At 34.1% G+C, this 115343-nt stretch carries 105 protein-coding genes, 5 tRNA genes and 3 pseudogenes (2 of these 113 cut by a window edge); 45 read left to right on the plus strand and 68 right to left on the minus strand.

Translation table 11 applies throughout. The features are described 5' to 3' along the window. A protein-coding gene (locus tag ACHMWN_RS00270) for an APC family permease (protein WP_397296743.1) crosses the window boundary here: on the minus strand, window positions 1-363 show its 5' portion. Its footprint begins 1077 nt before the window's first position; the window shows 363 of its 1440 coding nt (coding positions 1-363); its start codon is at window positions 361-363; the stop codon falls past the left edge of the window. Window positions 364-652: 289 nt separating this feature from the next. Here ACHMWN_RS00270 and ACHMWN_RS00275 point away from each other — a divergent pair, with 289 nt between their 5' ends. From ACHMWN_RS00275 to ACHMWN_RS00290, 4 genes are all read left to right on the plus strand, one after another. Further along, on the plus strand, window positions 653-2893 hold the full coding sequence (locus ACHMWN_RS00275) for a sodium-translocating pyrophosphatase (RefSeq protein ID WP_397296746.1): 2241 nt from the start codon (window positions 653-655) through the stop codon (window positions 2891-2893). 192 nt (window positions 2894-3085) lie between these two features. Further along, window positions 3086-4783 carry an amino acid permease gene (locus tag ACHMWN_RS00280; protein ID WP_397296749.1) on the plus strand — a complete coding sequence of 566 codons (1698 nt, stop codon included), beginning with the start codon at window positions 3086-3088 and terminating at the stop codon, window positions 4781-4783. Between the two features lie 707 nt (window positions 4784-5490). Beyond that, entirely contained in the window at window positions 5491-6066 is a 576-nt protein-coding gene (locus tag ACHMWN_RS00285) for a MarC family protein (protein WP_397296752.1), read from the plus strand. Between the two features lie 45 nt (window positions 6067-6111). After that, complete coding sequence (locus ACHMWN_RS00290) at window positions 6112-6645, plus strand: hypothetical protein (protein WP_397296755.1); 534 nt, start codon at window positions 6112-6114, stop codon at window positions 6643-6645. A 181-nt stretch (window positions 6646-6826) separates the two neighbouring features. Here the strand turns inward: ACHMWN_RS00290 and ACHMWN_RS00295 are convergent, their stop codons facing one another. The 3 genes from ACHMWN_RS00295 to guaA are packed head-to-tail and all read right to left on the minus strand — an operon-like array spanning window position 6827 to window position 10731. Next, window positions 6827-8002, minus strand: a complete 1176-nt coding sequence (locus tag ACHMWN_RS00295) for an RsmB/NOP family class I SAM-dependent RNA methyltransferase (RefSeq protein WP_397296757.1) — start codon at window positions 8000-8002, stop codon at window positions 6827-6829. A 7-nt stretch (window positions 8003-8009) separates the two neighbouring features. Next, window positions 8010-9248, minus strand: coding sequence for an amino acid ABC transporter substrate-binding protein (locus tag ACHMWN_RS00300; protein WP_397296759.1), 1239 nt, complete (start codon window positions 9246-9248; stop codon window positions 8010-8012). Further along, window positions 9205-10731 (minus strand): glutamine-hydrolyzing GMP synthase, encoded by a 1527-nt coding sequence (gene guaA / locus ACHMWN_RS00305; protein ID WP_397296762.1) that lies wholly within the window; start codon window positions 10729-10731, stop codon window positions 9205-9207. The genes ACHMWN_RS00300 and guaA overlap by 44 nt, the downstream gene beginning before the upstream one ends. A gap of 186 nt (window positions 10732-10917) precedes the next feature. Between guaA and ACHMWN_RS00310 the strand changes: the two genes are divergently transcribed. Further along, complete coding sequence (locus ACHMWN_RS00310) at window positions 10918-11373, plus strand: hypothetical protein (protein WP_397296764.1); 456 nt, start codon at window positions 10918-10920, stop codon at window positions 11371-11373. Window positions 11374-11397: 24 nt separating this feature from the next. On the opposite strand, the gene ACHMWN_RS00315 is transcribed toward ACHMWN_RS00310, so the two are convergent. From ACHMWN_RS00315 to ACHMWN_RS00325, 3 genes are all read right to left on the minus strand, one after another. Then, window positions 11398-11859 (minus strand): deoxycytidylate deaminase, encoded by a 462-nt coding sequence (locus ACHMWN_RS00315; protein WP_397296767.1) that lies wholly within the window; start codon window positions 11857-11859, stop codon window positions 11398-11400. A gap of 101 nt (window positions 11860-11960) precedes the next feature. Then, window positions 11961-13244, minus strand: coding sequence for a sugar MFS transporter (locus tag ACHMWN_RS00320; RefSeq protein ID WP_397296770.1), 1284 nt, complete (start codon window positions 13242-13244; stop codon window positions 11961-11963). Window positions 13245-13383: 139 nt separating this feature from the next. Beyond that, window positions 13384-14820, minus strand: a complete 1437-nt coding sequence (locus tag ACHMWN_RS00325; protein ID WP_397296772.1) for an MFS transporter — start codon at window positions 14818-14820, stop codon at window positions 13384-13386. 233 nt (window positions 14821-15053) lie between these two features. On the opposite strand from ACHMWN_RS00325, the gene ACHMWN_RS00330 reads away from it, so the two are divergent. Next, entirely contained in the window at window positions 15054-15674 is a 621-nt protein-coding gene (locus ACHMWN_RS00330) for a LysE family translocator (RefSeq protein WP_397296774.1), read from the plus strand. A gap of 3 nt (window positions 15675-15677) precedes the next feature. On the opposite strand, the gene ACHMWN_RS00335 is transcribed toward ACHMWN_RS00330, so the two are convergent. From ACHMWN_RS00335 to ubiE, 15 genes are all read right to left on the minus strand, one after another. Continuing rightward, window positions 15678-16229 (minus strand): hypothetical protein, encoded by a 552-nt coding sequence (locus ACHMWN_RS00335; protein ID WP_397296777.1) that lies wholly within the window; start codon window positions 16227-16229, stop codon window positions 15678-15680. A gap of 44 nt (window positions 16230-16273) precedes the next feature. Beyond that, window positions 16274-18175 (minus strand): amidophosphoribosyltransferase, encoded by a 1902-nt coding sequence (locus ACHMWN_RS00340; protein WP_397296780.1) that lies wholly within the window; start codon window positions 18173-18175, stop codon window positions 16274-16276. 102 nt (window positions 18176-18277) lie between these two features. Next, window positions 18278-19114, minus strand: a complete 837-nt coding sequence (gene murI, locus ACHMWN_RS00345; protein WP_397296783.1) for a glutamate racemase — start codon at window positions 19112-19114, stop codon at window positions 18278-18280. A 146-nt stretch (window positions 19115-19260) separates the two neighbouring features. After that, on the minus strand, window positions 19261-19854 hold the full coding sequence (locus ACHMWN_RS00350; RefSeq protein WP_397296785.1) for an OmpH family outer membrane protein: 594 nt from the start codon (window positions 19852-19854) through the stop codon (window positions 19261-19263). A gap of 47 nt (window positions 19855-19901) precedes the next feature. Then, entirely contained in the window at window positions 19902-20432 is a 531-nt protein-coding gene (locus tag ACHMWN_RS00355; protein WP_397296787.1) for an OmpH family outer membrane protein, read from the minus strand. Between the two features lie 16 nt (window positions 20433-20448). Further along, window positions 20449-22995 (minus strand): outer membrane protein assembly factor, encoded by a 2547-nt coding sequence (locus ACHMWN_RS00360; RefSeq protein WP_397296790.1) that lies wholly within the window; start codon window positions 22993-22995, stop codon window positions 20449-20451. 63 nt (window positions 22996-23058) lie between these two features. Next, complete coding sequence (locus ACHMWN_RS00365) at window positions 23059-23799, minus strand: isoprenyl transferase (RefSeq protein ID WP_397296793.1); 741 nt, start codon at window positions 23797-23799, stop codon at window positions 23059-23061. An 18-nt stretch (window positions 23800-23817) separates the two neighbouring features. Continuing rightward, window positions 23818-24627, minus strand: coding sequence for a DUF6089 family protein (locus ACHMWN_RS00370; protein ID WP_397296795.1), 810 nt, complete (start codon window positions 24625-24627; stop codon window positions 23818-23820). A 1-nt stretch (window position 24628) separates the two neighbouring features. Beyond that, a complete protein-coding gene (locus ACHMWN_RS00375; RefSeq protein ID WP_397296797.1) occupies window positions 24629-25510 on the minus strand; it encodes an NAD kinase in 882 nt (293 codons plus the stop codon). Between the two features lie 6 nt (window positions 25511-25516). Beyond that, window positions 25517-26179, minus strand: coding sequence for a CBS domain-containing protein (locus ACHMWN_RS00380; RefSeq protein ID WP_397296799.1), 663 nt, complete (start codon window positions 26177-26179; stop codon window positions 25517-25519). After that, complete coding sequence (locus ACHMWN_RS00385; protein WP_397296802.1) at window positions 26179-26943, minus strand: alpha/beta fold hydrolase; 765 nt, start codon at window positions 26941-26943, stop codon at window positions 26179-26181. Before ACHMWN_RS00385 ends, ACHMWN_RS00380 begins: the two co-directional genes overlap by 1 nt. Before the next feature lie 111 nt (window positions 26944-27054). Beyond that, complete coding sequence (locus tag ACHMWN_RS00390) at window positions 27055-27501, minus strand: GatB/YqeY domain-containing protein (protein ID WP_397296804.1); 447 nt, start codon at window positions 27499-27501, stop codon at window positions 27055-27057. 88 nt (window positions 27502-27589) lie between these two features. Beyond that, a complete protein-coding gene (locus tag ACHMWN_RS00395; protein ID WP_397296807.1) occupies window positions 27590-28348 on the minus strand; it encodes an SDR family NAD(P)-dependent oxidoreductase in 759 nt (252 codons plus the stop codon). A 50-nt stretch (window positions 28349-28398) separates the two neighbouring features. Further along, entirely contained in the window at window positions 28399-29148 is a 750-nt protein-coding gene (locus tag ACHMWN_RS00400; RefSeq protein ID WP_397296809.1) for an outer membrane beta-barrel protein, read from the minus strand. Continuing rightward, on the minus strand, window positions 29145-29873 hold the full coding sequence (ubiE, locus tag ACHMWN_RS00405; RefSeq protein ID WP_397296812.1) for a bifunctional demethylmenaquinone methyltransferase/2-methoxy-6-polyprenyl-1,4-benzoquinol methylase UbiE: 729 nt from the start codon (window positions 29871-29873) through the stop codon (window positions 29145-29147). The genes ACHMWN_RS00400 and ubiE overlap by 4 nt, the downstream gene beginning before the upstream one ends. A gap of 97 nt (window positions 29874-29970) precedes the next feature. Here ubiE and yihA point away from each other — a divergent pair, with 97 nt between their 5' ends. From yihA to ACHMWN_RS00435, 6 genes are all read left to right on the plus strand, one after another. Continuing rightward, window positions 29971-30618 carry a ribosome biogenesis GTP-binding protein YihA/YsxC gene (gene yihA, locus ACHMWN_RS00410; protein WP_397296815.1) on the plus strand — a complete coding sequence of 216 codons (648 nt, stop codon included), beginning with the start codon at window positions 29971-29973 and terminating at the stop codon, window positions 30616-30618. 182 nt (window positions 30619-30800) lie between these two features. Continuing rightward, a complete protein-coding gene (locus tag ACHMWN_RS00415) occupies window positions 30801-31664 on the plus strand; it encodes a UbiA-like polyprenyltransferase (protein WP_397296818.1) in 864 nt (287 codons plus the stop codon). Between the two features lie 2 nt (window positions 31665-31666). Then, window positions 31667-33382: a M3 family oligoendopeptidase gene (locus ACHMWN_RS00420; protein ID WP_397296820.1), complete on the plus strand. Its 1716-nt coding sequence runs from the start codon at window positions 31667-31669 to the stop codon at window positions 33380-33382. Window positions 33383-33747: 365 nt separating this feature from the next. Further along, window positions 33748-35670: an LTA synthase family protein gene (locus ACHMWN_RS00425; protein ID WP_397296822.1), complete on the plus strand. Its 1923-nt coding sequence runs from the start codon at window positions 33748-33750 to the stop codon at window positions 35668-35670. Window positions 35671-35783: 113 nt separating this feature from the next. Further along, window positions 35784-37733 (plus strand): amino acid permease, encoded by a 1950-nt coding sequence (locus ACHMWN_RS00430; RefSeq protein WP_397296825.1) that lies wholly within the window; start codon window positions 35784-35786, stop codon window positions 37731-37733. Window positions 37734-37757: 24 nt separating this feature from the next. Next, window positions 37758-38786 carry an acyltransferase gene (locus ACHMWN_RS00435; protein WP_397296827.1) on the plus strand — a complete coding sequence of 343 codons (1029 nt, stop codon included), beginning with the start codon at window positions 37758-37760 and terminating at the stop codon, window positions 38784-38786. A gap of 55 nt (window positions 38787-38841) precedes the next feature. Here ACHMWN_RS00435 and ACHMWN_RS00440 read toward each other — a convergent pair whose 3' ends face one another. After that, window positions 38842-40821: a KUP/HAK/KT family potassium transporter gene (locus ACHMWN_RS00440; RefSeq protein ID WP_397296830.1), complete on the minus strand. Its 1980-nt coding sequence runs from the start codon at window positions 40819-40821 to the stop codon at window positions 38842-38844. Window positions 40822-41068: 247 nt separating this feature from the next. Here ACHMWN_RS00440 and ACHMWN_RS00445 point away from each other — a divergent pair, with 247 nt between their 5' ends. From ACHMWN_RS00445 to ACHMWN_RS00500, 12 genes are all read left to right on the plus strand, one after another. After that, window positions 41069-41521, plus strand: a complete 453-nt coding sequence (locus ACHMWN_RS00445; RefSeq protein ID WP_397296833.1) for a T9SS type A sorting domain-containing protein — start codon at window positions 41069-41071, stop codon at window positions 41519-41521. 29 nt (window positions 41522-41550) lie between these two features. After that, window positions 41551-42162 carry a fumarylacetoacetate hydrolase family protein gene (locus ACHMWN_RS00450; RefSeq protein WP_397296835.1) on the plus strand — a complete coding sequence of 204 codons (612 nt, stop codon included), beginning with the start codon at window positions 41551-41553 and terminating at the stop codon, window positions 42160-42162. A gap of 5 nt (window positions 42163-42167) precedes the next feature. After that, window positions 42168-43910, plus strand: coding sequence for a M23 family metallopeptidase (locus ACHMWN_RS00455; protein WP_397296837.1), 1743 nt, complete (start codon window positions 42168-42170; stop codon window positions 43908-43910). Between the two features lie 80 nt (window positions 43911-43990). Then, window positions 43991-44455 carry a thioredoxin-dependent thiol peroxidase gene (gene bcp, locus ACHMWN_RS00460; protein ID WP_397296840.1) on the plus strand — a complete coding sequence of 155 codons (465 nt, stop codon included), beginning with the start codon at window positions 43991-43993 and terminating at the stop codon, window positions 44453-44455. An 87-nt stretch (window positions 44456-44542) separates the two neighbouring features. Next, window positions 44543-45388 (plus strand): transketolase, encoded by an 846-nt coding sequence (locus ACHMWN_RS00465; RefSeq protein WP_397296843.1) that lies wholly within the window; start codon window positions 44543-44545, stop codon window positions 45386-45388. A gap of 53 nt (window positions 45389-45441) precedes the next feature. Beyond that, window positions 45442-46398 carry a transketolase family protein gene (locus ACHMWN_RS00470; RefSeq protein WP_397296846.1) on the plus strand — a complete coding sequence of 319 codons (957 nt, stop codon included), beginning with the start codon at window positions 45442-45444 and terminating at the stop codon, window positions 46396-46398. A gap of 6 nt (window positions 46399-46404) precedes the next feature. Next, on the plus strand, window positions 46405-46956 hold the full coding sequence (locus ACHMWN_RS00475; RefSeq protein WP_173272327.1) for an RNA polymerase sigma factor: 552 nt from the start codon (window positions 46405-46407) through the stop codon (window positions 46954-46956). 40 nt (window positions 46957-46996) lie between these two features. Further along, the gene (locus tag ACHMWN_RS00480; protein WP_397296851.1) at window positions 46997-47623 is read left to right on the plus strand and encodes a hypothetical protein; all 627 of its coding nucleotides are present in this window, start codon (window positions 46997-46999) and stop codon (window positions 47621-47623) included. A gap of 9 nt (window positions 47624-47632) precedes the next feature. After that, complete coding sequence (locus ACHMWN_RS00485) at window positions 47633-48079, plus strand: hypothetical protein (protein ID WP_397296854.1); 447 nt, start codon at window positions 47633-47635, stop codon at window positions 48077-48079. A gap of 112 nt (window positions 48080-48191) precedes the next feature. Next, entirely contained in the window at window positions 48192-49391 is a 1200-nt protein-coding gene (locus ACHMWN_RS00490) for an aspartate aminotransferase family protein (RefSeq protein ID WP_397296857.1), read from the plus strand. Between the two features lie 8 nt (window positions 49392-49399). After that, on the plus strand, window positions 49400-50077 hold the full coding sequence (locus tag ACHMWN_RS00495; protein WP_397296860.1) for a response regulator transcription factor: 678 nt from the start codon (window positions 49400-49402) through the stop codon (window positions 50075-50077). A gap of 2 nt (window positions 50078-50079) precedes the next feature. Beyond that, window positions 50080-51399: a sensor histidine kinase gene (locus ACHMWN_RS00500; protein ID WP_397296863.1), complete on the plus strand. Its 1320-nt coding sequence runs from the start codon at window positions 50080-50082 to the stop codon at window positions 51397-51399. A gap of 257 nt (window positions 51400-51656) precedes the next feature. Here ACHMWN_RS00500 and ACHMWN_RS00505 read toward each other — a convergent pair whose 3' ends face one another. Next, entirely contained in the window at window positions 51657-52574 is a 918-nt protein-coding gene (locus ACHMWN_RS00505; RefSeq protein ID WP_397296866.1) for a DUF58 domain-containing protein, read from the minus strand. 163 nt (window positions 52575-52737) lie between these two features. On the opposite strand from ACHMWN_RS00505, the gene ACHMWN_RS00510 reads away from it, so the two are divergent. Next, entirely contained in the window at window positions 52738-53211 is a 474-nt protein-coding gene (locus ACHMWN_RS00510) for a VOC family protein (RefSeq protein ID WP_397296868.1), read from the plus strand. A 70-nt stretch (window positions 53212-53281) separates the two neighbouring features. Here the strand turns inward: ACHMWN_RS00510 and ACHMWN_RS00515 are convergent, their stop codons facing one another. The 5 genes from ACHMWN_RS00515 to ACHMWN_RS00535 form a co-directional block, all read right to left on the minus strand. Further along, on the minus strand, window positions 53282-54493 hold the full coding sequence (locus ACHMWN_RS00515; RefSeq protein ID WP_397296871.1) for a PQQ-dependent sugar dehydrogenase: 1212 nt from the start codon (window positions 54491-54493) through the stop codon (window positions 53282-53284). A gap of 127 nt (window positions 54494-54620) precedes the next feature. After that, complete coding sequence (gene trxA, locus ACHMWN_RS00520; protein WP_173272305.1) at window positions 54621-54938, minus strand: thioredoxin; 318 nt, start codon at window positions 54936-54938, stop codon at window positions 54621-54623. Window positions 54939-55028: 90 nt separating this feature from the next. Further along, window positions 55029-59459 (minus strand): DNA polymerase III subunit alpha, encoded by a 4431-nt coding sequence (gene dnaE / locus ACHMWN_RS00525; RefSeq protein ID WP_397296875.1) that lies wholly within the window; start codon window positions 59457-59459, stop codon window positions 55029-55031. A gap of 290 nt (window positions 59460-59749) precedes the next feature. Continuing rightward, on the minus strand, window positions 59750-60430 hold the full coding sequence (locus tag ACHMWN_RS00530) for a type 1 glutamine amidotransferase domain-containing protein (protein ID WP_397296878.1): 681 nt from the start codon (window positions 60428-60430) through the stop codon (window positions 59750-59752). Between the two features lie 77 nt (window positions 60431-60507). After that, complete coding sequence (locus tag ACHMWN_RS00535) at window positions 60508-60960, minus strand: lipocalin family protein (RefSeq protein ID WP_397296881.1); 453 nt, start codon at window positions 60958-60960, stop codon at window positions 60508-60510. A 137-nt stretch (window positions 60961-61097) separates the two neighbouring features. Here ACHMWN_RS00535 and mdh point away from each other — a divergent pair, with 137 nt between their 5' ends. From mdh to ACHMWN_RS00555, 4 genes are all read left to right on the plus strand, one after another. Next, window positions 61098-62036: a malate dehydrogenase gene (gene mdh, locus ACHMWN_RS00540; protein ID WP_397296884.1), complete on the plus strand. Its 939-nt coding sequence runs from the start codon at window positions 61098-61100 to the stop codon at window positions 62034-62036. Window positions 62037-62117: 81 nt separating this feature from the next. Beyond that, window positions 62118-62540 (plus strand): aspartyl protease family protein, encoded by a 423-nt coding sequence (locus ACHMWN_RS00545; protein ID WP_397296887.1) that lies wholly within the window; start codon window positions 62118-62120, stop codon window positions 62538-62540. Window positions 62541-62554: 14 nt separating this feature from the next. Beyond that, entirely contained in the window at window positions 62555-63223 is a 669-nt protein-coding gene (locus ACHMWN_RS00550) for an N-acetylmuramoyl-L-alanine amidase (protein ID WP_397296890.1), read from the plus strand. Between the two features lie 57 nt (window positions 63224-63280). Beyond that, a complete protein-coding gene (locus tag ACHMWN_RS00555) occupies window positions 63281-63814 on the plus strand; it encodes an SRPBCC family protein (protein WP_397296893.1) in 534 nt (177 codons plus the stop codon). 121 nt (window positions 63815-63935) lie between these two features. Here the strand turns inward: ACHMWN_RS00555 and ACHMWN_RS00560 are convergent, their stop codons facing one another. The 3 genes from ACHMWN_RS00560 to gyrB form a co-directional block, all read right to left on the minus strand. Continuing rightward, complete coding sequence (locus ACHMWN_RS00560) at window positions 63936-64598, minus strand: hypothetical protein (RefSeq protein ID WP_397296896.1); 663 nt, start codon at window positions 64596-64598, stop codon at window positions 63936-63938. Then, entirely contained in the window at window positions 64595-64936 is a 342-nt protein-coding gene (locus ACHMWN_RS00565; protein WP_397296898.1) for a PadR family transcriptional regulator, read from the minus strand. Before ACHMWN_RS00565 ends, ACHMWN_RS00560 begins: the two co-directional genes overlap by 4 nt. Before the next feature lie 117 nt (window positions 64937-65053). Then, window positions 65054-67012: a DNA topoisomerase (ATP-hydrolyzing) subunit B gene (gyrB, locus tag ACHMWN_RS00570; protein ID WP_397296900.1), complete on the minus strand. Its 1959-nt coding sequence runs from the start codon at window positions 67010-67012 to the stop codon at window positions 65054-65056. Window positions 67013-67179: 167 nt separating this feature from the next. On the opposite strand from gyrB, the gene ACHMWN_RS00575 reads away from it, so the two are divergent. Continuing rightward, window positions 67180-67776: an OmpH family outer membrane protein gene (locus ACHMWN_RS00575; RefSeq protein ID WP_397296902.1), complete on the plus strand. Its 597-nt coding sequence runs from the start codon at window positions 67180-67182 to the stop codon at window positions 67774-67776. Window positions 67777-67858: 82 nt separating this feature from the next. Then, the gene (locus ACHMWN_RS00580; RefSeq protein ID WP_397296905.1) at window positions 67859-68608 is read left to right on the plus strand and encodes an EcsC family protein; all 750 of its coding nucleotides are present in this window, start codon (window positions 67859-67861) and stop codon (window positions 68606-68608) included. Window positions 68609-68681: 73 nt separating this feature from the next. On the opposite strand, the gene ACHMWN_RS00585 is transcribed toward ACHMWN_RS00580, so the two are convergent. Beyond that, window positions 68682-69077 carry an RNA-binding S4 domain-containing protein gene (locus ACHMWN_RS00585; RefSeq protein WP_397296908.1) on the minus strand — a complete coding sequence of 132 codons (396 nt, stop codon included), beginning with the start codon at window positions 69075-69077 and terminating at the stop codon, window positions 68682-68684. 66 nt (window positions 69078-69143) lie between these two features. On the opposite strand from ACHMWN_RS00585, the gene ACHMWN_RS00590 reads away from it, so the two are divergent. The 7 genes from ACHMWN_RS00590 (at window position 69144) to miaA (ending at window position 75472) form a co-directional block, all read left to right on the plus strand. Then, window positions 69144-69962 carry a 2,3,4,5-tetrahydropyridine-2,6-dicarboxylate N-succinyltransferase gene (locus tag ACHMWN_RS00590; RefSeq protein WP_397296911.1) on the plus strand — a complete coding sequence of 273 codons (819 nt, stop codon included), beginning with the start codon at window positions 69144-69146 and terminating at the stop codon, window positions 69960-69962. Further along, window positions 69962-70885 carry a glycosyltransferase gene (locus ACHMWN_RS00595; protein ID WP_397296914.1) on the plus strand — a complete coding sequence of 308 codons (924 nt, stop codon included), beginning with the start codon at window positions 69962-69964 and terminating at the stop codon, window positions 70883-70885. Before ACHMWN_RS00590 ends, ACHMWN_RS00595 begins: the two co-directional genes overlap by 1 nt. Further along, window positions 70882-71685, plus strand: coding sequence for a glycosyltransferase family 2 protein (locus tag ACHMWN_RS00600; RefSeq protein ID WP_397296915.1), 804 nt, complete (start codon window positions 70882-70884; stop codon window positions 71683-71685). The genes ACHMWN_RS00595 and ACHMWN_RS00600 overlap by 4 nt, the downstream gene beginning before the upstream one ends. Then, on the plus strand, window positions 71678-72244 hold the full coding sequence (locus tag ACHMWN_RS00605) for an L-threonylcarbamoyladenylate synthase (protein WP_397296917.1): 567 nt from the start codon (window positions 71678-71680) through the stop codon (window positions 72242-72244). The genes ACHMWN_RS00600 and ACHMWN_RS00605 overlap by 8 nt, the downstream gene beginning before the upstream one ends. Before the next feature lie 109 nt (window positions 72245-72353). Beyond that, window positions 72354-73760, plus strand: coding sequence for a CCA tRNA nucleotidyltransferase (locus ACHMWN_RS00610; RefSeq protein ID WP_397296919.1), 1407 nt, complete (start codon window positions 72354-72356; stop codon window positions 73758-73760). A gap of 62 nt (window positions 73761-73822) precedes the next feature. Further along, window positions 73823-74473 carry a hypothetical protein gene (locus tag ACHMWN_RS00615; RefSeq protein WP_397296922.1) on the plus strand — a complete coding sequence of 217 codons (651 nt, stop codon included), beginning with the start codon at window positions 73823-73825 and terminating at the stop codon, window positions 74471-74473. Between the two features lie 96 nt (window positions 74474-74569). Further along, a complete protein-coding gene (gene miaA / locus ACHMWN_RS00620; RefSeq protein WP_397296925.1) occupies window positions 74570-75472 on the plus strand; it encodes a tRNA (adenosine(37)-N6)-dimethylallyltransferase MiaA in 903 nt (300 codons plus the stop codon). A 13-nt stretch (window positions 75473-75485) separates the two neighbouring features. Here miaA and ACHMWN_RS00625 read toward each other — a convergent pair whose 3' ends face one another. The 21 genes and pseudogenes from ACHMWN_RS00625 to ACHMWN_RS00725 form a co-directional block, all read right to left on the minus strand. Further along, window positions 75486-75800, minus strand: a complete 315-nt coding sequence (locus ACHMWN_RS00625) for a DUF3467 domain-containing protein (RefSeq protein ID WP_173272266.1) — start codon at window positions 75798-75800, stop codon at window positions 75486-75488. Between the two features lie 61 nt (window positions 75801-75861). Then, complete coding sequence (locus ACHMWN_RS00630; protein ID WP_397296928.1) at window positions 75862-76632, minus strand: hypothetical protein; 771 nt, start codon at window positions 76630-76632, stop codon at window positions 75862-75864. Between the two features lie 253 nt (window positions 76633-76885). Continuing rightward, window positions 76886-77083: pseudogene (locus ACHMWN_RS00635) on the minus strand (hypothetical protein); the annotation flags it as partial. An 18-nt stretch (window positions 77084-77101) separates the two neighbouring features. Next, window positions 77102-78853, minus strand: a pseudogene (locus ACHMWN_RS00640) (DNA-directed RNA polymerase subunit beta'); the annotation flags it as partial. Continuing rightward, window positions 78834-79478: a hypothetical protein gene (locus ACHMWN_RS00645; protein WP_397296930.1), complete on the minus strand. Its 645-nt coding sequence runs from the start codon at window positions 79476-79478 to the stop codon at window positions 78834-78836. The pseudogene ACHMWN_RS00640 and the gene ACHMWN_RS00645, both read right to left, overlap by 20 nt. After that, window positions 79402-81087, minus strand: coding sequence for a hypothetical protein (locus ACHMWN_RS00650; RefSeq protein ID WP_397296933.1), 1686 nt, complete (start codon window positions 81085-81087; stop codon window positions 79402-79404). Before ACHMWN_RS00650 ends, ACHMWN_RS00645 begins: the two co-directional genes overlap by 77 nt. Window positions 81088-81173: 86 nt before the next feature. After that, a pseudogene (rpoB, locus tag ACHMWN_RS00655) lies at window positions 81174-84981 on the minus strand (DNA-directed RNA polymerase subunit beta). A gap of 154 nt (window positions 84982-85135) precedes the next feature. Next, the gene (gene rplL, locus ACHMWN_RS00660) at window positions 85136-85513 is read right to left on the minus strand and encodes a 50S ribosomal protein L7/L12 (RefSeq protein WP_397296935.1); all 378 of its coding nucleotides are present in this window, start codon (window positions 85511-85513) and stop codon (window positions 85136-85138) included. A gap of 63 nt (window positions 85514-85576) precedes the next feature. Then, window positions 85577-86098, minus strand: a complete 522-nt coding sequence (gene rplJ / locus ACHMWN_RS00665; protein WP_173272257.1) for a 50S ribosomal protein L10 — start codon at window positions 86096-86098, stop codon at window positions 85577-85579. A 2-nt stretch (window positions 86099-86100) separates the two neighbouring features. Then, a complete protein-coding gene (gene rplA, locus ACHMWN_RS00670; protein WP_055132255.1) occupies window positions 86101-86799 on the minus strand; it encodes a 50S ribosomal protein L1 in 699 nt (232 codons plus the stop codon). Between the two features lie 23 nt (window positions 86800-86822). Continuing rightward, entirely contained in the window at window positions 86823-87266 is a 444-nt protein-coding gene (gene rplK / locus ACHMWN_RS00675; protein ID WP_397296939.1) for a 50S ribosomal protein L11, read from the minus strand. A gap of 146 nt (window positions 87267-87412) precedes the next feature. After that, window positions 87413-87955 carry a transcription termination/antitermination protein NusG gene (nusG, locus tag ACHMWN_RS00680; protein WP_397296942.1) on the minus strand — a complete coding sequence of 181 codons (543 nt, stop codon included), beginning with the start codon at window positions 87953-87955 and terminating at the stop codon, window positions 87413-87415. Between the two features lie 15 nt (window positions 87956-87970). Next, entirely contained in the window at window positions 87971-88162 is a 192-nt protein-coding gene (gene secE / locus ACHMWN_RS00685; RefSeq protein ID WP_397296945.1) for a preprotein translocase subunit SecE, read from the minus strand. Between the two features lie 55 nt (window positions 88163-88217). Next, a tRNA-Trp gene (locus tag ACHMWN_RS00690) sits at window positions 88218-88288 on the minus strand. A 79-nt stretch (window positions 88289-88367) separates the two neighbouring features. Further along, window positions 88368-89555 (minus strand): elongation factor Tu, encoded by a 1188-nt coding sequence (gene tuf, locus ACHMWN_RS00695; protein ID WP_397296947.1) that lies wholly within the window; start codon window positions 89553-89555, stop codon window positions 88368-88370. 128 nt (window positions 89556-89683) lie between these two features. Then, window positions 89684-89755 (minus strand) — tRNA-Thr (locus tag ACHMWN_RS00700). Between the two features lie 73 nt (window positions 89756-89828). Next, window positions 89829-89901 (minus strand) — tRNA-Gly (locus ACHMWN_RS00705). Between the two features lie 78 nt (window positions 89902-89979). After that, window positions 89980-90065 (minus strand) — tRNA-Tyr (locus tag ACHMWN_RS00710). Between the two features lie 43 nt (window positions 90066-90108). Next, window positions 90109-90181: transfer RNA gene (locus tag ACHMWN_RS00715), tRNA-Thr, on the minus strand. 207 nt (window positions 90182-90388) lie between these two features. Further along, window positions 90389-90736, minus strand: a complete 348-nt coding sequence (gene hpf, locus ACHMWN_RS00720) for a ribosome hibernation-promoting factor, HPF/YfiA family (protein WP_372820537.1) — start codon at window positions 90734-90736, stop codon at window positions 90389-90391. Window positions 90737-90748: 12 nt separating this feature from the next. Continuing rightward, entirely contained in the window at window positions 90749-91633 is an 885-nt protein-coding gene (locus ACHMWN_RS00725; protein WP_397296951.1) for a tyrosine-type recombinase/integrase, read from the minus strand. 261 nt (window positions 91634-91894) lie between these two features. Here ACHMWN_RS00725 and ACHMWN_RS00730 point away from each other — a divergent pair, with 261 nt between their 5' ends. Then, on the plus strand, window positions 91895-92671 hold the full coding sequence (locus ACHMWN_RS00730; RefSeq protein WP_397296954.1) for a hypothetical protein: 777 nt from the start codon (window positions 91895-91897) through the stop codon (window positions 92669-92671). Window positions 92672-92734: 63 nt separating this feature from the next. Here the strand turns inward: ACHMWN_RS00730 and rpsU are convergent, their stop codons facing one another. From rpsU to ACHMWN_RS00750, 4 genes are all read right to left on the minus strand, one after another. After that, window positions 92735-92929: a 30S ribosomal protein S21 gene (gene rpsU, locus ACHMWN_RS00735; RefSeq protein ID WP_055132547.1), complete on the minus strand. Its 195-nt coding sequence runs from the start codon at window positions 92927-92929 to the stop codon at window positions 92735-92737. A 110-nt stretch (window positions 92930-93039) separates the two neighbouring features. Next, entirely contained in the window at window positions 93040-94191 is a 1152-nt protein-coding gene (locus ACHMWN_RS00740) for an acyl-CoA dehydrogenase family protein (RefSeq protein WP_397296958.1), read from the minus strand. A 263-nt stretch (window positions 94192-94454) separates the two neighbouring features. Next, on the minus strand, window positions 94455-94982 hold the full coding sequence (locus ACHMWN_RS00745; protein ID WP_397296961.1) for an adenine phosphoribosyltransferase: 528 nt from the start codon (window positions 94980-94982) through the stop codon (window positions 94455-94457). After that, window positions 94983-95891, minus strand: a complete 909-nt coding sequence (locus ACHMWN_RS00750; protein ID WP_397296964.1) for a ComEA family DNA-binding protein — start codon at window positions 95889-95891, stop codon at window positions 94983-94985. 73 nt (window positions 95892-95964) lie between these two features. Here ACHMWN_RS00750 and ACHMWN_RS00755 point away from each other — a divergent pair, with 73 nt between their 5' ends. Together ACHMWN_RS00755 and ACHMWN_RS00760 are read left to right on the plus strand one after the other, a co-directional pair. Further along, a complete protein-coding gene (locus ACHMWN_RS00755; RefSeq protein WP_397296966.1) occupies window positions 95965-97716 on the plus strand; it encodes a lysophospholipid acyltransferase family protein in 1752 nt (583 codons plus the stop codon). Between the two features lie 276 nt (window positions 97717-97992). Beyond that, window positions 97993-99201: a hypothetical protein gene (locus ACHMWN_RS00760; RefSeq protein WP_397296968.1), complete on the plus strand. Its 1209-nt coding sequence runs from the start codon at window positions 97993-97995 to the stop codon at window positions 99199-99201. 55 nt (window positions 99202-99256) lie between these two features. On the opposite strand, the gene ACHMWN_RS00765 is transcribed toward ACHMWN_RS00760, so the two are convergent. The 7 genes from ACHMWN_RS00765 to pheT form a co-directional block, all read right to left on the minus strand. After that, window positions 99257-100705, minus strand: coding sequence for a hypothetical protein (locus ACHMWN_RS00765; protein ID WP_397296970.1), 1449 nt, complete (start codon window positions 100703-100705; stop codon window positions 99257-99259). 98 nt (window positions 100706-100803) lie between these two features. Next, window positions 100804-103593: a TonB-dependent receptor domain-containing protein gene (locus ACHMWN_RS00770; RefSeq protein WP_397296972.1), complete on the minus strand. Its 2790-nt coding sequence runs from the start codon at window positions 103591-103593 to the stop codon at window positions 100804-100806. A gap of 111 nt (window positions 103594-103704) precedes the next feature. Beyond that, a complete protein-coding gene (locus ACHMWN_RS00775) occupies window positions 103705-104205 on the minus strand; it encodes a DUF962 domain-containing protein (protein WP_397296975.1) in 501 nt (166 codons plus the stop codon). Window positions 104206-104349: 144 nt separating this feature from the next. Beyond that, on the minus strand, window positions 104350-105912 hold the full coding sequence (rny, locus tag ACHMWN_RS00780) for a ribonuclease Y (RefSeq protein WP_397296977.1): 1563 nt from the start codon (window positions 105910-105912) through the stop codon (window positions 104350-104352). A 186-nt stretch (window positions 105913-106098) separates the two neighbouring features. Further along, a complete protein-coding gene (locus ACHMWN_RS00785; protein ID WP_173272232.1) occupies window positions 106099-106389 on the minus strand; it encodes a cell division protein ZapA in 291 nt (96 codons plus the stop codon). A gap of 31 nt (window positions 106390-106420) precedes the next feature. Then, entirely contained in the window at window positions 106421-106711 is a 291-nt protein-coding gene (locus tag ACHMWN_RS00790; RefSeq protein ID WP_397296980.1) for a hypothetical protein, read from the minus strand. 30 nt (window positions 106712-106741) lie between these two features. Continuing rightward, window positions 106742-109141, minus strand: coding sequence for a phenylalanine--tRNA ligase subunit beta (gene pheT / locus ACHMWN_RS00795; RefSeq protein ID WP_397296983.1), 2400 nt, complete (start codon window positions 109139-109141; stop codon window positions 106742-106744). Window positions 109142-109321: 180 nt separating this feature from the next. Here pheT and ACHMWN_RS00800 point away from each other — a divergent pair, with 180 nt between their 5' ends. Continuing rightward, on the plus strand, window positions 109322-109756 hold the full coding sequence (locus tag ACHMWN_RS00800; RefSeq protein WP_397296986.1) for a hypothetical protein: 435 nt from the start codon (window positions 109322-109324) through the stop codon (window positions 109754-109756). 25 nt (window positions 109757-109781) lie between these two features. On the opposite strand, the gene ACHMWN_RS00805 is transcribed toward ACHMWN_RS00800, so the two are convergent. From ACHMWN_RS00805 to rpsT, 3 genes are all read right to left on the minus strand, one after another. Continuing rightward, window positions 109782-110618, minus strand: coding sequence for an endonuclease/exonuclease/phosphatase family protein (locus ACHMWN_RS00805; RefSeq protein ID WP_397296989.1), 837 nt, complete (start codon window positions 110616-110618; stop codon window positions 109782-109784). A 53-nt stretch (window positions 110619-110671) separates the two neighbouring features. Beyond that, window positions 110672-111370 (minus strand): DNA repair protein RadC, encoded by a 699-nt coding sequence (radC, locus tag ACHMWN_RS00810; protein ID WP_397296991.1) that lies wholly within the window; start codon window positions 111368-111370, stop codon window positions 110672-110674. 575 nt (window positions 111371-111945) lie between these two features. After that, complete coding sequence (gene rpsT, locus ACHMWN_RS00815; protein ID WP_055132277.1) at window positions 111946-112200, minus strand: 30S ribosomal protein S20; 255 nt, start codon at window positions 112198-112200, stop codon at window positions 111946-111948. A gap of 270 nt (window positions 112201-112470) precedes the next feature. Between rpsT and purN the strand changes: the two genes are divergently transcribed. From purN to ACHMWN_RS00830, 3 genes are all read left to right on the plus strand, one after another. Beyond that, complete coding sequence (purN, locus tag ACHMWN_RS00820) at window positions 112471-113049, plus strand: phosphoribosylglycinamide formyltransferase (RefSeq protein WP_397296994.1); 579 nt, start codon at window positions 112471-112473, stop codon at window positions 113047-113049. Window positions 113050-113202: 153 nt separating this feature from the next. Next, window positions 113203-114729, plus strand: a complete 1527-nt coding sequence (purH, locus tag ACHMWN_RS00825; RefSeq protein ID WP_397296997.1) for a bifunctional phosphoribosylaminoimidazolecarboxamide formyltransferase/IMP cyclohydrolase — start codon at window positions 113203-113205, stop codon at window positions 114727-114729. 86 nt (window positions 114730-114815) lie between these two features. After that, window positions 114816-115343: the 5' portion of a rod shape-determining protein gene (locus ACHMWN_RS00830; protein WP_173272216.1), read on the plus strand. The gene runs 495 nt beyond the window's last position; the window shows 528 of its 1023 coding nt (coding positions 1-528); it begins with the start codon at window positions 114816-114818; its stop codon lies beyond the right edge, outside the window.

Genomic DNA, 115343 nt, shown 5'->3' on the forward strand with positions numbered 1-115343 from the left:
GGCTGTAAATTTACCAAAGGCAACTCCAACAGCGGCAATAGTTCCGGTTTGGATGACCGTAAACATACCCCAACCGTACAGAAAGCCCATCATCTTTCCGAAGATTTCTTTTAAGTAGGTATATTGTCCACCCGCCTTCGGAAACATCGCAGAAAGTTCTCCATACGAAATCGCGGCAGCAATGGTCATTACCCCAGTAATTACCCAAACTACAATTAACCAATATCCGGAACCTAAATTCCGCATGATATCGGCGCTTACAATAAAAATTCCGCTGCCAATCATAGATCCCATCACCAGCATTATCGCGTCAAATAGGCCTAATTTTCTTTTTACAGCACCTTCTTCTTTTTGATTCTCCATTAGTTTTTTTGTTTTTATTTGGTTTTCCCGATCGCTATCGGATGGTTTATAGTGGCTAATATATATCAAATAAAATATAAAAAGAATAGCGATGAACGAGGATAGCTTCAGATTATTACCTAAAAAGAAAAAATGTTGACAATCATTTTGATAAAAATTTGGTTATTAGTTAAACACGCTTATTTTTGCAAGCCGTGTATTATTTTTATTTCATCTGTTATATTATTTCTTAACAATGAGATGCGGCCAAAGAATTGCAACTAAAACAACCAAAATATAAAATTAAACTATGGATTTTCTACAAAACAATTTAATCTATTCCATTCCTCTATTGGGCCTAATCGGTATTCTGGTTATGGCTGTGAAAAGTGCGTGGGTAAACAAACAAGATGCAGGTGATGCAAACATGCAAGAACTTGCGGGCTACATTGCCGATGGTGCAATGGCCTTTTTAAAAGCAGAATGGAAAGTATTAAGTATTTTCGTTGCCTTTACTGCTGTTATTTTAGCCTATTCGGGTACCATACACGAAATTAATGGTGTAGCCATGCACTCGAGCTGGATTATTGCAGTTGCCTTTATTATTGGTGCTGTTTTTTCTGCAACTGCAGGATATATCGGTATGAAAGCCGCTACTAAAGCAAACGTTCGTACTACGCAAGCTGCAAGAACGAGTTTAAAACAAGCCTTAAAAGTTAGTTTTACAGGTGGTACTGTAATGGGACTTGGTGTGGCTGGTTTGGCTGTATTAGGTTTAGGTGGATTATTTATTGTTTTCTTACAAGTGTTTCATGTGATTGCACCAAACAGTGTAGAGATGAGAACTGCCATTGAGGTGTTAACAGGTTTCTCTTTAGGTGCTGAATCTATTGCTTTATTTGCTCGTGTTGGTGGTGGTATTTATACCAAAGCTGCCGATGTAGGTGCAGATTTAGTGGGTAAAGTAGAGGCTGGTATTCCAGAAGATGATGTGCGTAACCCTGCAACCATTGCCGATAACGTGGGCGATAACGTAGGTGACGTAGCAGGTATGGGTGCCGATTTATTCGGTTCGTATGTGGCGACTATTCTTGCTACCATGGTGTTAGGACAAGAAATTGTAGTGGAGAAACTAAATGGTATTTACTCAGATGGATTAAATGGCTTCTCTCCAGTGTTATTACCGATGGTTATTTGCGGATTGGGCATTATATTCTCTATCGTGGGTACGTGGTTTGTTCGCATTAAAGGCGAGGATTCGAATGTACAAACAGCCTTAAACTTAGGTAACTGGGGGTCGATAGTGTTAACAGGTATTGCTTCTTTCTTTATTGTAAAAGCAATGTTGCCAGCTACTTTACATTTAAGAGGGGTAGATTTCACGAGCATGGATGTATTTTACGCCATCGTGGTTGGTTTAGTGGTAGGTACCTTAATGAGTATCATTACTGAATACTATACCGCAATGGGTAAAGGTCCAGTAAATTCAATTATTCAACAATCGGGTACAGGTCACGCGACAAATATTATTGGTGGTTTATCGGTAGGGATGAAATCTACAGTTGCGCCAATTTTAGTGTTAGCTGGCGGAATTATTTGTTCATATTCATTTGCAGGTTTATACGGAGTAGCGATTGCTGCAGCAGGTATGATGGCTACAACGGCTATGCAATTAGCCATTGATGCTTTCGGTCCAATTGCAGATAATGCAGGTGGTATTGCAGAAATGAGCCAATTACCTCCAGAAGTTCGTGAGCGTACCGATAATTTAGATGCAGTGGGTAACACCACCGCAGCAACTGGTAAAGGATTTGCAATTGCTTCTGCAGCCTTAACATCTTTAGCTTTATTTGCAGCGTTTGTGGGTGTAGCAGGTATTTCGGCAATCGATATTTACAAAGCACCTGTATTGGCTGGTTTGTTTGTGGGCGCCATGATCCCTTTCATTTTCTCAGCTTTGTGTATTGCAGCAGTAGGTAAAGCAGCCATGGATATGGTACAAGAAGTGCGTCGTCAGTTCCGTGAAATTCCTGGAATTATGGAATACAAAGCGAAACCAGAATATGAAAAATGTGTAGCCATCTCTACTAAAGCGTCTATTCGTGAAATGATGTTGCCTGGGGCAATTGCCTTATTGGTACCAATATTAGTTGGTTTTGGCTTTAAAGGTGTGTTTCCAGCAGTAAGTTCGGCCGAGATTTTAGGTGGTTTATTAGCAGGTGTTACCGTATCGGGTGTATTGATGGGAATTTTCCAATCAAACGCTGGTGGTGCATGGGACAACGCTAAAAAGTCATTCGAAAAAGGAGTAAAAATTAATGGTGAGATGTTCTACAAAAAATCAGAACCACACAAAGCTTCTGTAACGGGTGATACAGTTGGTGATCCATTTAAAGATACTTCAGGTCCATCAATGAATATTTTAATTAAATTGATGTCTATCGTTTCATTGGTAATTGCGCCATATATCGCTGTTAGTCCTTCAAATGCTCAAACCGCAGCTGAGGTTAAAAAAGAAATCATAGAGCTGGTAAAATCGGTTGATTCTTAGGAACAGTTAAGATAGATACCATTACAAATAGTGTGGATACGCTAACTCATCCTTAGTATATTTATAATTGTTACCAAATAAAGGGGGTTTGAATAAAAATCCCCTTTATTTTTACCTAATTTTTATTTAGGTTTGAACCTATATTTAATAAAACTGAAAACGTATTGAAACACTTTAACTAAACCTTAAACTATGAATTTTAGAAAGTCAATTGACTTACTTACAAAAGAAGCAGAAGAGAGCGGAGAAGGCACGCTGAAGCGGACCCTTGGCCCCGTAAATCTAGTTGCTTTGGGAATTGGTGCTATTATTGGTGCTGGTTTATTCTCTATTACAGGTTCTGCGGCAGCTAACAATGCTGGTCCTGCAATTACCATTTCATTCATTATTGCAGCTGTTGGTTGTGCTTTTGCAGGTTTATGCTATGCAGAATTTGCATCAATGATACCAGTTGCTGGTAGTGCTTATACTTATTCTTATGCCACCATGGGCGAATTTGTTGCCTGGATTATTGGTTGGGATTTAGTACTTGAATATGCTGTTGGTGCCGCTACGGTTTCCATTAGTTGGAGTCGATACCTGGTCAAGTTCCTCGGATATTTTAACGTCGGGCTACCCCATGAGTTAACCATGTCTCCTTTTGATTCTACTGCAACTGGGGGTGAAATCATGAATTTACCTGCTGTATTTATTGTTGTGTTAATGTCTTTAATATTAATTAAAGGAACTAAAGAATCGGCAGTAATTAATGGTGTAATTGTAGCAGTTAAAGTTGTAATCGTATTAATCTTCATCTTCTTAGGTTGGAAATATATTAATACTGAAAACTATACACCTTACATCCCTTCAAATACTGGGAAATTTGGTGAATATGGTATTTCGGGAATTATTAGAGCTGCTGGTATTGTATTCTTTGCCTACATCGGTTTCGATGCGGTATCTACTGCTGCGCAGGAAGCAAAAAACCCTAAAAAAGATATGCCTATCGGTATTTTAGTTTCACTGTTTATCTGTACCATTTTATATATCTTATTTGCTCACGTAATGACAGGTGTTGCAAATTATGAATTATTTAAAGGTCAGGATGGTATTGCACCAGTTGCTGTTGCTATTGATAACATGGGCGTTAAAAATGCCGCAGGTGTTGTTGCTCCAGCATATCCTTGGTTAAACAAAGCAATTATCTTAGCTATTTTGGGCGGTTATGCATCAGTAATCTTAGTGATGTTAATGGGTCAATCGAGAGTATTCTTCTCTATGAGTAAAGATGGTTTATTACCAAAAGTATTCTCTAATGTTCACTCTAAATTCGGTACACCAGCAAAAAGCAATTTATTGTTTATGGTATTTGTAAGTTTATTTGCTGCATTTGTACCTGCAAATGTGGTTGGTGAAATGACGAGTATCGGTACCTTATTTGCGTTTATCTTGGTATGTATTGGTATTATGATCTTGAGAAAACGTATGCCAGATTTACCTAGAGCATTTAAAGTTCCTTTGGTACCACTTATTCCAATTTTAGGGGTATTGGTATGTTTAGGAATGATGGTATTCTTACCACTTGATACTTGGGTTCGTTTATTGGTATGGATGATTATCGGTATTAATGTTTACCTTTTCTATGGTATTAAAAACAGTTTGTTGTCTGATAATGTTCCAGCAACAATGTCAAAAAGCAGCAAGACTGTTTCATACATCGGATTAGTATTAGCTGTATTGTTGATTATCGTGGCAATTTTACACCACCATTTATCATTACAAGCCTTAGAACTTGATCCAACTGTTAAATTAGATGTAGGTTTATATTACTTCTCATTAGGTTTTGCAGCTTTACACGTTGTTATTTATATATTCAGAATAGCAACTGCAAAAAATATCCAAGCAAAATAATTTAACTTAAAATAAGTTAAAGCCATCTCATTAAATTGAGGTGGCTTTTTTGTTGATATATAATTTTAGCTCACGCTCTGGCTTGCCTCGGCTCTTGATAGCCGAAGATCAATTTACTTTTTCCTTGATGAAAAAGTAACCAAAAAATCAAGGCTGTGAAATCATTCCTTGGATTACGCTATCCAAACTTCTAGGGCAACAAGCAGCTTGTTCGATGAAGGATCGAACTGGCTCATTGTTTTGGGCTGTGGTTTTTGAACAGTAGTGCAAAAGTTTGCATGCGTTCTCCTTCGGAATGCTTCAAGGCCGGCCAAAGTTCTTGGGACTGGTTTGTGGTTTGGAAAGGGTTGTAAATCGCTCGCGTCATTACCTCTATGTCGGTCTTTGCTAGTCTTGTTTTTCACAAGCCTTGGCAATCTCCTATTTGCAGTTTACTTGTTGTCGTTATTGCGTGAAGAGATTGCCACAGTCGGTGAAGGACCCCCTTCGCAAAGGCGAGTGTTTTTTGGCTCGCTGCCGCTAAGGCTATCGTCATTGCGAGGAGAGAAACGACGAAGCAATCTTAAAACATATACAAATATGATAACCTATCGCTTTAAGATTGCTTCGTACATCGCAATGACGACAATTCTAATACAAACAATATTAATCGAACTAAGATTAATATCTACACATAAATCTTACATTTGTGATAAACCATCCCGATTATGGAACATTTACAATTCGATTTCAGTCAAATACTATCTACTACAATGGTGTTGTTTGCCATTATTGATATTTTAGGATCTATTCCTATTGTAATTGAATTGCGTAAAAAGGCAGGACATATTCAATCTGAAAAGGCAGCAATAGTAGCCACAGCCTTAATGATTGTCTTCTTATTTGCTGGTAAAACGTTGTTAAGCGTAATTGGCGTAGATGTGCAATCTTTTGCTATTGCAGGTTCTTTTGTAATTTTTGCCTTAGCCATGGAAATGGTGTTAGGCTTAACTATTTTTAAAGAAGATGCACCAGAAACGGTATCGATAGTACCCTTAGCTTTTCCTTTAATTGCTGGTGCAGGAACAATGACTACCCTACTCTCCTTGAAAACAGAGTACGCTACCCAGAATATTATTGTAGGTATTATCCTAAACATGATTTTCGTTTATTTTGTCTTAAAGAATACAGACAGACTAGAAAGGCTTTTCGGTAAAACCGGATTGAATATTCTTAGAAAAGCATTTGGTATTATTCTATTAGCAATCGCTATAAAATTATTCAGGACGAATACGGGATTGTAGTTATAAAACTAATGCTATTTCCAGTACGAAAGTTACAAGCAATTCATGACGCCAAACTCACAACAAAGCATATCCGCAAAAAAAGTATACGAAGCTATAGCTGAAGGTCTGCCTTTAAACGACTTAATAATTTATGGAGATTTAGAAATTAATGGAGATGAAGATTTTGAAAACCCTCTGATAATTGAAAATTGTATTGTTGAGAATTTAAAATGTATGATGGTTCGATTTATTAAGCCAGTTATATTCAAAAGCTGTCATTTTAAGGATGCATCATTTAGCTTCTGTTACTTTATAAAGGGTCTTTTAATCGAAGACTGCATCTTTGACAAAGATCTAGACTTCCAAGCTGGAGGACACAATGAACTAGAACATCCTATTCTTTTTAGCAACAATGAATTTAAAGGATTTGTTAACTTTTGCGACTGTTGGTTTAATGGAGAAATAGTATTTAATAATAATAAATTTAATACGGGGACGAATATTGAAAGTAAGCGTCAGTACCTAACTTTTGATATTCCATTACTTATGATAAATAATTCAGGACTAACAAATATTGAAAGTGAATATAGAGAATGAGATACGACTTATATATTATTTCAACCCATATGGGATTGTAACAAATATTCAGTAAATTGGTCTTATAGTAGTAATCATTTGTAATGAACAGTTTTGAGCAATTTACGGTAATCATTGGCGCATTAGCCATTCTTTTCGAAGCCATTAGGCATTTGAAAGGAAAGCTTAAACATTGGCATCACTAGCCAACCTTTTCTTGCTTGATTAATCGAGCAACAAACATACTGTCTGCTTTAGCTCCATATCCTTTAATCAATTCCATTTTCTCTAGTTTCAACTCAAAATTATCGACTAGATAATTTACTACATCTTCGTTTTCTGCTTTAAAAACAGAACAGGTCATGTAAATTAATGGTTTGCCTGGTTTTAGGTACTTTACTACGTTTGCTGCGATTGCTTTTTGCAACTTTACATAGTTCTCTATTTTATACTTTTCGAAATAATATAACATCTCAGGTGTACGTCTCCACGTTCCAGAACCCGAACATGGGGCATCTAACAAAATGCCATCAAACTCGTAATGGTGTAAAATCTGATCGTTATTTTGTAAGAGGTCAATTACTTTTAAATGGTATTTCTTAATGCCCGCTTGCAGAAAACGTTCTTGTAAATTCGATAGGCTGTTTTCTCGTACATCACTCACTAAAAGTTCCAAATTAGGCTCCAAACTATGGAGTAAGATTGACTTTCCGCCAGATGCAGCACAACAGTCCCACCAATAATCGTACTTTTTAGGTTCAAAATACGCACCAGTTTGTTGCGAAGAAAGATCTTGAATTTGATACAATCTTGGATCGTTAATGACCTGTTCCAATTTTGTCCCGTTAGGTAATGCCAACGTAGTTGAAGAAATTTCTTGATATGGAACCTCATTCGCCTTTAGTTGATTAAAGATGGCTTGTATATGGGTTTCTTTTACTCTAATAAATAAGTCTGGCTGAACAAAGAAGGCTGGATAAAACTCATCTTTTGCAATTCCTGCTGAAAGCTCTGCAGTAAAAGGAAAAACTTCTTCTAGTTTAAACGCTGGATAGTGCTGTTTAACTAAGGCTATTTTATCATCAACCGATTTAGAAATTGATTCTTCTAATTTTGGTAAATAAGTGGAGACGATTAAACTCCTGGTGTCATGACATAAAAAATCAGCAATTGCCAATCTTTCTAAATCGGCTAGTTTACTTAAAGCCTTTCCTAATCTAAAAAAGCTATAAATATAACGTGTTGCCCATCGCCTATCCGACGAGCCCATTTGTTTGTTCTGCTTAAAATAACTGAATAAATGTCGATGCAAAGGCAACACCCCATCGTAACTTTTTAAAAGTTGTTCAAATGCTCTTACCTGATGTTCTACCCTCATATGTTATTTACTCAACTGTGTTCAAGTTAAAATTTTTGTACTGCACTAACATTAACTCGGTGTTATAATATCCATATTGTGGATTAAAACCAAACTCGAATGAGTTATGCAATCCTTTATATTTCTCTTTCGTTAAATAAGCAAGGTAATCTGCGCCATGCTTCGCTAATAGTTTGCCAAAGTAAAATCCAATATCAAATCCTTTAAAGGAGTATTCGCTTGGTTCGAAGTTAAATTGAGCACGGTACTTTTTGATGAAATTAATTACTGCAGAACTTTTATAATCAATTTTATACGATGTACTTATAATGGTATTTAAACCCTGCAATTGATCTAAGTTATACGTTTGCTTTATCCAGTTCGGGTGACCGAAAAGGTTAATATCATAGTCGATCGTTTTTAAGTTTTTTAACTTAAATAATTTATCAATACTCGGCTTTACAAATGCCATTTCAGAGGAACAAACAACCACTGCATACCGTTTACCTTTAATCATTCTGGTTTCAAAGGCATAAGTGGATGTAAATTCTTGAACAATAAACGATGGGTATTTTGCTTTAAACTGATTTTTTATTGGCATAGCAAATTGTTCATCCGCTGTTTTTTTAGGGTTAATTAAAACCACAATCGAATTGCTACTTTGGTAATGATCTGCAATATAATCGGCTATTTTAGCACCGTGCTGATCTATATTATTTACAATGGAAATTAATTTTGGGTTGTTAAAATCGCTAGGTTTAGACGCTGCCAATGGCGAAACGATAGCTAAATCATTTGCAATAGCATAGGTCGTTATGTATTTTATACCCTCAGGAAAAACAGGACCAATGATAAGATTACTATTTTTTAGATCTCCTTTTTTAAGAAGAACCGATAATTGGCTGTTATCATCTCTCGTATCAAAAACATTCAATTTAAAATTAAGACCTAAAGCAGCAGCAAAGTCTATCCCCAATTTTACACCTTGGTAAAAATCAATAGCCATATCAGCTCTTTGAAGCTGGGCTTTTGTAGCCGTTTCTAAATTGATCTGGTTTAACTTAAATGGAATTAATACCGATATATCAGCTGCTGTAAATCGCTTTACAGGTTTCTCCACTTTTACAACCGGTGGCGCATCCTTACTTGGTTTAATTACACCACTATTCACTTTTGGCGAACAGGATGCAATGAATACAGCGCTAAAAATTAGCAGCCAAATTCTATTCCCACTCAATAGTAGCTGGCGGTTTTGAACTAATATCATATACAACTCGGTTAATTCCTTTTACTTTATTAATAATTTCATTAGAAATTTTTGCGAGCACGTTATAAGGTAAATGGCACCAATCTGCCGTCATTCCGTCTACAGATTCAACTGCACGAAGACAGATTACATTTTCGTAGGTTCGCTCATCGCCCATTACCCCAACAGATTGTACTGGAAGGAAAATAGCGCCAGCTTGCCATACTTTATCATATAACCCAGCTTCTTTTAAATTGTTTATATAAATAGCATCTGCTTCTTGCAAAATAGCTACTTTCTCTGGAGTTACATCTCCTAAAATTCGAATTGCTAAACCTGGACCAGGAAAAGGGTGACGACCTAAAATAAATCCTTCGATGCCTAACGTTTTCCCTACTCTTCTTACTTCGTCTTTAAACAAGGTATTTAACGGTTCAACTACTTTTAGCTTCATGAAATCTGGCAATCCACCTACATTATGATGTGATTTAATGGTTGCAGATGGTCCTTTTACAGAAACTGATTCAATAATATCTGGGTAAATTGTTCCTTGAGCTAACCACACTACGTCTTGTACTTCATGCGCTGCATCATCAAACACTTCTATAAATACTCTACCAATCGCTTTGCGTTTTAATTCGGGGTCTTTTACACCTGCCAACTGGCTTAAAAACCTCTCTTTTGCATCAATACCTTTGATGTTTAAACCCATGTCTTTGTATTGCTCCAACACGCTTTCAAACTCATCTTTTCTCAACAATCCATTATCTACAAAGATGCAGTGCAAGTTTTTGCCAATGGCTTTATGCAATAATATCGCTGCCACACTCGAGTCGACACCACCAGATAAACCTAAAACTACTTTATCATTTCCTATTTTAGCTTTAAGCTCGGCAATAGTCGTTTCAACAAATGCATCTGCTGTCCAATCTTGTGAACAACCACAAATATCTACTAAAAAGTTCTCTAATAATATTTTGCCATCTGTACTGTGTGTCACTTCTGGGTGGAATTGAATAGCATACGTATCGGTATCTTTTACTTGATACCCTGCTACTTTCACTTCTGATGTGCTGGCAATAATCTCAAAATTATCTGGTACATGTTTAATTGTATCGCCATGGCTCATCCATACTTGAGAATCAATGTTAATCCCTTTAAATAACTTATTTGCGTTATTTACAAAGTTCAAATTTGCTCTACCATATTCTCTTGTTGATGAAGCTTGAACATCTCCTCCGCTTTGTTGTGCAATAAATTGAGCACCATAACAAACCGCCAATAATGGAAAGGCTGTAAATAAAGATAAATCTACAAATGGTGCATCTTCTTGACGAACAGAATAAGGACTACCTGATAAAATAATTCCTTTTACGGTAGAATCTAAGGCAGGGATATGATTAAATGGATGGATTTCGCAGTAAACATTTAGTTCGCGAACGCGACGGGCAATAAGCTGTGTAAACTGAGAACCAAAATCGAGAATGATGATTTTTTCTAGCATGGGCAAAGATAACGTTTTAAGCTGAAAGGGCAAAGGGATTGTAGACCTTCGCTACCAATCTTACCTAACTTAACCTGTAAAAATTAATGGATTTATAGAAAAGATATAAAAATAGTAGCTTTAGGATAAAAACTTATTCTTACTAAATTAATATCTTATTCAAAACTAAAAATTAAGAATATCCCCATGAAAAGATTACTATTCTTATGCCTACTATTGCCATTTACAACATTTGCCCAAAAAGAAATTCCTAGCAATGCCAATAGTATTATCCTTTTAAATAAGAATACCGCCTATGCAAATTTTACAGATGTTAGATTATTATTGACAAAAATGAACATCGAAATTGCAGATTTAGATAAAGATCGATTTCAGATTAAAACAGGTTCCATTTCCGTTAAAGATCAAGCGACTGCCTACTTTGATTTTGATTGTAGAGACGATAAAATTACGGTGACCGGTAAATGGAAATCAAATACCGAAGTAGATGCTTCAGGTGTACCTATTAAAAACAGTTATTTAAGAATTGATCATAGTGGTATTGCAAATAGTATCCATAAAGCAGCATTTGAAAAAATGAATGACCTTGCAAAGAAGTTTGGAACTGTACTAACGTATGAATTTTCGAAATATTTGGATTAGGTATATTTAACTAAGCAAAGCCTACTATCCCTCTATTTTATGCTGCATCACCTTCACCCCAAAACGAACTAAGAAATCTACACCTTCATCGCTTGCTAAGCCTTTGTAAGCTGCATACGAATCTTTAAAGTAAACTTTCTTTATTCCTGAGGATAAAATTAATCGAGCACAAGCAATACAAGGTGAAAGTGTGGTGTAAATGGTAGCTCCTTCTATCTTCGATCCATTTTTTACGGCGTACAAAATCGCATTTTCTTCAGCATGTAAGGCTAAAGAACAACTTCCTTTGCTATCTCTAGCACAACCTGTTTCTGGCCATTCTTCATCGCAATTATGTGTACCCGCTGGTGGACCGTTATAACCGATGGAGATGATCCGTGTATCTTTTGTTAAAACTGCACCAACATGTGCCCGTACACAATGCGAACGCGTAGCTAAATCTGATGCCAAATTCATAAATATTTCGTTGAAAGCTTGTTTTGCCATTTGTGTAAATTAAAAAGCGCTCCGAAGATATCAGAGCGCTTTCAAAATTAGTGTTTTTTCCTTAAATGATAAGGCTAATTTATTTCGGTAATTGCCTTTCTTTATTTCTTTAAGCCTGCCTTATGCCCTTTAATTGCAAAAAATATAATATATAGGTAAGCTGGCAATAGCGTATATAAAAATGCATGTTGAAAATCTATATTTAACCTATCTTTTAAGAAACCATAAATTGGCAAAACCAAGGCGCCGCCAGCAATTCCCATGATCATAATTGCAGAACCTGTTTTGGTAAATCTTCCCAAACCTTTAATGCCTAATGGGAAAATGGCTGGCCACATTAGCGAGTTCGCTAAACCTAATAATGCTACCGAATAGAAAGATACATTGCCTGTTGAAAAAGCTGACACGAAGGTTAATGTAACGCCTAAAACAGCACAGCTACGTAGTGCCATTTGCTGACTAATAATTTTAGGAATGGCAATAACTCCAATTACGTAACCTACTAACATACAAATCAATGTGAAAGAAGTAGAGAAACGTACAATATTTGGATTTATATTTAACTCACGCCCGTAGGTTGCAATCCCATCTCCAGCCATCACTTCTACAGCTACGCAACAGAATATAGCAAAAGCACCTAAAAACAAGTGTGGGTATTGAAATATGCTCGACTTCGCTTTTACTTTACTGGTTTCATCAATTACCTCTTCTTCAGCTTCTACTTCGGGAAGATTGACAAACTTAATTAATACCGCAAAGAGCACAAAAACTACTGCTAACACAATGTAAGGTGTATGCACTCGTTGCAATAATTCATCTAAAATTGCATTTTTTGCATTGATATCGGTAGTTGCCTTAATCTTTGCCGTCGTTTCTGCCGAGTTCTTTAAAAACAATACACCAAAGATAATAGGAACCAATACACCTGCTCCTTTATTACACAAACCCGCAATGGAAATTCGTGCAGCAGCGCTATCAATTGGCCCAATAATGCTTAGGTATGGATTTACTGCAGTTTGCAACAAAGCCATCGCAGAACCCTGAATAAAGATGCCCGTTAAAAACAAACCATAGCTTCTATTATCTGCAGCGGGTATAAATATGAGCGAACCTACGCCTAATATGACCATGCCTAGAACCAATCCGTTTTTAAAACCAATTTTTTGCAAAATCCAAGAACTTGGTAAAGCGAGAAAAAAGTAAGCAATATAAGAAGCGAAGGTTACAAAAAATGCTTTTAAATCTGTTTCTAGGTTTAAAGCTAGTTTTAAGAAAGGGATTAATGTGCCATTTGCCCAAGTTACGAAGCCGAAAATGAAAAACAGAGCACAGCAAATTACCATAGGCAATAATGCCGTTCTGTTTTGGTTTGAAATAGAAGTCATTGTTTAGTTTAGGTTTAAATTTTATCTAACATAAGAAAAAATTAAAGGCATCTTGCACTAAAAAACTGCGCAAACGTTTGATTAAAAGCAAAAAAAAAGCCCCGATTATATCGGGGCTCTAAATAAAATATATTTCGGTTTAATGTCCGCCAGAAATCTTTTCATCAAAATTAATTCCTTGCGCTCTAAGTATTCCGCTTACTTTCCAAGCATAAAATGCTAAATATACAAAGCATAAAATACCTACAATGTAACTGTATTGAATACCAATAAATGGAATTTGTGAAACGTAACCTTGTAACCAGCTTACAATACCACCACCCATAATCATCATAATTAAATAACTACTTCCTTGACTTGTATGTTTACCTAAACCGCTTACTGCAAGTGTGAAAATACATGGCCATAAGGTACTGCAGAATAAACCTACACTTGTAAATGCATATACACTTACCATACCTGTAGTGAACATTCCGATTAGTAATGCTAAAATTCCAATGCCAGAGAAGATTAATAACATTCTAGCTGGGTTACCTTTACTGATGAAATCTGCAATAATTAATACTAAAATGATTAATGCATATACATAAAACGGTTGTAAATCGTGACCAAATGCAGCATTAACACCTAAGAATATAGCAAAAGCTAAATAAGGAGCTATAAATCTTAAAATCTTTTGAGTGCCTACGTTATCTGTAAAAGCTTCAACAGCACCTGTCCATCTACCAATCATCATACTTGCCCAATACAAAGAAATGTATGGTGCAATATCTTTAATCGCAAAACCTAAATCTTTTTCCATATATGCAGGTAAATTACTTGCTGTAGATACTTCAACACCTACATACACAAAAATACCAATCATACCTAGCAATAATTGAGGGTATTTCAACGCAGATCCTTTTACCGAAGCATCGTCTAATTTAGCCTCAACTAAAGCTGGTTTATCTGGAAGTGGAGATAATTTCAAAAAAAGTGCTACTGCTAAAAATGCAGCGCCTAAACATAGATATGGAATTTTAACACTTTCAATGCTCACGTCGTTGGTTGCACTTGATATTGATCCGAAAATAGCAAAACTTACAATTAACGGCCCAATTGTAGTCCCTAAGTTATTAATCCCCCCTGCTAAGGTTAAACGTTGTGAGCCTGTTTTAATTGGCCCTAAAGCAATAGCAAGCGGATTTGCAACAGTTTGCTGCAATGAGAAACCAAGTGCTACAATAAATAAACCTGAAAGCATTAAAGGAAATGAACCTAAATTTGCAGCTGGATAAAATAATAATGTCCCCACAGCAGAAATAGTAAGTCCCAAGGCTAAACTGTTTTTGTATCCAATCGTATTAATTAAATCTTTTTTCATTAAGCCCGAAATACCGACATAGATTAATGAACCCACGGTATATGCTACATAAAATGCAATAGAAACCAGCTGGCTTTCGCTTTGCGATAAATCAAATGCTTTTTTAAATACCGGAATTAATATGTCATTACTGGCTGCTACGAAGCCCCAAAAAAAGAATACCGTAACTAAGGGAATGAACTGCCCCCATTTGGTTTGTGAATTTTGTTCCATACTAGGATTTAGAGTTTAAGTAAGTCTAATTTTAAATTTAGTTTGTTAAACATAAATAAAATTTATTGCTTACTAAAGTGTAATTTTTACACAGTTGGTATTTGATGCTTTTAGCAAGTAATATGACTGTTATGTTTAGACTATTAAAAAAAATTAAATGAAAAATCAAACCAAAAAATGGAGAGATTTTAGCTTAAAAAGTCGCATATTAGCATAACTAATATGTTAGGCTAATGTTTGAAGCGATTTTATTGGGCATGGGAGCTGGGCTAATTTCCTCATTCTTAACTGGTCCTGTTTTTTTTGCGATGATTAAGACCAGTATCGAAAAAGGGTTTAAAGCCGGATTTTCGTTAGCGATTGGTGTAATCATTAGCGATGTTATTTTGATTGGACTGGTGTTGTATGGAAGTCAGTTCTTAGTATATCAGGAAAGTTTTGACAAATACGTTGGTATTATAGGTGGTTTGTTTTTATTTGCTGTTGGTATCTATTACCTATACTCAAAGGTTTCTATTAATTACGAAAACAATACCCTAATAAAGGTGAGCAAAAGAGGTTATCTGCTCAAAGGATTTCTGATGTGCATTTTAACACCTTCTACCCTCATGTTTTGGATTATTGTAAGTGGAATTATCTCCGCTAAACTAAATTCACTTGATGAGAAGTTGTTCTGCTTTTTTATTGCCATGGCTACACAATTAACCATAGATGGCTTAAAAAGTTATTATTCTAGTAAATTACGTTACAGGATAAAAGAGGACTCTTTAAAGAAGCTAAATAAGATTGCTGGCATTATTATCATTGCCTTTGCTATATGGCTCATCTATAAAACTTATCATCAATATTATTAAGGGTTATAGGTATTTATCTATAGTGTACACATCTACATAATCAACCACTCTTCCCCCTTCGCAATTTCCCATATTTTGTAACCTATAATAACTGCGATTATCCTTTTTCAGGAAAACTTGTTCTCCAGTTTTTTCACATGGTTTACCGCCATTATTATACTTGATATAAGTGATGATTGTTCCAATGAATTTCAGATGGTCTTTATCAATTCTACTGATTTTCCCATCAATTTTTAGGTATTCATTGTTGACGTTGGTTTGTTCGCCTTTGAGGGTGTACCAGTTGTTTTCTGCTTTTACTAATTTAGCAGAGCCGGTTTTATCAAAACTTATCCATTGTAAACTAATCGGAATTTCTTGGTACTTTTCTATTTTAACCTTTGGGATATTTTTTTCAATCTTCTCTTTTACTCCCTTTAAGCTATCATTTACCTTATCCAACTTAGATACTAGACTATCGCTTGTTTTAGCGATAGCATCGTCAACTTTTTTCTGATTGGAATCTGAACAAGAAAAGTTCAACAAAACCAACATACATATAACTATCCTTTTCATCATCAACTATTTTAATTGATAACAGATAGGATACTTTAAAAGTTTTAATACGCTCTCTGGTTATTTCCTTCTTTCCAGTTTACAAATGCTTTGTTTACTACTTTATTACCACCTGGTGTAGGGTAATTTCCTGAAAAATACCAATCGCCGGTATGGTCAGGGCAAGCGATATGTAAGTTATCCAACGTTTGATAAATTACTTCTACTTCAGCAACTGTTCCTTCTGGGGTAATAATTTTAGCAATCTGATCAGAAATTTCTTGTTGTTGGAATGGTCTATAAATCTCTTTTACATGATTTACGATTTCTTCTTTAGGTAGCAATAACGAAGCTTTACATTTCTCATAAACTTCTTCTATAATATGCTCCATTCCACGTTGTTTCAACAATTGAATTGCCGCATCAAAAGCAACAAATTGCCCCATCTTAGACATATCAATTCCATAACAATCTGGATAGCGAATTTGAGGTGCTGAAGAAACGATAACGATTTTTTTAGGATGTAACCGATCTATAATCTTAATGATACTTTGCTTTAAAGTTGTACCTCTAACTATAGAGTCATCCACAGCTACTAAAGTATCGGTATGATTTTTTATAACACCGTAAGTAGTATCGTACACATGAGCTACCATTTCTCCTCTATCCGCATCTTGCGTGATAAAAGTGCGGAGTTTTACATCTTTAATCGCTAATTTCTCTACTCTTGGCGACATCGACAACAATTCATCTAGCTCAGCATCATTAAGTTTCTCCTTACGGTTTAACAGCGCATCTTTCTGAATTTCTCTCACATGATTATGTAACCCTTCTACCATGCCGTAAAACGAAACTTCGGCAGTATTAGGAATGAAGGAGAATACCGTATTCTTTAAATCATTCTTTACTGAAGATAAAACCTGAGGAATTAATAAATCACCTAGTTTTTTTCGTTCTTTATAAATATCTGCATCACTTCCTCTTGAGAAATAGATGCGCTCAAATGAACATGCTCTTTTTTCTACAGGTTCACGATACATTTCTTGTGTAACTGTACCGTCTTTTTTAACGATTAATGCATGTCCAGGTTCAATTTCTTTTACCTGTTTAATTTGAACATTAAAGGCTGTCTGTATAGCAGGTCTTTCTGAAGCCGCTACAACAATTTCATCATCTGCATAATAAAACGCAGGGCGGATGCCTGAAGGATCTCTTAAAACAAATGCATCGCCATTACCAACAATACCAGAGATCGTATACCCACCATCCCAATCTTTCGCAGAGCGACGAAGGATGTTGGCCATATTTAAATTTTCTGATATCTTATGCGTGATCTCTACATTCGATAATCCTTCTTTTTTGTATTCGTCAAATAGCTCTTGATTTTCATCATCTAGAAAATGACCAATTTTTTCAAGAACTGTAACTGTATCTGCTTTTTCTTTTGGATGTTGACCTAACTCGTATAATTGTTCTAAAAGTTCATCAACATTTGTCATGTTAAAATTACCAGCAATCACTAAATTTCTGGTCATCCAATTATTTTGACGTAAGAAAGGGTGGCAATTTTCTATGCTATTTTTTCCGTGTGTACCATAACGCAAGTGACCCAATAAAACTTCGCCAATAAAGCTTACGTTTTGTTTAAGGTACTCTGTATCTTTCATCAATTCCGGTGTTTCATTCTGAATATCTACAAATTTATTTTGTACATATCCAAAAATATCAGCCACTGCATTTTGAGCCATGGAACGGTAACGGCTAATGTAGCGACTACCAGGTTTCATGTCTAATTTAATAGTTGCTATACCTGCTCCATCCTGTCCACGATTGTGCTGTTTTTCCATCAATAAATACAACTTATTGAGGCCGTAGAGTGCTGTACCGTATTTTTCTTGGTAGTATGAGAGAGGTTTTAACAAGCGGATAAAGGCTATCCCGCATTCGTGTTTGATCTGATCGCTCATTGATTGTGATTGAGCTGCAAATTTACCCTTTTAAAATTTTAAAACCTAACAAGAAATATACTGATTCTTAACATTCTGATCATCTGAATGTTAATTTTTGAACTATGGCAAAAGTGCGTTATTCATTTTTTGAGCTTCGATTTCTTGTCCTAAAAATACAGATGCATGGGCATTAAATGTGTTAACATCTCCTGATGTGTAAAATGTTTTCTTAGCCTGTTTTGCTAATTTATTTTCTATTTCAGCATGTCTTTGGAGATAATCCGCTAAGCTATTCGCTACAATTTCACCTTGCGAGAGTACTTGAATATGCTTTGGGAGTTGCTGCTCGATTTTTGGAATTAATAAGGGATAATGTGTACATGCTAATAAAATACAATCTATCTCAGATGATTTTTCCAACAGTTGCTGGATGTATTCTTTCACAAAGAAATCTGCTCCTTCTCCTAAATGTTCGCCATTCTCTATAATAGGAACCCACATTGGACAACTTTGCTGATGCACTTTTAACGTTGGGAAGAAGTGACTAATTTCTATTGGATAAGAATTCGAATTAATGGTTCCACGAGTGCCCATAACACCAATATTTTTAGTCTTGGTGAAATCCCCTATAACTTCGGCGGTTGGTCTAATTACGCCTAAAACTCTGTTATTTGGATATTTTTGAGGCAGATCTAACTGCTGAATACTTCTCAACGCTTTTGCGGAAGCTGTATTACAAGCCAAAATAACTAACGGACAACCTTGTGCGAAAAGCCACTCAACACATTCTAGGGTATATTGATAAACGGTTTCAAAAGAGTGATCACCATAAGGAGAACGAGCGTTATCACCCAGATAAATATAATTATAGGTTGGAAGTTTTTCGGCAATAGATTTAAATACGGTCAGTCCGCCAAAACCCGAATCGAAAACCCCAATTGAACCGATGTTATCCATAATATACTTGTAAGGTTGGAAGGCTGAAAAATTGGAATGTTCTGGATCCAAAACATTCCAACGTTAAAATTCCAACATTCAAACAATAAAAAAAGCGGAACTAAGTATTAAACTCAGTTCCGCTAAAGATATTAAATTATATCTAATTAGTTCTTTTTACCTGGTGTTGCTGCTGGTTTTGTAGCCGCAGGAGTATTAGAAATACCTAATTTAGTTTTAACTGCAGCAGTAATATCTTCGCCACCATCAAAATAAACTAAGTTATTAAAACCTTGAGCTACTGACGTATCGAAAACATAAGCTAAGCCTTTTTCTTTAGCAACAGCGCTCATTGCACTAGCTAATTTTTGGTTAATTGGAGGGAATAATTCTCCTTGTTTAGCTTGCACATCATTAGTCGCTTTAGTACGAGCCTCTCCAATTCTTTTCTCAAGATCTTGCAAATCTGTTTGTGCAGCTTGAAGTTCTTTAATAACTACATCTTTATTAGCCTCACTTAAAGTTTTTTGTTTTGCTTCTGCAGCTGAAGCTTTAGTCTGATATTCAGCTATCATTTTATCAATTTCAGCTTGTTTTGTTTTCGCCAATGTTTCTAATGTAGTTTGTGCGTTTTTAGCTTCTGGCATATTCGCATAAATATCATCAGAATTAAGGTGACCAAATTTTTGTTGAGCATTCGCAACATTCGCAGTAAGCAATAATCCAGCTGCAACAAAAAATACGTTAATTAACTTTCTCATTTTTCTATTTTACTTAATAATTGTTTTATAATTTATATGTTTTGTTTCTATTTTACAAGTGTACCAGGTTTATAACCTAACCTAGTAATAACGTCATTACTAATATCATAATTGCTACTTGCGTAAATCATCATGGTAGATTCGCTGCTTTTATCAAATACAAAGTCAATAAATTTGTTCTTCGCTGTTTCCCCAATCACAGTTGATACCTTATCTTGAATGGGCTTTAACAGTTTTGTACGTGTTTGAAAAAGTTCTCCTTCTGGCCCAAATTTTTGACGCTGTAATTCTTTAGCTTTCTTTTCCTTTTCAATAATATCATTTTCTCTGCGCTTACGCATATCATCTGTTAGTAAAACTTGATCTGCCTGATACGCTTTGTACATTTTATCAATTTCACTAAAACTATCATCAACTTGTTTTTGATATTGTTGAGATAATCCGTCTAATTGACTTAATGCAGATTTATATTCCGGTAAATGCTTAAGGATGTATTCCGTATCCACATAAGCAAACTTTTGTGCTGATGCCCCTAATCCAATTAGAAGTAAAAAGCTAGCTAATATATATTTTTTCATAGTTGATAGATGCAAATTAATTAAATCCTCCGAGTTGTTGCGCAATGCTAAAGTGGAACTGACCTTTATTCGCATCTGGAATACCAGGTATTTTGTCAAACCCGTATCCATAATCAATACCTAATAAACCAAATATAGGCAAGAATATTTTTGCACCAACACCAACCGAACGTCTCACATTAAACGGATTAAAATCGCTAAACTTATTCCATGTGTTACCACCTTCTGCAAATACCGTCATAAACGCTGTTGCTTGTTGAGATGATATTACTGGATATCTTAATTCCATTACATATTTATTAAAAATTGGACTTCCAGAGCTTTGTGCTATAGTTGGGTTTGAACCTACCGGGATAACTGAGTTGTTTGAATAACCACGCATAGCGATTAACTCAGAACCTTGTAAGAAATCAAAACCTTGCATACCATCTCCTCCTAATTTAAAACGTTCAAATGCCGATTCTCCAACCGCACTATTATAGGTTCCTAAGAAACCAAACTGTGCTTGTCCTTTAAATACCAATTTACCAATTAATGTCTCAAACCACTGCGCTTCAAATTTCCATTTGTGGTATTCGGTAAACTTGTAACGTAATTTATCTGAAGCTATTTTATAGTTCACATTATTTAATAATGAATAAGGTGGTGTAGCTTGTATTGTAAATTTAATATAAGAACCTCCAGTAGGGAAAATCTGACTTCCGTTTCTAGAATCTCTTGCAATTTCTTGTGTTAAATTCAAGTTGTAAGAAGTACCAGTACTAAATAAGTAACCTGGGTAGTTATTTAAAATGTATTGGTTTAAATTCACACTATGAACTAATGAGAACCAGTTATCTGGCCATTTCAATTTTCTACCTAAACTAATAGATACTCCATTTAAACGAATCTTCTGATAACTAGCATCTGCTGCAGTTAAACCATTAGACTGTAATGATGTAAATGCACTCAATCCAAAACTGATTGGTTTTTTACCACCAAACCAAGGCTCAGAAAATGAGAAACTATACGATTGGTAATATTTACCATTTGTTTGTCCACGTAAGCTTAATTTTTGACCATCACCTTTTGGTAGTGGTTTGTACGCTTCACCATTAAATAAATTCCTTAAAGAGAAATTATTGAAAGTTAAACCTAATGTACCAATTACACGGCCTCCACCAAAACCACCTGATAATTCAATTTGATCTGAAGGTTTTTCTTCTACATGATATACAATGTCTACAGTACCATCTGCAGGGTTAGGTTTTGGAACTGGATTAGTTTTAGATTCATCGAAGTTACCTAATGCACCAATTTCACGTACAGTTCTTACCAATAATTCTTTAGAGAATTTTTCTCCTGGTTTAGTACGGATTTCACGCAAAACAACTCTATCGTTAGTAATGGTATTTCCTTCAATGGTAATTTTGTTGTTAGTATATTGTGGACCTTCATAAATACGCATCTCTACATCTACTGTATCGTTGTGTATTTTAGTTTGTACCGGATCAATGTTAAAGGTTAAATATCCATCGTTTAAGTAAACACTAGAAACATCATCACCATTGGCACTACCACGTAATTTCTTTTCTAATTTTTCTTCGCTAAATAATTCTCCCTTTTCAATACCTAATACTTTCTCTAGGTATGCAGTTGTATATTTTGCATTACCCACCCAATTAATGTTACCGAAATAATATTTAGGACCTTCATAAACATCTAGTTTAATGCCGATAGATTTATCATTGTACTTATAAATGCTATCTTTTAAAATGGTTGCATCTCTGTAACCCTTTTCTTGCATTTTAGCAACTAATTTCAGTTTATCCTCTTCGTATTTTTCTTTGTTGAATTTACCACTACCAAATACTTTATAAAAAGCTTGTTGCTTTGTCTTTTTAAGGTATTTCCTAAGTTTTGATGATTTAAAATCTTTATTGCCAGTAAATGTAATTTCGTGAACTTTTACTCTTTTACCTTTATTAATTAATACTTGAAGAATAACGCTATTCTCTTGATTAGGATCTGGTTTAGATTTAAAATCAATTGTGGTATAAAAATACCCTTTATCTAATAGGTATTTATTAATGATAGATCTTGTAGTATTGTATAAGTTATCGTTAATAATGGTTTTGCCAGCTTTATCAGCTAATTTTTCACCAATATCAGTTTTTTGTGACTTGCTAACACCAATAAATTCAAACGAACTTAGGCGTGGACGTTCTACCACTTCAATATCAAAATAAACTGTATCTGCATTTATTTTGGTTACAAATAATTGTACATCATCAAATAAGCCTTGGGCCCATAAGTTTTTAATTGCATTTGAAGTTGCTTCTCCTGGCAAAATAACATGCTCTCCTTTGGTCAGTTTAGAAAGTGTAATAATTACTTCTTTATCAAGGTATTGAGTTCCTGTTAAAGTTGTGCCACCAATTACATATTCTTTCGGGCTAAAATAATCGATATTTAAGCCTTGAACTTTTAAGGAAGGTGCTGCAGGTGCAGGTTGTGTACGGATCTGAGCTAGTGTTGGCAAGCCAATCAATAACAAAAATATGAGTTGGTATATTCTTTTCATTTACAATCTAAAAAACGTTGCTAAGTTAATTTAAACACATGTTAAAAAGTGTTAAAAGTAAAATTAGTTCAATTGTTCACTAATTTTCCCGAAGCGACGTTCGCGTTTTTGGTAATCTACTATGGCTTCAAAAAGGTGTTCTCTTCTAAAGTCAGGCCATAAAGTTTCGGTAAAATACAATTCGGTGTAAGCAAGTTGCCATAATAAAAAATTGCTTACTCTATGCTCTCCGCTGGTACGGATCATTAACTCTGGATCTGGTATTTGAGCAGTAGTTAATTGAGCAGCAAAGGCTTCTTCACTAATATCGTCTACAGTTATTTTTTGCTCTTGCACTTGTTGCGCTAATTTTTTAGCAGCTTCAATTATTTCCCATTTTGCACTATAACTTAGGGCTAATGTTAAGGTGCATTTGGTGTTTTTGCTAGTTATTTCCATTACGTTAGCTAAATCATCAATGCATTTCTGTGGTAATGATTTTAAGTCACCAATGGCATTTAACCTTACGTTATTCTTATTTAAAGTTTCGGCTTGCTCATTAATGGTAGAAATTAACAATTCCATTAAAGCGTTTACCTCATCTACTGGACGGTTCCAGTTTTCTGTAGAAAAAGCATATACCGTTAAGTATTTTACGCCAATGTCCACGCAACCTTCAACAATATCTTTTACAGATAATACGCCACTTTCATGACCAAAAACGCGAAATTTACCTTGATTTTTTGCCCATCTCCCATTACCATCCATAATAATGGCAATGTGCTCTGGTAAGCGTTTAATATCTATTTGTTCTTTAAATCCCATTAATGTATTATCGGCGCCCTAAAAAGTAAAGCATTTTTGGCTCACAAAGGTATAAGATATCCCAATACTTACAAACATGTAGGTATCTCTTTTTCTTAAATCTCCTCGTTGAGTACCTGGAACACCAACACTTGCAGCTGTTGAAGCATTATATGGCGGAAAATATCTTGAAGTTCCAGGAGAGCTAGGCATAGTATTTAAGTAATAATAATCTCCAACATCGTCAATATAGTCTGTAAACGTTGTCCTATAGCCTATTTCTGAAAATAGCGTTAAATAATCTGTCAATTTATATTTAATTCCTACTCCATATGGAACTGAAATAGCATATTGTTTATAGGTCACAGGAGTTCCATCCTTCTTTGCATTAGTTGTATAATCTGACAAGGTATACTTTACATTATCATAAGTTGCTTTTGGGTTAAAATAAAAGCCACCAACACCAGCAAAAATATATGGCGTTAATTTACGTTTGGAGCTCGCAGAATAAATATCAAAAAAATTAAGGTTTGCTAATAAGCTCACTTCATGAATAGAAGTATTAAAATTTAAAGCCCGTTGTTGGAACTGTTCATTTGAAGATTTCAAATCATCACCTTTTATTTCACCATAGGTATAATGCAAACCAAGTCCTAAATAAGGATTGAAATTTATCCTACCGAAAGCTCCTGCAGAAATGCCGCTAATTTTTATTGGGTTATTTTGATTGAGATCTCCTAAATAACCTGCGCCACCAGCATTTACACCAATTTCTGCTCGCTGAGCGAGAACTGATATGCTTAAAGCTAATGAGATTACGAAAATTAAGACTGCTTTTATATACCGCATTTTAATAATTACGGGTATCAATACCCCAAAGTAATTTATTCCTTAACGTAGTAAGGTAACTTTCATTGTTAAGGCGGATAAGATTGATATTAAATTTGGCTTTATTGATGGTAATTTTAACAGATCTGTCGACAGTTTCTGTTCTCGAATCACATGAAAGAAGGAATTTTGTGCTTCTAGCTTCAATTTCGAAGGTTAATTGAACATCATCAGGAATTATAACTGGCCTTACATTTAAATTATGAGGTGCAACCGGTGTTATTACAAAATTTTGTGCGTTTGGCAATATAATTGGTCCACCGCAGCTCAAAGAATAAGCGGTAGAACCAGTTGGTGTGGCTATAATTAAGCCATCTGCCCAGTATGAGTTAATAAATTCGCCATTCATAAATGCATGAATAATCATCATTGCAGAATTATCCCTTCTGTGGATGGTCATGTCATTTAAAGCAAAGTTTTCATCTCCAAATAAATTGTTTTGAGATTCTAAATTTAAAATACTCCTTTTATCTAATGAATACTCCCCTTTAACCAATGCTTCAATCGCATTTTTAATTTCATTTTTATTGATACTTGCTAAAAAACCTAAGCGTCCAAAATTTATCCCAATTACTGGAATTTGAGAATCGCGAACTAAAGCCAATGTATCTAATAATGTACCATCGCCACCTAAGCTTAATAGCACATCTGCTGCATTTAATAATTCTTTGTGGTTAGAAAAAGTATGAATATTTGAAGGAAGATTTACTTTGTTCCGTATAAAATTGTTAAACTTTAAGTAAACTGAAATCTCTACTTCATAGTTCGCTAAAGCATCAAATACTTCTTGTACAAAAGGTAAAACGCTATCGTTAAAATCTCTACCGTAAATTGCTATTTTCATTAAGCTTTATACGTTTAAATAGTTCATAAAAGAATTGAATCTATCTGCTGAACCATCGTCGTTTTGCGTATTATTAAAAACAGCTTTAACTTCATAATTATATCTTTCAAAAGATGAAATGATACCCGAAAGTTCTGTTTTATTTATTTTTAAGGTAATTTCTAGTCGTGTAGAATCAGGGAAAGAGCTTACATACGATGATAAAATCTGTGCATTATCTGCCTCTACAATTTGTGCCATGTGAGCCAATGAATTATTTCTATTGCTGATAGATAAAACAATAATTCCACCTGGTTCTTTTACAGCATAGGTATCTGCGGTATATTCTAGCAAATTATTGATAGAAACCACACCCAAATAATTTTTCTGTTGATCCAATACCGGTACTAATGATAATTGCAATTGATTAAACAATCGTATCACATCGTAAATATGCGAATCTTCAAAAACAAAGGGATTCATGATGGTTAGAGACAAACTACCAAGTGGGGTATCCTGATCTCTAACTTCTATCAGCTCATCTTCAGAAACTAGTCCTAAAAATTGTGCTTCATTTACAATAGGTAAATGGTACAATTTAAACTCACTCATCCTTTCTAAAGCTTTCCGAACACTATCGGAAGTTTTTAGTGGAGGTATTACGTTAGATATGAGTTCTACTGCAAACATTATTTTAATAAAATCCTATTCAAAAATGTATCTAAATACGCATTAAATTCTGTTGGTCTTTCCATCATTGGGGCATGCCCACATTTATCAATCCAGTTTAATTCTGAATTAGGTAAAAGTTCATGAAATTCAACTGCCACATCTGGTGGAGTGATTTTATCTTGCTTACCCCAAATTAGAGATACTGGAATTGTTATTCTTGATAATTCCTTACTCATATTGTGGCGTATAGCCGATTTGGCCAATGCTAAAATACGAATTACTCTAGAACGATCATTTACAGATTTAAACACTTCATCAACTAATTCATCTGTAGCAGTTGCAGGATCATAAAAAGTATATTCTACTTTTTCTTTTACATAATCACGACTTCCTCTACGTGGAAATGAGCCTCCAAATGCATTTTCATACAAGCCAGAACTTCCTGTTAATACCAAAGCTTTCACAAATTCTTGATGAGCAGCTGTAAAAACCAAACCTACGTGTCCGCCTAATGAATTTCCAATTAATACCACCTGACTTAACTTTTTAAATTTCAAAAAGCGGTGTATATATTTAGAAAGACTTTTCACACCAAGGGTAAGTAAAGGCAAATCATAAATTGGTAAAATTGGCACCAAAACACGATAGTTCTTTTTAAAATGATCTATAGCCGGCTCCCAATTACTCAACTCGCCCATTAGCCCATGAAGTAATACCAAGGTTTCTCCTTCGCCTTCTTGAATGTACTTAAACCCGTCTTCTTCAATTACTTCGTATTTCATATATAGTGTTATGATGTTTGGTATGTGCTACTAAGTTAATAGAGTAAAATTAAATTATGGCAATTAATCTGATATTTTTAAGAAAAAGATCAAACTCAACTAGGAAAATGATTATCCTAATTGTGTTTTTACAAGTTCACCAATTAATTTTCCATCGGCTTTACCAGCTAATTCTTTATTTGCTAAACCCATTACTTTACCCATTTCTTTAATTGATGTAGCGCCTGATTCTGAGATAATTCTTGCTATTATTTTTTCAATATCAGCCTGTTCTAGTTGCTGTGGCAAAAACTGACTGATTACATCAATTTCTTCTTGCTCAACTGTATATAAATCTTCACGACCTTGTTCTTTATAAATAGTGGCAGACTTTTTACGTTGTTTTACCAATTTTTGCAAAATTTTCATCTCAGCATCTTCAGAAATTTCTTCAGCATGACCTTTTTCTGTTTTTGCCAATAACAAAGCCGCTTTAATAGCTCTTAAACCTCTAAGCTTTGCTTGATCTTTAGCCAACATGGCTTGTTTTATTTCTTGATCTATTGTTGTTGATATCATTTTCTTATTTGTTTTTTGGTTTTTTTCTTTGTTAGGTATTGTCTTAGATTTCCTAAAAACTAACACCAAAACAACTAACCAACCTTGTTTAATCTCTCTTTACAGTTGTTGCAGTTGCTTGGGCAGTTGGCATAATTAACATATCGTTAATGTTTACATGTGGTGGACGACTTACGGCAAACCAAATCGCTTCTGCTATATCTTGTGCAATTAAAGGTTCAAAACCATCGTATACTTTTTTTGCTCTACTCTCATCACCTTTAAAACGCACAATAGAAAACTCCGTTTCTACCATACCTGGATGAATTGCCGTAACTTTTATCCCATGAGGTAAAAGGTCGATCCGCATCCCTTGATTTAAAGCCTCTACTGCATGTTTTGTAGCACAATACACATTTCCATTAGCGTAAACTTCTTTGCCTGCAATAGAACCGATATTAATGATATGACCTTTTTTTTGCTCCACCATCCAACTACTTACTACTTTGGAAACATACAATAAACCTTTAATATTTGTGTCTATCATGGTATCCCAATCATCAGTATTACCTTTATCAATAGGATCTAAACCTTGACTTAAACCTGCGTTATTTATCAATACGTCAACGTTTTTCCAAGCAGCAGGAAGTGTTTCTAACACATAATTGATGTTTTCTTTATCTCTCACATCAGCCTGAATTTTTTTCACTTCTATTGCGTACTTATCCGCCAAATGATGTGCTATCTTTTCTAGCAAATTTTCTCTTCTTCCTAACAGGATAAGGTGATAACCTTGTTGAGCGAAAAGGTGTGCGCAAGCCTCGCCAATACCTGAGCTTGCACCAGTAATTAATGCAATTTTAGCCATTTGTTAATTTATTTGATGTTAACAAAGGTATAAATTTTTGACTGCGGAACTTACTCGAAAAATAAACTGAAAGTAAAATGTCTGAGTTTAGCTTTATCTATTGGATTAGCATAAGGTGTGTTATCGTGTTTTAAAATATCTTTAAACGAGTACGACATTTTTAACTCTGGCGACATTTTAAACCATTCGAAGTAAATATCGAAACCGATGCCTGCTTCGTACGACAAAAAGTTCTTATTGTTCTTTATCAATTTATCTATTGGCGCAGCCGAAGCATCGTTATTTTTTTTACCAGATGCTAAATCAATTGAATATTTTAATCCGCCCAACATATATGCTCTAAAATTCATCATCCGATCTGATTTAACTTTTAAACCTAGCGGAAGATCAATCATTGTGGCTTGAAACTTTTTTTGAATTAATGGATTTCCAGGATTGTAGATGCCAGGTTCAACATAATAGTAATTAATCAATCTGTCGTTAAAAACCAATGTTGGTGTAAAACGAACATCTACATTATTGTTCACTCTAGTATTAACAACAAACCCAATTCCAAAGCCAACAGATGTTGGGGAAGAAATAGCAGATAACGAATCTGTAACGTAATTGCCTAAGCCAGTATCGAAATAGGGATTTCTCCAATCTACTTTTTTAAGAATTTTGTATTCTGATGAGATATATTGAAAACTAAATCCGAAGTTAAAATTCTCATCATCAATTCCTCCACCCCAATTTTGAGCCTTCGCAAAGTTACTTACTGTTAAAAAGACTAGTAATAGGAGCGTTAGTTTTTTTCTCATTTAATACCGGTATAAATAGCACTTATACCAAACGTTAAAGGGCGATGTTTGGTATTTTTATAACCAACTTTTTCCATCAAAGTCGTAAATGATTTCCCATCTGGAAAAGCGGCAACCGATTCTGGCAAATACGTGTATGCTCTGTCATCCTTAGAAAATAACTTACCAAAGAATGGTGTAACGTATTTAAAATAGAAATTATAACCTTGCTTTACTGGAAAAACTTTAGGTTTTGAGAATTCTAGAATTACAATTTTCCCTTCTGGTTTTAAAACTCGAAGCATATCAGCTAAACCTTTTTCTAAGTTTTCGTAATTACGTACACCAAATGCTACCGTAATCGCATCGAAGGTGTTATCCTCAAAATGTAAACCTTCTGAATCTCCTAATTGTACAGAAAAAATGTGACCAAGATTACGTTCTTTAATTTTCTTTTTAGCTACTTCCAACATTCCTTCAGAAATATCTACCCCAATTATTTTATCAGGATGCAAAATACTAATCGATTCGAAAGCAAAATCTCCCGTACCAGTTGCTACATCTAAAATAATTCTGGGTTGTATAGCAGACAATTCTCTTATCGCCTTACGACGCCAAATGATATCTATACCTAATGATAAAAAGTGATTTAGAAAATCGTAAGTGCCAGAAATGTTATTGAACATTGTAGCTACTTGTTCTTTTTTAGTTGCTGTACCTGAGTATGGAGTTACTTCTTGATTCATAATTATGTGTCAAAGATATAAATTGTAATTGAAGATGTGCGATTTGAACTGTGAACTGAAAACTATCAACTGCAAACTTTATTATTACCTTTGCGCTATGATTATAAAATCTGCCACTTTTGTTGTTAGTAATACCAAAGTTTCTGCTTTACCACTACCAGAAATGCCCGAATATGCTTTTATTGGTCGTTCTAACGTTGGTAAATCATCACTAATTAATATGTTGGTGAATGTACAAGGTTTAGCAAAAACATCTCAAAGACCCGGAAAAACGCAATTAATTAATCACTTTCTAATTAACGAAAAATGGTACATTGTAGATTTGCCTGGTTATGGTTATGCTAAAGTAAGTAAAAGTAGCAGAGAAAAATGGGAGAAATTCATTAGAAACTATTTAACTAAAAGAGAAAGTTTACAATGCGTTTTTGTATTGATAGATAGTCGTTTAGAGCCTCAAAAGATCGATTTAGAATTTTGTTCTTGGCTTGGCGAATGCCAAATTCCTTTTGCACTAGTCTATACAAAAGCAGATAAACAATCCGGACCAAAAACTGACCAAAACGTTGCGAAATTTAATAAAGCTTTGTTGGGTTGGTTTGAAGAAGTTCCTCCATTTTTTATTACCTCAGCAGAAAAAGGACAAGGCAGAGATAAAGTTTTAGGGTTTATTGGCGAAGTAAATGAAGACTTTGTAAAACCAATTATCGACCCACAGTTTTATAGCGCCAACAAGAACGAATACTAATTGACTACGAAACTTTGACAAAGTTTTTTGCATTCTGTTATTAACTTTGCCAAAGTTGAATCAGTTTTATATTGGCAGTAAAAATTGCTCTGTCATTGCGAGGCACGAAGCAATCTTAATGCAATTCAAACCTTAGTTGTAAGATTGCCTTGTACCTCGCAATGACGATAAACTTAAGATAAATGAAAAAATACTTTTCACTCGTATTATTTGCACACTCCATATTTGCAATGCCTTTTGCCTTAATTGGTTTCTTTTTAGGCGTTACTACCACCGAAAATCCATTTAATTGGTATTTATTAGCCTTGGTAATTTTATGTATGGTGTTTGCCCGCAATGCGGCAATGGCATTTAATCGCTATTTAGATCGCAATATTGATGCAAAAAATCCACGTACTGTCATGCGAGATATTCCTGCTGGTAAAGTTTCTGCAAGCGAAGCACTTACATTCGTCATCGTTAACTGCATTTTGTTTGTCATTGCAACAGCTTTTATCAATCCATTGTGTTTGTATTTATCGCCTGTGGCTTTATTTGTGGTGCTTTTTTATAGTTACACCAAACGTTTTACAGCATTATGCCATTTAGTTTTAGGCTTAGGGCTTGCCTTAGCACCAATTGGAGCCTACATTGCAGTTACAGGGGCATTTAATATTGTTCCATTATTTTATTCCTTCGCTGTTTTATTTTGGGTAAGCGGGTTCGATATTATTTATGCATTGCAAGATGAAAGTTTTGATCGTGAAGAAAACTTACACTCTATCCCTGCTGCACTTGGCATAAAAAATGCGTTGCGTTTATCAGTTGTATTACATGTTTTTTCCGCATTATGCGTGATATTACCTTTGTTTTTTGCTGAATTTAGTTGGGTATATTATATTGGGATTTTATTTTTCTGTGCCATGTTAACCTATCAGCATTTGCTAGTTAAACCAACAGATATCAGTAAAGTTGATCGGGCTTTTGCAACTACAAATGGATTTGCATCTGTCATTTTTGCACTTTGCTTTTTAATTGATGCTTTTTTAAGAACACATACTTTTTAATAATGAATAACTTAATCATACCTAAGAAAACCAGAACGTACATTCCTCAAGATTTAAAAATGGAATGGGAAAGTCTATCTCCAATTTTAGATGAGCTTGTAAAAAGAGAAATCCACAGTGTGGAAGAATTGGAAAAATGGTTAAAAGATAAAAGCGAATTAGAAGCTGCGCTTGAAGAAGATTTTGCGTGGCGCTATATTAAGATGAGTTGCGATACGGCTAATGAAAATTTAGTGAAAGATTTTCAGTATTTCGCAACAGAAATTGAACCTAAAATTTCGCCAATAGCTAATGACTTGAATAAGAAATTTAGCGAAAGTCCATTTATAGACCAATTAGATCAAGAGAAATATTTTGTCTATATCCGTGCAGTTAAAAAAGCGTTAGAGTTATATCGCGAAGAAAACATTGAGCTTTTTACGCAATTACAAGTAACTCAACAAAAATACCAAGGCATTACTGGTGCCATGAGCGTTACGATAAACGATCAAGAATATACATTAGAACAAGCAGCGAACTTTTTAAAGGATACCAATAGAAGCGTTAGACAAAATGCCTGGGAAACCATTCAACAATGTCGTTTAGCAGCTAAGGACGAATTGAACATTTTGTTTGATGAACTAGTTGTTATGCGCCATAAGGTTGCTTTAAACGCAGGATTTGAAAACTACCGAGACTACATGTTTCAAGCTTTAGGTCGTTTCGATTATAGGCCAAAAGATTGTTACGATTTTGCAGAGGCGATTGAAAAGGAAGTTGTTCCAGTTTTAAGAGAGCAAGCAGAAAAAAGACAAGCAGCTTTAGGTTTAGACACCTTAAAACCTTGGGATATGGAAGTAAGCACTACCGGAAAACCAATGTTAAAACCATTTAATAATGGACAAGAATTAATTGATAAAAGCATTTCTTGTTTTACAGCCATAAACCCATCTTTAGGAGAAAAATTGACCATTATGAAAGCAAATGGGCTTTTTGACGTGGAAAGCAGAATGGGAAAAGCTCCAGGGGGTTACAATTATCCGTTAGCAGAAACAGGTGCGCCATTTATTTTTATGAATTCGGCAAATTCTTTACGCGATTTAACCACAATGGTTCATGAAGGTGGCCATGCGATACATACTTTTTTAACAGCCAATTTAGAATTAAATGATTTTAAACATTGCCCATCAGAAGTTGCTGAATTAGCATCGATGAGCATGGAATTAATCTCTATGGACAATTGGGATGTTTATTTCGATAACGAAGAAGAATTAAATCGTGCTAAAAAAGAGCAATTGGCTGATGTGTTAAAAACCCTACCTTGGGTTGCAGTAATTGATCAATTTCAACATTGGATTTACACCAATCCTAATCATAATGCAGCCGATAGAGAAACTGCCTTTAAACAAATCTATACTCGTTTTGGTGCTGGCTTTGCAGATTGGACAGGTTTTGAACAACAATTTGGTAATCTATGGCAAAAACAATTGCATTTATTTGAAGTCCCTTTTTATTATATCGAATATGCCATTGCTCAATTAGGTGCCATTGCTGTTTGGAAAAATTACAAAGAAAATCCAGATAAAGCATTAAAGCAATATTTAGCGGCTTTAAGTTTAGGTTACACTAAACCTATGAATGAAATTTACGAAACTGCAGGAATTAAATTTGATTTCAGTGCTGATTACGTAAAAGAACTAGCCACATTTGTAAAAGAAGAATTGAATAAATTGGGATAGTCAGCGAATCTTATTTTTAAGAGCCAAGCCAAATAGCTTGGCTTTTTTTATGGAGATGATTTAACTAATAGTTAATTATTGAAGCATTATTTTAATAGAACGACAAAAACAGTACTTATTTAGTTCACATATCATTCGGAGCTTATTCGGACTTTAGTCGGGTTTATCCGATGTAACTCCGAACGAACTCCGAAGAAGCTCCGAACAAACTCCGAAGAAGCTATGGGTAAATGAACTATATTTGACGGCAGCTTTAACTCATAAAGGATTTAACATTAAAGAAACTTATTGAATGATGTATTCAGAATTTCTTCAGAATTTAAATCTAATTTTGCACATTCGTATAACCAAACGAAGCTTATCTCATGCTTAAGAAAATATTTGCCACTCGTTTTAAACTATTGGCAATCGTATATCTATTTATTATTTCTGTATCTTTTTTAACACGACTTGTTCTTTTTATCAAATCGTTTAGCCAATTAGACACTAATCCACTTCAAATTATAGGCATTTTTTTAATTGGCTTAGTGAATGATACATTGATGAGTACATTTTTTCTCATCCCGTTTGTACTGTATCTATGGTTGGTACCAAATAAAATCTATTTTAAAAAATGGCATCGGTTCATATTATACGGCTTGTGTCTTTTAGCATTTACCATCCTTGTTTTTAATGCAGTTTCTGAATGGTTTTTTTGGGATGAATTCTCAACTCGCTATAATTTTATTGCGGTAGATTATCTTATTTATACAACAGAAGTAGTTGGCAATATTTGGCAATCGTACCCTATTGTAAAGTTAATAATTGGGATTTTTGTGTTGAGTATTTTAGTTTTATTATTGACAAAAAAATACATCAAAGCAGAAGTAACCAACAGAATATCATTTAAATACAGAACATTAATAGCACTTATTTTATTGCTTTTGCCTATTTTGGTATTTTTATTTGGCAGCAATGGCGCAAAACAATTTAGTAAAAATCAATACGCCTCAGAGCTTTCTGGAAACGGTATGTATGATTTTGGAGCAGCCTTTATCAACAACCAATTAGATTACGATAAATTTTATAAAACTGATTCTGTGAATGCTATTTTCAGTACAGTTAAAAAAGATTTTTTAAGTAGTAACAGTCAATTTCAAAGTGATTCTTCAACTTCAATTACAAGGACAATCACCTATCCTGGAGATCAAAAGAACTATAATCTAATTATGATTAGCGTGGAAAGTTTAAGTGGCGATTTCCTTTCGAGGTTTGGCAACACGGAACACATTACACCTAATTTAGATAGTTTAGCCAATCAGGGTTTATTCTTTTCAAATCTATTCGCTACTGGTACAAGAACCGTTCGCGGATTGGAAGCTTTGTCGTTAAGTCTTCCTCCTACTCCTGGACAATCTGAAGTGAAAAGACCAAATAACGAAGGCAGATTTTCGCTAGGGAATGTGCTAAGAAGCAAAGGCTATACTACTCAATATCTATATGGCGGCTATGGTTATTTCGATAACATGAATTACTTTTTTAGCAATAACGGATATGATGTAATTGATCGTTCTGCCATTACAAATGAAAAAGACATCCACTACGAAAACATTTGGGGCGTAGCTGATGAAGACTTATTCACTTTAGCTGTTAAAACTTTTGATGCAAATTACAAGTTAAAAAAACCATTTTTCAGTCAAATCATGACTACTTCTAATCATCGTCCATATACGTATCCAGAGGGAAGAATAGATATTCCTTCGCATACTGGGCGTTCTGGAGCAGTGAAATACACAGATTATGCCATTGGAAAATTCATTAATGATTGTAGAAGTAAACCTTGGTTCAATAATACCATATTTGTAATAGTAGCCGATCATTGTGCCTCAAGTGCTGGCAAAACCGAATTACCCATTAAAAATTATCGCATCCCGATGATTGTGTATGCTCCATCGATTATAAAACCAAGTACGTTTAGTGGATTAACTTCTCAAATTGATATTCCACCGACTTTATTAGGGATGTTAAATGTAAGTTACACATCTAAATTTTTCGGATTTGATATATTTAATACGCCAGCAAATCAGCGGAGAGCATTTATAAGCACCTATCAAAATTTGGGCTATTATAAAGGAAATCAATTAATTATTCTATCGCCACAGCAAAAAGTAGAGGCTTTTACTGTAGATTCTACAAATTTTACCACCACTGCGATAAAATCCTCGCCTGCTTTAGAAAAAGAAGCAATTTCTTATTATCAGTCTGCTAGCTATTTACTTCATCACAGACTTTATCAATTTAAAAAGTAACAAAACGATTTTAGGAACAGTAGTTTTAAACTTAATTTTTTAAGTTTGAGAAACTAAACCAGAATTGCGCTTCACTCCTTTTTAGTAAAAGTGTAGTTATTAAAAAACCAAACATGTTCGAAAAACTATTTAGAAAGAAATCCATTAGCAAAATTTTAGAAGATGCTGCAAAAGGGTATGGAGATCACGGAGATTCATTACATAAAACATTAGGTGTAAGAGATTTAACAGCTTTCGGTATTGCGGCTATTATTGGTGCTGGTATTTTCAGTACCATTGGTAAAGCAAGTGCAGATGGCGGTCCGGCAGTTATTTTCTTATTCATTTTTACAGCGGTAGCCTGTAGCTTTGCTGCCTTTGCCTATGCAGAATTTGCCTCAATGGTTCCTGTTTCCGGTAGTGCTTACACGTATTCTTATGTAGCCTTTGGCGAGTTAGTCGCATGGATTATTGGTTGGTCGTTAATTATGGAATATGCCATTGGTAATATCACCGTTGCTATTTCTTGGTCAGATTATTTTACAGGACTACTCTCCTCTATTCGAATACCGGCATTAGGTATAGACGGTATAAATATCCCTGATTGGGCAACAATGGATTATTTAACGGCTTTTAATGGTCATAAGCATGCGGATGCTTTAGTAAGTGCAGGGAAAAGCATGGCCAATTTAGACGATGCTACTCGTATTGCTAATCATGCATGGACATCTGCTCCAAAAATTGGCAACTTTCATTTAGTGGCAGATTTACCTGCATTGGGTATTATAATATTTATCACCTGGTTGGTTTATCGCGGCATGAAGGAATCAAGGAACGCTAGTAACGCAATGGTTGTGGTTAAATTGGCTGTTATTTTATTGGTGTTATCAGTTGGTGTTTTTTATATCGATACTAAAAATTGGAATCCATTTGCTCCAAATGGAGTATCAGGTGTACTGAAAGGAGTATCAGCGGTATTCTTTGCTTACATAGGTTTTGATGCTATTTCTACCACTGCCGAAGAATGTAAAAATCCGCAGCGAGATTTACCTCGAGGAATGATGTGGGCCATTATTATCTGTACCGTTTTATACGTTGCCATTGCTTTGGTATTAACAGGAATTGTAAAATCAGATACGTTAGCCGTGGGCGATCCATTAGCATTTGTTTTTGATCAAATAGATTTAAAATTGATGAGTGGTATTATTGCTGTAAGTGCGGTATTTGCAATGGCGAGTGTATTGTTAGTTTTCCAAATGGGTCAACCACGTATTTGGATGAGCATGAGCCGTGATGGCCTATTACCAAAATCGTTTTCTAAAATACATCCAAAATATAAAACTCCATCTTTTGCAACAATTGTAGTAGGCTTTGTAGTAGCAGTTCCATCGTTATTTATGAACTTAACTATTGTAACCGATTTATGTTCTATTGGTACTTTATTTGCCTTTGTATTGGTTTGTGCTGGTGTTTTAGTATTACAAAATAGACCTGGTGTACAAAGAGGGAAATTCAAAATACCTTATGCTAATTCTAAATTCATAATTCCAATTGTATTTATTGCTGTACTAGCATTAGCATTCACAAAATACAAAGAAGAAACTACTGCTTTCATTACCAACAAAACAAAGACAAATGGCCCAGTGGCGTTTATCACTTCACTATCTGCTCCAGAATTAGAAACAGTTAAAAAAGAAATCAGCGCAAGCCCCGTGGTTTTACAGGGAAAACAAATAGATGCTGAAGCTTATTTAAATAGTTTAACACCAGCGCAGTACGATGAGTTTATGACTAAATCATCTATTTCATTTGATAAAAAATATGAAAGTGGTTGGGGCTTATTTAAACACAAAATCCCAATGTGGATTTTCTTGATCATTTGTTTAGTAATTACCTACTATTGCATCACTAAAAACCTATCCTTAATTCCTGTTTTGGGTTTAATTAGCTGTTTGTACATGATGTGCGAGTTAGGTATTTCGAACTGGATTGGCTTTGGAATTTGGTTGGTAGTTGGTTTAATTGTTTACTTCGCTTACGGTTTTCATCATAGTAAATTAGGGCAACAGCAACGCAATAATTAAATTATTAATCTGTTATTGCCGTGGATGAGCGATTTTAAACAAAAAGAAGACACTTCCTGGCTAGACAATTTAAGGGTCTTTGCAACCATTAGCGTTATATTTTTACATGTTGCAGCTCCATTTGTTACTAAATTTGGCAAAATTTCAATGCCTAATTGGTGGTGGGCAAATACGTATGATGGATTAGTAAGATTCTGTGTTCCGGTATTTGTAATGCTAACAGGCGCACTTTTACTCCCAAGAGCTCATACACTTAAAGCTTATTTAAAAAACAGATTGGTTAGAATTGTAATTCCTTTCGCCTTTTGGACAGCGATCTACATCTGTCATGCTATTTATGAAAAACCTAACAATTACAATTTAACGTTTATTGTAGATAAGTTAATAAACGGAGCTGCCTATCATCTTTGGTATATTTATATGATAATTGGAATTTACTTGATTATCCCAATTATTAGCACTTGGATAAGAAAAGCAAGCGAAAAAGAGATTTTATATTTCTTAGCACTTTGGCTAATCTCCATTTTAGCAACTCAACCAATTATTTCGAATTATACACCAGATTTTAATCTCAAATACTTTTCTGGTTTTATCGGCTATTTGGTTTTAGGGCACTATTTATCAAGCATGAAATTTGAAAATATCAAGCACATCAAGCTGGTTTCTTTTTCTATATTTTTTGCTGGCGTATTACTTACGATAATTGGCACTTACCTTTTGTCAAGTCAAAAAGGCAAATTTATAGTAGATTTATATACTTATTTCTCATTAAACGTAGTGATTGCTGCAATAGGAATATTCTTGTTCTTTAAACAGTTTACGTTAAAAAATAAACATCTGTTAAAGTTTCGGAATTTTATCAACAGAAATAGCTTTGGGATCTATTTCGTACATATTTTGGTGTTGTTTTATTTAAATAAAGCAGGGATTAATGGCAGTATTTTAACCCCTAAATTTGGTATATTTATAACTACTGGGCTTTGTTTATTTTGTTCTTGTGTAATTATCCATTTCCTCAAAAAGATTCCATTAGGACATAAATTAGTTGGATAGCATTGTTTGATTAATATAAAACCCCAGCTTTTGGCTGAGGTTTTTATATCTATTTCTAAACAGCTAACCTGTTTAACTCTATATCATCAGGAGTAACAAAAATCAATGGTACTTTTTCTACATCTACGTAACTAGAATCTAGTCCAAAACTGCTTACTTCTGATAAGCTTAAGCGTTTTAAAACGAAATAGTAATCCATTATGCTACGCTCGTAAAAACTCAGATTGGTAAATTTAGAAAGATGTTTTTCTAACAATACAAACCGGAAATCACCAGCAATTTTATGTTTATTTAAAGAAGTGTATTGACTTGTAATATCCACCTCTCCATTTTTCACTAATTCTTCAACAACCTTACGGTACAATAAATTTACGCGTTGCTCAATTCTAAAACCTAATTTAAAATCAATGCGAATTAACTTACCAGGAATTAAGAATTCCACTTTATAATCCATTGTATATGGTTCATCCATTACATCAACGTGAACCAACCAATATACATCTGCACGTTTAGGCTCTTTCTGAATAATCGAATAAATAATTTTCGATTCGATCTCTGTTTTGAAATTTGCACTTGTTAAATACACCAGTTGTGACGAAAATTTAGGAACAGACTCATCATTACTTAACTCCGTTAAAATGGTATAATAATCTTCTATTTCAACATATTTTACAAAACGATTTTTGATCTTTCTTGAGTTGTACCATGTCCACATTACGCTTAACAAGGCACATCCAATAAGTAAGGTTACCCATCCGCCATGCACAAATTTGAACAAGTTACCCGCCAAGAAAGAAAATTCAATCAATCCATAAATAACTACAAAGATTACGATTATATATTTCGGGAATTTCTTTCTTAACATATAAACTGCCACTAACACAGTTGTCATTAGGAAAGTTAGATTAATTGCTAAACCGTAAGCACCCTCCATATCATCAGATCTTCTGAAAATCAGCACAATAATAATACAGCCAACACACAGTAACCAGTTAATAGAAGGCACATATAGTTGTCCTTTTTGTATACTTGGATAGTTAATTCTAACCTTTGGCCAAAGATTTAAACGAACGGCTTCAGAAATAAGCGTAAATGAACCAGAAATCATGGCTTGAGATGCAATAACAGCTGCTGTTGTCGCTAATATTACCATTGGCAACACCAAAGAATGCGGTACTAATTCGAAAAATGGATTTGTATTATGCGGATCATAATTTGTATTTTTCAATACCCAAGCTCCTTGACCTAAGTAATTAAGTATCAGCATGATTTTTACAAAAATCCAGCTTACTCGTATATTATCCTTACCGCAGTGCCCCAAATCAGAATATAAGGCCTCCGCTCCTGTTGTACATAAAAATACACCACCCAAAATAGCCAATGCCCCCGGATTTGACACTAATAAATTATAGGCGTAATATGGATTTAATGCTTTAAAAATCCACGGATCATGAATTACTTGCCCTAACCCTGCAATACCAAGCGCAGCAAACCATAAAAACATGATTGGCCCAAAAAGCTTGCCCACTAAATTTGTTCCGAACTGTTGGATAATAAAAAGCAATGCAATAATGGCAATTACAATTGGAACAACTTGTACCGTTGGAAACTTCAATTTTAACCCTTCAATTGCAGATGTTACTGTAATACTGGGCGTAATCATCCCATCGGCTAAAAGTGCTGCCCCCCCAATAATGGCTGGAATTACTAACCATTTTGCTTTTTTGCGTACCAAAGAATACAAAGAAAAAATACCCCCCTCACCTTTATTATCAGCTCTTAGCGTAATAATTACATATTTTATGGTAGTTTGCAAAGTCAATGTCCAGAATATACAAGACAGTGCTCCAAGCACTAGAGCTGGAGTAATATAATTTCCTGCTACCCCACTTGGTCCTTCAGCTATTTCTTTTGCAGTTTTGAAAATTGCTTTTAAGGTGTATAGAGGTGACGTACCAATGTCTCCAAAAACTATCCCTAAACTTACTAGAACCCCACCGGCTGTGAGCGCATTAACGTTTTTATGATTTGACACGGTTATAAAATTTGACTGCAAAATTAATTAAATAAATAATATTAAAGTCATTAATATTTACATCGTTATGTGCAGCAAAAACAAGTAAAATTTAATGAAAAACAACTGTTGTTAAATAGTGTTAAATATTGGTTTATTACCTAAAATGTTTGATTTCTTTGTTTAATTATTTATATTTTTGCCAGCATAAAGGATGATTTCAAAGCCAAAAATAGCGTTCTCATGGAGTTTACTATGCACAATTTGCATGGTAATTTTGATGGGTTCTTCTGTTTTCGCTCAAAAAATAGATACTTCTAAAATTTCTATTAAGCCTAAAGCAAAAGTAGTTAGCCGAGTTCCCCAAATTAAAGCAAACATTCAACCTTACAAACCAAACACTATTGGCTACGGTTCATCCAGCACTACATTGTCAAACAGTACACCTACAAAACGCGGTAAAGTCTTAACTGTTTTAAAAGTTTATCCAAATCCTGTTGTAGATCAAATTAACATCAGCCTTAAGCTTGATAGAGAAACTTTACTTTCCATAAAAATAACAGATTTATTGGGTAATGACGTGGTTACCTTAGCAAATGAACGTGTTTCTGCAGGTGAACAAACCAAAACCTATACTATTAATAAGCTAAATCCAGGAATTTATTTTTTAAGGATATTAGCGAGTGGAGAGCCTGTTGTAAAGAAGATTTCTGTATTATAAATTATCCTTATCTTTTCTATTTTTGTTTTATGAAGATTATTGCAATTGGTCGCAACTATGCTGCGCATGCTAAAGAACTGAATAATGCTGTTCCAACAAAACCTATTATATTTTTAAAACCAGATACTGCTGTTTTAAAAGACAATAAACCTTTTTACATTCCAGATTTCTCATCTGATATTCATTATGAGCTAGAAGTGGTTTTAAAAATCTGTAAAGAAGGAAAGCATATTTCCGAAAAATTTGCTGCTAATTATTACGATGAAGTAGGTTTAGGAATAGATTTTACTGCAAGAGATATTCAGAGCGAGCACAAAGAAAAGGGTTTGCCTTGGGAACTAGCAAAAGCTTTTGATAATTCTGCTGCGATTAGTAGTTTCTTCCCAAAAGCAGATTATCCTGATATGTACGATTTAAAATTCGAACTACAAATCAATAAAGAAACTCGCCAAAAGGGGCATACGGCTAATCTTTTATTCTCATTTGAGAAAATTATTTCATTCGTTTCTCAATATATTACTTTAAAAAAAGGCGACCTTATTTTCACTGGAACACCAGAAGGTGTTGGTAAAGTAAAACAAGGTGACCAGTTGGAGTGTTGGTTAGAGGATAAACAATTACTCAATTTTAGTATTAAATAATAAGAATGTTCCTAACTACAAAGTCAGCCACACTAAAACTTCCACTTTTAATTCTCTTTCTTTTTTTAGCCTTTAAGGCTAATGCCCAACAAGTTTTCAGCAATACTATTTATCCGCTTACAGATTTTAGGCATCCTTTAGATATTGTACCGCCAGCATTGGCAGGTTCTTTTGGAGAACTTAGGGCAAATCATTTTCATTCAGGAACAGATTTTAAAACAAATCAAAGAATTGGCTATCCAGTTTACGCAACTGCGGATGGCTATATTTCACGTTTACGTGTACAAAATAGCGGATTTGGTTTGGCCTTGTATATTAACCATCCAAATGGTTACACCTCAGTTTATGGGCATTTATCGCGGTTTAGTCCTAAAATTGCACAACAAGTAAAGAGCATTCAATACAAAAATAAATCTTACGAAATAGACGAGTTTCCGAATGCTGATTTAATTCCTGTTCGCAAAGGAGAAGTGATAGCCTATTCTGGTAATACAGGCAGTTCTGGTGGTCCGCATTTGCATTTTGAGTTAAGGGATACTAAAACTGAGTTAACAATAAATCCTCAATTATTAGGAATTCAAATTCCAGATAATATTCCACCAGTTATTTACTCAATGTATGTATATCGCCTAAATGGCAAACCTTTTAATGAATTTACACCTAAACAATATTTCCAAGTAGTAGGTGCTAACGGAAAATACAATTTAAACAAAGTAAACACCATTAATTTAAGCGGAGAAGTTGGCTTTGGCATTATAACTACGGATAAACACAACGGTCTTTCTGGTACAAATGGGGTGTATTCCATAGAACTCGAAGTTGATGACAAGATCATTTTCACTTCTGCGTTAGAAAAATTTAGTTTTGAGAATAGCAAAGCGATCAATTCTCATATAGATTATCCAGCACTTATTACACTAAAACGCAGTGTTCAAAAGAGTTTTGTAGATCCTGGTAATCCACTTCAGATTTACAGTAATTTGGTGAATAGTGGCCGTATTAATTTTAATGATGATAAATTACATCAAGTAAAGTATATCATTACCGATTCTAAGGGTAATAAAAGCACACTCTTATTTAATGTAAAAGCAGATGCAAAAGCGGTGATTAATACCCCAACTCAACCAGCAGGAATTCCGTTTAGTTATACAAAACTAAATGATTATACTGGCGATGACATTAGAGTAATTGTACCAAAGGGAACGTTGTATAACGACCTAAACTTTACATATAAAAAGTTGCCAAAACCTCAGCATAATGCATTTTCTGCAATTCATCAAGTTCACAATAATTTAACACCCCTACATATTGGTTTCGAACTTTGGATTAAAGCGGATAGTACGTTAACTAACTATCGAAACAAAGCTTTAATTGTAAATACAAACCGTTCATCACAAGGTGGATATTTTGAAAATGGTTATGTAAAAGCCCTACCAAAAAATTTCGGTAGCTTTTTTATTGCTATTGATACGATTGCCCCTACTATAGTCCCTGTAAATATTGCCAATGGCAAAAACATGGCAGGGATTAGTAAAATGAGTTTTAGAATTAGCGATGGACTTTCTGGAATTAAGAGTTTTAATGGTTATATTGATGGCAAATGGGTTTTAATGGAGTTTGATGCAAAAACAGCTAATTTATGGCATAGCTTTGATGAGCGCACTTTAGCAGGAAAACATAGATTTGAGTTAATTGTAGTTGACATGAAAGAAAATGTTAGACGATACACCATCGATTTTTATAGATAATAGAAAGCAGTGTTGAATTCGATAAATGACTATATTGCTAGCAATTACAATCAACAATAGAACAATTTACAAATAGCAAAATGAGCACTACACTTAAAGCGGGCGATAAAGCCCCAATGTTCACTTCAAAAGATCAAAATGGAAATACAGTTTCTTTAGATCAGTTTAAAGGCAAAAAGGTTGTTTTATATTTTTATCCAAAAGATGATACGCCAGGATGCACTACAGAGGCTTGTGATTTTCGCGACAATTATCAAGGCTTAAAAGCTAAAGGAATAGAAGTTTTAGGGGTAAGTATAGACGATGAAAAATCACATCAAAAATTTATTAACAAACACAGTTTACCATTTACACTTTTAGCCGATACAGATAAAACTATTGTAGAAGCCTATGGCGTTTGGGGTGAAAAAAATATGTATGGTAAAAAATATATGGGTACGGTTCGTACTACGTTTATTATAGACGAAGAAGGGAAAATTGCACACGTAATTTCTAAAGTAGATACTAAAAGCCCAACTGCACAGGTTTTAGATTTACTTAAATAGAATTTTAGTACATAAACAGTTTATTTTCGCTTACACCTTATTTATAAATACATTACCTTTGGAAGGTAACAACAACACTTTATTTTAATGAAACATACAATTAGTGAATTAGAAGATATCGCCTCACAAGTTAGGAGAGATTGTTTGAGAATGGTTCATGCTGTTCAATCAGGTCATCCTGGTGCATCTTTAGGTTGCGCAGATTTCTTTACGGCTTTATATTTTGAAGTATTAAACCATAATCCTAAGTTTTCGATGGCTGGAGTTGGAGAAGATTTATTTTTCCTTTCAAACGGTCACATTTCGCCAGTTTGGTATAGCGTTTTAGCAAGATCAGGTTATTTTAAAGTAAGTGAGTTAGCTACTTTCAGAAAATTGGATTCGAGGTTACAAGGTCACCCAACTACGCATGAAGGATTACCAGGCATTCGTATTGCATCTGGATCATTAGGACAAGGTTTATCTGTTGCTATTGGTGCTGCTTTAGGTAAAAAAATTGATGGTGATAAAGGCTTAGTTTACGCTTTAATGGGCGATGGTGAGTTACAAGAAGGTCAAAATTGGGAAGCTTTAATGTTCGCTCCTTTTCACAAAGTAGATAATTTAATTGCGAGTGTAGATTATAACGGGCAACAAATTGATGGTCCAACTGAAAAAGTACTTTCATTAGAAAATCTTCAAGCAAAATTTGAAGCTTTTGGCTGGCATGTAATTACTTCAGATGGTAATGATATGGCAGAAATTACTAAAGCATTACATTATGCAAAATCATTAACTGGAAAAGGGAAACCAATTTTAAACTTAATGAGCACTCAAATGGGTTATGGTGTTGATTTTATGGTTGGAACACACAAATGGCATGGTTCTGCACCAAGTGATGCACAATTAGAAGTGGCATTAGGTCAACTTAAAGAAACAGCTGGGGATTACTAAGATCTGAGACTTCCAAACAATTAATCTCATATCTAAATAAAAATTAAAACATCGTGAAAAAATATACATATACAGAAAAGAAAGATACACGTTCGGGTTTTGGAGCTGGATTGCATGAAGCAGGTAAACGCAATGAAAATGTGGTTGCCCTTTGTGCTGATTTAGTAGGCTCTTTAAAAATGGATGCTTTCATTAAAGATTTTCCAGAAAGATTTGTACAAGTTGGTATTGCAGAGGCTAATATGATGGGTATTGCGGCAGGTTTAACCATTAATGGAAAAATTCCTTTTACAGGTACTTTTGCTAACTTTTCTACTGGCCGAGTGTACGATCAAATTCGTCAATCAATTGCGTATTCAGGTAAAAATGTAAAAATTTGTGCATCACATGCGGGTTTAACACTAGGCGAAGATGGAGCAACGCACCAAATTTTAGAAGATATTGGCTTGATGAAAATGTTGCCAGGAATGGTGGTGATCAATCCTTGCGATTATAACCAAACCAAAGCCGCAACACTTGCTATCATGGATTATGAAGGACCAGTTTACCTACGTTTTGGCCGTCCTGTTATTCCTGTGTTTACAGCAGAAGATCAAAAATTTGAGATTGGTAAAGCATGGATGGTTAATGAAGGAAAAGATGTAACTATTGTTGCAACTGGCCACATGGTTTGGAGAGCAATTGAAGCTGGAGAAAAATTAGCAGAGCTAGGAATTGATGCGGAAATTATAAATATTCATACTATTAAACCTTTAGATGATGAGGCAATCCTTAAATCTGTTAAAAAAACAGGTTGTATTGTAACTTGCGAAGAACACAATAAATTTGGTGGCTTAGGTGAAAGTGTTGCTCGTTTATTAACTACAGAATATTTGGCACCACAAGAATTTGTGGCAGTAAATGATAGCTTCGGCGAAAGTGCTACACCAGATCAGTTAATGACTAAATACAAATTAGATCCATCTGATATTGTTGCTGCTGCACAAAAAGTAATGAAAAGAAAAGCATAAAAATAGATGAAGCAAGTTGAAGATGCCGAAATACTGCAAAAGTTTAGTGTAGAAAAAACACGAAATGAAGCCTTCAACTTGCTTTTATCTAAATATCAACAAAAAATATATTGGCACATTCGTAGATTGGTTATCGATCACGATGATACGGATGATTTAGTGCAAGAAACCTTTGTTAAGGTTTGGAAAAATCTAGCCAATTTCAGAAGCGACTCACAGCTTTACACTTGGATTTATAGAATTGCGACTAACGAATCCATCACCTTCTTGAATAAGAAGAAACTAAAAAATAATATTTCATTAGATGATGTAAGTGGCGAATTAGCAGAAAGCCTTGCTGCTTCCTCTTACTTTGATGGCGATAAAGCTCAACGAAAACTTCAGGAAGCAATTTTAACGCTACCAGAAAAGCAGCGCATTATTTTTAACATGAAGTATTTTGATGACATGAAATATGATGAGATTTCTGAGGTTTTAGGCACTAGTGTAGGTGCATTAAAAGCTTCATTTCATATTGCAGTAAAAAAAATTGAAAGTATTTTGCTAAATGAAGATTAAGTATTAAACCTTTTACATTAAAATCTATCAATAGGTTATCATGAAGAAAAAAGATGAAGATATGGAATGGGAAATGGAAGCTCCTTACTTAGCGAGTTTGCCAAGAACTACACCATATAGTGCGCCAGATAAATATTTCAACGATTTAACAACACGTATTAATCAATCTGTTTTTGTAGATGGGTTAATGCAAAAAGAAAATCAAGGTTTTACGATTCCACAAAATTATTTTGAAGATTTAAGTATTCAAATAGAAAGCCGCATTGCCGTGGAGCAATTAAATGCATTGGTAAAAAACGATGGATTTAAAACTCCTGTTAATTATTTTGATAAACTAAATGCAGATATTTTAAGTAAAACTTCGGGTACAGCTCAAAAAACAAAAGTTGTTCGTCTATGGCAGACAGATTTTATGAAATATGCTTCTGCAGCTTGCTTTATTTTAATAACCGCATCTGGTTTATATTTTAATCAGCAAAGTACATTAAAGGAAGATCGTAAAGTAGAATTAGCTAACGAGCAATTACTATATGATATTGATGAGAGTGTAATTATTGATCATATACAAGAAAGCCAAGCACCTACAACAATTTCTGCGTCAGATACGGAAATGGAAAACTATATTTTAAATCATTTTTCATCAAGTGATTTATCAAATAACTTATAAAACTTAGAGATGAAAAACATAATTATCGCACTGTTTATTTTATTGCCAAGTTTAGCTTTTGCACAAGGGCCAAGAATGGACGATGAAAAAATGGAAGCTTACAAAATAACTTGGCTAACCACAAAACTTGATCTATCTGCAGATGAAGCGAAAGTTTTTTGGCCTATTTATAACGATTTTACCAGAGAACAAAATGCATTGCGAAAAGAACGTATGCAAAAAATGATAAGCTTTAGAAAAATCAAGGAAATTGAAGATTTAACAGATGTTCAAATTCAGACATTAATTGTGAATGACTTTGATTTTAAACAAAGAGAACTTAATATAGAGAAAAAATACTACAATAAGTTCAAATCAAATTTACCAATTAAAATTGTAGGTAAGTTTTATAGAGCACAAGAAGCGTTTAAAAAAGAATTACTTAATCGTTTTAGAAGCGGTCAACCAAAACAATAATAATTAATTAATTTTTAGAAAATCCCATATGTATTCACGTATGGGATTTTTTATTTTACATTATTCTGCTAGGATAAAATAATTAAGATTTCAAAAAAGCTTAATTTGCACCATGCAAACACAACGTCAGTTATTTTTAAAATATAATGCTCAAACCTCTGAAACCCCACTTTTATTAGAGTTTGTAAAAGCAAAAGGCATGTACATGTATGGTCAATCTGGCAAAAAATACATGGATTTAATTGCTGGCATTGGCGTTAGCAATGTTGGGCATTGTCATCCCACAGTTGTTGAAGCAGTAAAAAAGCAAGCAGAAACCTATATGCATTTAATGGTATATGGAGAATATGTTCAAAGCCCACAAGTTGATTTTGCAAAAGCTTTGGCATCGGTTTTACCAGAAAATTTAAGCTGCACTTACTTTGTAAACTCTGGTGCTGAAGCCGTTGAAGGAGCAATGAAACTGGCAAAGAGATACACCAATCGAACCGAGCTAATAGCTTGCAAAAATAGCTATCACGGGAGTACGCAAGGTGCATTGAGTTTAATGGGAAATGAGGAATTTAAGCAAGCATATCGCCCTTTATTACCTGACATTCAATTTATTGCATTTAATAAGGTTGACGATTTAGAAAAAATAACTACTAAAACCGCAGCCGTTTTTATAGAGACAATGCAAGGCGAAGCAGGGATAAGAATTCCAGATGCAGATTATGTAAAAGCTTTACGGAAAAAATGTACAGCAACAGGAACGCTTTTAGTTTTTGATGAAATACAATGTGGATTTGGTCGTACAGGTAAGATGTTTGGCTTTGAACATTTTGGCGTTGTTCCTGATATTTTATTGTTGGCAAAGGGCATTGGAGGCGGGATGCCGATTGGTGCCTTCATCAGTTCTTCACAAATAATGTCGGTATTTACAAATAATCCGATTTTAGGACACATTACTACGTTTGGCGGACATCCTGTGAGTTGTGCAGCTGGGTTAGCTACTTTAGAAACCATATTAGCTGAAGATTTAATTACTGGAGTGGAACAAAAAGGAGAATTATTTAAATCATTGCTAAAACATCCTGCAATTGTAGAAATTAGAGGAAAAGGGTTGATGCTAGCCGTTGAGTTTGACAGTTATGAAACTAATAAAAAAATTATTGATGGCTGTATTGAAAATGGTTTAATTACCGATTGGTTTTTACATTGCAGTAATTCTATGCGTATTGCACCACCTTTAATTATTACTGAAGATGAAATTACTACAGCTTGTGAAATCATCTTAAAAAACATAAATTCAGTATGCAATCCTAAAGAATAATTGAACTAATGAATGTATTAATAGTTGAAGACGAAAAAGGCTTAGCGCTTGAAATGAATGAATTTTTAAGCAGAGAAGGATATATTGTTGAGCATGCTTGGAAAAAAGCATCAGCTGAAGAAAAAATTTTCGTTAATAATTACGATTTCATTCTCTTGGATTTAGGTTTGCCAGATGGCGATGGTTTTGAAGTGCTTAAGCAATTGAAAAACTTAAAAGATCGAGATGATGCTGTAATTATTTTAACAGCGAGAAGCGCAGTTGACGATCGTATTAAGGGTTTGGATACCGGTGCTGATGATTATTTAGCAAAACCGTTTTCATTAAATGAATTACTTGCCAGAATGCATGCAATTATTCGTCGCAAACATAAATTAGAAAAAAACGAAGTTAAAATTCATGATTTCGTGTTAGATATTCAAAATCATACTGTTTCATTTCAAGGTGAAAGAGTTCCACTAACTAAAAAAGAGTATGAAATTTTTAACTATTTAGTATTAAATAAAAATAGAGTGGTTTCTCGAATAAGCTTAACAGAACACGTTTGGGGTGATATTTTAGAGGTAAATTCTGATTCTAATTTTGTAGATGTGCATGTAAAAAATCTTCGAAAAAAATTAACTCAATGCACTAAAACCGATTGGTTTGAAACTGTCCGCAGCATTGGCTACCGAATTAATTATTAATAATGAAACTGCAAGCGAAATTTGCTTTATACAATGCCATCACCAAAATAGCGGTGATTTTGGTGTTAGGAGCAATTATCTTGCTTTCTTTAGAAACCATTTCTTCTCATCATTTAGATGGACGTTTAACTAAAAAGAGGTTAAAAGTAATCGAGAATTTAAGTGACAACGAAATTGATAGTTTGCTAAGAAATCAACATTCATTTACAGATTATAACATCTTAAAAGATGAATTTATAGTTTTAAATGCAATTCCTAATGTTGGAAAAATTGATACAAGCATTTTCTTTACCACAGAACGAAGAGAAATTGAAGGTGACACAGAAATTTATCGAATTCTTAACGATCAATTCGAATACAATAACAAACGTTATAAATTGGAATTAGGAGAAGCCATGACGGCTATGGAATCTATCAAAACAACTATTCGATTTTACATGCTAATTGTGTTAATTGGATCTTTGCTGGTTACACTACTTACTGATTACGCATTTACAAATCTTATATTAAAACCATTTTATAAAATTATTGATCAGAAACTAAATAAAGTAAATGATCCTACTTCTTATAATTACGAAAATATCCCTACTAACACTACTGATTTCAAAATACTAGATAATAGTATTAATTCGCTCATGCGAAAAATTGCAAATTTATTCTTGTTAGAAAAACAGTTTATCGCCAATGTTTCTCATGAATTACTCACACCAATTTCCATTTTAAGTGGTCGATTAGAAAACATTCTGTCCGCAGAAAATTTACCTATTGAGCACGAGAATAAAATTTTAGCTTCTTTAAAAACACTAAATCGTTTAAAAGTTATCATCAATAGTTTGTTATTGATTTCTAAGGTAGAAAACGAACAGTACCTTAAAAAAGATCAGGTTTCAATTCAACAGGAGTTGATTGATATTTATGAAGATTTAGAAGACCGCATTATAGACAAACAAATTGTTTATAAAAATGAAATTAAAGAACATTTCACCCTCACAGGAAATCAAGCATTGATTCATACTTTATTAATTAACATTATTAATAATGCAACAAAATACAATGTAACTAAAGGTTCTATCACTATACATGATGAACTAACACCTACAAAATATATCCTAACCATTGAAGATAGTGGAATAGGGATGGAAAAAGAGAACGTAGCTAATGCTTTTAATCGATTTGAGCGGGAAAACAATGATAAGGAAGATGGCTTTGGATTAGGGTTATCTATTGTAAATAGTATAGCTAAATTTCATCAACTCAACATTTTTATTCAGTCCAAAAAAGACAAAGGAACTGTGGTTACTGTTGAATTTCCGATTATTTAGCAATTATCTACCTGATATACAATACACTGCAAACTTCATAAAATCTTCATAATTGAACAGCATCTTTGATTAACAAAACATCAGAAGCGATTTCCGTTTTGTTATCTAATAAAACTCATCAATAGTTTTTTAGTTTTCCGGTTACCCTTATCTGAACCTTCCTGTATTGAAAAATATAGGAAGGTTTTTGTTTATCTATCCTTCGACAAACTCAGAATGACAAATGGGTTAATGAACAAGTTAACCAATAAACTAACCTATCCCATTTTTTGTCGCTTAATTAAGTATGCTTGCAACACCTGATTAAAACCTGCATTAATATCTGCATCAATCATATCAATTTTATATTGAGCACATTTTAACATTAGCTTTTGACGATAATTACTCATTTGTTCTATATAAGCAGCTGCAACTTTAGATGTATGAGTTTTTAAAGTTGCACCCGTTTCCATATCAATAAATTGATGCGGGCGATTAGCAAAATCGAAATCTACTTCTTTATTTTTATCTGTAACATTAAAAATAACAACCTCATGTTTATTAAACTTCAAATGTTGAAGAGAAGAAAACAAGGCTGAGATTTTATCTTCATCATGCACAGTTTGTAACATATCGCTAAACACAATGACCAATGAACGCTTGTGAATTAACTCTGCGATTTGATGTAATGCTAAAGCTAAATTAGTTTGCACATTCATTTTCGGCGCTTGTAAAATCTGCTCTAACTGTGAAAACAAATATTTTTGATGTGTACCAGTAGATTTTGCTGGTGTATTTAAACTCAATTGGTCTGTAAATAAGCTTAAACCAAAAGCATCTCGTTGTTTTTTCAATAAATAAATTAATGCAGCTGCACTTTGAACTGAAAAAGTTAACTTATTGTACTCGTTATTAGGGAAATACATGGATGATGATGTATCAATTACAAATTGACAACGCAGATTAGTTTCTTCTTCATATCGTTTACTAAATAGCTTATCTGTTTTAGCAAATAACTTCCAGTCGATGTTTTTAACACTATCTCCAGTATTATACAATCGATGCTCGGCAAATTCTACAGAAAACCCGTGGAAAGGACTTTTGTGCAAACCTGTAATAAACCCTTCAACCACTTGTCGGGCCAAAAGTTCTAAGTTGCCTAAACTTCCTTCATTTTGATAATTGATTTGCTGCATTAAGTAAAACTAATAAATTATTGCATTGAATATATCGTTATGCCGATTAAATGCATTGTTAGCTTATCTCAAATTATGATTAATATTTAATCGGCTGTTGTATTGACGTAACGAAATTTTACTAAATTTATCATGTCGATTAGACAATATTATTTTATAACCAATGAAAAAAGCTATTTTTATTACTCTAATCACAGCCATAGCATTTTGTTCTGGCTTCGCATTTAAAACTATATTATCACAAAATAAAAATTCAAGAATGAAAAAAGTAACAGGCATTGGCGGCATTTTTTTCAAATGCAAAGACCCGAAGAAGATGACAGAGTGGTATCAAAAACATTTGGGCTTAAATACAAACCCTTATGGTGCAACCTTTGAGTGGTTTGAAGGTACAGATAGCACAAAGAAAGCTCAAACGCAATGGACTCCATTTTCTGAAAAGACAACATACTTCGAACCATCAACCAGAGAGTTTATGATTAATTATAGGGTTGAAAATTTAGAAGCACTCGTTGAAGAATTAAAAAAAGAAGGCGTAACTATAGTGGACACTATTGAAACTTATGATTACGGTAAATTTGTACACATTCTTGATGCAGAAGGAAACAAAGTTGAATTATGGGAACCTAAAGATTAAAAATGAAAATAACCACAGATAAAGAGTTACAGATTATTAAATCAGTATTTCTCTTATCTGTGGTTAAATCTTACTTCTTAGTTATTTTATATAAATTACCACTATCAGTAACAGCATATAAAGCGCCGTCTTTACCTTCTACTAAATCTCTAAAACGCTCACCTTTATCTTCTAATAATCTTTCTTCGCCAACTACTTTATTATTTTTAAGTACCAAGCGAATAATATGCGAGCCGCTTAAAGCGCCAACAAATAAATTTCCTTTCCACTCAGCAATGTGATTGCTATTGTAAAATGCAATGCTTCCTGGAGAAATAACCGGATTCCAATAATAAACTGGCTGTTCCATGCCAGCTTTTTGCTGAATGCCATCTCCCACTTTTTGTCCACTATATTCTGTTCCGTAAGTTATAACCGGCCAGCCGTAATTTTTGCCTGGTTTAATTAAGTTAATTTCATCACCACCCTTTGGACCAAATTCTGCTTCCCATAAATCGCCAGTTTGTGGATTAATAGCCAAACCATCTGGGTTGCGATGTCCATAAGAATAAATTTCTGGTCTAGCATCTGCCTTTCCCGCAAATGGTCCATTCGGAACTGCTTTTCCCGCTGGTGTTAAATGAAGAATTTTCCCTAAAGAAGAATTCAAATATTGTGCTTGAACTCTAATTTCTTTATCCGAACGTTCTCCTGTACTTACAAATAAGTTTCCATTTTTATCAAACACTATTCTTGAGCCATATTGAAGTTTACCAGTATGGGCTGGTGTTGCTCTATAAATAATGGTTTGATTTTCTAAAGTCGTTTCATTAGCTGATAATTTTCCTTTCGCTATAGCCAACAAAACACCCTTGCTTTGCGGTTCCGAATAAGCCCAATACACCATCTTACTTTTTGCGAAATCTGGAGCCAACGTTACATCTAAAAGACCTCCTTGTCCAGAATCATCTACTTTAGGAAGTGCGGTAATTGTTTTAGACAATGTTCCATTTGCTGATAAAATAACCATTGATCCACTTTTCTGAGTGATAAAAAATCTTCCATCCGGCATTATAGAAATTGCCCAAGGATTTTCAAGTTTCTTATTAATGACAGATACAGCAAGTGGTGTTGCTGTTTTCACTGCCTTAATTCTAGTTTGGCTTTCAAATGCAGGTTTATAATCTGCCGAAGGCTTTCCTTTTTCAACGGAATTTTGTGCTGAAACATTCGTTTCATTTACACAACTAAATAAAAAGCTTACTGAAAGTAAACTTAATATAGGATATTTAACTATTTTCATAAACTGGGATTTACTTAAAAGAACAAAAAATTATTTATAATAAAAAATCCGATCTTAATGAGATCGGATTTAAATATATATTCTCTTAAAAATAATTTTTAAGATTATTTCTATAAAATGAGATAGCTTATAATTGCTTATCTAATTTACCAGCCAACACTGATTTAGGTACTGCACCAACTTGTTTATCAACAACTTCACCATTTTTAAAGAACAATAAAGCAGGAATATTTCTAATACCAAATTGAGTTGAAATTTGTGGGTTGTTATCAACGTTCACTTTTCCAACTAATGCTTTTCCTTCGTATTCTTTTCCAATTTCATCTACAATTGGACCAACCATACGACATGGACCACACCATTCTGCCCAAAAATCTACTAATACTGGTTTATCTGATTTTAATACAACTTCCTCGAAGTTCGCATCTGTTATTTCTAAAGCCATAACTTATTTTTAAATTTATATACAAATATATTATCAATTGTAATGCCATCAATAGGTTACTGTCAATTTGACAATTTACCTACTTTAGTATTAGTTTAGTTTATAGTTTACAACATTCAGTTTGGTCAATTGTTCTAAAAACTGGTTGTTAGGATTTATTTTTAAAGATTTTGAAGGGAGTTCCAATTTCAAATTCTGCTCTCTATCGTAAACCTCAAAATTTAACTTACAATTATGGCGCTCGCTACTTTCTTTGTTTTCTTGCAAAAGCACATCAATTTTTTGCATTAACTCATCGTTAATTTCTTCAATAGGCACTTGAATAGTAATGCATTTAGTTAGTTTATCACGTAATTCCGATAATAAATCTATCGATGTAACTTTAAACTCCCAATCGCCTTCTTTTCTAAAACGTTCTCCTACTCTACCTCTAATTTGCAAGAAATATCCTTCTGTTAAAAACTGTTTAAATTTCAAGAAATCATCTCCAAACAAAGCAATTTCACAGCTATCGTCGTAATCTTCAAAAACAAAAGTACCAAATGGCTTGCCTGTTTTAGTAATTCGTTGCGATGCCAAAACAACTAATCCACCTACTACCAAATCTCTATTCTTTAAGGTTTCGAACTCGGCTAAAATTTCTTCGTTGGTATCGCCACTTCTAATTTTATTGACAATAGCTAAGTGTTTAACAGAATGCTGGCAAAAATGATTCAACTCAAAACGATAATCATCTAATGGATGGCCTGATAAGAAAATTCCAATCGCATCCTTTTCATATTTTAATCGATCAATTAATCCCCATTCTGGAGAAACTGGAAAAGTAGGTTCTAAAATTAAATCCGCTTTTGAACCTCCAAAAAGTGAAGCTTGGGATGAACTTTCATTATTCTGGAAATCATTAGCATATTTAATCAACTTTTCAATTCCATTCATTTTATCGTTAGCGCCAATATAAAAATATTGCGCTCTATGAAAACCATAGGCATCAAATGCACCACTATATACAAAACTTTCGTATGCTTTTTTATTTACAATACGCGTGTTTGAACGTTTAGCAAAATCGAAAACCGAAGTATAAGGGCCATTTTCCAAACGTTCTTCAATGATACTTTCTACCGCTTTTTCGCCAACTCCTTTTACTGCCGACATACCAAAACGAACTTCGCCTTTGGCATTTACCGAGAACTTCAAATCAGATTCATTTACATCTGGCCCTAAAACAGTCACGCCCATTTGCCTACATTCTTCCATAAAGAAAGCAACTTGCTTAATATCGCTCATGTTATTGGAAAGTACCGCAGCCATATATTCCGCTGGATAATTTGCCTTTAAGTAAGCAGTTTGGTACGCAATCCAAGCGTAACAGGTAGAGTGAGATTTATTAAACGCATATTCAGCAAAAGCTTCCCAATCTTTCCATATCTTCTCTAAAACTTTATCATCATGACCCTTTGCTGCAGCCTGTTTAATAAATTTGGGCTTCATTTTATCTAACACATCGCGTTGTTTCTTACCCATCGCTTTACGCAACACATCGGCCTCACCTTTGGTAAAATCTGCTAATTTTTGCGACAAAAGCATTACCTGCTCTTGATAAACTGTAATTCCGTATGTTTCTTTTAGTAATTCCTCACAAGCTTCTAAATCGTATTTAATTTCCTCTTCACCATTTTTACGTTTTACGAAACTAGGAATATATGCAATTGGACCAGGGCGATATAATGCATTCATGGCAATTAAATCTCCAAAAACTGTTGGCTTTAACTCTTTCATGTACTTTTGCATACCCGCACTCTCGTACTGGAAAATGCCTACCGTTTCGCCACGTTGAAAAAGTTCGTAAGTTTTTACATCATCTATCGGAAAACTATCTGGATCTAAATCAATACCATGTCTTTTCTTTACCAGTTTTACAGTATCCTTAATTAGAGTTAATGTTTTTAACCCCAAAAAGTCCATTTTTAGTAAACCTGCACTCTCTACAACAGAGTTATCAAATTGGGTAACATATAAATCTGAATCTTTTGCAGTAGCTACTGGAACAAAATTGGTAATGTCATCTGGTGTAATAATTACTCCACATGCATGAATACCTGTATTTCTTAATGATCCTTCTAAAATGATAGCTTGCTCAATCGTTTCTGCACTTAAATTTTTGGCTGCCGCTAAAGCTTTTAACTCTATAATTTTTTCATATTCATCTGGTCGCAAAGCGGATTTTAAAGACTTTTCATCTAAGTTAAAAATCTTTGCCAGTTTCATATTTGGTATCAGCTTTGCGATTTTATCAGCCTCAAAAAGTGGTAAATCTAAAACCCTTGCCGTATCACGGATGGATGATTTTGCCGCCATTGTTCCATACGTAATAATCTGCGCTACTTGACTTGATCCATACTTATTGATTACGTAATCCATTACACGACCACGACCCTCATCGTCAAAGTCAATATCAATATCGGGCATGGAAACACGATCTGGATTCAAGAAACGCTCAAATAGCAAATCATACTTTAAAGGATCAATATTTGTAATCCACAAACAATATGCTACTACTGACCCTGCAGCAGAACCACGACCAGGTCCAACAGAAACATCACGACGACGAGCTTCTGCAATAAAATCTTGTACAATCAAGAAATATCCTGGGTAACCCGTTTTTTCAATGGTAGCTAATTCAAAATCTAACCGTTCAATGATTTCTTCGGTTAATTCACCATATCTTTTCTTAGCACCTTCGTAACTTAAGTGTCGTAAATATTTATTCTCACCACGTTTACCACCATCTGCTAGGTCTTCTTCTACTAAAAATTCAGCTGGAATATCAAACTTTGGTAATAGAACTTCACGAGCCAATTCATAAGCTTCAATTTTATCTGCAATTTCCTGTGTATTCAAAATCGCTTCTGGCAAATCCGCAAAAAGCGCTTTCATTTCCTCTGCAGATTTAAAATAATACTCTTGATTTGGCAAACCATAGCGGTATCCACGACCACGACCAATTGGCGTTGCTTGTTTTTCTGCATCCTTTACACACAACAAAATATCGTGTGCATTTGAATCCTTTTTATTGATGTAATAGGTATTGTTAGTTGCTACTAATTTAATTGAGTGTTTGTTCGATAAAGCAATTAAATCAGCATTTACACGGTCTTCATTTTCCTGACCATGGCGCATTAGTTCTACATAAAAGTCATCATTAAATTGTTCTTTCCACCAAATTAAAGCGTCTTCCGCTTGTTTCTCACCCATGTTTAATAATTTACTTGGAATTTCTCCTTGTAAATTACCAGAAAGCACAATGATATCGCTTTTATACTGTTCAACTACCTTTCTATCAATACGAGGAACATAATAAAAACCTTTGGTATAGGCAATTGATGACATTTTGGCAAGGTTGTGATACCCATTTTTATTCTTTGCCAATAGTACAACTTGGTACCCGTTATCTTGTCTGGTTTTATCTAAATGATTATCACAAACAAAAAATTCAACCCCAACAATGGGTTTTACAATTTGAGCCATTGGTTCTTCGCCTTTGGCTAATGCCTCCTCGTTTTTTGCTTTAACTTCCTTATTGTATTTGCTTACTGCACTCACAAAGTGAAAAGCACCCATCATATTTGCATGATCTGTTAGTGCAACAGCAGGCATATTTTGAACGGCCGCAGCTTTAACTAAATCCGGAACACTGATGGTACTTTGTAAAACTGAAAATTGAGTATGATTATGCAAATGCACAAAGTTTGCATTTGCTAATTCTTGTTTATTTCCCGCTAAAGTTTGTTTAGAAATGCCACCAGTTTCTGTTCCTTGTAAGTGTTTTCTAATTTCAGCCGATGCTGCCTTTAAATTGATATGCTGTAAGCCAACAGCTTCTATAAGTGGGTTATTTTCTTTAAAACGAAGGAAATAATCGGTATCAACCAACAGCTCTTCTTTTTTAAAGACCTCCTTTTTAATCAACTCTAAAAAGCAACGCGTAGTTGCTTCTACATCAGCAGTTGCATTGTGCGCTTCGGCAAATGGAACCCCGAAAAGATAGTAGTGTAATTCAGTTAAAGTTGGTAATTTAAATCGTCCATTTCTACCTCCAGGCAGTTTTAACAAATTAGCTGTAATCTCAGTACAGGTATCTAAAACAGGCATCTCAGCCATTGGATTTGCTACGCCCAAACGATGAAATTCGCAACCCATTATATTTACATCAAACCCTATGTTTTGACCAACTACAAATTTTGCTTTACCAAGTGCAGTATTAAATTTTTCTAAAACTTCGGCTAATACAATTCCCCGATCTTGCGCCAATTCCGTCGAAATTCCATGAATTCGTTCTGCATCATAAGGAATATTAAATCCTTCAGGCTTTACTAAATAGTCTTGATGCTCAATCATTTTCCCCATTTCATCGTGCAACTGCCAAGCGATTTGAATACAACGTGGCCAATTATCAGTATCGGTAATAGGCGCATTGTAATTACGTGGCAAGCCAGTTGTTTCAGTATCAAAAATCAGGTACATAATTGGGAATTGATTGAGATCAAAAATAGAGAAATTACCTTGTTAACTTGTCAGTAAATTATCAACATCTACAATGGAAAAAATGGCAAAAGGGTATGAATAAGCAAAATAAAGAAGAGATAATACTGAATGCATAAGGTTTACGTTATTGTTCGTAACTTCAAATAAAAGATTTTACTGAGATTAGCCATATACATGGTATAGCACCAATAATAAATGACGTATATGGTGCATAAAAAGGTTAAGAAGTTTTTAACTTCTTAACCTTTAATTCGTTATGAATAGCTATTTTATCCTTTTAAAGTATCCAATAACACGTTGGCCGCTTCTTCTGAAGAACCTGGATTTTGTCCAGTAATCAGTAATCCATCTTTTTTAACATAGGATCCCCAATCTGGTCCTTTACTGTAATTTCCACCTAATTTTTTAAACTCATCTTCTAACAAGAAGGGAACCACATCAGTAAGTTGTACTGCTGCTTCTTCTGTATTTGAGAAACCCGTAACATCCTTATTTTTAACTAGCGCTTCACCATTGGCATCTTTAACGTTAATTAAAACACCAGGAGCATGGCAAACCAAAGCAACAGGCTTGTGTGCACTTAAAAATTCTTGGATAAGCGCTATTGACTTCTCATCATTTGCCAAATCCCATAATGGACCGTGACCACCTGGGTAAAAAACGGCATCGAAATCTTGCTCTTTAATTTCAGACAATTTTATCGATTTGCTCAATTTTTCTTTTAAACCTGCATCATTTTTAAATCTTTTGGTAGCTTCGGTTTGTGAGTCTTGCTCATCACTTTTTGGGTCAATAGGTGGCTGTCCACCTTTTGGTGATGCTATGGTAATTTCAGCGCCAGCATCTGATAAAACATAATATGGTGCCGCAAATTCTTCAATCCAGAATCCAGTTTTTTTACCTGTATTACCAAGTTCGCTATGTGATGTTAAAACAAATAATATTTTCATTTTGATATATTTTTTGAGATAGAAACCATTATTATGCCTAATTTCTCATCTTGGGCATATAATGACAAAAGAACTACTTAAGCATGCTCTTGACTTACCAGACTTCCAGTATCATAACCCATTTGCCTGCATCTTTCTATAATATCTTTTAATAAGATTGGATCCATTTTTGGTTCTCTTGCCATAATAAAAAGATATTTTTCTTCAGGATGACCGACAACTACATAGCTATAATCATCTGCTAATTCAATTACCCAATATCCTATTTTAAAGGGCCAAAAAAATTGAGCTTTCATATCACCATCTAGCTTTTCTTTATCAAAAAATAGTTTTGAAGTAATAGATTTTTCTTCTGGCTTCCCTTCTTTATGGTAAGTGGTATAAACATCAAAATGTTCACCATCAATTAAAGTATACGTTTCTGTGGTTTGCTTCCAATTCTTATCCATCAATGTGGGAATTGAATATAAAGAATACCATTTTCCAGCAAATGCTGAATAATCTATGGCTTTTACAGGTTGATTTTCCATTTCTAATCCTTTACTATTTAACCATTTCTTGCTAATAAAGTTTTAAAAAATGAGAAAGCATTTTGGTAAGCTAATACAAATCTATATCTTGGGCATGTAAAAACAATTTCAACTAAAATTCCAAAATATAATATCAAATGAAAATAACGGTAGTAGGTGCAGGTGCTGTTGGTGCCACTTGTGCAGATAACATTGCAAGAAAAGAATTAGCAGAAGAATTAGTGTTGCTAGATATAAAAGAAGGTTTTGCTGAAGGTAAGGCTATTGACATGATGCAAACTGCTACTTTGTTAGGTTTTGATACGAAGATTAAAGGTGTAACAAATGATTATAGTCAAACTGCAGGTTCTGCTGTTGCTGTAATTACATCGGGTTTACCACGCAAACCAGGGATGACTCGTGAGGAGTTAATCGGTATAAATGCTGGCATTGTAAAAGGCGTAGCAGAAAACATTTTAAAATATTCTCCAGATGCGATTATTGTAGTGATTAGTAATCCGATGGACACAATGACTTATTTAGCATTAAAATCTCTAGGCTTACCTAAAAACCGTATTATTGGCATGGGTGGAACATTAGATAGCGCTCGTTTCAAATACTATTTAAGTGTTGCATTAAACTGTAATTCTAACGATTTACAAGGATTTGTAATTGGAGGTCATGGTGATACAACTATGATCCCATTAACTCGCTATGCAACTTACCAAAGTTTACCTGTTAGCAATTTGTTAGATGAAGCTACTTTAGCAAAGGTTGCCGCTGATACAATGGTTGGAGGAGCTACATTAACTGGTTTATTGGGTACATCTGCTTGGTATGCTCCAGGTGCTGCAGGTGCTGCTTTAGTGGAAGCAATTGTACGTGATGAGAAAAAATTATTCACTTGTTGCGTTGCTTTAGATGGTGAATATGGTCAGAAAGATATTTGCTTAGGAGTTCCTGTAATTATTGGTCGCAATGGCTGGGAAAAAATCATCGATTATAAATTAAATGAAACAGAACAAGCTACATTCAATAAAAGTGCTGATGCAGTACGCAACATGAATAATGTATTGGCTGAAATGAAATTAATATAATTCATATTTTAACATTAAGGAACTAAGAAAACAAGGAAAATTTCTTCATTGGCCTTAACTTCTTAATGGTAAAAACATAAAATGAGAACAATAACTGTTCCTTTAACCCTAATTAATTTACAAGACAATGGTTTCCATCTTTTGGTGGAAATTGTTGTTTTTGGCGAAAAATTATTCGCAGTTTTAGATACTGGAGCTTCAAGATCTGTTTTTGATAAAGGGTTAATGGAAAAGCATATTCAAGAGCTTACCATAAGTGATGAAACACAAGCAGCTACCATTTTTAGTAGCGCCACAACTTTACAAGGTTTTATTCCAACGCTCAAAATTGGCAGTTTGATATTAAAGCAATACCATGCAATTGCTTTAGATTTACAAAGTGTAACCGACACTTATTTGCTGTTGGGACACCCTCCGATTTCTGCAATTATTGGTGGTGATATTTTAACAGAATTTAACGCTAAAATAGATTACCAGAAAAAAATAATAAGATTTTACAAGTAATTTCTAGTTGGTTGATGTGCATTTTCAAAAAACTACTTTCATTTCTTTTACTTTTTAGCTCGTTTACAAGTTTTGCACAACAAATTGAGATTATCAATAAACATATCATTTTTGATGAAACTAGAGCTCAACTCTCTTTAGATTATTTGAAAATAAGACATAATCTCATTCAACAAACACCAACAATTAATCCTAAAATGATTGTATTGCATTGGACAGCTTCTAAAAGTTTGATGGGAACTTATAATACTTTTAATAGATCTATTTTACCGAGTTCACGCAAAGCATTAGTGCATGCAAGTAGCTTAAATGTTTCTTCACATTATTTAGTAGATCGTGATGGTTCTATTTATCAGTTATTGCCAGATACCGTTTTTGCTCGCCACGTAATTGGTTTAAATTATTGTGCTATTGGAATTGAAAACGTGGGAAGTGATAATTATCCATTAACACAAGCGCAGCTTTTTGCGAATGAAAAATTAGTCCGTTACTTAACAAAAAAGTATAATATTCAATATTTGATTGGTCATTACGAGCATACTTGGTTTAAAAACACCTCATTATGGCGAGAAACTAATCCTTATTATTTTTCTCAAAAAACCGATCCTGGGATATCATTTATGAAAAAAATTAGAGAAGAATTAAAAGATTTAAATTTAAAAGGAGCTCCTGCTAAAAAATAACACTTGCATTTTCATTTCGTTTATGATTAACTTTAAGTAAACCAAACAAATAAAAATATGAAAGTGTTAAAAGTTTTACTAGGCATAATTGCCGTATTAGTAATTATTTTCTTTGTAGGCGGAATGTTCTTGCCTAAAACCTATTCTGTAAGTCGTACTACGACCATAAATGCACCTGATAGTGTAGTTTTTAAAAACGTAGCGGATTTTAATGAATTTTTAAAATGGAATCCATGGACTAAAATGGAACCAGCTGCTAAAGTTACAATCACAGGAAATGCAGGTAAACCAGGGCATTTATACCAATGGGTGGGTGATAAAGTTGGTACTGGTCAGATGAAATTAACTGAAGCTATGCCAAATCAATCTATTGTAGAAGAAATGAAATTTATTAAACCAATGGAAAGTTCATCGATAGTTCGTTTTGACATTGCCAAAGAAGGCAATTCTAATAAAGTAACATGGACTATCAGCGGCGAAAGTGATGGAGCTATGAATAAATGGATGGGTTTATTTATGGATAAAATGATGGGAAAAGACTTTGAAAATGGTCTAAAATCTTTGAAAGAAAAATCTGAAAAAGGAGAATAAGTTAAAAATTTTTGAGGCCCTCTTAGAAATAATACCTAGGAGGGCTTTTTTTATTAATCTAGCTTATATTGTTTTTCTAATGTTAGAGAGGACATTTTAAGAATTAATAGCATAGGCTGATTTATTTAGTCAGCACTTTTAGTTTCTGATTATAAAACTTGATAAAGGCCCTTACATATACACTACTAAAAAAGAACAGGGATAAAGCAATGATCAATTTGGTATTAGCACTTATTTCAAATAAACTACTTTTACCAAGAAAATTACTAAAAATTCCATTCACCATAATAAAGCCAAATGAACAAGAATAGCCAAAGTAATTATCTAAAATGGAATATTTTGAATATTGATATTTATTTTTTAAAATTATAGTAAAACCAAATGCGGCAACCAAGATACAACAACCAATAGACGACAAAATTATTGGCTTTATATTAAACAACAAGCCTTTTTTGTTACAATATAGAGTTAAGCACAAAGCCAATACAATTAAGTTATTAAAAATATTAGGCCACCTAAAGCTGTTTACCATTTCCATTCGAAAACCCTTGTTATATTGCTTACTTAATTCCTTTTGATAGCTTTTTTCTTGATATACGATTTCAGAAAAACCGCCAAAATCTTTATTTACAATATTTATTACCTCGTCGATACTAAAAGTAACTTTACTATCTTCAAATGAATTTACGATATGGTCAAACAATTCATTATAGGTTTCCCTATATTTAGGTACCGTTATAATATAATCCTTAATCTCGGCCTTTTGCTCATCTGTTAATTTCATTGCAACGCAGTATTTAAGTTTAACAATAGTTGTAACTGAGCGATAAAATCTTTTGCTTCTTGTAATTTGTTTACAACTTCTTTCTCTCCATTTTGAGATAATGCATAATATTTACGAACACGATTTTCAACAACTTCGGTTGATGTTTCTAAAAAACCTTCTGCTTCTAATTTATGTAGTGCGGGATAAAGCGCTCCTTCTTTTAAAATAAGTTCTCCACCTGTAATGGATTTTACCTTTTGCGTAATTTCGTAACCATACATCCGATTATTTTCTGCCAATAGATTAAGAATAATGGTTTGTAAAGTCCCTTTAAACAGTTCGTTATTTATAGCCATAATACGAATATAACATTTTTTATATACATAAGAAAATTATGTATATAAATTAAAAACATAAAAGCCTTCGAGATAATTCTCAAAGGCTTTTTTATTGTTTTATAAACTTATGACTAGTTATGCATCAATCTTAGCATATTTTGCATTGCGCTCAATAAATTCTCTACGTGGTGCAACTTCATCACCCATTAACATAGAAAAAGTATGATCACATTCTGCAGCGTTTTCTATTGTTGCTTTCAATAATGTACGTCTAGCTGGATCAAGAGTAGTTTCCCATAATTGCTCTGCGTTCATCTCACCCAAACCTTTGTAACGTTGAATGTGTACGCTTTCTTCTTTACCAGCACCTTTTAAACGTTGAACTGCTTGATCACGCTGCATATCGTTCCAGCAATATTCAAAATCTTTACCTTTTTTAACTTGATACAGCGGTGGAGCTGCAATGTAAACGTAACCAGCTTCAATTAATGCTTTCATGTAGCGGAAGAAGAATGTTAAAATCAAAGTTGTAATGTGCGATCCGTCAATATCAGCATCCGTCATGATCACAATCTTGTGGTAACGAAGTTTAGTTAAATTTAATGCTTTATCATCTTCTGGCGTTCCAATACTTACACCCAAAGCGGTGAACATGTTTTTAATCTCATCGTTCTCGTAAATTTTATGTTCCATTGCTTTTTCCACATTCAGGATTTTTCCTTTCAACGGCAAAATAGCTTGGAAATTACGATCACGACCTTGTTTAGCAGTACCACCCGCCGAGTCTCCCTCAACTAGGTACAATTCGCATTTTTCTGGATCACTATCAGAGCAATCGGCAAGTTTTCCTGGCAAACCAGAACCACCCATTACACTTTTACGTTGTACCATTTCGCGAGCTTTACGAGCCGCTGCTCTAGCTGTAGCTGCTAAAATAACCTTGTTAACGATCATCTTAGCTTCTCTAGGGTATTCTTCTAAATAAATACCTAAAGCTTCTCCTACGGCAATATCTACCGCACCCATTACCTCGCTATTTCCTAATTTGGTTTTAGTTTGACCTTCAAACTGTGGCTCTTGTACTTTTACAGAAACAACAGCGGTTAATCCTTCTCTAAAGTCATCACCGGTAATTTCGAATTTTACATTCTTAAGCAAACCCGATTTTTCAGCATAAGCTTTCAATGTACGTGTTAAACCACGTCTAAAACCTGCAATGTGTGTTCCACCCTCGTGGGTATTAATGTTATTTACGTAAGAGTGAACGTTTTCTGAATAACTATCGTTGTATTGCAAAGCCAACTCAACCGGAATACCATTTTTAATTCCTTCAACATAAATTGGTTCAGGAATTAATGCAGGACGAGTTCCATCCAAAAATGTAACAAACTCTTTTAATCCACCTTCAGATTTAAATAATTCAGATAAATAAGTACCATCTTCATTTACTTCACGTTCGTCTGTTAATGTTAAACTAATCCCTTTATTTAAAAAAGATAATTCACGTAAACGAGATGCTAATGTATCATAACGATATTCTGTAGTTTGAGTAAAAATGGTACCATCAGGAGTAAAAGTTACAATTGTACCACGTTTTTCAGTAGTTCCAATCTTTTTTACATCATATAAAGGCTTACCAATATTGTACTCCTGCACCCATATCTCTCCATCGCGGTGTACTTCTGCTCTTAAGTGTGTAGATAATGCGTTAACACAACTTACCCCTACACCATGTAACCCACCAGAAACTTTATAGGTGTCTTTATCAAATTTACCACCAGCATGTAAAACCGTCATTACGATTTCTAATGCAGATTTATTTTCTTTTTTATTTATTCCAGTTGGAATACCACGACCATTATCTTCAACCCTAATTGAATTGTCTTTAAGGATATTTACATAAATGGTGTCAGCATGACCAGCTAATGCCTCATCAATTGAGTTATCTACTACTTCGTAAACTAAGTGGTGCAAACCTTTAATTCCGGTATCACCGATATACATGGAAGGACGCTTACGTACAGCCTCTAAACCCTCTAAAACCTGTATATTATCGGCACCATAATTTGAGTTTGGATCTTTTTCTTCGCTCATAATTTTATTTAATACATAAAGAATCAAAAATAACCATTTTTTACCTAATTAGGGCAGATGTGGATAACTATTTGGGTGTTAAAATCACATTAAAATTGATTAAAAAACGTATGTTTTTAGGATAGTCCATTTTGATTTTTATATTTGCTAAAATTTATTAAAATAGAATGAAAGTAACTACATTAAAAGTAAGCAGTTTAGCTACTGCAATAGCAATAGTTTCGGTACTAACTGCTTGTGGAAATAAGGATAATAAAACTGAGGCAACAGCTACCAAAACTACAACTGTATCAGCTGATGAGAAAATCGTTTACGTTAACTCTGACTCATTGTTAACCAAATACGAATATTTTAAAGACCTTAAAGCCAAAATGGAAGTTAAAGGTAAAGCTGCTGAAAGTGATTTAGCTTCAAAAACTCAGGCTTTCCAAAGAGAAGTACAACAGTATCAACAAACACAAAATACATTACCTGCTGATCAAAGAGCTGCAACTGAACAAAGATTGCAACGTAAACAACAAGAGTTGCAAGCGTACCAACAAAATGCAGGTGCTGCTTTACAAAACGAGCAAGCTAAAGAACAAGAAGCTTTATATAACAAAGTAGCAGAATATTTGAAAGGATATGCTAAAACTAAAGGTTATAAAATGGTGTTAACCTACTCTAAAGGTAATAGTGCAATTTTATTTGCTGATGAAAGCCTTGATGTAACTAGTGCTGTAATTGTTGGCTTAAATGAAGCATATACAAAAGATAAAAAATAATTATTATGCTAAGTTTAGCCTAGAATTTTAGAAATAAAAATGCTCCGAATAATCGGGGCATTTTTTTTGTACATTAATACCCATGAGTTACGAAGAACAATTGAATTACGAACTTCAGTTTTGGAAAATGGAGTTAATGAAAAAGCCATCGGTGCTTGGAAATTTAGCGACTAAAATTCAAACGAAAATCAACAGTTACATTCCAACGAAAGTTCATAAAGCAATTACTACAACTATTAAACAAATGGTTAAGGCTGTTTTATTTGGCTCTACATACACCACATCAGCTATGCCAGCTAGTGATATGAGCTTACTTCATAGAGAAGCGCTAGTAAAAGCAAAAATTGAAAATTATAGTAAAACTGGCGCAGCCGAAGGTGGTATAACGGGCGCTGGTGGGTTTTTGATGAGTATGACAGATTTTCCAATCTTAATTGGCATTAAAATTAAAATGCTTTTTGAAATTGCTTCATTGTACGGTTTTGATGTAAAAGATTACCGTGAAAGACTATACATTCTTCATATTTTTCAATTAGCATTCTCTAGCAAAATAGGTACACAAAATGTATTTAAACAAATGCAAAACTGGGATGAAAAACTAATCGTATTACCAGAAAGCGCAGATCAGTTTGATTGGCAAACTTTTCAACAAGAATACAGAGATTATATAGATTTAGCTAAAATAGCACAGTTACTTCCTGTTGTTGGTGCAGCTGTTGGCGCAGTTGCAAATTATAAATTGATACAAAAATTAGGTAAAACAGCAATGATGGCTTATCGGTTAAGGATTTTAAGGTCCGAAAGTTGGGAAGTCCAACAGTCCGAGGAGTAATGATATAAAATTTAACTTTCTACTATTTTTTGCCAATATTGTCTTTCGGACTTTCCGACTCTCAAACTTTGGACTATTCCTCAAACATTCCGCCTATTAAATCATCCGTTTCTCGTCTATCTTTTTTAGTTGGTCTTCCTGTACCACGATCTCTTTTTAAACTTGGTGCATGAAATACAGATTTAAATGCATGAGTTTCTTCCATTGGTGTGAGATCTTTATATTTTGTTACCGCAATTTTAGCCTCAACTCTGTTGTATAAAAGTTCTACCACTTCTATTATCTTCTTCTCTATTCCTTTTGACACTTGGTAAACTTCACCAACTTTAACGATAGCTGATGGCTTAAGATTTTGGCCATTCAATTTTACACGACCCGCTTTACATGCATCAGTTGCAAGGCTACGGGTTTTAAATAATCGTATTGCCCATAGGTATTTATCAATCCTTAATTTCTCTTTTTCCATCATAAAAAATCAAAAATACAATGCTCAATACATAAAATTGACTTATTTTGTAAAAAAATAAAAAATACAATGACTGAAGATTTAAAGAAATTAATAGAAGCCGCATGGGAAGACAGATCTTTATTAGCTTACAATAACTATTGTGAAGCAATTGAAGAGGTAATTTTAAGATTAGATAGAGGTACATTGCGTGTTGCAGAGCCTGTTTTAAATAGCTGGGGAATTAATGAATGGATCAAGAAAGCTGTGATTTTATATTTCCCAATTAACGAAATGAAAGAAATTAAAGTTGGTCCTTTCGTATACCATGATAAAATGGATTTGAAAACCAATTATAAAGACCAAGGTGTACGTGTTGTTCCTATGGCTAGCGCTCGCTATGGCGCTTATTTAGCCAAAGGAGTAATTATGATGCCATCTTATGTAAACATTGGTGCTTATATAGATGAAGGTACAATGGTAGATACTTGGGCAACTGTAGGCTCGTGTGCACAAATTGGCAAACGCGTACACTTAAGTGGTGGAGTAGGTATTGGAGGCGTGTTGGAACCTGTTCAAGCTTCTCCAGTTATTATAGAGGATGATTGTTTCCTTGGATCAAGAGCTATCGTAGTTGAAGGTGTTAAATTAGAAAAAGAAGTTGTTTTAGGTGCGAACGTTGTTTTAACAGCATCTACAAAAATTATAGATGTAACTGGAGAAAAACCAATCGAATATAAAGGCGTTGTTCCTGCCCGTTCGGTAGTAATTCCAGGTTCATATACTAAAAAATTCCCTGCTGGAGATTTTCAAGTTCCATGTGCTTTAATTATTGGAAAACGCAAAGAATCAACCGATAAAAAAACTTCGCTTAATGATGCATTAAGAGAAAATAATGTAGCTGTTTAATGATTTCTAGTAAAGGATCAGAAATTGTATCAATATCAATTGCAATGTGCACCTATAATGGTGCAAAATACATCAATGAGCAATTGGAAACAATTATAGCGCAAGATTATCCTTTACACGAAATCATTGTAGTTGACGACCGCTCATCCGACGATACTTTTAAAATTTTAGAAGATTGGAAGGCGAAACATCCTGCTCTGTTTAAGCTTTATTTAAATGAGGAAAATTTAGGTTTCGACAAAAATTTTGAAAAAGCAATTTCTCTTTGCACTGGAGATTTAATTGCAATTGCGGATCAAGACGATGTTTGGATGAAAGACAAATTAAGTTCTTTAGTCAAATTATTTGCTGATGAGAATGTAATGTTAGCACATGGCGCTTCAATTACCCTTAAGAATGGTAATTTACATCACTTTTCGGGGCAGTTGAAGCGTTATAAGCTTTTTGAAGGAAGTGATAGCCGAAAATTATTTCTTTTAAATCAATTAAGTGGACATAATATCATGTTCAGAAAATCAATTTTAAATCAGGCTATACCTATTCCAGATTTTATGCCTTATGATTGGTGGTTAGCGTTAAATGCAACTGCATTGGGCGAAATTAAAGCTGTTAAAAGATATCTTGTTCACCATAGAAAACATGGAGACAATGCATTTTTCAGCAAAAAAAGGATAAAAAATCCCTTAACATTACGATCAAGATTGCTGTTGTTTAAGCGAATACAAAATCTAAATTCAGAAAGCAGTTTATTTCTGGATGAGTTTATCTCATATGCAGAACAACATGAACAAGCGCCATCATCCAAAATTGATTGGAAGTTTTTTAAATTTCTACTGAAGTACAGTAAAATTATTTTCGGTCATAAAAAAAGGATTTTTCCTGCTTTTACCTATTTAACGAACTCCATAAAATTTGCCAAATGAAGGTATCCTTAATCATTGCAACCTATAATTGGCCTCAAGCATTAGAACTTGCCGTTTTAAGTGCACTTAAACAAAGTAGATTGCCTGATGAAATAATTATAGCTGATGATGGTTCGACAGAAGAAACTCGATTAGAAATTACGAAATTAACTGAGAAGAGCAAAATACCAATCATTCATCTTTGGCAAGAAGATAACGGCTTTCAAAAAACATCGATTCTAAATAAGGCGTTTGCAAAAAGTACTGGAGAATATGTTATTCAAATAGATGGAGATATTATTCTTCACCATCATTTTATTAAAGATCATTTAGGCTTAGCGAAAAAGAATGCTTTCATTCAAGGTGGTAGAGTATTATTAGGACCAGAAATATCACGCAAAATCTTATCCGATAAAAATATCAATATCAATATTTTCAATAGTGATATTAAAAGAAGAAAAGATGGAATCCGGTTTTTAGCACTTTCAAATTTTATTGCTAGTGGATATAGAAATAGGCACCCAAAGTATTTTGCAAGGGGTGCAAATATGTCTTTCTGGAGAGAGGATTTAGTATTAACAAATGGTTATAATGAAGATTTTTCTGGATGGGGCCATGAAGATAGTGAGCTAACCATTCGATTAATGAATGCGGGCAAACAGAAACTTCAACTTAAATTCGGGGGCATCGCTTATCACATTTACCACAAAGAAGAAGCCTCCAAACAACACGATCAACAAAATAAGGAGCTGTTAGAAAACACGGTTAAATCAGGAATAGTTTTTACACCAAAAGGTTTAAATCAATATTTAGATGCTTAGAGAAGAAGTTAATAAAGCCTTAGAAATTTTAAAAAATGGAGGGGTAATCCTCTACCCCACTGATACAGTTTGGGGTTTAGGTTGCGATGCAACAAACGAAGAAGCTGTGGTTAAAGTAAATGCAATTAAAGGTCGTGCTGCTGATAAAAGCCTAATTGTGCTTTTAGAAAACGATAATAAATTACAGAGCTATGTTACAGAAATTCCAGACGTTGCCTATGAGTTAATTGAATATGCTGAAAATCCATTAACTATTGTTTTTTCTGGCGCAAAAAATTTAGCTAAAAGTGTAATTAATTCAGACGGTACTGTAGGAATTAGAGTGGTAAAACACGATTTCTGTGGGCAATTAATTCAACGATTTCGCAGGCCAATTGTCTCCACTTCTGCTAATATAAGTGGTCAACCAACTCCTAAATTTTTCGATGAGATTAGCGATGAAATTAAAGACGCCGTTGACTACATTGTAGACCTTGAACAAGAAAATCGTATTGCAAAAAAACCTTCTACTATTATTAAGTTGGGTCCATCTGGTCAATTTGAATTTATACGTAAGTAATTTTACTATTTTTGCATAAATTTTAAACAAAATCGTCACCCTAAATTTATTCAGGGTCTGCCTATTAAAAAGATGCTGAAATAAATTAAGCATGGCGACACATCTAATCATGCAGCAACATCTACAAAATCCAATATTTAAAGTTTTAGCCAGTATAGCTGATCAAACCAAAACAGAAATTTACGTTATTGGAGGATTTGTGCGTGATTTATTTTTAAATCGTCCATCAAAAGATATTGATATTGTAGTAGTTGGCAACGGAATTGAATTTGCTGAGAAAGTTGGCATACATTTAAAAACGAAGGTGGCAGTATTTAAAAATTTTGGCACCGCCATGCTTAAATACAACGATTTGGAAATCGAATTTGTAGGTGCTCGAAAGGAATCATATCGTTCCAATTCTCGTAAACCCATTGTAGAAAATGGCACTGTAGAAGATGATCAGTTACGAAGAGATTTTACCATTAATGCCTTAGCGATAAGTTTAAATGCAACAAACTATGGCGATTTAATCGATCCATTTGACGGATTAGGAGATTTAGAACAAAAGCTAATTCGAACTCCACTAGATCCTGCACTTACCTTTTCTGATGACCCGCTTCGCATGATGAGAGCCATCCGCTTTGCAACTCAATTAAATTTTGAGATTGATAGAAAGGCGATTGAAGCAATTAAAAAACAGAAAGAACGAATTAGCATTGTATCAAAAGAACGAATTACAGATGAGCTGAATAAAATCATTTTGGCTAAGACTCCGTCAATTGGGTTTAATTATTTGTTCGATACAGGTTTATTACAACTTATTTTTCCGCAAATGGCGGCTTTATATGGGGTAGAAATTATAAAAGGAAAAGGTCATAAAGATAATTTTTATCACACTTTACAAGTTTTAGATAACATTTGCACCACAACAGATGATCTATGGTTAAGGTGGGCAGCCATCTTACACGATATTGCAAAACCTCCAACTAAAAGATTTGAAGAAGGTCATGGCTGGACTTTTCATGGGCATGAAGACAAAGGAGCTAGAATGGTACCTCAAATTTTTGCTCAATTAAAACTGCCGTTAAATGAAAAAATGAAGTTTGTGCAAAAATTAGTTCAACTTCATTTACGTCCAATTGTTTTAGCACAAGAAAAAGTAACGGACTCTGCGGTAAGAAGATTACTTTTTGAAGCTGGCGAAGAAATTGAAAGTTTAATGTTGTTATGTAATGCAGATATAACCACTAAAAACGAATATAAAATCAAAAAATACCGCAATAATTTCGAGCTTGTTAAACAGAAATTAAAAGATGTTGAAGAGCGTGATCAATTACGAAATTGGCAACCTCCTATTTCTGGAAACGACATTATGCAAACATTTGATTTAAATGCTGGAAAGGAAGTTGGAATACTGAAAAATGCAATCCGAGAAGCTATTTTAGAAGGTGAAATAACAAACAATTATGAGGAAGCGTTTAACTTTATGTTAAAGAAAGCTAACGAATTAGGTTTAAAACCAATTACTAGATAGGTTTAACTCCTAAAATTATTTTTTATTTTCTTAATTTTACAAACAGAAACAGTACACTGAAAATGGCAATTTATAGATTTAAAATTTCTTTTGAAGATTTTGACGACGTAGTAAGAGAAATCGATATTAAAACCAATCAAACGTTTGAAGATTTACACAGAGCGATTCATCGTTCTACTGGCTACAATGCTGATAAATCATCGTCATTTTATGTAAGTACAGATAATTGGATTAAAGGTGATGAGATTGCCTTATTACCCAACGAACGTAAAATAAACAATGGTGTAACGTTGATGGAGAATGCCAAGCTGAGTAGTTTTATTGAAGATCCACATCAAAAATTTTATTACATCTACAATTTCGAACGTCCTTTTGATTTCCATGTAGAGCTGATTAAAATTATACTTGAAAATGATCCAAATATCGAATATCCATTCCTAGTAAAAAGCACAGGCGAAGCTCCTAAAATTATTGATAAAACCGCAGGTGGTTTTGCAGTGAGTAGTGCTGCAGCGTCAAGCGATTTTGATTTCTTAAATGAAATGGATTTTGTTCCTGAAGATACCGAAGAATTGGAAGCAATGGGTGGAAGAGGTATAAATGCAGAAGAAGTTGATGAAGAAGCCGAAGAAGAGGAAGAAAAAGATGATTTTGCTGACGGTGATGATTTTGCAGATGAAGAATACGGAAGCGGCAAAGAAGAAGACTATTAGGAAATTATAAATACGCGTCACCCTGAATTTATTTCAGCGTCTGATGTTCAGTAAGATGCTGAAATAATTCAGCATGAAGACAAAAAGAAAAGCCCTATGCCACAAAAAACTTTAATTGTAGTAGTTGGGCCAACCGCTATCGGTAAAACTGGATTAGCTATTGAACTGGCCAAATTTTATGATAGCGAAATTATTTCTGCAGATTCTCGTCAATTTTTTAAGGAAATGAATATTGGCACTGCTAAACCTTCAAAAGAGGAATTAGCTGCCGCACCACATCATTTTATTAATTCGCACAATGTAAAAACACTGTTTAGCACAGGAGATTTTGAAGTTCAAGCGCTTCAATTAATGGAAGAACTTTTTAAAAAGCATGATGCATTAATCATGGTTGGAGGTTCTGGTTTATATATTAATGCCGTTTGCAAAGGTTTGGACGATTTACCTGAAATTGATTTAGTAATTCGTGAAAAATTAAATCAACAGTTTGAGGAAGAAGGTATTGAGGCGATCAGAACACAGTTAAGGGAACTAGACCCTGAATATTTTGCTAAAGTGGATCAATCTAATCCTCAACGAATGATCAGAGGATTAGAAGTTGTCCTTAGTACAGGTAAGAAATTGAGCTCTTTCTTAACTGCTAACAAAAAAGAAAGACCTTTCAATATTGTCAAAATTGGTTTAAACACAGATAGGGCTCTACTTTATGAACGTATTAATCACCGTGTAGATGTAATGATGGAAGCAGGTCAACTCGCTGAAGCTGAAAGTTTGCTTCCTTACCGTCAATACAATGCACTAAACACTGTTGGTTATTCAGAGTTATTCGATTATTTGGATGGAAAAACTGATTTAGCTTCCGCAGTAGCGATGATTAAACAAAATACACGCAGATTTGCTAAACGTCAGCTTACATGGTTTAGACGAGATGAAAACACAACTTGGTTTGAGCCAAATCAAATCAACGAAATTATACAATATCTTAATTCGTCAATCTAAAATCGTAAATACACTAGGCCTGGGCTGTTGGACCGCCAAAATTCATTGGGAAACCTGGAGGTTCTTCTTGAGTTTTTATTCTTCCGTTTATCGCTTCAAATTTTTCAACATTATCTAACATTGCATGAACTAATCTTTTAGCATGCTCTGGTGTTAAAATAATTCTAGATTTGACCTTCGCTTTTGGCACTCCTGGCATTACACGTATAAAATCTAAAACAAATTCTGTGTTAGAATGAGTTATGATGGCTAGATTTGAAAAAATACCTTCTGCAATTTCTTCGGATAATTCTATATTTAATTGGTTTTCGTTTTGCTGCTCTTCCATAAAAACAAAACTAGCAATTAAATGATTAATTGCTAGTCAGAATAATTGGTTTTTTATTTACCTATTTATTGTAATAGAACTTTTGTCCCTCATTACTCCCATCAAGTAATTTTAAACTTACAGCATAGCCAGATGCACTATACTCATAACTTCTTTTTTGTACTGAAGTAGTTGAACCCATATTTGTGCTTAACTCCGTAAAATTATTTTTTGATGCAGGGCTACCTGATATAATAGCAGCAATTCCATCGCCTAAACTATATGGATTAAGTTTAGTATCATAACTTACATAAGTACTTGTAGAAACCGTAGCTCCATTGGTAACCTTGCTTGTAGCGATATTATCACCATTCCAAGTATATTCTACAATGTATGGGCTACTGCCAGCAGATGCACCAGCACTTAATGAACTTGTTTTAATTACTTTACCAGCAGCATTATATTCGAATGTTTTGGTATAGCCAAAATCTTTTGGATTCATATAAACATAAATCACTTTACTAATTTGTCCAGCCGCATTATATTCTAAAGAATAACTTACTTCACCACCAGTAGAATTTAACCCTTTGATATTCGAAACTTTGCCATTTGTAGCATAATTAACTGCTAGATTTACTCTACTACTAACAACAGTTTTCAGCTTCCCACTATTATCATAAGTAAATTCTGTGCTTGCAGTTTCTGCACCTGTGGTTGGATTCCAGCTTGAAATTTTAAGTAACTGAACATCGTTTGATGTTGGTTCTTCTGTTTTGTCCTTTTTACAAGAAGTTAAGGCAACCATTGCAACAGTTAATAGGATTAAAGATCTTTTTAAGAATTGGTCTTTCATTGTTTGTGATTTTGATTTTGTAAATATCCATCCAAAAAATCACTTCATATATACCACGAACAGGGCATATTTAGCTCAGGGTTATTGGGTACAAAAAAATCCCTAGTGAATTAACGCTAGGGATTTCTAATTACATTTTCCTTTCAGAAAATAGTATGATTAATTAAGCTTCTACTTCTTCTTCCGCTTTAGAAGCTAATAATTTATCGTATTCTTCTTGAGAACCAACAATGATACGCTCATAGCCACGAACACCAGTACCTGAAGGAATCAAGTGACCAACAATTACGTTTTCTTTTAAGCCTAACATGTTATCACGTTTACCTGCGATAGCTGCTTCATTCAGTACTTTAGTAGTTTCCTGGAATGATGCTGCAGAGATAAACGATTTGGTACCTAATGATGCTCTAGTAATACCTTGCAAAATTGAACTCGCTGTTGCAGGTTGTGCATCACGTACTTCAATTTGCTTCAAATCTTTACGTTTCAATTGAGAATTTTCATCTCTTAATTTACGTAATGACAAGATTTGACCTGGTTTTACTGTTTCAGAATCACCTGCATCTACTACAACTTTTTTGTCGTAGATTTCGTCGTTCTCAACCATAAAGTCCCATCTATCAACAAAGTCATTTTCTAAGAAACGAGTATCACCCGGATCTTCGATGTGAACTTTCTGCATCATTTGGTGTACAATTACTTCAAAGTGTTTATCGTTAATTTTCACACCTTGTAAACGGTAAACCTCTTGGATACCATTCACTAAGTATTCTTGTACAGCCGCAGGGCCTTTAATTGCTAAAATATCAGCTGGAGAAATTGATCCGTCAGATAATGGCATACCTGCTTTCACAAAGTCATTATCTTGTACCAAAATGTGTTTAGACAATGGAACTAGATATTTTTTAACTTCTCCATCTTTACTCTCGATAGTCATCTCACGATTACCACGTTTAACGCCACCTAAAGTTACCACACCATCAATTTCAGTTACTACCGCTGGGTTAGATGGGTTACGTGCTTCGAATAACTCAGTTACACGTGGTAAACCACCCGTAATATCTCGAGTTTTACCTGTTGCACGAGGTATTTTAACTAAGATTTGACCAGTTTGAACTGCTTCTCCTTCATCAATAGCAATGTGAGCTCCTACTGGAATGTTATATCCTCTAATTAGTTCACCTTTTTTATCTACTACTCTGATAGATGGATTTTTAGTTTTATCACGTGTATCGATAATTACTTTCTCACGGTGACCAGTTTGTTCATCTGATTCTTCACGGAAAGTTACACCTTCAACAATCGCATCAAACTCGATTTTACCTGCAAATTCTGAGATAATAACCGCGTTATATGGATCCCATGAACAAATCTTATCGCCTTTAGAGATTTTATCACCTTCTTTAACGAATAAGAATGCGCCATAAGGAACGTTGTTAGTTACAATTACTTTACCAGTTCCTGGCTCTGTAATTTTAAATTCACCCGAACGACCTAATACGATATCAACTACACCATCTTCTGTTGTTGTTGGTACAGTACGTAAGTTTTCAAACTCGATAACACCATCAAATTTAGCATTGATTTGAGATTCTGCAGCAATGTTTGATGCAGTACCACCCACGTGGAATGTACGTAAGGTTAACTGCGTACCCGGCTCACCGATTGACTGTGCAGCAATTACACCAACAGCCTCACCTTTTTGAACACGTTTACCAGATGCTAAGTTACGTCCATAACATAATGCACAAACACCACGTTTATTTTCGCAAGTTAATACCGAACGAATTTCAATACCTTCTAATGGAGATTCTTCAATAGTTTTTGCAATCTCTTCAGAAATATCTTCACCGGCAGCAACTAATAATTTACCATCTAATGGATTAAATACATCATGAAGCGAAATACGACCTAAAATTCTGTCATATAATGGTTCAACGATATCTTCATTATCTTTTAATGCAGTAGTGTACATGCCTCTTAACGTACCACAATCAACTGCGTTAACAATCATATCTTGTGCAACGTCATGTAAACGACGAGTTAAGTAACCCGCATCCGCTGTTTTTAACGCCGTATCCGCCAAACCTTTACGAGCACCGTGAGTAGAGATAAAGTATTCTAATACCGATAATCCTTCTTTAAAGTTAGATAAAATCGGGTTTTCGATAATCTCACCACCTGAACCAGATTTTTGAGGCTTAGCCATCAAACCACGCATACCTGCTAACTGACGAATTTGCTCTTTCGAACCACGGGCCCCAGAAGTCAAGCATCATGTAAACAGAGTTAAAACCTTGATTATCGCTAGACAATTGGTTCATTACAAACGTAGTTAAACGGTTGTTGATACGTGTCCAGATATCGATAATTTGGTTGTAACGCTCGTTGTTGGTAATGAAACCCATGTTATAGTTGTTTCTTACCTCTTCAACTTCACCAGCTGCTTGTTCTAATAAAGTATGTTTCTCTACAGGAATGTTAACATCTTGTAAGTTAAACGATAATCCTCCTTGGAATGCCATTTTAAATCCAAGTTCTTTGATATCATCCAAGAATCTTGCAGAACGAGCCATACCAGTCATTTTCACTACTTCACCAATAATATCTCTTAAAGATTTTTTCGTTAATAGTTCATTGATATAACCCACTTCTTCTGGCACCATTTGGTTGAACAATACTCTACCAACAGTAGTTTCAGTTAATTTATTTACGATTGTTCCATCTTCTTGTTTTACATTAACTTTCACTTTAATGAAAGCGTGTAAATCAATTTTCTTCTCGTTGTAAGCAATAATAACTTCTTCTGGAGAATAGAATGATGAAATCTTGTCCTTTAACAACACGACCAGCATCAGTTCTACGGCCTTTAGTAATATAATAAAGACCTAAAACCATATCCTGAGATGGAACCGTAATCGGTGTACCATTTGCAGGGTTTAGAATGTTATGTGCTGCCAACATTAGAACTTGGGCTTCCAAAATCGCTGCATGACCTAAAGGTAAATGCACCGCCATCTGGTCACCGTCAAAATCCGCGTTAAACGCTGTACACACTAAAGGGTGTAATTGAATTGCTTTACCTTCTACTAATTTTGGTTGGAAAGATTGGATACCTAATCTGTGCAACGTAGGCGCACGGTTTAGCAATACAGGGTGCCCTTTTAATACGTTTTCAAGGATATCCCATACTAATGGATCTTTTCTGTCAACAATTTTCTTAGCAGATTTAACTGTTTTCACAATTCCACGCTCAATCATTTTACGAATGATAAACGGTTTGAAAAGCTCAGCAGCCATATCTTTAGGTAAACCACACTCATGGAGTTTAAGGTTTGGTCCTACAACAATTACCGAACGAGCAGAATAATCTACACGTTTACCTAGTAAGTTTTGACGGAAACGACCTTGTTTACCTTTTAAAATATCTGATAAAGATTTTAATGCTCTGTTACCTTCAGTTTTAACAGCATTTACTTTACGTGAGTTATCGAATAACGAATCTACAGCTTCCTGTAACATACGTTTCTCGTTACGTAAAATAACTTCCGGTGCTTTAATCTCGATCAAACGTTTTAAACGGTTGTTACGGATAATCACACGACGATATAAATCGTTCAAATCTGAAGTTGCAAAACGACCACCTTCTAGAGGTACTAAAGGACGTAATTCCGGTGGAATAACAGGAACGATTTTAATAATCATCCACTCTGGGTTATTCTCGATACGAGTTCTAGCACCACGGAAAGCTTCTACAACTTGAAGACGTTTTAAGGCCTCATTTTTACGTTGTTGAGAAGTTTCGTTAGCAGCTTGGTGACGTAAATTGTATGATAAGCTATCTAAATCAATACGTTTTAATAAATCTTCTAACGCTTCCGCTCCCATTTTGGCAACGAATTTATTAGGGTCTTTATCATCTAAATATTGATTTTCTTTAGGTAATTTATCTAAGATATCTAAATATTCTTCCTCAGTTAAGAAGTCCATATAGTTGATACCTTGCTCTGCCATTAAACCAGCTTGAATTACTACATAACGTTCGTAGTAAATAATCAAATCTAGTCTTTTGGTAGGTAAACCTAAAAGATAACCAATTTTGTTAGGTAAAGAACGGAAATACCAGATATGCGCAACAGGAACCACTAAGTTAATGTGACCCATACGCTCTCTACGTACCTTTTTCTCAGTTACCTCAACACCACAACGGTCGCAAACAATACCTTTATAACGGATACGTTTGTATTTACCGCAATGACATTCGTAATCTTTTACTGGACCAAAAATACGCTCGCAAAACAAACCGTCACGTTCTGGTTTGTAAGTACGATAATTGATAGTCTCAGGTTTTAACACCTCACCACTTGAACGCTCTAAGATATTCTCAGGCGATGCCAAGCTAATGGTAATCGAGGTGAAATTGCTTTTTAATTTATTATCCTTTTTGTAAGACATACTAATGTGTTTAAATGTTGGAAGGTTTAAAAAGTTGGAATGTTCAGGCTAACCTTTCAACATTCCAACCTTACAACTTTTCAACGTTAGTCTAACGTAATATCTAAACCTAAACCGCGTAACTCATGTACCAATACATTAAATGATTCTGGTACACCTGGAGTTGGTAGGTTTTCGCCTTTAACGATGGCTTCGTAAGTTTTGGCTCTTCCAATAACATCATCAGATTTAACTGTTAAGATCTCTTGTAGGATATTAGCTGCACCGAATGCCTCTAATGCCCAAACCTCCATCTCACCAAAACGCTGACCACCAAATTGAGCTTTACCACCCAATGGTTGTTGTGTAATTAATGAGTATGGTCCGATAGAACGAGCGTGCATCTTATCATCAACCATGTGACCCAGTTTAAGCATATAAATAATACCTACTGTAGTCGGTTGATCAAATTTCTCGCCTGTTAAACCATTGTGTAAGTAAGTTCTACCAGAAGCTGGTACACCTGCTTTAGCGATCCACTCTTCAACCTCATCAGATTTAGCACCATCAAAAATTGGAGTTGCAAATTTTACACCCAATTCTTTACCAGCCCAAGCCAATACAGTTTCATAGATCTGGCCTAAGTTCATACGTGAAGGTACACCCAGTGGGTTCAACACGATATCAACTGGTGTTCCATCTTCTAAGAATGGCATATCCTCATCACGTACAATACGAGCAACAATACCCTTATTACCGTGACGACCAGCCATCTTATCACCTACTTTTAATTTACGTTTTTTAGCTACATAAACTTTCGCCATTTGAACAATTCCTGATGGTAACTCATCACCAACACTAATTGCAAATTTATCGCGTTTGTAAGCACCCAATTCTTCATTTACACGGATACCATAGTTGTGTAATAACAATTTGATTTGATCATTTTTATCATCATCAGTTGTCCACTTATATGGGTTAATATGAGCATACTCTAAGTCTGCTAATATTTTCTGAGTAAACTTAGCACCTTTAGCGATTAACAATTCTTTGTAAACATTGAATACACCTTGAGATGTTTTACCGTTTACAATTTGGAATAATTTATCAACTAATTCGTTTTTAAGGTTCTCTGTAGCTAAATTATATCTCTTATCTAATTTCTCAATAGCTGATTTTTCTTCAGCTTTCGTAGTTTTCTTAGCTCTTGAGAATAATTTAGTATCAATTACCACACCTTTAATTGAAGGTGGAGTTTTTAATGAAGCATCTTTAACATCACCGGCTTTATCACCAAAGATTGCACGAAGTAATTTCTCTTCTGGAGAAGGATCAAACTCACCTTTTGGTGTAATTTTACCAATTAGGATATCGCCTTCTTTTACCTCAGCACCAATACGGATGATACCGTTTTCATCTAAATCTTTAGTCGCTTCTTCAGAAACGTTAGGAATATCTGGAGTTAACTCCTCTTCACCACGTTTGGTATCACGTACTTCTAATTCAAACTCCTCAATATGTAAAGAGGTAAAAATATCATCTCTAACAATACGCTCGTTAATTACAATCGCATCCTCAAAGTTATATCCTTGCCAAGGCATGAAAGCAACTTTTAAGTTTCTTCCTAATGCCAACTCTCCATTTTCAGTTGCATAACCTTCACATAATACTTGTCCTTTACTAACTTTCTCACCTTTTTTAACAATTGGTTTTAAGTTAATACATGTATTTTGGTTGGTTTTTTTGAACTTCGTTAATTTGTATGTTTTGCTATCACCCTCAAATGATACTAAACGATCTCCATCGTTACGTACATATTTAATAGTGATTTCGTTTGCATCTACATATTCTACTACACCATCACCTTCAGCATTGATCAATGTTCTTGAGTTCACGAGCAACGCGACCTTCTAAACCTGTACCAACAATTGGAGCTTCTGGGCGCAATAAAGGCACTGCCTGACGTTGCATGTTCGATCCCATCAAAGCCCTGTTCGCATCATCATGTTCCAAGAAAGGAATTAATGAAGCAGCGATAGAGGTAATTTGATTTGGAGCAATATCCATTAAGTCTAATTTCTCAGGCTCAATAATCGGGAAGTCACCCTCATAACGTGCTTTAACACGAGCAGTTGTAAAGTTACCTTTATCATCATACTCAGCGTTTGCTTGTGCAATAGTTTTACCATCCTCATCCTCAGCAGAAAGATAGATTACATCTTTATCCATTGCCACAACACCATTCTCAACAATTTTATAAGGAGTTTCGATAAAACCTAAATTGTTAATTTTAGCGTGTACACAAAGTGATGAAATCAAACCAATGTTTGGTCCCTCTGGAGTTTCAATGGTACATAAACGACCATAGTGAGTATAGTGAACGTCACGAACCTCGAAACCAGCACGCTCACGTGATAAACCACCTGGGCCTAAAGCTGACAAACGACGTTTGTGTGTAATCTCTGCCAAAGGATTGGTTTGATCCATGAACTGAGATAGTTGGTTTGTACCAAAGAAAGAGTTAATAACCGACGATAAGGTACGGGCATTAATCAAATCTGTTGGTGTAAACACCTCATTATCACGAATATTCATACGCTCACGAATTGTTCTAGCCATACGAGCTAAACCAACACCGAATTGCGCATATAATTGCTCACCTACTGTACGAACACGACGGTTTGACAAGTGATCAATATCATCCACTTCTTCTTTAGAGTTGATCAATTTGATCAAGTATTTAACGATAGCAATAATATCTGCTTTAGTTAATACTTTCACATGATCTGGAGTATCCATTTTTAACTTACGGTTGATACGGTATCTACCTACATCACCTAAGTCATAACGTTTATCTGAGAAGAATAAACGCTCAATGATACCTCTTGCAGTTTCCTCATCAGGTGGTTCTGCGTTACGCAAAGCACGATAGATGTTTTCAACAGCCTCTTTTTCAGAGTTTGAAGTATCTTTTTGTAAAGTATTGTATATAATGGTATAATCAGCTTGAGATGCACCATCTTCTTTAGACAAGATGATAGTTTTAACACCTGCATCGATGATCATATCGATATGGTCGTCTTCAAGAACGGTATCCCTATCTAAGATAACTTCGTTACGATCTATAGAAACAACTTCACCTGTATCCTCATCTACAAAATCTTCAGTCCATTTTCTTAAAACTCTTGCAGCAAGCTTACGACCTGTATACTTCTTCAAACCAGATTTACTAACTTTTACTTCGTCAGCAAGATCAAATAGTTCTAAGATGTCTTTATCAGAATCATAACCGATTGCACGTAATAAGGTGGTTACCGGGAATTTTTTCTTACGGTCGATGTACGCATACATTACGTTATTAACATCTGTAGCGAACTCAATCCAAGAACCTTTGAAAGGAATCACACGAGCAGAGTACAGTTTAGTTCCATTTGTGTGACGGCTTTGGCCGAAAAACACACCTGGAGATCTATGCAATTGAGAAACAATTACACGTTCTGCACCGTTGATCACGAATGTACCTTTTGGAGTCATATAAGGTATGGTTCCTAAGTATACATCTTGAATGATGGTTTCAAAATCCTCGTGTTCTGCATCGTTACAAGAAAGCTTTAGCTTCGCTTTTAACGGAACACTATAAGTTAACCCACGATCAATACATTCAGGAATGTCATAACGTGGTGGGTCAATAAAATAATCTAAAAATTCTAAAACGAATATGTTTCTAGAATCAGTGATTGGAAAGTTTTCAGCAAACACCTTAAATAAACCTTCTGTATGACGGTTATCTGAAGTTGTTTCTATTTGAAAAAATTCTCTAAATGATTGCAACTGCACATCCAGAAAATCTGGATAATCAATGATGTGCTTACTACGTGCAAAATTTACTCTTTGGTCTACGACTTTATTTGCCAAGGGACTAAATTTAATTTAGTTTAAGAATAAACTATTTGCTTGGTTTGCCTCGAAGCATTTCACCAACCAAACAAGATGAAATGTTTATAAACAGGAATAGACTCCGACTTTGCAGTCGGAAGTCTTTTCTTAAAGGTTCGTTAAAATTAAGTAATTACTTAATCTCAACTACAGCTCCAGCTTCTTCTAATTGTTTTTTCAAAGCTTCAGCTTCGTCTTTAGCAACACCAGCTTTTAATTCTTTTGGTGCACCATCAACTAAGTCTTTTGCTTCTTTCAAACCTAAACCAGTTAAGTCTTTAACAAGTTTTACAACTGCTAATTTCTGACCACCAGCTTCTTTCAAAATTACATCGAAAGTTGATTTTTCTTCAGCTGCAGGAGCATCAGCACCAGCAGCAGGACCTGCAACAGCAACTGCCGCAGCAGCTGGTTCGATACCATACTCGTCTTTTAAGATTTGAGCTAATTCGTTAACTTCTTTAACTGTTAAGTTTACTAATTGCTCAGCAAACGCTTTTAAATCTGCCATTTTATTAAGATTTTAAAAATTTACGTAAAATAATATTGTTTAATTGCGAACTTCAGGTGTTCGTTAACCTCTTTCTTGTAGTGTTTTAACTATACCTGCAAGTTTTCCGCCACTCGATTTTAATGCCGAAACAACGTTCTTAGCTGGTGATTGTAATAATCCAATGATATCGCCAATAAGCTCTTCTCTTGATTTAAGACTTACTAATGAATCTAAGTGATTATCGCCAACAAATATTGCTGAATCGATATAAGCAGCTTTAAGCACTGGTTTTTCTTCTTTACCTTTTCTTAAGGCTTTGATCAGCTTAGCTGGACCATTACCTACTTTTGAAAATAATAAAGCCGATTGACCTTTTAATGCTGTGAATATCTCAGATGAGTCACCTTCTAATCCATCAATCGCAATTTTGATTAATGTATTTTTTGCAACTTTCATTTCGATACCGCTTTCGAAACATTTGCGACGGATGTTATTTACTTTCTCAACAGATAAGCCTGAGGTATCAGCAATATAAAAATTGCCATACTCTTGCATTTTCTCTTGTAGAGCTAAAACTACTTCTTGTTTTTCTTCTCTGTTCATAATTAGATCCCCGCTACTGATTTAGTTTCGATTGCAATTCCAGGACTCATTGTAGAAGACACGTGAATGCTTTTAAAATAAGTTCCTTTTGCAGCAGAAGGTTTTAATTTTGAAATCGTTTGAAGAACTTCCAACGCATTTTCATATATTTTCTCTGCTGAGAATGATACTTTTCCTATTGAAGCATGGATGATACCAGTTTTGTCAACTTTAAAATCAATCTTACCGCCTTTTACGTCAGTTACAGCTTTACCAACTTCGTTAGTTACTGTACCTGATTTTGGGTTTGGCATAAGGTTTCTTGGCCCTAAAACACGGCCCAATTTACCTACTTTTGCCATACAAGCAGGAGTAGTGATAATAATGTCAACATCTGTCCAACCACCTTCAATCTTAGCCACATATTCGTCTAAACCCACGAAATCTGCTCCTGCAGCTTTAGCCTCTTCTTCCTTATCAGGAGTACAAAGTACTAAAACACGTACAGTTTTACCTGTACCATGAGGTAAAGTAGCAATACCACGTACCATTTGATTAGCCTTACGTGGATCAACACCTAAACTCACATCGATATCAACCGATGCATCAAATTTAGTTGTAGTGATTTCTTTTACCAAAGCAGCCGCATCCTGTAAAGAATACGATTTACCGATTTCTAGTTTAGCGTGTGCCAGTTTTTGATTTTTTGTTAATTTCGCCACTGTTGTAAACTGTTTTTTGTTAATTAATTTGTCCAGGGTGCATCACCACTAACGGTGATTCCCATACTGCGTGCTGTACCTGCTACCATTTTCATAGCAGATTCGATAGTGAATGCATTTAAATCAGTCATCTTATCTTCAGCAATTGACTTAACTTGATCCCAAGTCACCGAACCAACTTTCTTACGGTTGGGCTCAGCAGAACCACTCTGTAATTTAGTAGCATCCAATAATTGAATCGCCACAGGAGGGGTTTTGATGATGAATTCGAAAGACTTGTCCACATATACAGTAATCACAACTGGTAATACTTTACCTGGCTTATCTTGGGTACGAGCATTGAATTGTTTACAAAACTCCATGATATTAACACCTTTAGCACCTAATGCAGGTCCTACTGGTGGTGATGGGTTTGCAGCTCCGCCTTTGATTTGTAATTTAACAAGTGCACCGACTTCTTTTGCCATTTTCTGATTTGTTAATTGTAATACTCAATGTTAAATATTGGAAGCATGTAACATTTAAGACCTTATTTACTATTATAAAATAGCAAAAGGACTGCAAAGATATGAATAATCTTGCAGTCCTCAAATAATTTTTTATAAAAAAGATGTTATTCTTTTTCTACTTGCATATAGTTAAGCTCCAGTGGTGTTTTACGACCAAAGATTTTAACCATAACTTTTAATTTTTTCTTTTCTTCGTTAACTTCTTCAATTACTCCAGTAAAACCGTTGAAAGGTCCATCCATTACTTTAATGTTCTCACCTACATAGTAAGCGATATTCATTGTTTCACCTTGTTGGCTCATTTCATCAACCTTACCTAAAATACGGTTAACTTCTGCTTGGCGCATTGGAATTGCATTTCCGGCTTTATCGCCTAAAAATCCAATTACACTATTTACACCTTTAATAATATGCTCTAGCTCTCCATCTAAAACTGCTTCAATCAAAACATAACCTGGATAAAAGTTACGTTCTTTAGCAATTTTCTTACCCTCTTTCATTTGATAGTATTTCTCCATAGGGATTAATACTTGAGGTACCAAATGAGAAAGACCTAAACGGCTTATTTCAGAATCGATATACTGTTTTACTTTTTTCTCTTTACCACTTACCGCTCTAACTACATACCACTTTAACTGATCGTTCATCTAGTATTATTGATTTTAAAGTGATTTATAAAAAGTTGATAATATATAGTTCGCACCGTTATCCATTGCATAAATTACGATTGCAATAATTAGGGATGCGACTAGAACCAATACTGCCGAATTTTGTAATTCGCCCCAAGTAGGCCAAGTTACCTTTTGGGTCATTTCTTCGTACGATTCTTTAATAAATTGAACTACACCAGCCATATTTATATAAATTAATTAGCTAATTAGCTAATGAGCTAATTCTCACATTTGTTTGCACGGGCACTAAAATTCGAACTCAGATCAAAGGTTTTGGAGACCCGTATGCTACCATTGCACCATGCCCGTAATTAGAAAGCAAAGCACTCAAGATTTAACTTAAGCGCTTTGCAATCTGATATTCTCTTCCCCTAAAGGAATTAGGTTACTATTTTAAAATTTCAGTTACCTGACCAGCACCTACTGTTCTACCACCTTCACGGATAGCGAAACGTAGACCTTTTTCCATTGCGATTGCGTTAATTAACTTTACAGTAATTGTAACGTTATCACCTGGCATTACCATTTCAGTTCCTTCAGCTAATGAAATCTCACCAGTTACGTCTGTAGTACGGAAATAGAATTGTGGACGGTATTTGTTAAAGAATGGAGTGTGACGTCCACCTTCTGCTTTTGATAATACATAGATCTCAGCTTTGAAATCAGTGTGTGGAGTTACTGAACCTGGTTTACAGATTACCATACCACGACGGATATCAGTTTTCTCAATACCACGTAACAATAAACCTACGTTATCACCTGCTTCACCATAATCAAGGATCTTACGGAACATCTCAACACCAGTTACTGTAGATTTTAAGTTCTCAGCACCCATACCTAAGATTTCAACTGGATCACCAGAGTTGATTACACCACGCTCAATACGACCAGTTGCAACAGTACCACGACCAGTGATCGAGAATACATCTTCAACAGGCATTAAGAATGGAAGATCAGTCAAACGTGGAGGAATTGGAATGTAGCTATCAACAGCATCCATTAATTCCATAATTTTAGCTACCCATTTTGGATCACCATTTAAACCACCAAGAGCTGAACCTTGAATTACAGGAATATCATCACCAGGGAATTCATAGAAAGATAATAATTCACGAACTTCCATCTCTACTAATTCTAGTAATTCTGGATCATCCACCATATCAACTTTGTTCATGAAAACAACTAACGAAGGTACACCTACCTGACGAGCCAATAGAATGTGCTCGCGAGTTTGTGGCATCGGACCATCTGTAGCTGCAACAACGATAATTGCACCGTCCATTTGAGCAGCACCAGTAACCATGTTTTTCACGTAATCCGCGTGACCTGGACAGTCAACGTGTGCATAGTGACGGTTAGCTGTTGAATACTCAACGTGAGCTGTGTTAATCGTGATACCTCTTTCTTTTTCCTCTGGAGCAGAGTCAATCGAATCAAATGAACGCGCCTCAGATAAACCAGCATCAGATAACACTTTAGTGATAGCTGCTGTTAAGGTTGTTTTACCGTGGTCAACGTGACCGATAGTGCCGATATTTAAGTGCGGCTTGCTGCGGTCAAACTTTTCTTTTGCCATGTTTTTATACTTATTAGTAGGTTAACTTTTTTTTATTTATTTATTGTTTGATACAAATTCAATACAAAAAACCTTGCTCATTCTGTTAGTACAGATTTAACAAAGTGTTTTTTCTTTATTATTACCAGAGCCAACTATGGGAATTGAACCCATGACCTCTTCCTTACCAAGGAAGTGCTCTACCGCTGAGCTAAGTCGGCTTATTCTTTTAGCTCACTAGTTCATTTGTTCATTTGGCTATTATTGAACCATCTTAACTAATGAACTTCCAAGAGCGGAAGACGAGGTTCGAACTCGCGACCTATAGCTTGGAAGGCTATCGCTCTACCAACTGAGCTACTTCCGCTTTTTCAATTTTCAGTTTACAATTCTTAGTTTTCAGTTAATTTAACTACTAACTCCAAACCGTTTACCACAAAACTGATGGTGGGGAGAGAAGGATTCGAACCTTCGAAATCTTGCGATAACAGAGTTACAGTCTGTCCCATTTGGCCGCTCTGGAATCTCCCCGCTTCTAGTTTAACAACTTATCACTAAGTCTATAAACTAAAAGAGCCTCCTATCGGGATCGAACCAATGACCTACTGATTACAAGTCAGTTGCTCTACCAGCTGAGCTAAGGAGGCTTATATCTTTCGTTAATTCAATAAAATCAACGTTTTCGATATTATTTTAATCTTTCATAGAACTTCCAATTTCTTCAGAACCAACGCCCCTTCCGAAATGGAATGCAAATCTACAAAAATTAATCTTTGAAAAAAATATATTTTAAAAAAAAATTTGGCGAGTTCTTACCCGCCAAACCTTATCTAATGTGATATGAAAATATCACCTTAGTAATCAGACACTTCGTCTGCACTTAATATTGCCTTGTGCTCACTTAATTTTGCACGAGTTTTATCTTTATGTTTAGTAATTTGCTTTTTTAAGGATTCTATAGCCAAATCTGTAGCTTCTTCGAAAGATTTACATTGTTCTTTGGCAAAGAGCGTAATTCCGGGAACCATTAATTTTATCTCTGATATTTTGTTTTCTTCATCTTCTACATTTTCCAATTTCAAATAAACTTCTCCTCCAATAATCTGATCAAAAAACTGATCTAACTTATCTACTTTCTTTTGAATAAACTCTAACAATTTTTTGTCCGCGTTAAAATGGATCGACTGTACTCTAATTTTCATTTTTCCTCCTTTTTATGCCTTTGGATGGGCTTGTTTATATATAGACTTTAAACGTTCTACTGAATTGTGTGTGTACACTTGTGTGGCAGCCAAGCTTGCGTGCCCTAGTAATTCTTTTATTGCATTTAAATCTGCACCTCTATTCAGTAGGCTACTCGCAAATGAGTGCCTCAATACATGTGGGCTTTTTTTATCTTGGGTTGATATTAATGTCAAATAACGATTTACTATACGATAGATTAACTTCGGATATGCCGAAGCTCCTGTATTGGTAACGATTAATGTAGTGGTTTTGTTATCAAATTTTTCAATAGATTTTATAGCAAGGTAATCTTTTAGTTGCTTAATTAATTCGGCATGTAAAGGGATAATTCTTTCTTTGTTTCTCTTACCCAGCACTTTAATTGTTCCTTCATAAAAATTTAGGTCGGTTTCTTTTACCCGTAACAATTCTGCTAAACGCACTCCTGTACCAAATAACAATTCTAAAACTATTTTATTCCGTTTTCCAGAAAAATCATCGTCAAAATTTGCTTCATTATCTAAGAGGCTATCCATTTTAACTTCTTCAATAAACACTGGCAAACGTTTAGGAACTTTTGGTGCTTTTATTAATAACATTGGATTTACTTTCAGTTCTTTTTCACGAAGTAAATACTTATAAAAGCTACGTAGTGTAGATATTTTTCGCCCTACGGCATTTTCGGAAATTTGATGATCTAGTAGATGAACTATAAAACTACGAACATGTTGAGTTTGAACAGCGTTTAGCTCTAATTCAAAACTCACTTGTAAATAATCTTTAAATTGAAGTAGATCTGTCTTGTATGATTGTACAGTGTGTGGAGAGTAGCGCTTCTCGGTGTGTAGATATGTTAAGAAACTGCTAATAAGCATAGGCCTTACTTGTTATTCGTATGGTGAATATACAAAAAATTAGTGGATGAAAAATTAATTTCGACATAAAATTTATACGCATAAAAAAAGATTTTATTCCTCCTTTATTTGTGGTTTTAGTTTATTCTTAATCCTACTAAGTCCGCATAGAGTTCCGCGTATAGTCCGCATTTTTATGGATAAATGCGGACTTACCTTGGATTTACTGCGGAAGTAATGTAGCTTAGTCTTAGACAACTCTTAAACATTGTCTATACAGGAATGGCAACATATAACGGAAAGAACCTTAAGGGTTCGTTTGGAAATTTAACTTTTGCTAAACATGGTGAGATTAATGTTGTAAAATCTAAGATCAAGAGTGTAAAACAGACTAAGGCTACCAAAAAATCTGCCTCTGTTTTTGGGAAATTTATTAGCCCTTTTTCTAAATTCATCAGACAGTCTTTCAATACGCTAATAAATGGTAATGCCGACAGCACAATGGTGAACCGGATGAATTCTGATATTTCTACCCTAATTTACCAGCATATTGATGCGAATGGGAAATTCAATTTTAAGGAGACTAGCTTCAATAGGTTGTTAGATTTTGATTTCAACCTCTCATCCCCATTAAATAATAGTTTATTGATTAAGCCTACGGTTAATTTTACAACTGGATATGTTGAAATTACATGGCCAGAATTTTTGATTGCCAAAAACTTGCGTTTTCCTGTTAAAGCAGTCAGCTGCATGGTGAGTTTTCGTTTTGTGTATTTTTCTCTAGCTCATCAAAAATGGAATGTTTTGAACGTAGAAGAAATAGAGATCAAGAAAAATCAATCATCCTCCATCGCTCAAAGTTTTAATCTGCCAATTCCCGCGGGCTCACTTTTTTTACTTGGCGTAGGGATTACTTATTTCACAGGAACGCCTAAAATAGAGCTTAATAATAAGACTTTTAATCCTGCAGCTATTTGTGGAGTAGGTTTTGTGCCTGGAAGCTGTTCACCGAATGAGATAGCAGATTGGGATATACTACCACTTGCTGCAATGCAGTAATTTTTGCTTAAATAAAAAAGCCTCCAGATTTTACATCTGAAGGCTTCTATATCAATGATAGAACTATAAAGTTCCTTCTTGGTTCATGTTCTGAATATAAACAGCGTGTTTAATTTCTGTACGACGAGCTACGGATTTTTTCTCGTATGCTTGACGACTACGTAATTCTCTCAATACACCAGTTTTTTCAAACTTTTTCTTGAAACGTTTAAGCGCTTTATCTAATGATTCGCCGTCTTTAATGTTAATAATAATCATAACGTTGAAATACCTCCTCTCGTTGTTTTAAATCCCGTGTTTTGCTTGGGGTTGCAAATGTAGGTAAAATATTGGAAGAGAGAAAGTTTTTTAGGAAATCTTCTGTTAATTTATTTTAAGATTTCTCTCGCAATCACGATTTTCTGTATTTCAGAGGTTCCTTCGCCTATGGTACATAATTTACTATCACGATAAAATTTCTCTACAGGAAAATCTTTAGTATATCCATAACCGCCAAATATTTGAACGGCTTCTGTTGCGCATCTAACAGCAACTTCAGAAGCATAGTATTTTGCCATTGCCGATTCTTTGGTCATTGGTAAATGGCGATTTTTCAAATCTGCAGCTTGGCGAATTAACAATTCTGCAGCTTCTATTTCTGTCGCCATATCAGCTAATTTAAAGCTTATACCTTGGAAACTTGAAATAGGCACACCAAATTGATGGCGTTCTTTTGCATAACCTAAAGCAGCTAGATAAGCACCTTTCGCAATACCTAGTGATAAGGCTGCAATCGAAATACGCCCACCATCTAACACTTTCATGGCTTGTTTAAAACCATCGCCTTCGTTACCTAGCAAGTTTTCTTTTGGAACTCTGCAATTATCAAAAACCATCTCTGTAGTTTCTGATGCACGCATGCCCAATTTATTTTCTTTTTTACCAGCAGAGAACCCTAGTGTACCTCGTTCTACTACAATTGCCGAAATTCCTTTAGAACTACCGGCTTCACCTGTACGAACCATAACTACAGCCACATCTCCAGATTTACCATGAGTAATCCAGTTTTTAGCTCCATTAATTACATACTCTTCACCATCTAAAACTGCTGTTGTACGCATACGTAACGCATCTGAGCCTGTATTTGCTTCAGTTAAGCCCCAGGCACCAATCCATTCTGCTGTGGCGAGTTTTGGCAGCCATCTTAGTTTTTGTTCTTCATTCGCGAAAGCTAAAATATGACCAGTACATAAAGAATTATGTGCTGCGAGCGATAAACCGATTGAGCCACAAACTTTTGAGATTTCTACAATAACATCTACATACTCTTGGTAACCCAAACCAGAACCACCATAGCTTTCGGGAACTAAAACGCCCATTAAACCAAGTTCTCCTAGTTGTTTAAAAATTTCTATTGGAAAATGCTGTGCTTCATCCCATTCCATTACATTTTGACGAATGTTTCTTTCGGCAAAATCACTCACCATCTTCTTAATAATTTCTTGATTTTCGGCTACTTCAAAGCTAAAGCCTGTATTCATATAGGTAGGGTTTAAAAAAAGAAAAGCTTAAATCTTACGCCTTATGAGCGTTTGGGATTTAAACTTTTCTTAAGATTTATATTTGGTTAGGAACAATGATAAGCAAATAATAGAATAGAATCAACATATTTTTATTCGCTAAAAAGTAGAATGTTTTGGTATTTGGTTCAATAACTTAATTCATTTAATTATTGACAGGGAATGCACTGGAAAATTTAATTGAAAAATAGTTTAAAATTGCTTTATAATTAATTTCCAATACATTAAAACTTCGCCAAAGAAAAGGTATTAGGACTAAAGAGAGCTAATCGGTCTTTGCCATTTAAAAAATCTAAACTGATTAAAAAAGAGTATGCAGCAACATTTGCTTGTAATAAATTAACCAATTTTGAAGCTGCCACAACTGTTCCACCTGTAGCCAGTAAATCATCATGAATTAATACATTTTGCCCTGGTTTAAAAGCGTCTTCGTGTACCTCTAACGTTGCGCTTCCATATTCTAAATCATACGATTGCTGAATAGTTTTGTAAGGTAGCTTACCAACTTTACGAATGGGAACAAAGGGAACTTTTAATGCTTGTGCTAAAGCTAAACCAAACAAAAACCCTCGACTTTCAATTCCAGCAACTACATCTATTTTAATATCAGAAAGTTGCAAAGCTAAAGCTTGAGTAATTTCAGCACACAATACTGGATCATGCAAGACTGGAGTTATATCTTTAAAAACAATTCCAGGTTTAGGAAAGTCGGCTACATCTCGTAAGGTTTGTTTAATTTTAGCTTCAATCATTTAGAAAATAAGATAAGGTGCTATGGTTTGGATAATTTGTGGCGTTAAGATAGCTACTTTCTTTAAATCGGCAACATCATTATATTTTCCGTGCTGTTTTCTATATTGAATAATTGCATTAATTTGTTTGTACTTTAAGTATGGGTGATTTTTAAGATCATCAAATTCTGCCGTATTAATTTTAATCTTTTTCAGATGAGTAGCATCTATTTTAATTTGATCCTTTATTTCATTAAACTTAATACTATCCAATCCGTAAACTTCCAATAATTGCTCTTTTTTATAAAATCCTCCGAGCTTATCTCGGTATTTTGCAATCCTTCTTGCAAAAGCTGCACCTACTCCTTTTATTTCATCTAGTTGTAGTGTATCTGCACTATTAATTTCTACAATAACCAATTCCTTTTTAACGTATGGTGCTTGCTTTGCATATTCTTGCTTTATATACTTCGTATTTGTATTTTCAATAGTAATATAAGGAGCCAATTGCTCGAACTTTTTTGATGAAATGGTGTACATCTTCTTCAAATCTTCAGGCTTATAGAATTTCCCGCCTTTGTTTCTATAATTCACTATTGATTGCGCTTGTTTTACAGATAAACCTAGCTTTTGCCAGTCTGCAACATCAATTACATTTGGGTCGAACTTGAAAAGTGTTGTAGTTGGGTTAGCTTCACCATCTTCAACTTGTTTACGCATATTAGCATAATAGTTAGGCTCTTGCTGATTAACTAAAATCAACTTTTGTATAGCGACATGTTCTTCATTTGAAATTAGGGCAGTGTTAACCCAAAATTTGGCATACGCATACGGAAGCATGCTTATTAACAATAAAATAATCATTAACGCCAATAATCCGTTGTACTCTCGCTTTGTAAAGCCAAAGTAGTTATTTAACCATTTTTTCATAGATAGCATAGGTACTATAAATATAAATCTTATTTTTGATATTGCTTTATAAATTAAACACCCGTCATTATAAATGAAGATTATTACTACAAAAGAGTTTGCCAAAGCCACTAAAATAGATAAATTAGGCGTTCCAGGTCTTGCAGCTTTATTAATGGAAGTAATGAAGTTAAACGATATCAACAAAGTATTTTCTAAGAATGAGCATTTTGCTGGATTAGAATTTGTTGATAAAATATTAGAAACTATAGGTGTTACCATAGATTTTGACGAAGAGGATTTAAAGAATATCCCCAAAACAGGAGGCTTTATTGCGATTGCAAATCATCCGTATGGTGGTGTAGAAGGCTTGGCGCTAGTAAAGCTTTTGTGCATGGTTAGACCAGAAGCAAAAGTAATGGTGAATTTCATTCTTAAGAAAATACCTAATCTTAGTGAGTTTTTTGTGGCTGTAAATCCATTTGAAAATGTACAGCACTCATCGAGTATTAGCGGTTTAAAGGCAACTTTTGATTTACTTCAAAGTGGAACTCCGATTGGAATTTTCCCAGCTGGTGAGGTTTCTACTTTCAATTTAGAAAGCCAGGAAGTTACGGATAGATTATGGCATCCAGTAGTTGGAAAATTAATTGCGAGAGCTAAATTACCTGTGGTTCCGATCTATTTTCATGGCAATAATGGCGTGTTATTTAACATTTTAAGTTTTATCCACCCCACATTACGAACAGCTAAATTACCTTCAGAATTTTTAAATAAACACGGTTTAAAAATTAAAGTTAGAATTGGAAAGCCGATTAAAATTGAAGATGTTTCTTATAAAAATAACAGCAATAAATTACTAGATTTTCTACGAGCAAGAACCTATGCACTAGGCACAAGTTTAGAGGAAGAGAAGAAATTATTTAACCCTATTAATCTTTTTAAAAGAAAGAAAAAACCTGCGCAAATTGTAGAAGAAACTGATAGAAATTTAATTGTAAAAGAGGTTGAAAAGCTAGAAGATTTTAGAGTTTGGGAAGAGAAAAATTATGAAGTTTATATTACCCCTACTTCTAGTATTCCAAATATTTTAAGAGAAATTGGTCGCTTACGTGAAATTACTTTTAGAGAAGTTGGTGAGGGAACAAATAAAAAAATTGACTTAGACAATTACGATATTTATTATAACCATTTATTTATTTGGGATAAAGATTTACAAAATATTGTAGGTGCTTATCGTATTGGTAAAGGAGATGAAATTTTAAATACAATGGGGCGTAGAGGTTTTTATCTATCGGAATTGTTTAAAATTAGGGAGCCTTTTTATCCTGTTTTACGCCAGGGAATAGAATTAGGGCGTTCATGGATTAGAAAAGAATACCAACAAAAACCATTACCATTATTTTTACTATGGAAAGGGATTTTAAAATATCTGATTTTAAACCCACAATACAGGTACTTGTTTGGCCCCGTTAGTATCAGCAATAATTTTTCTAAATTATCTAAATCCATCATTGTAGATTATATTACTAAAAATCATTTCGATTATGATTTGGCAGCATATGTTAAACCAAAAAACAAATTCAAGGCCGATTTAACTGGAATTGATAGAGATTTACTAGTAGAAAGTAGTGATTCTTTAAAAGATTTAGATGGTTTAATTGGTGATATTGAGAATTCACATATTAAAATACCAGTGCTATTGCGTCAGTACATGAATTTAAACGCGAAAATTATTTGCTTTAACATAGATCCTAAATTTTCTGATTGTTTAGATGGGTTTTTGGTGGTTGATGCACATAAAATTCCAACAGATATGCTGGAAAAGATTGGTAAGAATTTCTAAACTAAAAACTAACATAAAAACAAAAGCCCCGACATCCATCGGGGCTTTTTGTTATCAACTAACCTAAACTGTTCTGTTAAATATTAACCAGATATTTAACATTGCAAAAGTAAGCTGGGTATGTTAAGTCTCTATAAAATCGAGATTATCTTAAGATTATTTAACATGAGATTTAAGAAAAACTCATTTTCGTGAAGATTTCAGATTTTACACGCAATAAAGTAAATTAATAAGTGTTAATTTTATGTATATTTAATATATCCTAAATGTTAACAGTTGAAAAATTCGTTTAAACACATTCAGTTTAAAGCATTAATTATCACCATATTAGTGTTTTCATTTGCTCTTGCTAAAGCCCAACACTATAGCTTTGAGTTTTATGATGGCACTTTTAATTTTGAAGCTGATTATACTGTAAATATTAGTTTTGATCAGGCGCTGAGTAATCAATCCGTAACTGCATTTTATAACAAAGTTAATTCAAGTCATTACGAGCAAGTAGTGAAATCTTTATTGGCTTATAAAGAAAAAAACAAGCTGAACGATTGGCTTTATTATCAATTAATTAGAAGGACAGCTCAACAGATTAGTCCTAAAGCTGAGAATTATAATCGGTATACATTGTATAAATGGTTTTTAATGTCGAAATCTGGTTATGATGCGAAAGTTGCTGTAGGAAATGATCAAATCATATTTTATGTGCGCAACGATGAAGATATTTCCGACATTCCTTTCTTTATGATCAATCAGAAAAAGTACATGTGTTTGAATTACCATGATTATGGTAAGCTATTTAAAAGAGAAGATGTGTACAAACCAGTTGATATTGTTGTACCAAATGCTACGGAAGCGTTTAGCTATAAGGTTACGCGAATGCCAGATTTTAAACCTGAAGATTATGTAGAAAAACAAATCGCATTTAATTACAAGCATAAAGATTACCACTTTAAGGTTAAATTAAATACTGAAGTAGAAACAATTTTTGCGAATTATCCTGTTGTGGATTTTGAATCTTACTTTAATATTCCCCTTAGCCATGAAACTTATCAATCTCTTATTCCACTGCTGAAAGAAAATTTAAAAGGAATGAGCAAAAAAAATGGGGTAGATTATTTAATGCGTTTTACTCGCTATGCTTTTTTATATGAAGATGATGATATGAATTTTGGTAGAGAAAAACGCTTATCACCTGAACAGACGTTATTAACAAAATATAGCGATTGCGATGATCGGGCTGCATTGTTCTTTTATCTGGTAAAGGAAATTTATAATTTACCGATGATAGCCTTGCTTTATCCTACACATATTACAATGGCTGTGCAATTTGATAAACCAATTGGTAATCCTGTTATTTATAATGGAAAATCTTATACTGTGTGTGAACCTACTCCACAAAAACAAAATTTACGTATTGGTGAATTATCTGCTAGTTTAAAAAATAAACCGTACGAGGTTGTTTATCATTATGATCCTTTAAACAGATAAAAATAAAAAAGCCATCTAACAAACGTTAAATGGCTTTTAAGAAAGATATTTTATACTATTTTACAGCACCTGGGGTTGTGTAAGCTAAAGATTGAGGATTAAAACTTGCCCAACCAGCTGTCCAATCATCAGCTCCAAATGCACCTCTGTAAGCTACTTGTGTAAAGAAAGATCCTGATACTTTAGCATTGGTAAATGATGCACCACTTGCTGCAGCAGAACCTGCTAAAACCGTAAAGTTAGTTGTTCCTACTGTACTACCTGGAGTACCAAGATCTGCACCGTACATATATGGAGCACTAAATACAGCAGTAGCATATACTAATTTATCAAAAATATTATCAGCACGTAATTTAGTTTCAATTGCAGCAGCAACACCTGCAGTACTCACATTTACTTCTAAACCTTTTGTACCATAAATTAAATTGTTAGCTAATACTAATGAACCAGAAGTAAAGTTTGTTGAAGTTGAACCTGCAGTTGTAACTTTAGTATCATCAATATAAAGACCTACTGGGAAACCTGAAATTACTGAGTTTAAAATACTAATAGAAGAATTACGTCTAATTTGTGCACCATTTTGATAATTTGCATCAATAGCTAGACCAGATTTTTGAATTGGGCCTAAGATAGTTACGTTTGAGAATACAGCAGAAGTTTTTGGAAGATCATCAGTACCATTTGCATTATTATCTGATTCGAAACCATTAGAACCTGATTGATCTGCTTTTAAGGGTACACGTTGCGCTAAAGCAAACTGAACGTTTCCTGAATAACCAAAATCAGTATCAAAATCATCATCCCAAGTACCAATAGCTAATAAATGTTTAGCATTTACTGTTCCACCGAACCACTCAAAAGCATCATCACCTGATCTGTAAATTTGGATATAATCTAAAGTTGTACCATTACCAACACCACCTAATGTTAAACCATTTATTTCACTGTTAACTGTATATTCTACACCTGCATATTCTATACGTACATATTTTAAGGTACCTGAATTATCTGCAGCATCTGTTCCGCCGAAGAATGTATACACTTTTTCGTCTTTTCCTGTAGGAGCAACCGGACCGCCTTCAATTTTCACATCTGTACCTTGGTTTGTTGGAGCTTTACCTAAAAGGATAACACCACCCCAATCACCTTTATCTCTTGCTCCAGCTGGCAAAGCTGAGGTAAATACAATTGGTTTTTCTGCTGTACCTGTTGCATTAATTTTTGAACCACGAGTTACAATTAAAGTAGCTTTACTTGCTTTGTCACCTTTAATAATTGTACCTGGCTCAATAGTTAAAGTTGCGCCATTGCTTACATAAACAAAACCTTTTAATAAATATATTTTACTCGCAGACCAAGTAGTGTTTGTACTAATCTCACCACTCACTTCTACCGTGTTTGAAGGAGTAACTGGATCTGTATCGTCATCTACTACTGTAGTTTTTTTACATGACGTTGCAAAAAGCAAAACTGATAATGCCAATAATAAAAATTTGTTCTTCATTTCTTTTTTTATTTTTTCTTTAATGAATTTATAATGCAAATAGATTGATTTAAGTTATCCTAGCAGTTAAGCATAGATTAACATTTTGTTAACTCGTATTAAAATGTATATGAAAACGATAACGAAAGATTAGTTCCTGGTTTGTAAGATGTTATAGTTTCATCTCCACCATCTCTATCATACTTTTTGTTTTTGTTATAATCGAAGTAAATTGTACTACGTTCACTTAAAATATCACCTGCATTAAACTTGATTTCTCCTTTGTTTTTTAAAACTTTATAACCTACTTGAAAATCGAAAACATTTCGTGGAGCTTCCCAAGTACTTGGGAAATTGATTCCACTTGCCTGTATAATTCTTCTTCCAATTTTATTGTACAATAAGTTGAAATTTAATTTATTATTGAGCGCAGTATGTTGTAAACCAGCATTAACCACATAAGGAGATTGACCAACCATAGGTCGAGTTTTATCTATGTATTTTTGATCATCTGGGTTTTTTACTTCTGATTTGATTAATGATAAGTTTACATAAGCAGTTGTATTCTTTAAAGATTGACTATCATTAATAAATCCTAAATTTTTACGTGCTTCTAACTCAATACCATAAGTTGTTGCTTTTGCTGTATTGAAATAAGATATATCTGGCGTAGAATTAACATCATAACGATAAGATTCGATTGCATTTGTAAACTTTTTATAGAATACAGAGAATGATAAAACTTCTCCAGAGCCAGGATAAATTTCATACCTCAAATCTGCATTATCAATAGCTGTTCTCTTTAAATCTGGATTGCCACTTTGGTTAGCTAATAATTCATAATCATAAAATGAAAAAGGTGCTAATTCTCTAAATTCTGGTCTTGCTAAGGTGCGGTAATACGATGCTCTAAAATTACTCTTAGGATTAATGCTATAGGTGAAATTTACGGATGGCAATAAATCTAGCTTCGTATCATCAATTAGTGTTTTAGTTGTATTTAGTTGAATATGATAATTCTCTGCTCTTAAGCCATATACCACACGAACTTTTTCGCCAAATTTCTGATCTAACATCGCATAACCATAGCTAGTTAAAGAATTCGCATCATAGTTATCAGCGTCTGAACCAATTTCAGCTAATTTGTAAACTCCAGATCTGAAAAGTTCAGGAGCAAATATTTGATCTACTGGTAATTTTCTGATTGATTCAAATAAATCTGGATCAATATTAGTTGATAATTGAGCACCTAAAAATCTAGCCGTAAACGTACGTTCTCTATATTGGCTACCTACTCCAACTTTTAAGGTTGTTGAAGTATTAAACAATTTAAATGGAGTACTATAATTTACATCTCCAGAATAGATGTTTTCATCTAAATCAGTAAATAAACGACTGTTCTCTTTACCTAATGATGTTACATTTGCTTGGTAAGTAACGGTTGGATCATTTATAGCAGAAACTGGTTTTACATAAACAATTTTTAATTGATTAGGTTGGTTGTTCTTTACGTTACTTAAAGATAAAGTCCATTTTAACTTGCTGTTTTTGCCACCAATTTGATGATCTCCCTCTAAAGTGTTTTTTAACAACGATTTTTGAAGAATATCATACGCATAAAATTTATTAGCCGTGGTTGAACTGTTGTCTATCCCAATACGTTCGGTATAATTATCATCATATGTTTTGTTATAAATATTTTTAAAACTGATTTTATTCTTCCCAAAACTGTAAGCAAAGTTTGCCAATCCACCTAAGTTTGTAGAAAACTTATACTGGTTATCGGTGTAATCATATTCGTAAAAATCACGTTTTACATCTTGATTTATATTTTGTGAATTACGATATGTTAATGAAAACAAGGCCCCAAAACGGTTGTTGTTTTTAAACTGTTTAACTCTACCCAAGCTAAATTGATAGTTTTGAGATGGCAAAGCTGATGTATTGTTAATTGAAAAATCGTTAGATAAAGATCGTAAAGAAGAATTATTTCTAGCTGTTGTTAATCCATTTGCAATTTTTTTTCTTGAAGGAAAATTTGAAGCCAATTGTTTAGATCCATCATCAAAACCTAAATAATTCAGTGCACTTTTGCTAGTCCCTAAAAAATCTTTGAAAGTAGATTGTGTATTATATCCATAACCTACGCCAAAAGATATAAAGTTTTGATCTGGAATATCTTTAGTTGAAATTTGAACAGCACCTCCTGCAAAGTCTGCTGGTAAATCCGGAGTAGCTGTTTTACTAATGGTAATTTTATCTACTAAATTAGATGGTACGATATCAAATGAAAATGCTTTTCTATTAGGTTCAGTACTTGGTAAAGTTGAATTATCTAATGTTGCAGTATTATAACGATCGCTTAAACCACGTACAATAACAAATTTATTATCTTGTATGGTTGCACCACTAACTCTTTTTAAAACATCAGAAGTATTTTTATCTGGAGATTTTTTAATTTGCTCACTTGATATACCATCAGAAATTAATGCACTATTCTTTTGCTGTGCATATAATGCATTGGTAGATTCTTGTTTAAAACTAGCTGTAATTACAACCTGATTTAAGGTTTGAGAACCTCCCTCTTCCATTATCACATTTAATGAAGTAGTAGCATTATTTTTAACCTCTACATCAGTGATTTTTTTTGTTGAATATCCAATATATGATACTTCAACAATGTATTTACCTTCTGTTAATCCAGAAAGCATGTATTTACCATCTACATCTGTACCTACACCTCTTGTTGTGCCAGCAATTTTTACAGAAACACCGATAAGCGTTTCGCCAGTTTTTTTATCTGATACTGTACCTGAGATTTTTCCTGTTCCTTGAGCGAAAACAGTTGCACTAATAACTACAAATAGTAAGGTTAATAATGCTTTTTTAAGAGTTAATTGTGATTTCAATTTGCCTATTTTTTGTTTAGGCAAAACTATTACCACAATGTTAGCTACATGTTAGCTGTAAATTACTATTCGTTTACCCACAGGTTAACAAATTGTTAAATGCTAAGAGAACTAATATTTTAAGCCTACTTTTTTGCAGATGAAATGCAATAACCAAATTGGGCCAATTAACAAAAACTTAACATCATCTAAAAATGAAGGTTTTTTCCCTTCTATTTTATGACCAATAAATTGACCGATCCAAGCAAGTACAAATATAGCTGCATAAATACCATAAGAAGTTCCACTACCTAAACCAACAGCTTGCTCTATTTTCACAATAAAAAAACTCATCAGCCCTACAATCCAGATCATTAAGAAAAAAAGGACAGGTGAAAGTGTAAAATAGTAATACAAGGAAAAGGCAAGTAAGAAAGACGCCCAGTTAAAGAAAGTCTTATATTGCCCTAAAAAACTCAATTCTGGAAAAGGAATTTGCCAAACTAAACCCAATAAGCTAAACACAATTAGTGGTACACAAATCCAATGAATGGTTTCATTTGTATGGTTTTGATGGCTTTCTGCATATTTATCAAAAAGTACATCTACAGGGCGCTTTTCTATTTGTTCCATTTTGGTATAGTTATAATCGTTACGCTAATCCGATAATTATCAGATTTAATTCAATACTATAACGATAGGTTCATTCTATAAAAATAAAAAAAAGCGACGGGATATCCATCGCTTTTTATTTTTGAAATTATTCTTCTAAAGATTCTATTTAGCAAACGCCACAGATCTAGTTTCTCTAATCACTGTAACCTTAATCTGGCCAGGATAGGTCATTTCAGTTTGAATGCGATTAGAAATATCTGCTGCTAATAATTCTGCCTGTGCATCAGTAATTCTTTCACTTTCTACAATTACACGTAACTCTCTACCTGCTTGTATCGCAAAAGTCTTTTCAACTCCTGGATATGATAACGCTAGCTCTTCTAACTCTTTTAAACGTTTAATGTAGCTTTCTACTACTTCACGTCTTGCTCCAGGTCTTGCTCCCGAAATCGAGTCACAAGCTTGAATAATTGGTGAAATCATAGAAGTCATTTCAATCTCGTCGTGGTGAGCTCCAATTGCATTACAGATTTCTGGATGCTCTTTATATTTTTCTGCCAATTGCATACCCAAAATTGCGTGTGGCAATTCTGGATTATCATCAGGCACTTTACCTATATCATGCAATAAACCAGCACGTTTTGCCATTTTTGCGTTTAAGCCTAATTCTGCTGCCATCGTAGCACAGAAATTCGCAACTTCACGAGAGTGATGTAATAAATTTTGTCCGTAAGAAGAACGATAGCGCATACGTCCAACCATTCTAATTAACTCTGGGTGTAAACCGTGAATGCCTAAATCGATTACAGTACGCTCGCCAATTTCTACAATTTCATCTTCAATTTGTTTTTTTGTTTTAGCTACTACTTCCTCAATACGAGCTGGGTGAATACGACCATCTGTTACCAAACGGTGTAAAGCTAAGCGAGCAATCTCTCTTCTAACTGGATCAAATCCCGATAAAATAATTGCTTCAGGTGTATCATCTACAATAATCTCGATTCCAGTTGCCGCTTCTAAAGCACGAATATTTCTTCCTTCTCTACCAATTACACGACCTTTAATTTCGTCACTATCAATGTGAAAAATAGATACTGAATTTTCTATCGCCGCTTCTGCAGCCGTACGTTGAATGGTTTGAATAACTACTTTCTTAGCTTCTTTGCTAGCAGTTAATTTAGCCTCATCAACAATATCTTTAACTTGCATCATCGCCTGAGAACGTGCTTCAGATTTCATGTTCTCTACCAATTGGTTCTTTGCTTCCTCAGCGCTTAGACCAGCAATTGTTTCTAATTGTTGTACATGCTGACTTTTTAAAACATCAACTTCTTCTTGTTTTTTAATGGCAATAGCAGTTTGTTTTTCTAAATTAGCTTTGTGAGCATCTAATTCTTGTTCTTTACGATTCATGTTTTCCAACTTCTGGTTAAGCGATTGTTCTTTTTGCTTAACACTATTTTCTCGTTGGTTTACTTCATTATTTCTAGCATTTACTTGTTGCTCGTGTTCTGCTTTCATTTGCAAAAACTTTTCCTTTGCCTCAAGTAATCTATCTTTCTTTAAAATCTCAGCGTTGCTTTCTGCATCTTTAAGTATCTTCTTTGCTTTGCTTTGCGCTGCTACTTCTTGCTGTTTTAACAAGTTGCGCAACAGGTATCTACCAATTACAATACCAACAACTAAGCTGGCAAGTATGCATCCCGTTATTCCTAAAATCTCCATTTTTTTTTATATAAAAAAACCGTAACTAAATTATTATGTCGCATGTACCTAAACTTATTCCAGCAAAGCTGATAAATAATTTAATTAGGAAATATTGAAACATAAAAATTTAGCCACGGCCAAATTTTATTAGCTATTATAGTTTGTTTGATGAATTCATTAAACAAACTAATTATAAAGAACGTTTTATTTAGCGAAAAAACCGTTTAATAAACTATCTAATTCTTCAACTTTTTCGGCAACTGCAGTATCCTGGTTTTGCACCTTATGCTCTGTTCTTAAAACGGCAGTTGCATAATGCAACACCGCCATAGAAAGCAAATCCTGTTTATCTCTAACCGCATAATTTTCTTGGTAGTCTTTTATACGTTCATTAATAATCTTAGCCGCCCGTCTTACAATTTCTTCTTCTTCCATATTTACCTTTAAAGGGTAAATACGGTCGGAAATAGTTATTTTAATCGAGATTTCTCCCATTTTTTAGCTTAGTTTCAATTATTTATGTTACTTATTTTTTAAGCAACACTACACACTTATCAATCTCCCGCACAAATTCGTTAATTTTTTGCTTTATATCAAGTGTCTTTTCACTTGTTCCTTCAATACTCTTTGCTAATTTAAGTACCCTTAACTTCTCATCGAGATCTGTATGCTTTATTTTTGCAGCATCTAACGCTGCTTTTGTTTGCTGATTTTCTAATTTTAATAAATCATTTTCTTCTTGTAAAGCACTACAAAGCTCAATTAAGCGAGCCGTTTTTTGTAATACATTATTTAATTGATCAGCAACCGAAGACATTATTAAAATTTATAATTTATCAACTTAAGATTATTTTCTTATTTCTGCTTTCGCATTTTGGGCTAAGTTAATTATAATCTTTTGCATAATGGCATCAATTTGTTTATCGGTTAAAGTTTGCTCTTCATCCTGCAAAGTGAAATTTAATGCATAGGATTTTTTTCCTGCAGGTAATTTGTCACCTTGATACACATCAAATACCTGTACATTTTTAATTAGTTTTTTCTCTGTTTTAAATGCAATTCCCTTTAATTCATCAAAAGTGATCTGCTCATCTACCAACATTGATAAATCTCTTCGTACTGCAGGATATTTTGATACTTCTTTATTTATGATCTTATTTTTTCGAACTGCATCTAATAACAAAGCCCAATCAAAATCCGCATAAAATACTTCTTTATCCACATCAGCTTGCTTTCTATCTGCTACAGTTGCAGCACCAAATGAAACCAATGTTTTATCCCCTCTAAAATATTTTAAGCCAAAGGCAAAGTTTTCATCCTTTACTTCTTCAACTTGATAATTGTTAATACCTAATCGACTAATTATTGCATCAACTGCGGCTTTTAAATTATAAAATGTAGATGGCGTAGTTGTGTGGTTCCATTGTTCACTTTGTTTTGCACCACTAATTAAAATTAATAAACGTGGACGTTCTACATATTTTGCATCAATGTGATGATAGGTCTTACCAAATTCATATAATTTCAAATCCGAATTTTTACGATTCTGATTATAGGCTACACTTTCTAATGCTGGTTGCAATAAACTTTGACGCATTACATTTAAATCTGAACTTAACGGATTTAAAATTTGCACGGCTTCATTAGGATTTTTTGAAAAAGCTGAACGAGTTAGTGAATTACACCAAATCTCTAAAAACCCATTTGCAGTTAGCATATCGGCAATTAGATTTTGTACATTCTCTTTATTCGGCTTTGCTGTATAGGCTAAAGAAGCATTTACTTTTGTAGGTATATGAATATTGTTGTAGCCATAAATCCGTAAAACTTCTTCTGTAATATCACATTCGCGGGTTACATCTACTTTATAAGCTGGCACTTTTAAACTTAAACCTTCAGTGGTTTCTTTAACAACTTCTATTCCTAAAGCTAAAATAATTGCTTTAATTTCTTCAAATGGAATATCTTGACCGATCAGTTTTACAATATTCGCATAACTCATCTCAACATCAAAAGGATTTGACTTTACAGGATAGATATCTGAAATTGACGAAGAAATTTCCCCGCCAGCTATTTCTTGAATTAATAAAGCAGCACGTTTTAATGCAAAAACTGTTATTTCTGGATCAGTACCACGCTCAAATCTGAAAGATGCATCTGTTTTAAGATTATGTCTTTTAGAAGTTTTACGTACTGAAACCGAATTAAAATAGGCACTTTCTAGAAAAATAGTTGTGGTTTTTTCACTTACGCCAGATGTTTTCCCACCAAACACACCTGCAATACATAGTGGCTTTTCAATATCACAAATCATCAAATCATCTGCAGAAAGTTTACGTTCTATATCATCTAATGTTAAAAATGGAGTTCCTTCTGAACATTTTCTGACTATTATTTGGCTCCCTTTAATTTGGTCGGCATCAAATGCATGTAAGGGCTGGCCCAATTCGTGCAACACGTAATTAGTTACATCTACAATATTATTAATTGGCCTAATACCAATAACTTTCAATTTATCTTTTAGCCAATCTGGTGATGATTTTACAGTTACACCAGTAATGCTCACACTGCTATAACGTGGGCAAGCTATTGTATCTTCAACCTTAACGTCAATTTTTAAACTCTCATTCCCTGTTTTAAAAGCTGAAACGTCTGGCATTTGATAAGGGCTACGCAAATAAGCAGCTAAATCTCTAGCTACGCCTAAATGTGAAGCTGCATCTGCTCTATTTGGCGTTAAACCAATTTCAAACATAAAATCATCATCCATTTTGAAATAAGATTTTGCAGCAATACCAATTTCTGTATTCTCTGGTAAAACCATAATTCCATCATGAGATACTCCTAAGCCAATTTCATCTTCAGCACAAATCATCCCTTCAGAAACTTCTCCCCTAATTTTTGATTTATTGATTTTAAATGGCTCCCCCTCATTTGGAAAAACTGTTGTACCAACAGTAGCTACAACCACTTTCTGACCTGAAGCAACATTTGGCGCACCACAAACAATTTGTAATAATTCACCAGTACCAACATCAACTTTTGTTACGCGTAAACGATCTGCATTGGGGTGCTGACCACACTCAACCACATGACCAATCATCAAACCTTCAAGTCCACCAACAATGGGTTGAACTTTTTCTAAGCTTTCTACTTCTAAACCAATATCAGTTAAGATTAAAGAAATTTCTTGAGGAGTTTTATCGGTTTGTATAAATTGTTTTAGCCAGCTGTATGATATTTTCATTTGGATATTGCGTATATACGATAGGCGTTTAATGAGAGCTGAACGCTGTACGCTAAACGCCTATCTATTCTAATAAAGTGCAAATATATTATTTATAGCTGAAAGGTAAAGCCAGAAAGCAAACAAAATGGCCTTTGTTTTGTATATAATAAATCATAAGTTAACTTAACTAATTTAACGATGAAATCCTTTAGCACGCTACTCCTTATCTTTCTATACTTTTCTATTGCAAATGCACAAGAAATCAATTATAAATCGATAAAAGGAACATGGGAATATGAAAGTCCAAAAAAGAAAAATAAATTGAATTATAAATTTGATGTTGAGAATAAGTTTACCAGCATATTGGAACGTAAAGGAAATGAGGTACAAGCTGATGGTAGTTATGAAATTTATAAAACTGGAGATTTAGACCAACTCAAATTAATCACTTCTGATAAAGCAAACGGTGTTCGTACAGTAATTTTGTATCATTTCATTAAGTTTTTAGGTCCGGATACACTTAAAATTCAACATGTCAATGATAAACAAACGAATTGGTCAAAAGAAACGCGAAGAAATACTATGACCTTTATTAGAAAGAAAGAAAAAGTTAAAGAAGAAAATCCCAAATAGTTTTTAATTCAACTATTAAACCTCGCTAAAAAAACAATCTTGCAAAAACTGGTAAGTGGTCTGAATAATAGCGCTGATCTTTACTATCAGACAGTACTGCAAATTTTTGTACTTTAAATGCCTTATTGACAAAGATATAATCAATTTTATCTTTTAAAGGACTATCCCATTTAAACGCATTAAATGTACCAGTTGGGCCATAAGCAGGTTCGATTGAAATTTCTTTTGCATCAATTAAAAATGATTTGATTGTCGCAATTGCTTCAGTTTCTGGAGTTACATTTAGATCTCCTGTAAATACAACTGGCAATGTTGGTGCTATTTCTTGGATTTTCCTTTTGATTAACTTAGCGGATTCAATTCTTGCTTGCACGCCAATGTGATCGTAATGTGTATTAAAAACAATAAATTCCTTTTTATTTAATTTGTCATACAACTTTACCCAAGAACAAACTCTATTTAAGGCAGCATCCCAACCCTTACTTGGCACATCAGGCGTTAGCGATAACCAAAAAGTGCCTCCATCTTTTTTCACAAAACGATTTTTGTTGAAGTATACTGCAGAAAATTCCCCTTTACGTTTACCATCGTCTCTTCCAACACCAACCACATCAAAATCTGTATTAGCTAACAAATCATCAAATTGTTCTGGTAAAGCTTCTTGAACACATAAAATATCAGCGTCGTAAAACCTAACTAGCGCTTTAACATTATCCTTTCTGTTCGGCCAAGCATTAATTCCATCAGATGCTACATTTAATCTGATATTATAAGAAATAATATTTATTGGCTGATTTTTCTGTGCATTTGTTACCGACACTATCGATAAACATAGTAGTAAGATTAAAAATGTTCTTTTCATCATTCTACTAAATTACAAATTGAATGTTAAATTAGTATAAACCTGTCTTTGTTTTAAATTAATCCTTCATCAGCCATGCTTAAAAAAGAGTAATCATTAATAATAAGATGATCATAAACTGTAATTTCTAAGATTTTTCCTGCCTCAATAAGTTGTTTAGTAATTTTAATATCTGCTTCACTTGCTGTTAAATTACCAGAGGGGTGGTTGTGTGCTAATACAATTGAAGAGGCATTTTGCTCAATCGCTACTTTGAAAATAATTTTCGGATCTACTACCGTTCCAGCTTGTCCACCTTTACTAATAAATTGTTTACCTATAACAAAGTTGGCTCTATTAAGCAACAATACCCAAAATTCTTCATGTGGTAAATCTGTAAGTTCTGGTTTAAGAATAAAATAAACGTCTTTAGAGGAGGTGATTTTTATAGGTCCGTCCTCTTCAATTTCTTTTCTTCTTCTACCCAATTCTAATGCAGCAACAATAGCAATAGCTTTTGCCTCCCCAATTCCTTTAAATTTCGAAAGTTCTTTAACATTCAATTTGGATAGCTTGGCTAAATCATTTTGGTAAAAACTGAGTATTCGTTTACTTAAATCTACTGCAGTTTCAGTTCTACTACCAGAACCAATTAAGATTGCAATTAATTCTGCATCAGTCAATTGTCTTCTCCCTTGCAAAAGTAATTTTTCTCTTGGTCTATCGGCTTCTGCCCAGGCTTTGATGCCTATTTTTTGATCGTAATTATCCATTCCATTTTTTAATTATAATTTATAATGTTATTAGGGATGGATTGATTATGATAAATATAGAAAATTTTAATGGATCTAGTATAAAGGACGCTTCCATGTAATAAATAAATAGCAAGCAAATTAATTACCAAAAAACTCCTCTTTAATATTTAACAAAAGAACACTGTTTTGTCTTAATGTTTGCTTCGTGTTAAGGTGATATTAAATCCATAATAAATCCACACATAGTCCGCATTATTTTAGAATAGATGCGGACTAGATGCGGACTAGACGCGGACTTACTACGAAGAAGACTCGAACTTAATCTTAATTAGTTCATATTGACTAAACGAGTTTTAGAAACATAATTAAATGAAGTAAACTAGACAGGGAGCAAGAATTAAATAAATCTTAATGTGCTTTCAAGGTCAATTGTAAAAACTGTATGAACGCTTTAATTGAAAAAAAGTCAACACTTTTTGCTTGTTCAACCTGCAATGTTTGATATTGATCCTCTGTAATCTATTAAAATTTTAGGCACAAAAAAAACGATATCACTTAAGGTAATACCGTTCCAATATTATTAAAAAAGCGAACTATTTTAAACCGTTAACGAATTTCGTTAATTTAGATTTGTTGTTAGCAGCCTTGTTTTTGTGAATTACGTTTTTCTTAGCTAAACGATCTAACATAGAAATTACTTTAGGTAATAACTCAGCACCAGTTTTTTTATCTTCAGCAGCACGTAATCTTTTGATAAATGTACGTGTAGTTTTTGCTTGATATCTGTTACGTAGACGTTTTGTCGCGTTTGCTCTAATTCTTTTTAAAGACGATTTATGATTTGCCATTATTGTTTAGCCTTTTATATCTTCTGTGTTAACTATTTTTCGGACTGCAAATATAGAGTTTATGTTTTTAAAATGCAAAATGCTTTTGAAAATAATTTTATAGTTCATGCTAATTTGTTAAAAACTTAGCTGTCAATATAAAAATGAATGTTTAAGTAGTTACATTATTATCGCATATCCGTTAAAATGACCAACTTATATATTTAAAATTTCAAAAACTCTTTCATTAAAAGGGTAAAATGCTATTTTTGAAAAAAACATCAAAGCTTAGTGAAAAAACGCATCGCAATTTTTGCTTCAGGATCAGGGTCCAATGCCCAAAAATTAATGGAACACTTTAAACGCAACACAGAAGTGGAAGTTGCTTTAGTTTTAACAAATAATCCTGACGCCTATGTTTTACAACGTGCAGATAGTTTTGAAATCCCTTCTCATATTTTTGATAAACATGAATTTTATAAAACCGAAAACATTATTGATCTTCTAAAAAACTTAGATATTGATTTAATTGTATTGGCAGGCTTTTTATGGTTAATTCCTAAAAATTTATTGCAAGAATATCCAGGCAGGATAATAAATATACACCCTGCTATTTTACCAAAATTTGGCGGAAAAGGAATGTATGGAGATTTTGTGCACAAAGCGGTAATGGAAGCTAGTGAGCCTGAAGGCGGAATTACTATCCACTATGTAAATGAAAATTATGATGAGGGAGAATACATTTATCAAGCAAAATACCGCATTGATAAGGGCGATAACCTAGAAATGATAAAATTTAAAGGCCAGCAATTAGAGCATTTGCATTATCCACGTGTTGTAGAAAGCATTATTAAGAAAATTAAAAAATAGCAAGAATTGCTTAATTTTTGCAGTGCTAAATAGCTAAGTCCATATAGAACAATAAAGCAATTTAACACTAGAACGCTTTCTTCATTTTTCTTTAAAAAACATCTCAAAAAAACATTCGTTTTTCTTACCTTTGCGGCTTAAAATAATACCTCAATGAGCCAACCAGTTAAGATCAAAAACGCTTTAATTTCAGTTTATTACAAAGATGGTTTAGCACCTCTTGTTCAATATTTAGCCCAACAAGGCGTAACCCTGTTTTCTACAGGTGGTACAGAACAATTTATTAAGGATTTAAACCTACCAGTAACTGCTGTTGAAGATTTAACTGGATACCCTTCTATTTTGGGTGGTCGTGTAAAAACTTTGCACCCGAAAGTATTTGGTGGAATTTTAAATCGCAGAAATTTAGCTGGAGACGCAGCGCAAATTGCTCAATATGAAATTCCTGAAATTGATTTGGTGATTGTAGATCTTTATCCGTTTGAAGAAACCGTAAAAGCTGGAGGAACTGATGCCGAAATTATTGAGAAAATTGACATCGGTGGGATTTCATTAATCCGTGCTGCCGCTAAAAACTTTAATGATGTAGTAATTATTGCATCTAAAGATGATTACGGAACTTTATTAGAAGAATTACAGTCACAAGATGGCGCAACAACTTTAGCTCAACGTAAATCGTATGCTAAAAAAGCATTCCACACTTCTTCTCATTACGACACAGCAATTTTCAATTATTTTAATGCAGAAGAACCATTAAACGTATTTAAGCAAAGTGTAAAACAAGCACAAACATTACGTTATGGCGAAAATCCTCATCAACAAGGAACATTTTATGGCAATTTAGATGAAATGTTCACAAAATTAAACGGTAAAGAATTAAGTTATAACAATTTAGTTGACGTAGATGCAGCTGTTAGTTTGATTGATGAATTTACAGAACCAACTTTTGCCATTTTAAAACATACCAATGCTTGTGGTTTAGCATCAAGATCTACCGTTTTAGAAGCTTGGAAAGATGCATTAGCTTGCGATCCAGTTTCTGCTTTCGGAGGTGTTTTAATTACAAACCAGGAAGTTGATTTAGCAACGGCACAAGAAATTAACAACTTATTTTTTGAAGTTTTAATTGCTCCTTCTTATCAACCAGAAGCCGTAGAATTGTTTAAAGCAAAGAAAAACAGAGTGATTTTACAACGTAATGAAGTTGAATTAAGTAAAAAACAATTCAAAACTTTATTAAATGGTGTAATTGAGCAGGATAAAGATTTAAGTCTTGAAGGTGCTGATCAAATGACTGTTGTTACTGAAAAAGCTCCAAGTGCAGAATCTATTAAAGATTTAATTTTTGCTAATAAAATTGTAAAACATACCAAATCAAATACCATTGTTTTTGTAAAAGACAATGTGTTAATTTCAAGTGGTGTTGGACAAACTTCTAGAGTTGATGCCTTGAAACAAGCAGTTGTAAAAGCAGAAGCATTTGGATTTAGTTTAAAAGACGCAGTAATGGCATCAGATGCATTTTTCCCTTTTCCTGACTGTGTTGAGTTAGCTGCTGATGCGGGAATTATTGCTGTTTTACAACCTGGTGGATCAATTAAAGATCAGGATTCTATCGACATGTGTAATCAAAAAGGAATTGCTATGGTTACCACAGGGGTTAGACATTTTAAGCACTAATTTTTTAATTCGGAATACAATAAAAAGGTGTATTTTTACATTGTATAAGTACACATTAATTTAAGACAAAAAAACACCGCATATAAATGGGTTTATTTAATTGGTTTACACAAGAGGTTGCTATAGATTTAGGCACCGCAAACACCCTCATCATACATAACGACAAAGTAGTAGTTGACGAACCTTCGATAGTTGCTTTTGACAGGCAAACAAACAAAATCATTGCAATTGGCCGTCAGGCGATGCAAATGGAAGGTAAAACACACGATAATATTAGAACAGTTAGACCTTTAAAAGATGGTGTAATTGCAGATTTTAATGCTGCAGAAGCCATGATTAAAGGAATGATTCGCATGTTAAATGGTGGTAAAGGATGGATGTTTCCATCTTTAAGAATGGTAATTTGTATTCCTAGCGGGATTACCGAAGTTGAAAAACGTGCAGTTAGAGATAGCGCAGAAATTGCTGGAGCAAAAGAAGTTTACTTAATTCATGAGCCAATGGCTGCTGCCGTAGGTATTGGAATTGACGTAGAAGAACCAATGGGAAATATGATTATCGATATAGGCGGTGGTACAACAGAAATTGCTGTTATCGCTTTATCTGGTATTGTT

The organism is Pedobacter sp. UC225_61 (assembly GCF_044452285.1).
Taxonomy (GTDB): Bacteria; Bacteroidota; Bacteroidia; order Sphingobacteriales; family Sphingobacteriaceae; genus Pedobacter.

Excerpts from the sequence above, each read along its gene's own strand:
- ACHMWN_RS00275 (WP_397296746.1), top strand. The coding sequence starts at position 653 with ATGGATTTTCTACAAAACAATTTAATCTATTCCATTCCTCTATTGGGC.
- ACHMWN_RS00280 (WP_397296749.1), top strand. The coding sequence starts at position 3,086 with ATGAATTTTAGAAAGTCAATTGACTTACTTACAAAAGAAGCAGAAGAG.
- ACHMWN_RS00285 (WP_397296752.1), top strand. The coding sequence starts at position 5,491 with ATGGAACATTTACAATTCGATTTCAGTCAAATACTATCTACTACAATG.
- ACHMWN_RS00290 (WP_397296755.1), top strand. The coding sequence starts at position 6,112 with ATGACGCCAAACTCACAACAAAGCATATCCGCAAAAAAAGTATACGAA.
- ACHMWN_RS00295 (WP_397296757.1), bottom strand. The coding sequence starts at position 8,002 with ATGAGGGTAGAACATCAGGTAAGAGCATTTGAACAACTTTTAAAAAGT.
- ACHMWN_RS00300 (WP_397296759.1), bottom strand. The coding sequence starts at position 9,248 with ATGATATTAGTTCAAAACCGCCAGCTACTATTGAGTGGGAATAGAATT.
- guaA (WP_397296762.1), bottom strand. The coding sequence starts at position 10,731 with ATGCTAGAAAAAATCATCATTCTCGATTTTGGTTCTCAGTTTACACAG.
- ACHMWN_RS00310 (WP_397296764.1), top strand. The coding sequence starts at position 10,918 with ATGAAAAGATTACTATTCTTATGCCTACTATTGCCATTTACAACATTT.
- ACHMWN_RS00315 (WP_397296767.1), bottom strand. The coding sequence starts at position 11,859 with ATGGCAAAACAAGCTTTCAACGAAATATTTATGAATTTGGCATCAGAT.
- ACHMWN_RS00320 (WP_397296770.1), bottom strand. The coding sequence starts at position 13,244 with ATGACTTCTATTTCAAACCAAAACAGAACGGCATTATTGCCTATGGTA.
- ACHMWN_RS00325 (WP_397296772.1), bottom strand. The coding sequence starts at position 14,820 with ATGGAACAAAATTCACAAACCAAATGGGGGCAGTTCATTCCCTTAGTT.
- ACHMWN_RS00330 (WP_397296774.1), top strand. The coding sequence starts at position 15,054 with ATGTTTGAAGCGATTTTATTGGGCATGGGAGCTGGGCTAATTTCCTCA.
- ACHMWN_RS00335 (WP_397296777.1), bottom strand. The coding sequence starts at position 16,229 with ATGAAAAGGATAGTTATATGTATGTTGGTTTTGTTGAACTTTTCTTGT.
- ACHMWN_RS00340 (WP_397296780.1), bottom strand. The coding sequence starts at position 18,175 with ATGAGCGATCAGATCAAACACGAATGCGGGATAGCCTTTATCCGCTTG.
- murI (WP_397296783.1), bottom strand. The coding sequence starts at position 19,114 with ATGGATAACATCGGTTCAATTGGGGTTTTCGATTCGGGTTTTGGCGGA.
- ACHMWN_RS00350 (WP_397296785.1), bottom strand. The coding sequence starts at position 19,854 with ATGAGAAAGTTAATTAACGTATTTTTTGTTGCAGCTGGATTATTGCTT.
- ACHMWN_RS00355 (WP_397296787.1), bottom strand. The coding sequence starts at position 20,432 with ATGAAAAAATATATATTAGCTAGCTTTTTACTTCTAATTGGATTAGGG.
- ACHMWN_RS00360 (WP_397296790.1), bottom strand. The coding sequence starts at position 22,995 with ATGAAAAGAATATACCAACTCATATTTTTGTTATTGATTGGCTTGCCA.
- ACHMWN_RS00365 (WP_397296793.1), bottom strand. The coding sequence starts at position 23,799 with ATGGGATTTAAAGAACAAATAGATATTAAACGCTTACCAGAGCACATT.
- ACHMWN_RS00370 (WP_397296795.1), bottom strand. The coding sequence starts at position 24,627 with ATGCGGTATATAAAAGCAGTCTTAATTTTCGTAATCTCATTAGCTTTA.
- ACHMWN_RS00375 (WP_397296797.1), bottom strand. The coding sequence starts at position 25,510 with ATGAAAATAGCAATTTACGGTAGAGATTTTAACGATAGCGTTTTACCT.
- ACHMWN_RS00380 (WP_397296799.1), bottom strand. The coding sequence starts at position 26,179 with ATGTTTGCAGTAGAACTCATATCTAACGTAATACCTCCACTAAAAACT.
- ACHMWN_RS00385 (WP_397296802.1), bottom strand. The coding sequence starts at position 26,943 with ATGAAATACGAAGTAATTGAAGAAGACGGGTTTAAGTACATTCAAGAA.
- ACHMWN_RS00390 (WP_397296804.1), bottom strand. The coding sequence starts at position 27,501 with ATGATATCAACAACAATAGATCAAGAAATAAAACAAGCCATGTTGGCT.
- ACHMWN_RS00395 (WP_397296807.1), bottom strand. The coding sequence starts at position 28,348 with ATGGCTAAAATTGCATTAATTACTGGTGCAAGCTCAGGTATTGGCGAG.
- ACHMWN_RS00400 (WP_397296809.1), bottom strand. The coding sequence starts at position 29,148 with ATGAGAAAAAAACTAACGCTCCTATTACTAGTCTTTTTAACAGTAAGT.
- ubiE (WP_397296812.1), bottom strand. The coding sequence starts at position 29,873 with ATGAATCAAGAAGTAACTCCATACTCAGGTACAGCAACTAAAAAAGAA.
- yihA (WP_397296815.1), top strand. The coding sequence starts at position 29,971 with ATGATTATAAAATCTGCCACTTTTGTTGTTAGTAATACCAAAGTTTCT.
- ACHMWN_RS00415 (WP_397296818.1), top strand. The coding sequence starts at position 30,801 with ATGAAAAAATACTTTTCACTCGTATTATTTGCACACTCCATATTTGCA.
- ACHMWN_RS00420 (WP_397296820.1), top strand. The coding sequence starts at position 31,667 with ATGAATAACTTAATCATACCTAAGAAAACCAGAACGTACATTCCTCAA.
- ACHMWN_RS00425 (WP_397296822.1), top strand. The coding sequence starts at position 33,748 with ATGCTTAAGAAAATATTTGCCACTCGTTTTAAACTATTGGCAATCGTA.
- ACHMWN_RS00430 (WP_397296825.1), top strand. The coding sequence starts at position 35,784 with ATGTTCGAAAAACTATTTAGAAAGAAATCCATTAGCAAAATTTTAGAA.
- ACHMWN_RS00435 (WP_397296827.1), top strand. The coding sequence starts at position 37,758 with ATGAGCGATTTTAAACAAAAAGAAGACACTTCCTGGCTAGACAATTTA.
- ACHMWN_RS00445 (WP_397296833.1), top strand. The coding sequence starts at position 41,069 with ATGGTAATTTTGATGGGTTCTTCTGTTTTCGCTCAAAAAATAGATACT.
- ACHMWN_RS00450 (WP_397296835.1), top strand. The coding sequence starts at position 41,551 with ATGAAGATTATTGCAATTGGTCGCAACTATGCTGCGCATGCTAAAGAA.
- ACHMWN_RS00455 (WP_397296837.1), top strand. The coding sequence starts at position 42,168 with ATGTTCCTAACTACAAAGTCAGCCACACTAAAACTTCCACTTTTAATT.
- bcp (WP_397296840.1), top strand. The coding sequence starts at position 43,991 with ATGAGCACTACACTTAAAGCGGGCGATAAAGCCCCAATGTTCACTTCA.
- ACHMWN_RS00465 (WP_397296843.1), top strand. The coding sequence starts at position 44,543 with ATGAAACATACAATTAGTGAATTAGAAGATATCGCCTCACAAGTTAGG.
- ACHMWN_RS00475 (WP_173272327.1), top strand. The coding sequence starts at position 46,405 with ATGAAGCAAGTTGAAGATGCCGAAATACTGCAAAAGTTTAGTGTAGAA.
- ACHMWN_RS00480 (WP_397296851.1), top strand. The coding sequence starts at position 46,997 with ATGAAGAAAAAAGATGAAGATATGGAATGGGAAATGGAAGCTCCTTAC.
- ACHMWN_RS00485 (WP_397296854.1), top strand. The coding sequence starts at position 47,633 with ATGAAAAACATAATTATCGCACTGTTTATTTTATTGCCAAGTTTAGCT.
- ACHMWN_RS00490 (WP_397296857.1), top strand. The coding sequence starts at position 48,192 with ATGCAAACACAACGTCAGTTATTTTTAAAATATAATGCTCAAACCTCT.
- ACHMWN_RS00495 (WP_397296860.1), top strand. The coding sequence starts at position 49,400 with ATGAATGTATTAATAGTTGAAGACGAAAAAGGCTTAGCGCTTGAAATG.
- ACHMWN_RS00500 (WP_397296863.1), top strand. The coding sequence starts at position 50,080 with ATGAAACTGCAAGCGAAATTTGCTTTATACAATGCCATCACCAAAATA.
- ACHMWN_RS00505 (WP_397296866.1), bottom strand. The coding sequence starts at position 52,574 with ATGCAGCAAATCAATTATCAAAATGAAGGAAGTTTAGGCAACTTAGAA.
- ACHMWN_RS00510 (WP_397296868.1), top strand. The coding sequence starts at position 52,738 with ATGAAAAAAGCTATTTTTATTACTCTAATCACAGCCATAGCATTTTGT.
- ACHMWN_RS00515 (WP_397296871.1), bottom strand. The coding sequence starts at position 54,493 with ATGAAAATAGTTAAATATCCTATATTAAGTTTACTTTCAGTAAGCTTT.
- trxA (WP_173272305.1), bottom strand. The coding sequence starts at position 54,938 with ATGGCTTTAGAAATAACAGATGCGAACTTCGAGGAAGTTGTATTAAAA.
- dnaE (WP_397296875.1), bottom strand. The coding sequence starts at position 59,459 with ATGTACCTGATTTTTGATACTGAAACAACTGGCTTGCCACGTAATTAC.
- ACHMWN_RS00530 (WP_397296878.1), bottom strand. The coding sequence starts at position 60,430 with ATGAAAATATTATTTGTTTTAACATCACATAGCGAACTTGGTAATACA.
- ACHMWN_RS00535 (WP_397296881.1), bottom strand. The coding sequence starts at position 60,960 with ATGGAAAATCAACCTGTAAAAGCCATAGATTATTCAGCATTTGCTGGA.
- mdh (WP_397296884.1), top strand. The coding sequence starts at position 61,098 with ATGAAAATAACGGTAGTAGGTGCAGGTGCTGTTGGTGCCACTTGTGCA.
- ACHMWN_RS00545 (WP_397296887.1), top strand. The coding sequence starts at position 62,118 with ATGAGAACAATAACTGTTCCTTTAACCCTAATTAATTTACAAGACAAT.
- ACHMWN_RS00550 (WP_397296890.1), top strand. The coding sequence starts at position 62,555 with ATGTGCATTTTCAAAAAACTACTTTCATTTCTTTTACTTTTTAGCTCG.
- ACHMWN_RS00555 (WP_397296893.1), top strand. The coding sequence starts at position 63,281 with ATGAAAGTGTTAAAAGTTTTACTAGGCATAATTGCCGTATTAGTAATT.
- ACHMWN_RS00560 (WP_397296896.1), bottom strand. The coding sequence starts at position 64,598 with ATGAAATTAACAGATGAGCAAAAGGCCGAGATTAAGGATTATATTATA.
- ACHMWN_RS00565 (WP_397296898.1), bottom strand. The coding sequence starts at position 64,936 with ATGGCTATAAATAACGAACTGTTTAAAGGGACTTTACAAACCATTATT.
- gyrB (WP_397296900.1), bottom strand. The coding sequence starts at position 67,012 with ATGAGCGAAGAAAAAGATCCAAACTCAAATTATGGTGCCGATAATATA.
- ACHMWN_RS00575 (WP_397296902.1), top strand. The coding sequence starts at position 67,180 with ATGAAAGTAACTACATTAAAAGTAAGCAGTTTAGCTACTGCAATAGCA.
- ACHMWN_RS00580 (WP_397296905.1), top strand. The coding sequence starts at position 67,859 with ATGAGTTACGAAGAACAATTGAATTACGAACTTCAGTTTTGGAAAATG.
- ACHMWN_RS00585 (WP_397296908.1), bottom strand. The coding sequence starts at position 69,077 with ATGATGGAAAAAGAGAAATTAAGGATTGATAAATACCTATGGGCAATA.
- ACHMWN_RS00590 (WP_397296911.1), top strand. The coding sequence starts at position 69,144 with ATGACTGAAGATTTAAAGAAATTAATAGAAGCCGCATGGGAAGACAGA.
- ACHMWN_RS00595 (WP_397296914.1), top strand. The coding sequence starts at position 69,962 with ATGATTTCTAGTAAAGGATCAGAAATTGTATCAATATCAATTGCAATG.
- ACHMWN_RS00600 (WP_397296915.1), top strand. The coding sequence starts at position 70,882 with ATGAAGGTATCCTTAATCATTGCAACCTATAATTGGCCTCAAGCATTA.
- ACHMWN_RS00605 (WP_397296917.1), top strand. The coding sequence starts at position 71,678 with ATGCTTAGAGAAGAAGTTAATAAAGCCTTAGAAATTTTAAAAAATGGA.
- ACHMWN_RS00610 (WP_397296919.1), top strand. The coding sequence starts at position 72,354 with ATGCAGCAACATCTACAAAATCCAATATTTAAAGTTTTAGCCAGTATA.
- ACHMWN_RS00615 (WP_397296922.1), top strand. The coding sequence starts at position 73,823 with ATGGCAATTTATAGATTTAAAATTTCTTTTGAAGATTTTGACGACGTA.
- miaA (WP_397296925.1), top strand. The coding sequence starts at position 74,570 with ATGCCACAAAAAACTTTAATTGTAGTAGTTGGGCCAACCGCTATCGGT.
- ACHMWN_RS00625 (WP_173272266.1), bottom strand. The coding sequence starts at position 75,800 with ATGGAAGAGCAGCAAAACGAAAACCAATTAAATATAGAATTATCCGAA.
- ACHMWN_RS00630 (WP_397296928.1), bottom strand. The coding sequence starts at position 76,632 with ATGAAAGACCAATTCTTAAAAAGATCTTTAATCCTATTAACTGTTGCA.
- ACHMWN_RS00650 (WP_397296933.1), bottom strand. The coding sequence starts at position 81,087 with ATGTCTTACAAAAAGGATAATAAATTAAAAAGCAATTTCACCTCGATT.
- rplL (WP_397296935.1), bottom strand. The coding sequence starts at position 85,513 with ATGGCAGATTTAAAAGCGTTTGCTGAGCAATTAGTAAACTTAACAGTT.
- rplJ (WP_173272257.1), bottom strand. The coding sequence starts at position 86,098 with ATGAACAGAGAAGAAAAACAAGAAGTAGTTTTAGCTCTACAAGAGAAA.
- rplK (WP_397296939.1), bottom strand. The coding sequence starts at position 87,266 with ATGGCAAAAGAAGTCGGTGCACTTGTTAAATTACAAATCAAAGGCGGA.
- nusG (WP_397296942.1), bottom strand. The coding sequence starts at position 87,955 with ATGAACGATCAGTTAAAGTGGTATGTAGTTAGAGCGGTAAGTGGTAAA.
- secE (WP_397296945.1), bottom strand. The coding sequence starts at position 88,162 with ATGGCTGGTGTAGTTCAATTTATTAAAGAATCGTACGAAGAAATGACC.
- tuf (WP_397296947.1), bottom strand. The coding sequence starts at position 89,555 with ATGGCAAAAGAAAAGTTTGACCGCAGCAAGCCGCACTTAAATATCGGC.
- hpf (WP_372820537.1), bottom strand. The coding sequence starts at position 90,736 with ATGAAAATTAGAGTACAGTCGATCCATTTTAACGCGGACAAAAAATTG.
- ACHMWN_RS00725 (WP_397296951.1), bottom strand. The coding sequence starts at position 91,633 with ATGCTTATTAGCAGTTTCTTAACATATCTACACACCGAGAAGCGCTAC.
- ACHMWN_RS00730 (WP_397296954.1), top strand. The coding sequence starts at position 91,895 with ATGGCAACATATAACGGAAAGAACCTTAAGGGTTCGTTTGGAAATTTA.
- rpsU (WP_055132547.1), bottom strand. The coding sequence starts at position 92,929 with ATGATTATTATTAACATTAAAGACGGCGAATCATTAGATAAAGCGCTT.
- ACHMWN_RS00740 (WP_397296958.1), bottom strand. The coding sequence starts at position 94,191 with ATGAATACAGGCTTTAGCTTTGAAGTAGCCGAAAATCAAGAAATTATT.
- ACHMWN_RS00745 (WP_397296961.1), bottom strand. The coding sequence starts at position 94,982 with ATGATTGAAGCTAAAATTAAACAAACCTTACGAGATGTAGCCGACTTT.
- ACHMWN_RS00750 (WP_397296964.1), bottom strand. The coding sequence starts at position 95,891 with ATGAAAAAATGGTTAAATAACTACTTTGGCTTTACAAAGCGAGAGTAC.
- ACHMWN_RS00755 (WP_397296966.1), top strand. The coding sequence starts at position 95,965 with ATGAAGATTATTACTACAAAAGAGTTTGCCAAAGCCACTAAAATAGAT.
- ACHMWN_RS00765 (WP_397296970.1), bottom strand. The coding sequence starts at position 100,705 with ATGAAGAACAAATTTTTATTATTGGCATTATCAGTTTTGCTTTTTGCA.
- ACHMWN_RS00775 (WP_397296975.1), bottom strand. The coding sequence starts at position 104,205 with ATGGAACAAATAGAAAAGCGCCCTGTAGATGTACTTTTTGATAAATAT.
- rny (WP_397296977.1), bottom strand. The coding sequence starts at position 105,912 with ATGGAGATTTTAGGAATAACGGGATGCATACTTGCCAGCTTAGTTGTT.
- ACHMWN_RS00785 (WP_173272232.1), bottom strand. The coding sequence starts at position 106,389 with ATGGGAGAAATCTCGATTAAAATAACTATTTCCGACCGTATTTACCCT.
- ACHMWN_RS00790 (WP_397296980.1), bottom strand. The coding sequence starts at position 106,711 with ATGTCTTCGGTTGCTGATCAATTAAATAATGTATTACAAAAAACGGCT.
- pheT (WP_397296983.1), bottom strand. The coding sequence starts at position 109,141 with ATGAAAATATCATACAGCTGGCTAAAACAATTTATACAAACCGATAAA.
- ACHMWN_RS00800 (WP_397296986.1), top strand. The coding sequence starts at position 109,322 with ATGAAATCCTTTAGCACGCTACTCCTTATCTTTCTATACTTTTCTATT.
- ACHMWN_RS00805 (WP_397296989.1), bottom strand. The coding sequence starts at position 110,618 with ATGAAAAGAACATTTTTAATCTTACTACTATGTTTATCGATAGTGTCG.
- radC (WP_397296991.1), bottom strand. The coding sequence starts at position 111,370 with ATGGATAATTACGATCAAAAAATAGGCATCAAAGCCTGGGCAGAAGCC.
- rpsT (WP_055132277.1), bottom strand. The coding sequence starts at position 112,200 with ATGGCAAATCATAAATCGTCTTTAAAAAGAATTAGAGCAAACGCGACA.
- purH (WP_397296997.1), top strand. The coding sequence starts at position 113,203 with ATGAGCCAACCAGTTAAGATCAAAAACGCTTTAATTTCAGTTTATTAC.